Origin of the sequence: Pseudomonas rustica (assembly GCF_049959085.1) — a bacterium.
GTDB lineage: Bacteria > Pseudomonadota > Gammaproteobacteria > Pseudomonadales > Pseudomonadaceae > Aquipseudomonas > Aquipseudomonas rustica.
The window spans coordinates 5,344,211-5,459,553 of record NZ_CP188200.1; the positions used below are offsets into that span (position 1 = coordinate 5,344,211).

99 protein-coding genes and 1 tRNA gene (2 of these 100 running past the window's edge) are annotated in these 115,343 nt (G+C 59.7%); 34 read left to right on the forward strand and 66 right to left on the reverse strand.

Annotated elements, in window-relative coordinates:
• From tcyL to ACP3TY_RS24380, 9 genes are all read left to right on the forward strand, one after another.
• On the forward strand, positions 1-337 hold the end of the coding sequence (gene tcyL / locus ACP3TY_RS24340) for a cystine ABC transporter permease (RefSeq protein WP_426618671.1). The gene continues 380 nt to the left of window position 1, outside the view; 337 of the gene's 717 nt are visible here — the last part of the coding sequence; the start codon falls outside the window, past its left edge; its stop codon occupies positions 335-337.
• Positions 338-341: 4 nt separating this feature from the next.
• Positions 342-1,091, forward strand: coding sequence for an L-cystine ABC transporter ATP-binding protein TcyN (tcyN, locus tag ACP3TY_RS24345; RefSeq protein ID WP_426618672.1), 750 nt, complete (start codon positions 342-344; stop codon positions 1,089-1,091).
• A 464-nt stretch (positions 1,092-1,555) separates the two neighbouring features.
• On the forward strand, positions 1,556-2,320 hold the full coding sequence (locus ACP3TY_RS24350; protein ID WP_426618673.1) for a hypothetical protein: 765 nt from the start codon (positions 1,556-1,558) through the stop codon (positions 2,318-2,320).
• 386 nt (positions 2,321-2,706) lie between these two features.
• The gene (locus tag ACP3TY_RS24355; protein ID WP_426618674.1) at positions 2,707-3,948 is read left to right on the forward strand and encodes an SfnB family sulfur acquisition oxidoreductase; all 1,242 of its coding nucleotides are present in this window, start codon (positions 2,707-2,709) and stop codon (positions 3,946-3,948) included.
• 36 nt (positions 3,949-3,984) lie between these two features.
• Positions 3,985-5,178 carry an SfnB family sulfur acquisition oxidoreductase gene (locus ACP3TY_RS24360; protein WP_159811989.1) on the forward strand — a complete coding sequence of 398 codons (1,194 nt, stop codon included), beginning with the start codon at positions 3,985-3,987 and terminating at the stop codon, positions 5,176-5,178.
• Positions 5,178-6,536 (forward strand): LLM class flavin-dependent oxidoreductase, encoded by a 1,359-nt coding sequence (locus ACP3TY_RS24365; protein WP_426618675.1) that lies wholly within the window; start codon positions 5,178-5,180, stop codon positions 6,534-6,536. The genes ACP3TY_RS24360 and ACP3TY_RS24365 overlap by 1 nt, the downstream gene beginning before the upstream one ends.
• 119 nt (positions 6,537-6,655) lie before the next feature.
• Positions 6,656-7,465, forward strand: a complete 810-nt coding sequence (locus ACP3TY_RS24370) for a MetQ/NlpA family ABC transporter substrate-binding protein (protein ID WP_426618676.1) — start codon at positions 6,656-6,658, stop codon at positions 7,463-7,465.
• Between the two features lie 2 nt (positions 7,466-7,467).
• Positions 7,468-8,589, forward strand: coding sequence for a methionine ABC transporter ATP-binding protein (locus tag ACP3TY_RS24375; RefSeq protein WP_426618677.1), 1,122 nt, complete (start codon positions 7,468-7,470; stop codon positions 8,587-8,589).
• Complete coding sequence (locus ACP3TY_RS24380) at positions 8,579-9,223, forward strand: methionine ABC transporter permease (RefSeq protein WP_034151854.1); 645 nt, start codon at positions 8,579-8,581, stop codon at positions 9,221-9,223. The genes ACP3TY_RS24375 and ACP3TY_RS24380 overlap by 11 nt, the downstream gene beginning before the upstream one ends.
• Positions 9,224-9,301: 78 nt before the next feature.
• On the opposite strand, the gene ACP3TY_RS24385 is transcribed toward ACP3TY_RS24380, so the two are convergent.
• From ACP3TY_RS24385 to ACP3TY_RS24395, 3 genes are all read right to left on the reverse strand, one after another.
• Positions 9,302-10,879, reverse strand: a complete 1,578-nt coding sequence (locus ACP3TY_RS24385) for an RHS repeat domain-containing protein (protein ID WP_426620518.1) — start codon at positions 10,877-10,879, stop codon at positions 9,302-9,304.
• 341 nt (positions 10,880-11,220) lie between these two features.
• Positions 11,221-12,102, reverse strand: a complete 882-nt coding sequence (locus tag ACP3TY_RS24390; protein WP_426618678.1) for a hypothetical protein — start codon at positions 12,100-12,102, stop codon at positions 11,221-11,223.
• An 88-nt stretch (positions 12,103-12,190) separates the two neighbouring features.
• Positions 12,191-14,974, reverse strand: a complete 2,784-nt coding sequence (locus ACP3TY_RS24395) for an RHS repeat domain-containing protein (protein WP_426618679.1) — start codon at positions 14,972-14,974, stop codon at positions 12,191-12,193.
• 224 nt (positions 14,975-15,198) lie between these two features.
• Here ACP3TY_RS24395 and ACP3TY_RS24400 point away from each other — a divergent pair, with 224 nt between their 5' ends.
• Positions 15,199-15,828, forward strand: coding sequence for a class I SAM-dependent methyltransferase (locus tag ACP3TY_RS24400; protein WP_400646120.1), 630 nt, complete (start codon positions 15,199-15,201; stop codon positions 15,826-15,828).
• A gap of 90 nt (positions 15,829-15,918) precedes the next feature.
• Here ACP3TY_RS24400 and ACP3TY_RS24405 read toward each other — a convergent pair whose 3' ends face one another.
• Genes ACP3TY_RS24405 through ACP3TY_RS24415 form a run of 3 tightly spaced genes read right to left on the reverse strand, consistent with a single transcriptional unit; the run spans position 15,919 to position 21,133 of the window.
• The gene (locus ACP3TY_RS24405; protein ID WP_053116502.1) at positions 15,919-18,972 is read right to left on the reverse strand and encodes an efflux RND transporter permease subunit; all 3,054 of its coding nucleotides are present in this window, start codon (positions 18,970-18,972) and stop codon (positions 15,919-15,921) included.
• Positions 18,969-20,033, reverse strand: a complete 1,065-nt coding sequence (locus ACP3TY_RS24410; protein WP_426618680.1) for an efflux RND transporter periplasmic adaptor subunit — start codon at positions 20,031-20,033, stop codon at positions 18,969-18,971. The genes ACP3TY_RS24405 and ACP3TY_RS24410 overlap by 4 nt, the downstream gene beginning before the upstream one ends.
• The gene (locus ACP3TY_RS24415; protein WP_053116500.1) at positions 20,030-21,133 is read right to left on the reverse strand and encodes an efflux RND transporter periplasmic adaptor subunit; all 1,104 of its coding nucleotides are present in this window, start codon (positions 21,131-21,133) and stop codon (positions 20,030-20,032) included. Before ACP3TY_RS24415 ends, ACP3TY_RS24410 begins: the two co-directional genes overlap by 4 nt.
• Before the next feature lie 212 nt (positions 21,134-21,345).
• Between ACP3TY_RS24415 and ACP3TY_RS24420 the strand changes: the two genes are divergently transcribed.
• The gene (locus ACP3TY_RS24420; RefSeq protein ID WP_426618681.1) at positions 21,346-22,542 is read left to right on the forward strand and encodes an AAA family ATPase; all 1,197 of its coding nucleotides are present in this window, start codon (positions 21,346-21,348) and stop codon (positions 22,540-22,542) included.
• A gap of 222 nt (positions 22,543-22,764) precedes the next feature.
• Here the strand turns inward: ACP3TY_RS24420 and ACP3TY_RS24425 are convergent, their stop codons facing one another.
• From ACP3TY_RS24425 to ACP3TY_RS24440, 4 genes are read right to left on the reverse strand one after another with little or no spacing between them, the layout of a single operon-like run.
• Positions 22,765-23,637 carry a transporter substrate-binding domain-containing protein gene (locus tag ACP3TY_RS24425; protein WP_426618682.1) on the reverse strand — a complete coding sequence of 291 codons (873 nt, stop codon included), beginning with the start codon at positions 23,635-23,637 and terminating at the stop codon, positions 22,765-22,767.
• Complete coding sequence (locus tag ACP3TY_RS24430) at positions 23,634-24,416, reverse strand: amino acid ABC transporter ATP-binding protein (RefSeq protein WP_158830843.1); 783 nt, start codon at positions 24,414-24,416, stop codon at positions 23,634-23,636. Before ACP3TY_RS24430 ends, ACP3TY_RS24425 begins: the two co-directional genes overlap by 4 nt.
• Positions 24,413-25,072, reverse strand: a complete 660-nt coding sequence (locus ACP3TY_RS24435) for an amino acid ABC transporter permease (protein WP_053116496.1) — start codon at positions 25,070-25,072, stop codon at positions 24,413-24,415. The genes ACP3TY_RS24430 and ACP3TY_RS24435 overlap by 4 nt, the downstream gene beginning before the upstream one ends.
• Complete coding sequence (locus ACP3TY_RS24440; RefSeq protein ID WP_053116495.1) at positions 25,053-25,718, reverse strand: amino acid ABC transporter permease; 666 nt, start codon at positions 25,716-25,718, stop codon at positions 25,053-25,055. The genes ACP3TY_RS24435 and ACP3TY_RS24440 overlap by 20 nt, the downstream gene beginning before the upstream one ends.
• Before the next feature lie 208 nt (positions 25,719-25,926).
• Here ACP3TY_RS24440 and ACP3TY_RS24445 point away from each other — a divergent pair, with 208 nt between their 5' ends.
• Positions 25,927-26,094: a hypothetical protein gene (locus tag ACP3TY_RS24445; protein WP_159811976.1), complete on the forward strand. Its 168-nt coding sequence runs from the start codon at positions 25,927-25,929 to the stop codon at positions 26,092-26,094.
• A gap of 199 nt (positions 26,095-26,293) precedes the next feature.
• On the opposite strand, the gene ACP3TY_RS24450 is transcribed toward ACP3TY_RS24445, so the two are convergent.
• The 8 genes from ACP3TY_RS24450 to ACP3TY_RS24485 all read right to left on the reverse strand — a co-directional run bounded on the left by ACP3TY_RS24450 (position 26,294) and on the right by ACP3TY_RS24485 (position 35,168).
• On the reverse strand, positions 26,294-27,091 hold the full coding sequence (locus ACP3TY_RS24450; protein ID WP_007918708.1) for a MetQ/NlpA family ABC transporter substrate-binding protein: 798 nt from the start codon (positions 27,089-27,091) through the stop codon (positions 26,294-26,296).
• Positions 27,092-27,349: 258 nt separating this feature from the next.
• On the reverse strand, positions 27,350-28,270 hold the full coding sequence (locus ACP3TY_RS24455) for a sigma 54-interacting transcriptional regulator (protein ID WP_426618683.1): 921 nt from the start codon (positions 28,268-28,270) through the stop codon (positions 27,350-27,352).
• Positions 28,271-28,325: 55 nt separating this feature from the next.
• Complete coding sequence (locus ACP3TY_RS24460; RefSeq protein WP_053116493.1) at positions 28,326-28,907, reverse strand: alpha/beta hydrolase; 582 nt, start codon at positions 28,905-28,907, stop codon at positions 28,326-28,328.
• A gap of 267 nt (positions 28,908-29,174) precedes the next feature.
• Positions 29,175-29,576, reverse strand: a complete 402-nt coding sequence (locus ACP3TY_RS24465; protein ID WP_003220570.1) for an ExbD/TolR family protein — start codon at positions 29,574-29,576, stop codon at positions 29,175-29,177.
• Between the two features lies 1 nt (position 29,577).
• Positions 29,578-30,303, reverse strand: a complete 726-nt coding sequence (locus ACP3TY_RS24470; RefSeq protein WP_053116492.1) for a MotA/TolQ/ExbB proton channel family protein — start codon at positions 30,301-30,303, stop codon at positions 29,578-29,580.
• A 44-nt stretch (positions 30,304-30,347) separates the two neighbouring features.
• Complete coding sequence (locus tag ACP3TY_RS24475) at positions 30,348-31,157, reverse strand: energy transducer TonB (RefSeq protein ID WP_426618684.1); 810 nt, start codon at positions 31,155-31,157, stop codon at positions 30,348-30,350.
• 283 nt (positions 31,158-31,440) lie between these two features.
• Entirely contained in the window at positions 31,441-32,784 is a 1,344-nt protein-coding gene (locus tag ACP3TY_RS24480) for an aryl-sulfate sulfotransferase (protein ID WP_426618685.1), read from the reverse strand.
• A gap of 23 nt (positions 32,785-32,807) precedes the next feature.
• Positions 32,808-35,168: a TonB-dependent receptor gene (locus ACP3TY_RS24485; RefSeq protein WP_159811973.1), complete on the reverse strand. Its 2,361-nt coding sequence runs from the start codon at positions 35,166-35,168 to the stop codon at positions 32,808-32,810.
• A 165-nt stretch (positions 35,169-35,333) separates the two neighbouring features.
• Here ACP3TY_RS24485 and ACP3TY_RS24490 point away from each other — a divergent pair, with 165 nt between their 5' ends.
• Together ACP3TY_RS24490 and ACP3TY_RS24495 are read left to right on the forward strand one after the other, a co-directional pair.
• The gene (locus ACP3TY_RS24490; protein ID WP_053116488.1) at positions 35,334-36,278 is read left to right on the forward strand and encodes a LysR family transcriptional regulator; all 945 of its coding nucleotides are present in this window, start codon (positions 35,334-35,336) and stop codon (positions 36,276-36,278) included.
• A gap of 190 nt (positions 36,279-36,468) precedes the next feature.
• Complete coding sequence (locus ACP3TY_RS24495) at positions 36,469-38,085, forward strand: alkaline phosphatase family protein (protein WP_426618686.1); 1,617 nt, start codon at positions 36,469-36,471, stop codon at positions 38,083-38,085.
• A 104-nt stretch (positions 38,086-38,189) separates the two neighbouring features.
• Here the strand turns inward: ACP3TY_RS24495 and ACP3TY_RS24500 are convergent, their stop codons facing one another.
• On the reverse strand, positions 38,190-39,110 hold the full coding sequence (locus tag ACP3TY_RS24500; RefSeq protein ID WP_053116486.1) for a TauD/TfdA dioxygenase family protein: 921 nt from the start codon (positions 39,108-39,110) through the stop codon (positions 38,190-38,192).
• Between the two features lie 181 nt (positions 39,111-39,291).
• Here ACP3TY_RS24500 and ACP3TY_RS24505 point away from each other — a divergent pair, with 181 nt between their 5' ends.
• Positions 39,292-40,212, forward strand: coding sequence for a LysR family transcriptional regulator (locus ACP3TY_RS24505; protein WP_401240997.1), 921 nt, complete (start codon positions 39,292-39,294; stop codon positions 40,210-40,212).
• Positions 40,213-40,344: 132 nt separating this feature from the next.
• Here the strand turns inward: ACP3TY_RS24505 and ACP3TY_RS24510 are convergent, their stop codons facing one another.
• Complete coding sequence (locus ACP3TY_RS24510; RefSeq protein ID WP_426618687.1) at positions 40,345-41,358, reverse strand: ABC transporter substrate-binding protein; 1,014 nt, start codon at positions 41,356-41,358, stop codon at positions 40,345-40,347.
• A 405-nt stretch (positions 41,359-41,763) separates the two neighbouring features.
• Here ACP3TY_RS24510 and ACP3TY_RS24515 point away from each other — a divergent pair, with 405 nt between their 5' ends.
• From ACP3TY_RS24515 to ACP3TY_RS24525, 3 genes are read left to right on the forward strand one after another with little or no spacing between them, the layout of a single operon-like run.
• Positions 41,764-43,362, forward strand: coding sequence for an ABC transporter permease (locus ACP3TY_RS24515; RefSeq protein WP_053116483.1), 1,599 nt, complete (start codon positions 41,764-41,766; stop codon positions 43,360-43,362).
• Complete coding sequence (locus ACP3TY_RS24520; RefSeq protein WP_053116482.1) at positions 43,359-44,174, forward strand: ABC transporter ATP-binding protein; 816 nt, start codon at positions 43,359-43,361, stop codon at positions 44,172-44,174. Before ACP3TY_RS24515 ends, ACP3TY_RS24520 begins: the two co-directional genes overlap by 4 nt.
• Before the next feature lie 14 nt (positions 44,175-44,188).
• Complete coding sequence (locus ACP3TY_RS24525) at positions 44,189-45,799, forward strand: arylsulfatase (RefSeq protein WP_400646087.1); 1,611 nt, start codon at positions 44,189-44,191, stop codon at positions 45,797-45,799.
• A gap of 104 nt (positions 45,800-45,903) precedes the next feature.
• Here ACP3TY_RS24525 and ACP3TY_RS24530 read toward each other — a convergent pair whose 3' ends face one another.
• Positions 45,904-46,977 (reverse strand): fatty acid desaturase, encoded by a 1,074-nt coding sequence (locus tag ACP3TY_RS24530; protein ID WP_282355922.1) that lies wholly within the window; start codon positions 46,975-46,977, stop codon positions 45,904-45,906.
• A 100-nt stretch (positions 46,978-47,077) separates the two neighbouring features.
• On the opposite strand from ACP3TY_RS24530, the gene ACP3TY_RS24535 reads away from it, so the two are divergent.
• Positions 47,078-48,082, forward strand: a complete 1,005-nt coding sequence (locus ACP3TY_RS24535) for an AraC family transcriptional regulator (protein ID WP_053116479.1) — start codon at positions 47,078-47,080, stop codon at positions 48,080-48,082.
• 3 nt (positions 48,083-48,085) lie between these two features.
• Here ACP3TY_RS24535 and ACP3TY_RS24540 read toward each other — a convergent pair whose 3' ends face one another.
• The 4 genes from ACP3TY_RS24540 to ACP3TY_RS24555 all read right to left on the reverse strand — a co-directional run bounded on the left by ACP3TY_RS24540 (position 48,086) and on the right by ACP3TY_RS24555 (position 51,719).
• Positions 48,086-49,309 (reverse strand): type II toxin-antitoxin system HipA family toxin, encoded by a 1,224-nt coding sequence (locus ACP3TY_RS24540; protein WP_426618688.1) that lies wholly within the window; start codon positions 49,307-49,309, stop codon positions 48,086-48,088.
• On the reverse strand, positions 49,302-49,550 hold the full coding sequence (locus tag ACP3TY_RS24545; RefSeq protein ID WP_007917667.1) for a helix-turn-helix domain-containing protein: 249 nt from the start codon (positions 49,548-49,550) through the stop codon (positions 49,302-49,304). The genes ACP3TY_RS24540 and ACP3TY_RS24545 overlap by 8 nt, the downstream gene beginning before the upstream one ends.
• Before the next feature lie 110 nt (positions 49,551-49,660).
• Complete coding sequence (locus tag ACP3TY_RS24550) at positions 49,661-51,049, reverse strand: heavy metal sensor histidine kinase (RefSeq protein ID WP_426618689.1); 1,389 nt, start codon at positions 51,047-51,049, stop codon at positions 49,661-49,663.
• The gene (locus ACP3TY_RS24555; RefSeq protein WP_053116476.1) at positions 51,039-51,719 is read right to left on the reverse strand and encodes a heavy metal response regulator transcription factor; all 681 of its coding nucleotides are present in this window, start codon (positions 51,717-51,719) and stop codon (positions 51,039-51,041) included. Before ACP3TY_RS24555 ends, ACP3TY_RS24550 begins: the two co-directional genes overlap by 11 nt.
• A gap of 135 nt (positions 51,720-51,854) precedes the next feature.
• Between ACP3TY_RS24555 and ACP3TY_RS24560 the strand changes: the two genes are divergently transcribed.
• Together ACP3TY_RS24560 and uraH are read left to right on the forward strand one after the other, a co-directional pair.
• Positions 51,855-52,340, forward strand: a complete 486-nt coding sequence (locus ACP3TY_RS24560; RefSeq protein WP_426618690.1) for a GlcG/HbpS family heme-binding protein — start codon at positions 51,855-51,857, stop codon at positions 52,338-52,340.
• A gap of 12 nt (positions 52,341-52,352) precedes the next feature.
• Complete coding sequence (gene uraH, locus ACP3TY_RS24565; protein ID WP_016987599.1) at positions 52,353-52,763, forward strand: hydroxyisourate hydrolase; 411 nt, start codon at positions 52,353-52,355, stop codon at positions 52,761-52,763.
• Positions 52,764-52,888: 125 nt separating this feature from the next.
• On the opposite strand, the gene ACP3TY_RS24570 is transcribed toward uraH, so the two are convergent.
• Positions 52,889-53,566, reverse strand: a complete 678-nt coding sequence (locus tag ACP3TY_RS24570) for a Crp/Fnr family transcriptional regulator (RefSeq protein WP_426618691.1) — start codon at positions 53,564-53,566, stop codon at positions 52,889-52,891.
• An 83-nt stretch (positions 53,567-53,649) separates the two neighbouring features.
• Between ACP3TY_RS24570 and ACP3TY_RS24575 the strand changes: the two genes are divergently transcribed.
• A complete protein-coding gene (locus ACP3TY_RS24575; RefSeq protein ID WP_426618692.1) occupies positions 53,650-54,177 on the forward strand; it encodes a DUF962 domain-containing protein in 528 nt (175 codons plus the stop codon).
• Between the two features lie 153 nt (positions 54,178-54,330).
• Here ACP3TY_RS24575 and ACP3TY_RS24580 read toward each other — a convergent pair whose 3' ends face one another.
• From ACP3TY_RS24580 to dibA, 6 genes are all read right to left on the reverse strand, one after another.
• Entirely contained in the window at positions 54,331-55,320 is a 990-nt protein-coding gene (locus ACP3TY_RS24580) for a sulfate/molybdate ABC transporter ATP-binding protein (protein ID WP_053116472.1), read from the reverse strand.
• 3 nt (positions 55,321-55,323) lie between these two features.
• The gene (cysW, locus tag ACP3TY_RS24585) at positions 55,324-56,196 is read right to left on the reverse strand and encodes a sulfate ABC transporter permease subunit CysW (RefSeq protein ID WP_034151824.1); all 873 of its coding nucleotides are present in this window, start codon (positions 56,194-56,196) and stop codon (positions 55,324-55,326) included.
• A 13-nt stretch (positions 56,197-56,209) separates the two neighbouring features.
• On the reverse strand, positions 56,210-57,028 hold the full coding sequence (gene cysT, locus ACP3TY_RS24590; protein ID WP_008080019.1) for a sulfate ABC transporter permease subunit CysT: 819 nt from the start codon (positions 57,026-57,028) through the stop codon (positions 56,210-56,212).
• A gap of 131 nt (positions 57,029-57,159) precedes the next feature.
• Complete coding sequence (locus tag ACP3TY_RS24595; RefSeq protein WP_008080017.1) at positions 57,160-58,173, reverse strand: sulfate ABC transporter substrate-binding protein; 1,014 nt, start codon at positions 58,171-58,173, stop codon at positions 57,160-57,162.
• Positions 58,174-58,321: 148 nt separating this feature from the next.
• Positions 58,322-58,504, reverse strand: a complete 183-nt coding sequence (gene oscA / locus ACP3TY_RS24600) for a sulfur starvation response protein OscA (protein WP_007917682.1) — start codon at positions 58,502-58,504, stop codon at positions 58,322-58,324.
• Between the two features lie 236 nt (positions 58,505-58,740).
• Positions 58,741-60,660, reverse strand: coding sequence for a phosphodiesterase DibA (dibA, locus tag ACP3TY_RS24605; protein ID WP_426618693.1), 1,920 nt, complete (start codon positions 60,658-60,660; stop codon positions 58,741-58,743).
• A gap of 146 nt (positions 60,661-60,806) precedes the next feature.
• On the opposite strand from dibA, the gene desA reads away from it, so the two are divergent.
• Both desA and ACP3TY_RS24615 read left to right on the forward strand, forming a co-directional pair.
• Positions 60,807-61,988, forward strand: coding sequence for a delta-9 fatty acid desaturase DesA (desA, locus tag ACP3TY_RS24610; RefSeq protein ID WP_159811956.1), 1,182 nt, complete (start codon positions 60,807-60,809; stop codon positions 61,986-61,988).
• A gap of 243 nt (positions 61,989-62,231) precedes the next feature.
• Positions 62,232-63,221 carry a GGDEF domain-containing protein gene (locus ACP3TY_RS24615; protein WP_426618694.1) on the forward strand — a complete coding sequence of 330 codons (990 nt, stop codon included), beginning with the start codon at positions 62,232-62,234 and terminating at the stop codon, positions 63,219-63,221.
• Positions 63,222-63,333: 112 nt separating this feature from the next.
• On the opposite strand, the gene ACP3TY_RS24620 is transcribed toward ACP3TY_RS24615, so the two are convergent.
• The 3 genes from ACP3TY_RS24620 to gabD form a co-directional block, all read right to left on the reverse strand.
• Positions 63,334-64,545: a response regulator gene (locus ACP3TY_RS24620; protein WP_053116467.1), complete on the reverse strand. Its 1,212-nt coding sequence runs from the start codon at positions 64,543-64,545 to the stop codon at positions 63,334-63,336.
• Positions 64,546-64,682: 137 nt separating this feature from the next.
• On the reverse strand, positions 64,683-65,960 hold the full coding sequence (gabT, locus tag ACP3TY_RS24625) for a 4-aminobutyrate--2-oxoglutarate transaminase (RefSeq protein WP_008080000.1): 1,278 nt from the start codon (positions 65,958-65,960) through the stop codon (positions 64,683-64,685).
• 185 nt (positions 65,961-66,145) lie between these two features.
• Positions 66,146-67,588: an NADP-dependent succinate-semialdehyde dehydrogenase gene (gabD, locus tag ACP3TY_RS24630; RefSeq protein WP_426618695.1), complete on the reverse strand. Its 1,443-nt coding sequence runs from the start codon at positions 67,586-67,588 to the stop codon at positions 66,146-66,148.
• A gap of 432 nt (positions 67,589-68,020) precedes the next feature.
• Between gabD and ACP3TY_RS24635 the strand changes: the two genes are divergently transcribed.
• A tRNA-Arg gene (locus ACP3TY_RS24635) sits at positions 68,021-68,097 on the forward strand.
• 199 nt (positions 68,098-68,296) lie between these two features.
• Complete coding sequence (locus tag ACP3TY_RS24640; RefSeq protein ID WP_426618696.1) at positions 68,297-69,337, forward strand: virulence RhuM family protein; 1,041 nt, start codon at positions 68,297-68,299, stop codon at positions 69,335-69,337.
• Positions 69,338-69,391: 54 nt separating this feature from the next.
• Here ACP3TY_RS24640 and ACP3TY_RS24645 read toward each other — a convergent pair whose 3' ends face one another.
• The 5 genes from ACP3TY_RS24645 to ACP3TY_RS24665 all read right to left on the reverse strand — a co-directional run bounded on the left by ACP3TY_RS24645 (position 69,392) and on the right by ACP3TY_RS24665 (position 73,217).
• Entirely contained in the window at positions 69,392-69,658 is a 267-nt protein-coding gene (locus ACP3TY_RS24645) for a hypothetical protein (protein WP_426618697.1), read from the reverse strand.
• Positions 69,659-69,677: 19 nt separating this feature from the next.
• Positions 69,678-70,274, reverse strand: coding sequence for a hypothetical protein (locus ACP3TY_RS24650; RefSeq protein ID WP_426618698.1), 597 nt, complete (start codon positions 70,272-70,274; stop codon positions 69,678-69,680).
• Positions 70,271-70,852: an RNA polymerase sigma factor gene (locus ACP3TY_RS24655; protein ID WP_426620519.1), complete on the reverse strand. Its 582-nt coding sequence runs from the start codon at positions 70,850-70,852 to the stop codon at positions 70,271-70,273. The genes ACP3TY_RS24650 and ACP3TY_RS24655 overlap by 4 nt, the downstream gene beginning before the upstream one ends.
• Positions 70,853-70,882: 30 nt before the next feature.
• On the reverse strand, positions 70,883-72,568 hold the full coding sequence (locus ACP3TY_RS24660; RefSeq protein ID WP_401241042.1) for a vWA domain-containing protein: 1,686 nt from the start codon (positions 72,566-72,568) through the stop codon (positions 70,883-70,885).
• Between the two features lie 88 nt (positions 72,569-72,656).
• On the reverse strand, positions 72,657-73,217 hold the full coding sequence (locus ACP3TY_RS24665; RefSeq protein ID WP_053116460.1) for a YbhB/YbcL family Raf kinase inhibitor-like protein: 561 nt from the start codon (positions 73,215-73,217) through the stop codon (positions 72,657-72,659).
• 139 nt (positions 73,218-73,356) lie between these two features.
• On the opposite strand from ACP3TY_RS24665, the gene ACP3TY_RS24670 reads away from it, so the two are divergent.
• Positions 73,357-74,880, forward strand: coding sequence for an FAD-dependent oxidoreductase (locus tag ACP3TY_RS24670; RefSeq protein ID WP_426618699.1), 1,524 nt, complete (start codon positions 73,357-73,359; stop codon positions 74,878-74,880).
• A 214-nt stretch (positions 74,881-75,094) separates the two neighbouring features.
• On the opposite strand, the gene pgaD is transcribed toward ACP3TY_RS24670, so the two are convergent.
• The 11 genes from pgaD to ACP3TY_RS24725 form a co-directional block, all read right to left on the reverse strand.
• Positions 75,095-75,628 carry a poly-beta-1,6-N-acetyl-D-glucosamine biosynthesis protein PgaD gene (gene pgaD, locus ACP3TY_RS24675; protein WP_053116458.1) on the reverse strand — a complete coding sequence of 178 codons (534 nt, stop codon included), beginning with the start codon at positions 75,626-75,628 and terminating at the stop codon, positions 75,095-75,097.
• Positions 75,625-76,980 (reverse strand): poly-beta-1,6-N-acetyl-D-glucosamine synthase, encoded by a 1,356-nt coding sequence (pgaC, locus tag ACP3TY_RS24680; RefSeq protein WP_159811944.1) that lies wholly within the window; start codon positions 76,978-76,980, stop codon positions 75,625-75,627. The genes pgaD and pgaC overlap by 4 nt, the downstream gene beginning before the upstream one ends.
• A 1-nt stretch (position 76,981) precedes the next feature.
• Positions 76,982-78,979, reverse strand: coding sequence for a poly-beta-1,6-N-acetyl-D-glucosamine N-deacetylase PgaB (pgaB, locus tag ACP3TY_RS24685; RefSeq protein WP_159811943.1), 1,998 nt, complete (start codon positions 78,977-78,979; stop codon positions 76,982-76,984).
• Between the two features lie 12 nt (positions 78,980-78,991).
• Positions 78,992-81,472: a poly-beta-1,6 N-acetyl-D-glucosamine export porin PgaA gene (pgaA, locus tag ACP3TY_RS24690; protein ID WP_426618700.1), complete on the reverse strand. Its 2,481-nt coding sequence runs from the start codon at positions 81,470-81,472 to the stop codon at positions 78,992-78,994.
• Positions 81,473-81,728: 256 nt separating this feature from the next.
• On the reverse strand, positions 81,729-83,234 hold the full coding sequence (locus ACP3TY_RS24695) for a YdgA family protein (protein WP_426618701.1): 1,506 nt from the start codon (positions 83,232-83,234) through the stop codon (positions 81,729-81,731).
• A 248-nt stretch (positions 83,235-83,482) separates the two neighbouring features.
• On the reverse strand, positions 83,483-84,118 hold the full coding sequence (locus tag ACP3TY_RS24700) for a hypothetical protein (protein WP_053116453.1): 636 nt from the start codon (positions 84,116-84,118) through the stop codon (positions 83,483-83,485).
• A gap of 93 nt (positions 84,119-84,211) precedes the next feature.
• On the reverse strand, positions 84,212-85,654 hold the full coding sequence (locus tag ACP3TY_RS24705) for an efflux transporter outer membrane subunit (protein ID WP_053116452.1): 1,443 nt from the start codon (positions 85,652-85,654) through the stop codon (positions 84,212-84,214).
• Complete coding sequence (locus ACP3TY_RS24710) at positions 85,651-86,553, reverse strand: efflux RND transporter periplasmic adaptor subunit (protein WP_053116451.1); 903 nt, start codon at positions 86,551-86,553, stop codon at positions 85,651-85,653. Before ACP3TY_RS24710 ends, ACP3TY_RS24705 begins: the two co-directional genes overlap by 4 nt.
• Positions 86,550-86,759, reverse strand: coding sequence for a DUF1656 domain-containing protein (locus ACP3TY_RS24715; protein ID WP_007917703.1), 210 nt, complete (start codon positions 86,757-86,759; stop codon positions 86,550-86,552). The genes ACP3TY_RS24710 and ACP3TY_RS24715 overlap by 4 nt, the downstream gene beginning before the upstream one ends.
• Complete coding sequence (locus ACP3TY_RS24720) at positions 86,756-88,819, reverse strand: FUSC family protein (protein ID WP_426618702.1); 2,064 nt, start codon at positions 88,817-88,819, stop codon at positions 86,756-86,758. The genes ACP3TY_RS24715 and ACP3TY_RS24720 overlap by 4 nt, the downstream gene beginning before the upstream one ends.
• Positions 88,816-89,244, reverse strand: coding sequence for a MarR family winged helix-turn-helix transcriptional regulator (locus ACP3TY_RS24725; protein ID WP_008080307.1), 429 nt, complete (start codon positions 89,242-89,244; stop codon positions 88,816-88,818). Before ACP3TY_RS24725 ends, ACP3TY_RS24720 begins: the two co-directional genes overlap by 4 nt.
• 201 nt (positions 89,245-89,445) lie before the next feature.
• Here ACP3TY_RS24725 and ACP3TY_RS24730 point away from each other — a divergent pair, with 201 nt between their 5' ends.
• Together ACP3TY_RS24730 and ACP3TY_RS24735 are read left to right on the forward strand one after the other, a co-directional pair.
• On the forward strand, positions 89,446-89,724 hold the full coding sequence (locus ACP3TY_RS24730) for a CopG family ribbon-helix-helix protein (RefSeq protein ID WP_400646040.1): 279 nt from the start codon (positions 89,446-89,448) through the stop codon (positions 89,722-89,724).
• Positions 89,721-90,002 (forward strand): type II toxin-antitoxin system RelE/ParE family toxin, encoded by a 282-nt coding sequence (locus tag ACP3TY_RS24735; RefSeq protein WP_426618703.1) that lies wholly within the window; start codon positions 89,721-89,723, stop codon positions 90,000-90,002. Before ACP3TY_RS24730 ends, ACP3TY_RS24735 begins: the two co-directional genes overlap by 4 nt.
• Before the next feature lie 3 nt (positions 90,003-90,005).
• Here ACP3TY_RS24735 and ACP3TY_RS24740 read toward each other — a convergent pair whose 3' ends face one another.
• On the reverse strand, positions 90,006-90,251 hold the full coding sequence (locus ACP3TY_RS24740; RefSeq protein WP_400646037.1) for a DUF2789 domain-containing protein: 246 nt from the start codon (positions 90,249-90,251) through the stop codon (positions 90,006-90,008).
• 129 nt (positions 90,252-90,380) lie between these two features.
• Positions 90,381-90,842: an aminoacyl-tRNA deacylase gene (locus tag ACP3TY_RS24745; RefSeq protein ID WP_053116446.1), complete on the reverse strand. Its 462-nt coding sequence runs from the start codon at positions 90,840-90,842 to the stop codon at positions 90,381-90,383.
• A gap of 173 nt (positions 90,843-91,015) precedes the next feature.
• Between ACP3TY_RS24745 and ACP3TY_RS24750 the strand changes: the two genes are divergently transcribed.
• On the forward strand, positions 91,016-91,546 hold the full coding sequence (locus tag ACP3TY_RS24750; RefSeq protein ID WP_426618704.1) for an NfeD family protein: 531 nt from the start codon (positions 91,016-91,018) through the stop codon (positions 91,544-91,546).
• Positions 91,547-91,548: 2 nt separating this feature from the next.
• Positions 91,549-92,307 (forward strand): slipin family protein, encoded by a 759-nt coding sequence (locus tag ACP3TY_RS24755; RefSeq protein WP_007917711.1) that lies wholly within the window; start codon positions 91,549-91,551, stop codon positions 92,305-92,307.
• Positions 92,308-92,387: 80 nt separating this feature from the next.
• Here the strand turns inward: ACP3TY_RS24755 and ACP3TY_RS24760 are convergent, their stop codons facing one another.
• The 7 genes from ACP3TY_RS24760 to ACP3TY_RS24790 all read right to left on the reverse strand — a co-directional run bounded on the left by ACP3TY_RS24760 (position 92,388) and on the right by ACP3TY_RS24790 (position 106,228).
• Positions 92,388-93,332, reverse strand: a complete 945-nt coding sequence (locus ACP3TY_RS24760) for a sulfotransferase family protein (RefSeq protein WP_426620521.1) — start codon at positions 93,330-93,332, stop codon at positions 92,388-92,390.
• Positions 93,320-94,105, reverse strand: a complete 786-nt coding sequence (locus ACP3TY_RS24765; protein WP_426620522.1) for an aspartyl/asparaginyl beta-hydroxylase domain-containing protein — start codon at positions 94,103-94,105, stop codon at positions 93,320-93,322. Before ACP3TY_RS24765 ends, ACP3TY_RS24760 begins: the two co-directional genes overlap by 13 nt.
• Positions 94,102-94,707 carry an adenylyl-sulfate kinase gene (gene cysC, locus ACP3TY_RS24770; protein ID WP_426618705.1) on the reverse strand — a complete coding sequence of 202 codons (606 nt, stop codon included), beginning with the start codon at positions 94,705-94,707 and terminating at the stop codon, positions 94,102-94,104. The genes ACP3TY_RS24765 and cysC overlap by 4 nt, the downstream gene beginning before the upstream one ends.
• Positions 94,691-96,208 (reverse strand): TolC family protein, encoded by a 1,518-nt coding sequence (locus tag ACP3TY_RS24775; protein ID WP_426618706.1) that lies wholly within the window; start codon positions 96,206-96,208, stop codon positions 94,691-94,693. The genes cysC and ACP3TY_RS24775 overlap by 17 nt, the downstream gene beginning before the upstream one ends.
• A 46-nt stretch (positions 96,209-96,254) precedes the next feature.
• Positions 96,255-103,595, reverse strand: a complete 7,341-nt coding sequence (locus tag ACP3TY_RS24780; protein WP_426618707.1) for an Ig-like domain-containing protein — start codon at positions 103,593-103,595, stop codon at positions 96,255-96,257.
• Between the two features lie 56 nt (positions 103,596-103,651).
• Positions 103,652-104,497 carry a sulfotransferase family protein gene (locus tag ACP3TY_RS24785; RefSeq protein WP_159814731.1) on the reverse strand — a complete coding sequence of 282 codons (846 nt, stop codon included), beginning with the start codon at positions 104,495-104,497 and terminating at the stop codon, positions 103,652-103,654.
• 150 nt (positions 104,498-104,647) lie between these two features.
• Positions 104,648-106,228: a glycosyltransferase family 39 protein gene (locus ACP3TY_RS24790; RefSeq protein WP_426618708.1), complete on the reverse strand. Its 1,581-nt coding sequence runs from the start codon at positions 106,226-106,228 to the stop codon at positions 104,648-104,650.
• Positions 106,229-106,469: 241 nt separating this feature from the next.
• On the opposite strand from ACP3TY_RS24790, the gene ACP3TY_RS24795 reads away from it, so the two are divergent.
• Together ACP3TY_RS24795 and ACP3TY_RS24800 are read left to right on the forward strand one after the other, a co-directional pair.
• On the forward strand, positions 106,470-107,057 hold the full coding sequence (locus ACP3TY_RS24795; protein WP_159814729.1) for a phage tail protein: 588 nt from the start codon (positions 106,470-106,472) through the stop codon (positions 107,055-107,057).
• Positions 107,058-107,111: 54 nt separating this feature from the next.
• Positions 107,112-107,423, forward strand: coding sequence for a DUF6916 family protein (locus ACP3TY_RS24800; RefSeq protein WP_008080325.1), 312 nt, complete (start codon positions 107,112-107,114; stop codon positions 107,421-107,423).
• A gap of 137 nt (positions 107,424-107,560) precedes the next feature.
• Here ACP3TY_RS24800 and ACP3TY_RS24805 read toward each other — a convergent pair whose 3' ends face one another.
• From ACP3TY_RS24805 to ACP3TY_RS24820, 4 genes are read right to left on the reverse strand one after another with little or no spacing between them, the layout of a single operon-like run.
• Positions 107,561-108,055, reverse strand: coding sequence for a GNAT family N-acetyltransferase (locus ACP3TY_RS24805; RefSeq protein ID WP_159814728.1), 495 nt, complete (start codon positions 108,053-108,055; stop codon positions 107,561-107,563).
• A gap of 10 nt (positions 108,056-108,065) precedes the next feature.
• A complete protein-coding gene (locus ACP3TY_RS24810) occupies positions 108,066-110,162 on the reverse strand; it encodes a biotin/lipoyl-binding protein (RefSeq protein ID WP_426618709.1) in 2,097 nt (698 codons plus the stop codon).
• Complete coding sequence (locus ACP3TY_RS24815; RefSeq protein WP_008080331.1) at positions 110,163-111,482, reverse strand: efflux RND transporter periplasmic adaptor subunit; 1,320 nt, start codon at positions 111,480-111,482, stop codon at positions 110,163-110,165.
• Entirely contained in the window at positions 111,479-112,258 is a 780-nt protein-coding gene (locus tag ACP3TY_RS24820; RefSeq protein WP_038367377.1) for an efflux RND transporter periplasmic adaptor subunit, read from the reverse strand. Before ACP3TY_RS24820 ends, ACP3TY_RS24815 begins: the two co-directional genes overlap by 4 nt.
• Positions 112,259-112,744: 486 nt before the next feature.
• On the opposite strand from ACP3TY_RS24820, the gene ACP3TY_RS24825 reads away from it, so the two are divergent.
• On the forward strand, positions 112,745-113,434 hold the full coding sequence (locus tag ACP3TY_RS24825) for an NYN domain-containing protein (RefSeq protein WP_212546380.1): 690 nt from the start codon (positions 112,745-112,747) through the stop codon (positions 113,432-113,434).
• Here ACP3TY_RS24825 and ACP3TY_RS24830 read toward each other — a convergent pair.
• Positions 113,415-114,968, reverse strand: a complete 1,554-nt coding sequence (locus ACP3TY_RS24830; RefSeq protein WP_426618710.1) for an efflux transporter outer membrane subunit — start codon at positions 114,966-114,968, stop codon at positions 113,415-113,417. The genes ACP3TY_RS24825 and ACP3TY_RS24830 overlap by 20 nt on opposite strands.
• Positions 114,965-115,343: the 3' portion of an HlyD family secretion protein gene (locus ACP3TY_RS24835; RefSeq protein WP_426618711.1), read on the reverse strand. Its footprint extends 692 nt past the window's final position; 379 of the gene's 1,071 nt are visible here — the last part of the coding sequence; its start codon lies beyond the right edge, outside the window; its stop codon occupies positions 114,965-114,967. Before ACP3TY_RS24835 ends, ACP3TY_RS24830 begins: the two co-directional genes overlap by 4 nt.

Genomic DNA, 115,343 nt, shown 5'->3' on the forward strand with positions numbered 1-115,343 from the left:
GATCGGTTCGATCGAACGTGGTCAGTGGGAAGCTGCTGCGAGCATCGGCATGACCCGCGCGCAAACCTTGCGTCGGGCCATCCTGCCGCAAGCAATGCGCACGGCGCTGCCGCCGCTGGGCAACAGCTTCATCTCGCTGGTCAAGGACACGGCATTGGCCGCCACCATTCAGGTGCCGGAGCTGTTCCGTCAGGCGCAACTGATTACCGCCCGGACTTTCGAAGTCTTCACCATGTATCTTGCCGCCGCGCTGATCTACTGGATTCTGGCCACGGTGCTTTCGCACTTCCAGAACAAGTTGGAAGAGCGGGTCAATCGGCACGACCAGGAGTCCTGACGCGATGATTGTCGTGGAAAAACTGACCAAGCAATTCAAGGGTCAGGTCGTGCTCAACGGCATCGACCTCGAGGTCAAGGAAGGCGAAGTCGTCGCGATCATCGGCCCCAGCGGTTCGGGGAAAACGACGTTCCTGCGCTGCCTGAATTTCCTTGAACAGCCCACCAGCGGCCGGATCAAGGTCGGCGATATCGAAATCGATACCAGCCGCCCGTTGAACCAGCAGCAGAGTCTGGTGCGCAATTTGCGCCAGCACGTGGGTTTCGTGTTCCAGAACTTCAATCTGTTCCCGCACCGCACCGCGCTGGAAAACGTCATCGAAGGCCCGGTTGTGGTCAAGAAGATGCCACGCGACGCCGCCATTGCCCTGGGCAAAAAGCTGATGGCCAAGGTCGGTCTGGCGGGCAAAGAGGACGCTTATCCGCGTCGTCTGTCTGGCGGTCAGCAACAGCGTGTGGCGATTGCCCGGGCGCTGGCGATGGAGCCAGAAGTGATCCTGTTCGACGAGCCGACTTCAGCCCTCGATCCGGAACTGGTGGGTGAAGTGCTGGCGACCATTCGTGGTCTCGCCGAAGAGAAACGCACCATGGTTATCGTGACTCACGAAATGGGTTTTGCCCGCGACGTGGCCAACCGTGTGGTGTTTTTCGACAAAGGCGTGATCGTCGAACAAGGCGAAGCCAAAGCGTTGTTTGCCAACCCTAAAGAGGAACGCACCAAACAGTTTCTCAGCAAGTTTCTGAATCACGCCTGAATCTGTTCAATGCATTAAACGATAACTTCCATGGATGGAAGTTACGCTTATCCCGCTGAATAAACTTTCTGCAATAACAAACACCCTAAATGCAGTGCACTTATATGTTCTGCAACAGACACATATCAATAGAAAACCCTGCTCAAACCATGATTGGGTTCAAACAGTCTCGCCCTCGAAACCGGCAAAACGCCCGAATAATCGTGGTCTCATTCGCCAATCCTCCTAGGCAGAATGCCTCGCAAGCGTAGGAAGGTTCTGATTAATTCGTAATTCACGGATTAGCTTAACGCCTCTATTGACTCCACTTCCCGCACGCTCTTATCTAGTCGCCAACCGACGTTTATTAGTTCAATCAACCAGCATTCTGACGCAACAGAAGTTCGCTGTTGTATTGCCTGGCAATTCACGCCTTTTGTTTTTCAGAAACGGACTTCGCTGCAAGGCTTCAAGGAGAGAAACCGATGACTCGCACTTCGAACACCCCCGAACTGGCGGCGCCGATCCTCGCGTCCGCGCAAAAAACCGGCATCAACCTGTCTGCCGCTGCACACCTGCTGATCGAGGTGGCGCCCTACCCCGGCATGGACGCCGGCGATCTGATCGAACTGTTCTGGAATCGCTGCTACGTCGCCTCCCGTGTACTCACCCGCGACGAGGTGGGCGAGGCCGTCAGTCTGCGTGTGCCGGAGAGTTTTATCGTCGACGGTACGGCGAGCATTCATTACCGGCTCATGCAGGTTGGCCAAGGCCCGGCGCTGTCGGCGGCGACGCGGGTGCAGGTCAAACTCGATTGCCCGGGCGGCCAGCCCCCAGCGCTGTCTGGAGACGAAAACCAGCAATTGGCACCCGTCACCCTGCCCGACACTATTCGCCGTCAGGGCGTGAACCCGAACCAGATCAAACGCGGTGTGCCGCTGACCATCGAGCCTTACGTGAACATGGCCGAAGACGACGAAATCACCTTGCGCTGGGGCGATGTGCGCATGGATCTGCCGGCAATCACGGCGGCCGATGTTGGGCGGGCGATTCAGGTGTGGGTGCCGCCGGCGGTGATTGTCGAAGCGGGCGAGGATTTGCGCCTGGACGTGACGTACTGCGTGATTGATCGGGTGGGCAACAACTCGCGCTGGGCACCGCCACGGACATTGAAGATTGGATGCGCGAATCCTTATCTGAAAGTGCCGCTGAGGCCGGAGCTCAAAGCCGCAGAGTCACGCAAGCCTTAGCCCACATCTCCAAGAGAGAGGGGATTCTGTGGTGAGGGGATTCATCCCCGATGGGCTGCGCAGCAGCCCGATTAGAAGCGGGGCCGCTGCGCGCCCCATCGGGGATGAATCCCCTCACCACAAAATCCAATCACCACAGAGCGCGTGTCGGTAAAGAAATATTGTTAACCAACCCGACCATCCCCCCTTCTATGCATATTCCTAAAAGTTAGTTTATTTAATATTTATACACGCTTAGGGTATATGAACCGGACCACCGGACATTCTTTCGTTCGCCGCACTTATGCGGCGTTTTTCATAAGATGTGAGGTAGGTAGTATGGTCCGGAACACAATCACCCCAGTGCAGATCGCCAGGGCATTGCGTGCAGCCAAGGAGCGGCACTGATGTCCAGTCTGGCAGACGCAAACGTCCAGTCGGATCTGGACATCGCCCCGTTGTTGTTGCCCGCGCAGGTTTTGCGCAACGACGCACAAGCCATCAAGGCCGCCCATGAGCTGGCGCAAGTTGCCCGCCTGCAGGCCGCCAAACGCGACCGTCAGCGCAAGCTGCCGTGGTCGGAAATCGAGCAGTTCACCCGCAGCGGTTTAGGCAGCATCGCCATCCCGCGCGAATACGGCGGCCCGCAGGTTTCATTCGTCACCCTGGCCGAGGTGTTCGCGATCATTTCCGCCGCCGACCCGGCGTTGGGACAGATTCCACAAAACCAGTTCGGCATCATCAATCTGGTGCTCGGCAGCGCCACCGAAGCGCAGAAAAAACAGCTGTTCCAGAGCGTTCTGGAAGGCTGGCGCATCGGCAATGCCGGCCCGGAACGCGGCACCAAAAACACCCTGGAATTGAAAGCGCGGATCACCGCCGACGGCGACGATTACGTGATCAATGGCCAAAAATTCTATTCCACCGGCGCACTGTTCGCTCACTGGGTCGCAGTCAAAGCGCTCAACGATGACGGCAAGCAAGTGCTGGCCTTCGTCCGTCGTGGCACCCCGGGTTTGCGCATCGTCGATGACTGGTCGGGCTTCGGTCAGCGCACTACCGCCAGCGGCACGATTTTGCTGAACAACGTTCGCGTCGAATCGAGCCTGGTCGTCGACAACTGGAAGATCAACGAAATCCCCAACACCCAAGGCGCGGTGTCGCAGCTGATTCAAGCGGCGATCGACGCCGGCATTGCTCGTGGTGCTATCGACGACGCCATCGATTTCGTCAAAACCCGCGCGCGACCATGGATCGATGCCAAGGTCGAGCGGGCCAGTGATGATCTCTACGTGATCGCCGACATCGGCAAACTGAAAATCGAACTGCACGCCGCTGAAGCGCTGTTGCGCAAGGCCGGCAAAGTGCTCGATCAGGTGCACGCAGCACCGCTCACCGCCGAATCCGCCGCGCGCGCCTCGATTGCCGTGGCTGAAGCGAAAGTGCTGACCACAGAAATCTCTCTAATCGCCAGCGAAAAACTTTTCGAGCTGGCCGGCAGCCGCGCGACCCTCGGCGAATTCAACCTCGACCGTCACTGGCGCAACGCCCGCGTGCACACGCTGCACGACCCGGTGCGCTGGAAATATCACGCGGTCGGCGCCTATCGCCTCAACGGCACTCTACCGGCTCGCCATTCCTGGATCTGACGACCGCACACTTTCTCAAGTGCAATGGAGAAACCTATGACTTTTTCCCATCACGTCGCGGTCATCACCAGCGATGAACAAGCCCTGATCGTCGCCAGCGACCTGGCCGAAGATTTCAAACGCGACAGCGCCGTGCGCGACCGTGAACGTCGCTTGCCACTGCCGGAGCTCGACGTGTTTTCCCGCTCGGGTCTGTGGGGTATCAGCGTGCCGAAGGAATACGGCGGCGCTGGCGTGTCCAACGTCACTCTGGCGAAAGTCATCGCCCTGATCGCTCAGGCTGACGGCTCGCTCGGGCAGATTCCACAGAACCATTTTTATGCACTGGAAGTGCTGCGGGTAAACGGCAGCCACGCGCAAAAACAACGGCTGTACGCCGAAGTACTCGCCGGCCAGCGTTTCGGTAATGCACTGGCGGAACTGGGCACGAAAACCGCTCACGACCGCGTCACCAGCCTCAAACGCGACGGCGACGGTTATCGCATCAACGGCCGCAAGTTCTATGCGACCGGCGCGATTTACGCGCAGCGCATCCCGACCTCGGTCGTCGATGAAAACGGTGTGCAGCAACTGGCGTTCGTCCCGCGTGACAGCCAAGGGCTGAGCGTGATCGACGACTGGAGCGGCTTCGGCCAGCGCACCACCGGCAGCGGTTCGGTGGTGTTTGAAGACGTCTATGTCGCAGCTGAGGACGTGTTGCCATTCCAAAGCGCGTTCGAACGTCCGACAACGGTTGGCCCGTTGGCACAGATCCTTCACGCCGCCATCGACACCGGCATCGCCCGCGCCGCGTACGAAGACGCGCTGCACTTTGTGCGCAGCAAAACCCGGCCATGGATCGATTCCGGCAACGACAAAGCCACCGAAGATCCGCTGACGCTGAAGAGCTTCGGCCACTTGAGTATTCGTCTGCACGCCACCGAAGCCTTGCTCGAACGCGCCGGCGAATTTCTCGACGCCGCACAAGCCGAGAGCAACGCCGAAACCGTCGCTGCGGCATCGATTGCCGTCGCCGAAGCGCGCGCGATCAGCACTGAAATTTCGCTGGCCGCCGGCAGCACATTATTCGAACTGGCCGGCAGCCAAGCCACGCTGATCGAGCACGGTCTCGACCGTCACTGGCGCAACGCCCGCGTGCACACCCTCCACGACCCGGTGCGCTGGAAATATCACGCCGTCGGCAACTATTACCTCAACGATGAAAACCCTCCACTGCGAGGGACGATCTGATGAGCGCGGCGAAAAAGAAGATCTTGCTCAACGCGTTCAACATGAACTGCATCGGCCACATCAACCACGGCTTGTGGACGCACCCGCGCGACACCTCAACGCGCTACAACACCATCGAATATTGGACTGAACTGGCGCAACTGCTGGAGCGCGGGTTGTTCGACGGACTCTTCATCGCCGACATCGTCGGCGTGTACGACGTCTATCAGAACTCAGTCGATGTGCCGCTGAAAGAGTCGATCCAGTTGCCGGTCAACGACCCGCTGCTGCTGGTTTCAGCCATGGCCGCCGTGACCAAGAACCTCGGCTTCGGTCTCACCGCGAACCTCACCTACGAGCCGCCCTATCTGTTCGCCCGCCGCATGTCGACGCTCGATCATCTGAGTCGTGGCCGTGTCGGCTGGAACATCGTCACCGGCTACCTCGACAGCGCTGCCAAAGCCATGGGCCTCAGCGAACAAGTCGAGCATGACCGTCGTTACGATCAGGCCGACGAGTATCTGGAAGTGCTCTACAAACTCTGGGAAGGCAGCTGGGAAAACGGCGCGGTGCTCAACGATCGCGAGCAGCGGATCTACGCGCAGCCGGAGAAAGTGCACAAGGTCGAGCACAAGGGCGAGTTCTATCAGGTCGAGGGTTATCACCTCTGCGAGCCGTCGCCGCAGCGCACGCCGGTGTTGTTTCAGGCCGGCAGCTCCGATCGCGGTTTGCTCTTTGCCGGGCGTCACGCCGAGTGCGTGTTCATCAGCGGTCAGAACAAGCCATCGACCAAGGTTCAGGTCGACAAGGTGCGCGCCAGCGCCGTTGAGGCGGGGCGCTATCCTGAGGACATCAAGGTGTTCATGGGCCTCAACGTGATCGTCGGCGCGACCGAAGAAGCCGCGTGGGCCAAGCATGCCGAGTACCTGAGTTACGCGAGTGCCGAGGCCGGCGTGGCGCATTTTTCCGCGTCGACCGGCATCGACTTTTCTCAGTACGAAATCGACGAACCGATCCAGTACGTGAAGAGCAACGCCATTCAATCGGCGACGAAAAACCTGCAGAACAACGACTGGACGCGACGCAAATTGCTCGACCAGCACGCCCTCGGTGGCCGCTACATCACCGTGGTCGGTTCGCCGGAGCAAGTGGCGGATGAGCTGGAATCGTGGATCGCTGAGACCGGCCTGGATGGTTTCAACCTGACTCGCATTGTTACGCCGGAAAGCTATGTCGATTTTATTGAGCTGGTGATTCCCGAGTTGCAGCGGCGTGGGTCGTACAAGACCGCGTACGACAGCGGCAGCTTGCGCGAGAAGCTGTTTCACGGGGAGGCGCAGCTACCGGAGCAACACACAGGATCCGCGTTTCGCCGCTAAAAGCATCGCGAGCAGGCTCACTCCTACAGGGGAACGCATTCCAAATGTAGGAGTGAGCCTGCTCGCGATGAGGCCATAAGAAACACCACAAATTTTATGCACTGACTGGAAAACCCATCATGACCCAGAAACTCCTGTCCCACCCAGTCAAAGCACTGGCCCTGGCCCTCGGCCTGTTCAGTTCGGCGATCTTCGCCGCCGACGCCCCTCTGAAAGTCGGCACCACCGCCGCCTTCGCCATCCCGCTGGAAGCCGCCGTTGAAGAAGCCTCCAAACAAGGCCTCAAAGTCGAGCTGGTCGAGTTCACCGACTGGATCGCACCCAACGTCAGCCTCGCCGCCGGCGACATCGACGTGAACTACTTCCAGCACATCCCTTTCCTTGAAAACGCCAAGGCCGCCGCCGGTTTTGACCTGGTGCCGTTCGCCCCGGGGATCATCAACAACGTCGGTCTCTACTCGAAAAAATACAAAAGCTTCGACGAGCTGCCAGAAGGCGCCAGCGTCGCCATCGCCAACGATCCGATCAACAGCGGTCGCGGTTTGCAGCTGCTGGCCAAGGCTGGTTTGATCACCCTGAAACCGGGCGTCGGCTACAAGGCCACCGAAGACGACATCGTCGCCAACCCGAAGAAAATCAAAATCCTGCAAGTCGAAGCGGTGCAACTGGTGCGCGCTTATGACGACGCCGATCTGGTGCAGGGCTACCCGGCCTACATTCGTTTAGCGAAGACTTTCGATGCCGGTTCGGCGCTGCTGTTCGACGGCCTCGACCACAAGGAATACGTGATCCAGTTCGTCATCCAGCCAAAGAGCAAAACCGATCCGCGCCTGATCAAATTCGTCGACATCTACCAGCATTCGCCAGCCGTTCGCGCGGCGCTGGATAAGGCCCACGGCAAGCTGTATCAAGCCGGTTGGGAAAGCTGAGCATGACGGCGGCGATCCAACGGCGACTGGAAATTCCAGAGCCACACAATGCTGAAAAAACCGAACTGCATCCGGAATTGAATCGCGCTCATGTGCGCTTCATCGGGCTGGGCAAAACCTACAACGGTCGACAAGGCCCGGTCGCGGCGCTGCAAGGCATTGATCTGGCGATTCAGCGCGGTGAAGTGTTCGGCATCATCGGTCGCAGCGGCGCCGGCAAGTCGTCGCTGATCCGCACCATCAATCGTCTGGAACAACCAACGTCGGGGCGCGTGTTGATCGATCAGGTCGACATCGGCGAGTTCGATGAAGACCGCCTCGTGGCGCTGCGCCGACGCATCGGCATGATCTTCCAGCACTTCAATCTGATGTCGGCCAAGACCGTTTGGCAGAACGTCGAACTGCCGCTGAAAGTCGCTGGCCTACCGAAAGAGCAACGCGAGAAAAAGGTGCGCGAATTGCTCGAACTGGTCGGTCTGCAAGAAAAGCACAAAGCCTATCCGGCGCAGCTTTCCGGTGGCCAGAAACAGCGCGTCGGCATCGCCCGCGCGCTGGTGCATGACCCGGATATTTTGCTCTGCGACGAGGCGACTTCGGCGCTCGATCCAGAGACCACCCAGTCGATCCTCGGCCTGCTGCGCGAAATCAACAAACGCCTGGGCCTGACCATCGTGCTGATCACTCACGAGATGGCAGTCATCCGCGAAATTTGCGACCGCGTCGTCGTGCTTGAACACGGCCGCATCGTCGAGCAAGGCCCGGTGTGGGAAGTATTTGGCAATCCGCAACACGAGGTCAGCCAGACTTTGCTCGCGCCTCTACAACACGCCCTGCCGGAAGAATTGCAGAGCCGTTTGCACCCCCAGCCGCCCTCCTCCGACGCAGCTGTGGTGCTGCGTTTGCAGTTCACCGGCAGCGCCAGCGACGAACCGGATCTGGCGGCACTTTTTACAGCCCTCGGTGGCCGGGTGAAGCTGCTGCAGGGCGGCGTCGAACGAATTCAGGGGCATGCACTGGGGCAACTGTTATTGGCCGTCAGTGGCACAGCGTTCAGCGCCGAACAATTGCGCGAACGCGCCGCGCCGTGGGCGCAACGAGTGGAGGTGTTGGGTTATGTGGTTTGATCGCTTGTTGCAGGGATTTATCGACACGTTCCTGATGGTCGGCGTGTCGTCGCTGATCGCGCTGCTGGTGGGGATTCCCATGGCGGTGATTCTGGTCACCAGCGACAAGGGCGGCATCTACGAAGCACCGGTGTTGAACCGTGCCTTGGGCGCCTTCGTGAACCTGTTTCGCTCGATCCCGTTTCTGATTCTGATGGTCGCGCTGATTCCGTTTACCCGGTTGATTGTCGGCACTACGTACGGAGTCTGGGCGGCGGTTGTGCCGCTGACGATTGCGGCGACGCCGTTCTTTGCGCGGATTGCTGAAGTGAGTTTGCGTGAGGTTGATCATGGTTTGATCGAAGCCGCGCAGGCGATGGGGTGCCGGCGTTGGCACATTGTCTGGCATGTGCTGTTGCCTGAGGCGCTGCCGGGGATTGTCGGTGGGTTCACGATTACGCTGGTGACGATGATCAACTCGTCGGCGATGGCCGGGGCGATTGGTGCGGGCGGGTTGGGGGATATCGCTTATCGCTACGGGTATCAGCGGTTTGATAGCCAGATCATGCTGACGGTGATTGTGTTGCTGGTGGCGTTGGTGGCGGTGATTCAGTTGGGTGGGGATCGGTTGGCTCGGGGGTTGAATAAGCGGTGAGTGCGGTTTGATTAAAATCCATAGCGAGGGGGCGGTGCTCACATCGCTATTTTCAGCGTGAACATAATCAGCTCCCGCTTACATGACCAATAGTCTATTATTAGCCTGTCGAGCTCGATACAACAGGTTTAAGCTTTTTGCAGAGAACGCAACACTATCTGCGTTATTGACAGATATATCAGCCCTTAAATCAGGGCGACTATTAAATACAGACACAGCCCCACTCAAACTTATCCCATCGGCCCCGCCTCCAAGATAATATTTTACTGAATCAATAAAAATTGAGCGAGACGCCGGATAACTTTCCATATAATTAACAGTCAGTCCGCCACGCCTAATTATATCGGATATACTCTGATGGGTAATGCCGTTCGGCTCTGCCGGAGAGCCTAACAAATCTGGATACAAAGTACCTAAATAAAAATTATCCACTGCTCCAGCCCCAACGGTATTCATTCCATCAACATATATGAGATGAGAGAGTTCGTGTGCAAGAGTCACGTCCAGATCGTCATCATCAATCACACCAAAATTAACCATTACTCGCCCATAAATATCAGAGCTATCCACTTGAGCATTGAAAGAGTTAAATATCGAGATTGCACCGATAAATTTATCAATTCCTACCGGTTCTCGGTACTGCTTCGCCAAAGCTTCTCCGCGAGCGAAAGAATCCAATAGTCTTGCGGTTACACCTCTGTATTCTGGCCCAAAGTGACTTAGCAGGACATTTTTACTCCCCCGTAGATTTTCAATAATTGCCTGTTGTGCACCTTTGAACATAATTTCCGACTGATATAATTGCTCCAACAATCTAGAAGCCTGCAATGGAGGGAATTCTGGAATTCCTCTCGCGAGGATTATTGCCCCACCTGATTTAATCGCCGCCTCAACTTTATCATCTCGCCCCTGATACACCCTTCCATCAACATCTTTATTAAGAATGGGAGAACTTCCAACAAAGGTGTAAATATTTATTCCGTTAACTCGGCCTGCCGGATCTGGACTTATCCACCGTTGCAGCCATGGGACGTAATACCGGTATCCATAGTAATAAAGCCCCGTGGCATCCCGTTCTTTACCTGAATAGCGAATCGACCTGTACTTCGCCGTCAATGCACTTTTACCCGCCCAACACGCTGTACTGCCAAAAGCGTAGAAATATTCTTGGTTTAGTATCCCCGCACTTTCATCCAGCTCGAGCGTGCAGGAACCAAGATGATCGCCAAGGCTGTAACGCCATTGATCGTTTACAGCGCCTTCGGGCCAATGCAGTAAACGCACCTGATTACGCCCAGCTTCGACACTGACTACATGCCGCTCTACGCCGCCGACTTCGCAATGAATCTCAAGACCCGACAGATAACGCACTTCTGTTGTCAGGGTTTGCCCGGATGCCCGACTGATTTGCGTCTTACGCAACCGATGCCCCGGCTGATCGTAGATATAACACTCAAAGTCATCCGCCTCAGTCCCACGCTGTACCAACGTCACCCGACTCAACTCATTGCGCACATTCCACGCCATGGCCTGCCCACGCTGCAATTCCAGCTGATTACCCGCCGCATCAAATCCCAGCGCTATCTGCGACTCTCCCGGCAAGGATCCATCGTCAAGCTGAGCCAGACTCCGATTGCTGCGCGCAGAAGTGAACATCGAAAACCCAGGCGCGCCACTGTGATGCCGCGTGATCAAGTTACCTGCCGCGTCGTAAGCAAACGTCTGGGTGTAGTTGCGCCGTTGCGCGGGATCCAGCGGCACTGGCAGCAAATCGGGTAGCGCCGGGCCATGGCTCGGTTTGCTGACCTCCCAACCTTTAGCTTCGACCAATTGGTACAGGCTGTCGTAGCGATAACGGCTGACGGGGTCGATGCGCTGGCCGTTGAAGTGGCTCACGGTTTGGCACTTGTCTTCGAGTTCGACAATATTGCCCACCGGATCGTAGGCGTAATTCAAATCTTGCAAAGGCTGTTGCCCTACGACACCCGCGAAAAGCCTCAGCAGGCGACCATCCTCAGGGCTGTAATCCGCAGTTGATACAACGCCGTTGCCGGCCGTTTCACTTTCGATCTGATCTTGGGCGTTGTAACGAATTTCGCTGACAAGACACTGTGGATGCTGACCTTCACCGGATTGCAAAGCCATGTCGCAGAGGATTTTCCCGCCACGTTGAAATGGAAAATTTGTGTATTACGCGCTGCATCGATCTGACGCTGCACCTCGCCCGTTGGATAGAAAGCGTATCGGGTGACGTAGGCTTTTTCTTCGAGAAGTTCGTCTCGGGCGTCCAGTAGAAGCGGCCAGTCCGGCGCATCCAGCTCAATGAGAAACCGTCGAGACTCCTCCAGCACTGCACCCGACCAACCATAATCGCCGAGGAGCTGGCCACCGCCCGGATCGTCATGACGAAGCAGCTGCCCACACTGATTGTGCTGGGCAAAACTCTCCGTGGCGTCGGCATAAGTCCAGCGCTCAACCACCTGAGGCTGCTCGCCATAAGCCTGCTCCGTCAGCGCTACCGGACGCTGCAATTCATCAAACTCACGACGACATTGGCTACCCCGTGCATCCCAAAAAGAACGCTGCGAACCTGCGTCATTGCACAGATTCAACTGCCAACCGGCATCCACGCTGTCCGTGAGCAACACCTGACCGCTCAAAGCGTAAACGGTGCTCAGATTCGGTTTCGGCGCGGCTCCCCACAACCGAGGATCCCACGCCGCCACTTCGCGCCCCACCTCATCGAAGATCTGCCGGGTGATGCGCGGTTCGACGCCGGGTTTGTCCGGGTGCTGGCAGTAGGCGACGCTGCGAATCGCCAGTGCTCGCGGGTCGACGACGGACAGGGTGGGATGAGGTGAGTGCTGAGTCGCCTTCATGGCTGTGAACGTACTCCAAGCTTGGGGGTAGCCTGAAGGTTTTTTCATCGGGTCGATACTGTAAGAAGTAACAGGTGGAGTGAAAGAATCACGTTCGTGAGTGGCGACTGAACAAGGATCGAAAAAACGACGGTTTATTGCCTTGTCCCTTGGGCGGCGAAGCCGGCTGTCTCGTAGCTAGCGTCCGCTTAGGCGGCGGTGCCACGACCCTCGCATACCTCGCCTCGGACTCTTTGGCGTAGATCTGTTGCGCAGTCATTCCTGATGCGTCCATTTTAAAAATCACATTGATTCCTTCGCTACTTTCCCAACGCTCTTTAGCGGCTTCCCATGCTCCGTGTTCTTTCAAGTGCTCAATCAGGCCTTTGAAGTCACTTTTGTATTGCTTCACCAATTGCCCGTAATGTTCTGGGGAGCTAATCGATTCCATTCGGATTGCTGAATCAAACGATGTGCTTTCAGGTACCGGCACATACCTGACTGATTGTTGCTGCGGCGCAATCTCGCGAATCATCGCCTCGACCGCGATCGAAGGCTCTGGCTTGTAATGACCGGAATGATTGTTAATGAGAAATCTGTTGCCTTGCGCGTCCTCACTTTTCATCAGGCCGGCGAATTCCGGCAAGCCCATACCAGGCTGTATGCCCATATGTTGAAAGTGCATGTTGGCGAACAGACGAAGCTTCTTATCTTGATCGCGGAACATGGCGATGGCTTGGCCGAATGAAGACGGGGTCCACTCCGAAAGTTCTCCCTCATAGACCTTCATCCCTTGCCCATACACCAAACCAGTGCTGGCGAAAGCGGCTTTTTTTTCGTCCCAGATCAGCTCCTCAAACCATCCGGTGCCGATATCTTTGGCGATGGGATTGACGATATCGCTGATAAAAATATCCACCGGGATTTTTATCAGGCCCTGCCAATCGTAAAAATTGAGCGGGCAGTTGCCCACCATTTGATATTGATTCAGGTCGTCGGCACTCCCCGCCGGATCCGCACTTACCCACCGCTGCAGCCACGGTGCGTAATACCGGTATCCGTAGTAATAAAACCCCGTCGCATCACGCTCCTTGCCACAATATCGATAGGTTTTGTACTTCGCCACTGAAGCGTTTTTACCTGCCCAGCAGGCTGTGCCGCCGAACGGATAGTAGTGTTCACGTGTCAGCACTGCGCCTTCATCGTTCAGCTCTAACGTGCTGGAACCCAGATGATCGCTCAAGCCATAGCGAAGTTGATTCGAGTACGCCCCATCGGGCCAATGCAGCACCTGCACTGAATTACGCCCGGCGGGAACAGTGATGACATGATGTTCCTCACCACTGTTATGACAACGTAATTCCAGGCCCGGAAGATAACGGACTTCACTTCGCAGCGGCTGACCTGCGGCGCGGGCAATGGACACTTTGCGCACGCGATGGCCGGGACGGTCGTAGCGATAACATTCGAAATCATCCGGTTGGTTTTCTCGTGCGACCAGGGTGACTTCCTGCAACTGATTGCGAGCGTCCCAGACCATGTTTTGGCCACAGTTCAGATTCAGTTGATTTCCGCATGCATCGAAACCCGCACTGATTTCCGGCTCTCCTGGCAACGAACCATCATCGCGCTGCCCGAGGCTACGGTTGCTGTTGCCGGAGGTGAACATCGCAAATCCGGCCGTTGCGCTGTGCTGGCGGGAAACGAGATTGCCGCCGCTGTCGTAGACGAACTTCTGGAGATAATTGCGGCGCTGAGCCGGATCCAGCGGTGTCGAAATCAGCTCGGGTAATGCCGGCCCGTGACTTGGCTGGCTGACCTCCCAACCCTTGGCTTCGATCAGTTGATAGAGACTGTCGTAACGGTAAGAACAGACCGGAGCAATGCGCTGGTTATTGAAGTAAGTGACAGGTTGGGACTTGTCTTCCAGCTCGACGATATTGCCCACCGGATCGACGCAATAATGCAGATCCAGCAAGGGTTTATGAAGGTGGATGGCAGCGGTCAACCGAGTCAGCCGGCCATCCCTGGCGTCATAACCAGCACGTGCGATAACGCCATTCCCGGCGGTTTCGATTTCAACCTGATCCTGTGCGTTGTAACGAATATCGCTGACCAGTTTTCGCGGTGGTTTTGTCTCCCCCGCCATTTGCAGCCAGACATCGCGAGATCTGCCAGCGAGGTCGTAACCGAACCTTTGCACGTTGTCGCGAGCGTCGATCTGCTTTAGCAATTGCCCTGCGGGATTGAATTCCGAGCGAGTCGTAAACGTCTGTTCTTCCAATAGCGCATCGCGCCCCGGGAGATCGACGGGCCAATCGGGTGTGTCAAGATCCTCGAGGAATCGCTCCTGCACCGTCAATATGGAACCGGCTATGCCATAGCTGGGGCATTTCCGCGAACCTGCGGGATGATCGTGGCGGATCAATCGGCCGCACTGGTTGTGTTGCGCGAGCGCTTCATCGGCGTCGCCATAAATTAGTCGCTCAACAATTTTTGCTGGGTGGCTGACCATCTGCTCTGTAACGGAGACTGAGCGACGTTGTGTGTCGTACTCATAATGTCGCTGCGTACCCCGTGCATCCCAGAACGAAAGCGTTGATCCCGCCTGTTCCAGCAAGCTCAACTGCCAACCGGCATCCACGCTGTCCGTGAGCAACACCTGACCGCTCAAAGCGTAAACGGTGCTCAGATTCGGTTTCGGCGCGACTCCCCACAACCGAGAATCCCACGCCGCCACCTCGCGCCCCGCCTCATCGAACATCTGCCGAGTGATGCGCGGTTCGACGTCGGGTTTGTCCGGGTGCTGGCAGTAGGCAACGCTGCGAATCGCCAATGCTCGCGGGTCGACGACGGACAGTGTGGGATGAGGTGAGTGCTGAGTCGCCTTCATGGCTGTGAACGTCCTCCAGGCTTAGGGGTAGCCTGAAGGTTTTTTCATCGGGTCGATACTGTAAGAAGTAACAGGTGGGTATTGAGGCAAGATCAAAAGATCGCAGCCTGCGGCAGCTCCTACAGGATCGAGGCCGACCGTGGATGAACGCCTGTAGGAGCCGCCGCAGGCTGCGATCTTTTCGCTTATAGTCGGCACATCTCTCCCTGAACGTGCAGCCGACCATGAAGCAAACCCCCTCCGATCTCGAACAGATCACCGCCACCACCCTCGGCCATTACAACTCGGTGGCCGAAGACTTCCGTGAAGGCACACGTGATCACGATGTCAGCCAGAATATCGATGCGCTGCTGCGGCATATTCAGGGTTCAGCGCCGTTGACGATTCTGGATTTCGGCTGCGGGCCGGGACGGGATTTGCAGACGTTTACGCGTATGGGTCACGTTGCGGTGGGGCTGGATGGCTCTGAGGAATTTGCGCGGATGGCGCGTGAGGACAGCGGCTGTGAGGTGTTACAGCAGGATTTTCTGAAGCTGGATCTCCCGGCTGAACGCTTTGACGGGATTTTTGCCAATGCGGTGCTGTTTCATGTGCCGTTGCAGGAGTTGCCGCGGGTGCTTAAGCAATTGCATGGCGCTTTAAAACCCGGTGGGGTGTTGTTCAGTTCCAATCCGCGCGGGGATAACCGTGAGGGCTGGAACGGGCCGCGTTATGGCTCGTATCACGATCTGGCGGCGTGGCAGGGGTTGTTGACGGCGGCGGGGTTTGTCGAGCTGGAGCATTACTTCCGGCCGGCGGGGCTGCCGCGCGAGCAGCAGCCTTGGTTGGCGAGTGTTTGGCGGCGTGTTGGTTGAAGATCAAAAGATCGCAGCCTGCGGCAGCTCCTACATTGGAATGCGTTTCAATGTAGGAGCTGCCGCAGGCTGCGATCTTTTGCTTTTGCCTTAGGCAGTTTCTTTTTTCGGCTCGCGAATCTTGTACCACGCCACATACAGCGCCGGCAGGAACAGCAGCGTCAGCAGCGTCGCCACCACAATCCCGCCGATCATCGCGTACGCCATCGGCCCCCAGAATACTTCGCGGGCGATCGGGATCATGCCCATGCTCGCCGCCGCAGCGGTCAGCAGGATTGGCCGGCGTCGATGCTCGGTCGCTTCCACCACCGCATCCCACGGCTCATAGCCTTTGCGTTCGAATTCATCGATCTGCGTCACCAGGATCACCGAGTTGCGGATGATGATGCCGATCAGCGCGAGAATCCCCAGAATCGCCACGAAGCCCATCGGCGTGCCGGTCGGCACCAGCGCCAGCACCACGCCGATCAGCCCCAGCGGCGCGACACTCGCCACCAGGAACATTTTCTGCACGCTGTGCAACTGGATCATCAGGAACGTCGCCATCAAGAACAGCATCAATGGCAACACCTTGGCGATCGGCCCTTGGGCCTTGCCGCTTTCCTCGACCGTACCGCCGGTGGCGACTTTGTAGCCGACCGGCAGTTTTTCCGCGAAGGCATCAATCGATGGCTTGAGGATTTTCACCAGGTCGGTCGGCTGAATCTCGTCGCGCACCGAAGCCTTGATGGTGATGGTCGGCAAACGATCGCGACGCCACACCAGCGGTTGCTCCAGTTCATAACGAACCGTGGCGAATGCGAGCAGCGGGATCGAGGTGCCGCTCGGCGTGACGATCTGCAGGTTCTGCAGGGTTTCCGGGGTACCGCGTTCGGAATCCACCGCACGACCGACCACGTTGATCAGGTAGATATCGTCATCGACCTGGGTCAACGGCGAGCCACTGACGATGCTGTTCATCAGGTTGGCGACGTCTTCGGACGACAACCCGAGCTGGCGCGCCTTGTCCTGTGCGATGTCGATGCGCAGGACTTTGCCCGGCTCGTTCCAGTCGTAAATGATCTCGCCGATGTGCGAGTTTTTATCCAGTTCGGTGGCGAGGTCGATGGCGTGCTTGCGCACTTGATCGATGTCCTTGCCGCTGACCCGGTACTGAATCGGACGCCCTACCGGCGGGCCCATTTCCAGTGCCTGCACGTAGCTGCCGATGCCGACGAACTCTTTGCGCAGACGCTCACGCAGCCGTGCGCTCAGAGCCTCGCGGGACTCGAAGCCTTTGCTGACGATCACCAGTTGCGCGTAGTACGGGTTTTGCAATTGCTGGTCGAGTGGCAGGTAGAAACGGATCGCGCCCTGACCGATGTAGGTGCTCCAGCGCACGATGTCCGGGTCGCCCTTGAGGGTTTCTTCGAGCTTGTCGACGGCCTTGCGGGTTTCGTCGATCGAGGCGTTTTGCGGCAGGTTCAGGTCGACGAGAATTTCCGGACGATCCGAGGCCGGGAAGAACTGGTTCTGCACGAAACGCATGCAGAAAATCGACAGTGCAAACAGCAGCACGGTGATACCGATCGCCCACCAACGGTTGCGCATGCTCCACAGCAAACCGCCGTTGAATGCGCGGCCAATGCGCCCTGGTTCAGCGGCGTGGGGTTTCACGTTGGCGCTGAGGATGTGCACGCCGATCACTGGCGCGAAGAACACCGCGACGATCCACGAGACGATCATCGCCACCGCGATCACCGCAAACAGCGTGTAGGTGTACTCACCAGCGGAGCTGGCGTTGAGGCCGATCGGCACGAAACCGGCGACGGTCACCAGCGTACCGGTGAGCATCGGGAACGCGGTCGAGGTGTAGGCGTAGGTCGCGGCCTGCTCCTTGGTCTCGCCCATTTCCAGGCGCGTGACCATCATCTCCACCGTGATCATCGCGTCGTCCACCAACAGGCCGAGGGCGATGATCAACGCACCGAGGGAAATCCGCTGCATGGTGATGCCGCTGTATTCCATGAAGACAAAGACCATCGCCAGCACCAGCGGAATCGAGCACGCCACCACCAGACCGGCGCGCACGCCGAGGCTGATAAAGCTCACCACCAAGACGATGATCACCGCTTCGAACAGCGCGCTGGTGAAGCCGCCAACAGCTTCTTCCACCACCACGGCCTGATCGGAAACGGTGTGGATGCCAACGCCTACCGGCAGGTCTGCGGTGACTTGATCGATGCGCTCATGCAACGCTTTACCGAACGCCTGAACGTTGCCGCCCTTCTGCATGGCGATCGCCAGACCGATTGCCGGTTTGCCGTCGAAACGGAATTCCGGGGTGGCCGGGTCGACGTAACCGCGACTGATCTCGGCGATGTCGGCCAGACGATAGAAGCGGTCGTTGAGCTTGAGGTTGACCTCGGCCAGGTCTTTCTCCGAGGCGAATTGCCCCGACGTGCGCACGGAAATCCGCTCCGGCCCGGCCTCGATCACACCCGCCGGGGTCACGGCGTTCTGCGATTGCAGGCTCTCTACGACCTGGCGCTGATCGATGCCCAGCGCAGCCAGTTTGCGCGTGGAGAAGTTCAGGTAAATCACTTCATCCTGCTGGCCGACCATTTCGATCTTGCCCAGCCCCGGCACGTTGCGAATCTCCGCCCGCGCCTGCTCCACGTAGTCGCGCAACTGGCGCATGGTCAGGCCGTCGGCGGTAAACGCGTAGACCGAACCGAACACATCACCGAACTCGTCGTTGAACCCCGGGCCTTGAATGCCTTGGGGGAACTGCCCGCGAATGTCGTTGATCTTCTTGCGCACCTGGTACCAGATTTCCGGGATGTCCTTGGCACTGGTGGTGTCGCGCAGGTACACGTACACCGTCGATTCGCCGGGGCGCGTGTAGCTTTTCACGTAGTCGAGGGAGTCCAGCTCTTCGAGTTTTTTCTCGATGCGGTCGGTGACCTGCTTGAGCGTTTCCTCTTGGGTCGCGCCCGGCCATTTGGTCTGGATCACCATGGTTTTGATGGTGAACGACGGGTCTTCTTCGCGGCCCAGATTGAAGTAGGAAAACACCCCCATCAGCAACGCGACGAACATCAGGTACCAGACGAAGGACTGGTGTTTCAAGGCCCATTCGGAGAGGTTGAAAGAGCCTTTCATTGACTGTCCTCGTCAAATTTCACTGATTGTCCGGGTTTAAGACTGTTGACGCCGGCGCTGACCACTTGCTCGCCGTTCTTCACGCCACCGGCCAGCACCACGGTGCTGTCGGTTCGGCTGACGACGGTGACATCGCGGGGGCTGACGGTTTTGTTTTGGGTGTCGATCACCCAGATCCGTGTTTTGCCATCGACTTCCTGCAACGTGGTTGCCGGCAGTTCGATGCGCGGTTTGATCGCTGAGCTGAGGGTCACGCTGATCGCGGTGCCGAGACGGAAACCTTCCGGCGTATCAGTCAGGGTCAGACGAGCGCGGCGGGTGCGCGTGGCGCTCTGTGCCTGCGGTTCGATTTCGCGGATGACCGCGGTGGTTTTGATGCTCGGATCGAGTTGCGCAGCGACCAGAAACACCACGTCCTTGGGGATCTGATCGACCAAAGTGTCCGGCAGATCGATCACCGCTTCTTTGATGTCCGGTTGCGCCAGCGTCACCACTTGTTGACCTGCCGTCACCACTTGCCCGGCCTCGGCGTTCCACGCGGTGACCACGGCTTTGTGGTCGGAACGCAGTTCGGTGTAGCCGAGTTGATCCTTGCTCTGATTGACCGCCGCCCGCGCCTGATCGAGTGAGGCCTGAGTGGTTTTCAGGTTAGTGGTGGCCTCGTCGAGTTGCGCCTGCGCGCCGACGCCGCGATCAAACAGCGCTTGCTGACGTCGGGCGTTAGCTTGTGCGTTGATCAACTGAGCTTCGATTTTTGCCAGATCGCCCTGCGCCGAACGCAGCTGATTTTGCTGATCGGACGGGTCGAGGGTGGCGAGCAGCGTGCCCTTCTCCACTTCGGTGCCGACATCAACGTTACGGCTGGCTATGCGCCCACCGACACGGAAACCGGTGTTGCTCTCGTAGCGCGCCTGAATGCTGCCGGCGAAGCGACCGAGGGTTTCTTCGTTCAAGGCCTCGACCTTGACCGACAACACCGGGCGCACCGGCTCCGGAGGCGGCTCCTTCTTGGAGCATGCCGCGAGCAACAGCCCGACGGCCAACAGCCCGAAACGCTTCATGGCTGCGCTCCCATTTCCAGATCCTTGTAGGTGTTCTCGGCAATCTCTACTTTCATGCCCGGGTGCAATAACTGGCCGCCGGCGATGATGACTTTTTCGCCGCCATTGAGACCTTCGCTGATGATCACTTTGCCGGTCAGGTAACGGCCGACCGTGACCGTGTGCAATTGCGCTTCGCCCTTGTCGTCGACCAGCCACACGGCGGGGTCGCTGACATTTTTGGTCAGCGCCGACCACGGCAAAGCCACCGCCGATTTGCCGGTGCCCTTGGCCGTCGCGCTCACTACCGAACCGAGTTGCATGCCTGGCGGCAGTTTGTCGAGGGTGACTTTGACTTGCACGGTGCCGGACTGCGCGGACACTGACGGGGTGATTTCGCGCACGGTGCCGGTGGTTTTGATCTCGGGGTTGTCGAGCAGGCTGACGGTGATTTTGTTATCTGTCGGTCGCTCGGCCAGCAGCGACTCGTAGACGTTGAACACCGCATCGCGATCGCCGTCGCGGGCCAGACTGAAAATCGGCGCCGTGGCTTGCACGACCTGACCAACTTCGGCCTGACGCTCAGTGATGACGCCCGGCGCATCAGCAATCAGCGAGGTGTAGCTAAGCTGATCCTTGGCATTGGCCAGTTGCGCCTGAGCCGCGCTCAAGGCGCTTTGGCTACTGCGCAACGCGGCTTGCGCGGTATCGAATTCGCTTTGGCTGGTGTAGCCCTTGGGCAGCAGTTTTTGCTGACGCACAAACGCCGCCGCGCTCTGCTTGACCCGCGCCTGTTCGGCGACGACCTGAGCCTGAGCGGAATCGACGTTGGTCTGCAAATCCTTGGGATCGAGTTTGGCCAGCACTTGCTTGGCCGTGACACGGTCGCCGACGTCGACCGAACGCTGGATGATTTTGCCGCCGACGCGGAACGACAATTCTGTCTGCACGCGCGCCTGCACATCACCGGTCAGTGTCACCGAGGCCGCGTAATCCGCGGGTTTCACCTCTTGAACAAAGACTCTCGGCAGGTACTCCTGGGGAGCCTTCTTTTCGCCGCAAGCGGTCAGCAAGGCAATGGCGCTCAAAGCCATTACCACTTTAATTCCGGGACCCGCCATGCAGACTCCTTGGCATTTTTAGACGATCAGGACGATACGACTTCAGAGCTTAGAACAGGGTTCAACCATTGCTCATGCGAATAACAGATTAAACACCGAAGGAGCTGCCGAAGGCTGCGATCTTTTGCTTTTTTGCGGAAAAGATCAAAAGATCGCAGCCTTCGGCAGCTCCTACAGGGGGTATTCTGCGGCGGATTCGGAGGATCTCATTCATGCTCAACACCCTGGCGGTGGCCAATTACCGCTCGATCAATAAATTGGTGATCCCGCTGGGTCGTCTGAACCTGATCACCGGCCCCAATGGCAGTGGCAAGTCCAACCTCTATCGGGCCTTGCGCCTGCTAGCGGAAACCGCGCAGGGCGGCGTGGTCAATGCACTGGCGCGTGAAGGCGGACTGGATTCGACGTTCTGGGCCGGGCCGGAAACCATCAGCCGGCGCATGCGCAACGGCGAGGTGCCAATCCAGTCGACCGTGGGCCAAGGCGTGAAGCGTTTGCGCCTGGGCTTTGCCGGGGAAGATTTCAGTTATTCGATCAGCCTCGGCCTGCCCGATTCCAACGGCCATTTCATGCTGCCCGAGCACTCGCGGCCAATCCCTTCGCGCTTCAGCCTCGACCCGCAGATCAAGCGCGAATGCATCTGGGTCGGCCCGCATTACCGCCCTGCCAGCCTGTTGGTCGATCGCGACGGCCCGATGATTCGCGCGCGCAACGAGCGCCAATGGGATGTGCTGGCGCAGCACACGCCGAACTTCGACAGCCTGTTCGATCAGGTTGGCAGCCTGCGCAGCTCGCCAGAAGTGTTCCAGATGCGCGAGTTCATTCGCCGCTGGCGTTTTTATGATCACTTTCGCAGCGACGCCGACGCACCGGTGCGTCAGCCACAACTGGGCACGCGCACGCCGGTGCTGCACCACGACGGCCGCGATCTGGCGGCGGCGTTGCAGACCATTATTGAAATCGGTGACGGCGACGCGATGCGTGCGGCGATTACTGATGCCTTTCCGGGGGCGCGCTTGCATATCGAAGCTCAGGCGGGTGGACGCTTTGCCATCGAGTTCTATCAGGAAGGTTTGCTGCGGCCACTGTCGGCGGCGGAGTTGTCGGACGGGACGTTGCGTTATTTGTTGTTGGTCGCGGCGTTGCTGACACCGAGGCCGCCGTCGCTGATGGTGCTGAACGAGCCGGAAACCAGCCTGCACCCGGATCTGCTGCCGGCGTTGGCCCGGTTGATCATTCGTGCGTCGGAGCAATGTCAGGTGTGGGTGGTGTCGCATGCGCGGCGGTTGATTTCGGCGTTGCAGGAGGATCCGGAGTGCAATTGCATTGTGCTGGAGAAGACGCTGGGGGAGACTGGGATTGTCGGGCAGAAAGTGCTGGAGACGCCGGCGTGGTATTGGCCTGATTGAGTGCTTTGGTCAAAAGCCCCTCACCCTAGCCCTCTCCCGGGGGGAGAGGGGACTGATTGGGGGATGCTCCAGAGTGACGCCGACCTGAAAATGCTGCTGTGAATCCATAATCGACTCGGTTTTTCAGGTCGATGTATGACGCAGGACACCTCGGTCGGCCCCCTCTCCCTCCGGGAGAGGGCTGGGGTGAGGGGCAAGCCTCACCACCGACCCATCAGGCAATCACCCCTGCCACTTGCCCCCTTCAACAATCACGCTCTCAGGCTTGGTGTCATCGCTCAGTTCTTTACGCACGTATTGGTCGTACAGCTTGAGCAGATACTTCTCTTCACCCAACTTCGTCAGCTCGGTATTCACCCAGTCACGCAGTTCGATATTGCCCTTCTTCACCGCCGGTGCAATCGGCGCTTCGGCACCGAGTTTATCCTCCAGCACGCGATAGCCCGGGTTCTGCTTGGCCCAGCTGAACAGCACCAGATTGTCCTGCGCATAAGCATCGCCGCGACCATTGGCCAGGGCTTGCAGCGACTCGGAGTTTTTCTCGAACTTCAGCAGTTTCCAGTCCGGGTGATTCTTGGTCAGCCAGATATCGGCAGTGGTGCCGGTAGTGACGATGGTGGTGCGGGTCGCCAGGTCATCCAGGTTTTTCACCGAGCTGCTCTGCGGCACCAGCGCTTGCACAGCAACCTTGAGGTTCGGGTTGGTGAATTCCACCGCTTCCTTGCGCTCAGGCGTGACGGTCATGTTGGCGAGGATCAGGTCGACCTTGTCGCTTTGCAGAAACGGAATGCGGCTCGCCGGTTCGACCGCGACGAATTCGACCTTGTTTTCATCGCCGAGCAGATCCTTGGCGAAACGACGGCCGATGTCGGTATCGAAACCCACGTAACGCCCCGCTTCATCGACAAAACCGAACGGCGGTTTATCGGTAAACACGCCGACGATCAGTTTGTCGCGGGCCTTGATCTTGTCCAGATAACCGGCCGGCGCGGTGCTTTCGCTGGCGACTTTCGGCTTTGGCGGTTCTTCGGTTTTGCTGCAACCGCCAAGCAAGGCGAGGCTCAATAGGGGCAGTAAAAAAGCGGCAGTTTTCATAACAGTTCCAGTTCCTTTGTCGGATTCGTTTTGGGCAGTGTTGCAACGAAGGAGAACTTCTCCAGAAACTGCTGCGCGCGTGCGGTTTGCGGGTTCGTAAAGAAAATCTCGGGCGGGGTCTGTTCAAGGATGCGCCCGGCATCCATGAACACGATGCGGTCGGCCACCGCGCGGGCGAAGGCCATTTCGTGGGTGACGATCAGCAGGGTCATGCCCTCACGGGCCAGGCCCTGAATGACCTGCAAAACTTCCTTGACCATCTCCGGATCAAGCGCGGCGGTGACTTCGTCGAAGAGCATCACCCTTGGGTTCATGCACAGCGAACGGACGATGGCGATGCGTTGCTGCTGCCCGCCGGAGAGCTGACGCGGGAAGGCATCGCGCTTGTCCAGCAGACCCACGCGTTCGAGCAACGCTTCGGCTTGCTGCTGCGCTTCGCGACGCTGACGCTTTTGCACCTTGAGCGGGCCGAGCAGCAAATTATCGAGCACGCTCATGTGCGGAAACAGGTGATAACTCTGGAACACCATGCCGATCTGCTGGCGGATCTCGCGCCAGTCGGTGGCCTTGTCCAGCAGCTCGCGGCCGACAAATTTCAGGCTGCCGCTGTGCGCCTCTTCCAGACCATTGAGGCAACGCAGCAAGGTGCTTTTGCCGCAACCGCTGGGGCCGAGGATGACGATCACTTCACCGCTCTGCACCTGCAGATCAATGCCGTTGAGCACTTGCTGCTCGCCATAGAATTTGTTGAAACCGTGAAACTCGATCAATGCGCTCATGCTTGCGTCCAGCGCCGCTCCAGCACGCGCGAAGCGGCCGAGAGCGGGTAGCAGATGAAAAAGAAAAACAGAAACAGCACGCCGTAGATCAGCACTGATTCGTAGGTGCGCTCGATGATCTGCTGGCCGACCTTGATCACGTCCACCACACCGATCAACACCGCCAGCGAACTGGTCTTGATGATCCGCGTGTAGACGTTGATGGTCGGCGGCGTCATGCGTTTCAGCGCTTGCGGCAGCAGCACGTAGCCATAGAGTTGCGCGGCGTTCAGACCAATCGACAGCCCCGCTTCACGCTGCCCGCGCGGCAACGAATGCAGCGCACCGCGCGCCACTTCGCCGACCTCGCTGGCGCCCCACAGCGACAGCACCAGCACTGCGCACCAAAAACTCGGAATGCTCAGGCCGAAGAAAATCGGCAAGCCGAAGAACAACAGGTACAACCAGACCAGCACCGGAATCGCCCGGAACAGCTCCAGATACACCCGCAAAATCGCGTTAAGCCACGTCACGTTGAGCGTGCGCAACACGCCGTAGAGCACGCCGCCGACGGTGCTGATGGCGATGCTCAGAAACGAGATCGACAAGGTTTGCCCGGCGCCTTTGGCCAGTTGCGGCAACGACACCCAGAGCAGTTCAAGACCCGAACTGGCCATGCTGGAGCCTCCTTTCCAGACGGCTGAGCAACAGCGACAGCGGCAAGAACAACAGCACGCAGATCAGTGTCAGCACGGCGAGCATTTCGTAGGTTTTGTAATAGAGCGCGATGTAGCTCTTGGTGGTGTAGAGAATTTCCGGCACCGCCACCGCCGAGACCACGGTGGTTTCCTTGAGCAGAAAAATGAAATTGGCGAACAACGACGGCAGGCTGAGGATCCCCGCTTGCGGCAGGATCACGTAGCGCAGCAACTGACCGTGGGACAGGCCGATCGAACGCCCGGACTCCAGTTGCGCCTGCGGCACCGCATCGACGCCGGCCCGCAGCACTTCGGTGAGGTAGGCGCCGCCGAGGAAGGTCATGGTGATGATCGCAGCGGTGAAACCGGACACCTGGATTCCCACTGCCGGCAAGGCGAAGTAGACGAAGAACAACTGGATCAACAGCGGCGTGTTACGCGCCAGCTCTACGTACAGGCCGACCAGTTTTTGCAGGTACGGCGTGCGGAACACCAGAATCGTCGCGTTGAGCAGCGCCACCACCAGCGAGGTGCCAATGGCGATGAAACCGACCTGCAGCGTCACACCCACGGCTTTGAGAAACGCGGGCAGCGTGCTGAGAATAAAAGCGTAATCGAAGGTCATGAAGCGTCCTGGACATCGCTCGGTAAGCGACGGTCGTGCAGTCCATGGACAGCGGGTGGCTGTCCGGCAGGCACTGACTTTATAGGTATAAAAACAAGAATTTAAATACCGTTAAAGCATATTGATATCACTCAAAAAACTATCCTGTCGGTTTGCCGGGAAGGAATAAGAAGGCTATTTTTCCTTGCGCTGTAGGACGGATCTTTTTTTGATTCAGGCCCTCCAAGGACGCACAGCTTTTGGTCAGACTCCTCCGGCCGAAACCAATTACAAGGAAGAGAACATGGACGTAAAAGCGCCGCAGCGGCTGGATCCGCAGGAGATTTTGAAATTGTTGGTGGCGTTGAGGCGGGCGTTGAAGGCTGGGGTGGCCTGAGCAATAAAGATCAAAAGATCGCAGCCTTCGGCAGCTCCTACACGTGTTCATTTCCCTGTAGGAGCTGCCGAAGGCTGCGATCTTTTGCTTCTGGCTGCTGATTTTGTGAATTTACAAATCCAGTACACACAAAAACGCCGATGCCCATCGCTGGCCATCGGCGTTTTCACACCTTGAAGGGGGTGGTTCAAGCGTCAGATCAGAACGCCGGCAGTACCGCGCCGTTGTACTTCTTCTCGATGAACGCTTTGACTTCCGGGCTGGTCAGGGCTTTGGCCAGTTTCTGGATCGCGTCGCTGTTCTTGTTGTCCTCACGGGCCACCAGGAAGTTCACGTACGGCGAGTCAGCACCTTCAATCACCAGCGCATCTTTCTGCGGGTTCAACTTGGCTTCCAGCGCGTAGTTGGTGTTGATCATGTCCAGATCAACTTCCTTCAGAACGCGTGGCAGCAGCGCCGATTCCAGTTCCTTGAACTTGAAATTGTGCGGGTTCTTGGCGATGTCTTTCGGCGTTGCCAGAGCGTTTTTCGGGTCTTTCAGCTCGATCAGGCCGGCCTTCTGCAGCAGGATCAGCGCACGGCCGCTGTTGCTGCCTTCGTTGGGGATGGCGATGGTCGCGCCGTCCGGCAGTTCAGCCAGGGTCTTGTACTTGCTCGAGTAGCCACCGAACGGTTCAACGTGCACACCTTGCACGGTCACCAGGTACTTGGACTTGTCGTCCTTGTATTTACCCTGGTTGAAGCTGTTCAGGTACGGCAGGGTCTGGAAGTAGTTGGCGTCCAGACGCTTCTCGCCCACTTGCACGTTCGGCTGAACGTAGTCGGTGAAGACTTTGATTTCCAGATCCACGCCTTCTTTGGCCAGGGTCGGTTTGATCAGCTCAAGAATTTCAGCATGCGGCACTGGCGTTGCGGCAACCACCAGTTTCTCGCCAGCGTTGGCCAGGGAAGCCGTCAGAGCAGCCGCCAATGCGGTAAACAACAGAACCTTTTTCATGCAGTGTCCTTATCGAAAATCGGTCGTCATCGACGACGGCATCTAATACGAGTGCCAGTGAAGTGATATCGCTGGCGTGGGTCGGACAATACCGGGATTTTATATTCCCGGACAATAACGTTTATTCACGTTGATATTCCATTTTGTTCATACACGCGGTTTAGACGTGTAGGAGCTGCCGAAGGTTGCGATCTTTTGATTTTCAACAAGTTAAAACGTCGAAAAGCAAGATCAAAGGATCGCAGGCTGCGCCAGCTCCTACAGGAGGCCGGCGTTTTTCAGGAGCTGTTTGAGGGCGGCCTGGTCAGTCGTGGAGCCGGTGGCGATGATTTGTTTGATCTGGTTTTCGATTTGGTTCAGCAAGGGGGGCAGGTTCAGATGCTCCGGCAGAATCTCGTCACCCGTGCTCACCAGCAACGCAAAATGAATGACGTTTTCCAGTTCGCGGGTGTTGCCCGGCCAGCTGTGTTGTTCGAGCACGTGCTGCGCCGCTTCGCTGATCAGCGGCACCGGCAGGTCGAGGCGCTGGCTATAGATGCCGAGGAAATACTCGGCCAGCGAAAGGATATCGCCGATCCGCGCGCGCAACGCCGGCAACTCGAGATGCCCTTCGCTGAGATAGTGATAGAGCCGCTCGTGGAATTTCCCGGCATCCACCGCTTGTGCCAGATCAATGCTGGTGGCCGCGACCAGGCGCACGTCCACCGGGCTCGGTTGATGCGCACCGACGCGAGTGACCTCGTGGTTTTCCAATGCGGCGAGCAATTTGATCTGAATCGGCAGCGGCAGATCGCCGATTTCATCCAGGTACAACGTCCCGCCATTGGCCGAACCGAACCACCCCGCGCGGCTGCTCGCCGAGCCGCTGAACGTGCCGGCGGCATAGCCGAACAACTCGGCATCGGCGTAGGTCGGGCTGATCGCGCCGCAATTGACCGAGACGAATAAACCGCTGCGATCACTGGCGCGATGGATATGGCGAGCGAGCAATTCTTTACCGGTGCCGGTCTCGCCACGGATCAATACCGAGATCGAGCGCGGGGCCAATTGCTCCAGCTCTTCGCGCAACTGACGTGAGCGCGGATCGACGAACACCAGCGCTTTGGCGCGGATGCTCAGGGGGCTTTTTTCTGCATCGGGAAAGGTCAGCAACGGCTGACCGAAAGTGTCGAAACTCATGGCAGACTCCCGCCCAAAACCGCCGGGAGACGGGGGCGATCAAAGAAAAAACAAATCAGGCGCGACGGCGAGCGTGGTGTTCCATACGGTTTTGCAGGCGATAGAGATAAGCAAAACCCTGCTCCCAACGCTGATGCCCGGACTTGACGTTAATGTGCCCGGCACCGGCGAGAATCCCCGCCTCGGCGCCCCAGTTGCGCGCCAGTTCCATGGCACGCGGCGCACTCACGGCCGCATCGTTGTCGGAGCTGACGACCTGGCTTGGAAACGGCAGCAGATCTGTCGGAATCGGTGCGAAATTGCGCAGCGCGGGTGCGCAGGCCGGACGTTCGACATCCGCCGGCGCGACCAGCAAGGCGCCGCGCACCTGACGCAGGTATTGCACGGGCGCAGTGGCAGCCCAATGGGCAACGGTGACGCAGCCGAGGCTGTGGGCGATGAGGATGACGGGCGTGCTGTCAGCGGCAATTGCCTCGGCCAGCGCAGCGACCCAATCTTCACGACGCGGCGTCAGCCAATCGGCCTGCTCGACCCGCGCGCTGTTCGGCAGGCTGTTCTGCCAGTGGCTTTGCCAATGATCTTCCGGCGATCCTTGCCAGCCCGGCACAATCAGATAGCGAATTGATTCGTTGCGCATGGGGAGCTCTCCTGCGTGTCTGTTCCTGAAGGAGTATAGGGAGGGGATTTATATTCGTTAAGGAATAAGAAGCTATTTATTAAGACCTGAAACGAATATGACAAATATCCTGTAGAAGCTGCCGAAGGCTGCGATCTTTTGATCTTGTTTTTAAAATCAAAATCAAAAGATCGCAGCCTTCGGCAGCTCCTACAGGGTTGGTGTTCGAGAAATAAAAAAAGGGCCGCACCCTGCCAAGGAGACGGCCCCGGAAAAACGTAAAGCCTGTTACCGCGCCGTGATCACCGACAACTTGGTAATCCCCGCCCGCTCAATCGAAGCCATCGCTCGCGCCACTTCGCCGTAATTCACTCCGTCATCCGCCTGCAATTGCACGCGTACTTCCGGATCCTTGGCCTTGGCCGACTTGAGGTTGAATTCCAGCAAGTCCGGCTGAATCTCATCCTTGTTGATAAACAGTTTGCCGGCACCGTCGATGCTCACCACCAGCGGATCCTTTTGCTCGACCGGCGCCACCGCTTCAGTCTTCGGCAGGTTGATCGGGATCGCGTTGGTCAGCAGCGGCGCGGTGACGATAAACACCACCAGCAGCACCAGCATCACGTCCACCAGCGGGGTCACGTTGATCTCGCTGAGCACCTCATCACTGTCTTGCGTGGAGAAGGCCATATCAGGACGCCTCCTTCACTTTTGCCGCGTTGCCCTGCGCTGCAACCTTGTGCGCGGTCGGGTGGATCAATACGCGGAACGAGCTCTTTTGCGCCAGGCTGTAGAAGTCGTGGGCGAAGTCATCGAGATCCGCCGCCGTCAGTTTCAGACGACGTAAAAAGTAGTTGTAAACCAGCACCGCCGGTACCGCGACGGCAATACCCACACCGGTCGCAACCAGCGCTGCACCGATCGGGCCGGCAACCGTTTCCAGGCTCGCCGAACCGGCCGCGCTGATGCCTTTCAACGCTTCCATGATTCCCCACACCGTGCCGAACAAACCAATGAACGGCGACGTACTGCCAATACTGGCGACTACTGCCAGACCGGTTTCCAGCGAACGGCGTTCGCGGACGATCTGCTGACGCAAGGCGCGCTCCAGTCGATCCTGATGGTTGATCGCCTGGCTCAAATCCGTGGCCTGTGGCGCCTCACCCACTTGAATCGCTGCGTAACCAGCCTGCGCTACTCGCGCTGCAGCACCGGGTTGGGTCTCGCTCAATTCAGCAGCGGAATCCAGACTCGACGCCGCCCAGAAGCGTTTGTGAAACCGGCGATCCTGCGCCTTCAGACGCCCGAACTGCACAGCCTTGAGCAATGCCAGACCCCAGGTAGCGACGGAGAAAACCACCAGCAGCCAGATCACCGCGCTTTCGATGGATTCCAGTGGAGATGCCAGTAACGTCATGATGTATTCCTCGTGTAAACGTTTCGCGCGAATTTGGTTTCGGTTTAATGAATCTTGAAATCGATGGGCACGCTGACCCAGCCGTCCTGGGCGACATCACCCTGCTTGGCCGGGACGAAACTCCAACGTTTCACGGCGCTTAACGCCGCATCGTCGAGCTGTTGCCGACCACTGCTTTTTGCAATCTGGATCTCACCCGGTTTGCCGCTGGCCAACACATGCACGCGCAGCAACACCGTGCCTTCCCAACCGCGACGCTGAGCCAGCGACGGGTATTCCGGCGCCGGGTTTTTCAAGTACGCGGCGTTGGCCGAGGCCGGGGTTACCGGAGCCGGCGCCGGTGGTGCAGGTGGCGCTGGCGCAGCGACTGGAGCGGCCGGTTTTGGCGGCGCCGGTGGTTGCTCGACGGCTTTCGGCGCCGGTTTCGGTGGCTGTTTAACCACCGGTTTCGGCTTTGGAATTGGCTTCGGCGGCGGTGGTTTTACGGCAAGCTCGTCCTCAACCGGCGGCGGTGGTTCGACCACAGGCGCTGGAGGTGGCGGCTCGATAACCGGTGGCGCTGGCGGTGCCGGGCGCGAAAATTCGATGGTCATCGGTGGAATTTCTGGCGGCACGATTGGCAGCGTCGGCGTCGGCTGCTGGTTGATCCAGTAGATCACCGCGCCATGCGCCAACAGCGCCAACACACCCAGCAGGATTGCCTCGCGCCGACTCAAGATGCCTATGGGGGCACGCTGCAAACTTTGCTGCCCCAACGGCACACGGTGCGGCCGGCCGAGATCGACCAGTTCGCCACTCGGCGTCTGACGCCACAGCAATTCCTCTGCGCTGGCGGCGGTCTGGACATTGCCCATTGATTCACTCCCTGCGGTCTTTTTTGCGTTCTCTTTACCAAGCCGTCGATTCGCCGTTTGTTGAAGCCCCCACCGCGATCGATGGATGAATCATTGGCTTAGACGCTTATCTCCGAAAGTAATCTTTAACGTTATCCATAGGCTTTTATGGAATATACGAGCTGATCACTTTCACCAAAGCCACGGCCCATAAGGGCTGTAGCCATGTGGTGAAAACAGCATGCTTTTCAGGCATTGAAAGTATTCGCGCAACGCATCAATAAAAACCCGATGCGCGCCTCGACTAGCGACTGGCGTTGGTCTGCTGCACGCCCACCACCGGTGCAATCACAGCGGTTTCGGAGCGCGGCGTACCCTGCGGCACCCAGTCATAACTCACAGGTAACGCGCGATACACCCAGTTGCTGACGGCATCGCTGCCCGGGGCTTTGCCCAGATACGGGCTGACGTATTCCCAGACGTTTTCGCCGCTGGCCGTGACCTGGAAAAACCGTCCGTTCATGCCTTCGTCGATCAACGTATTGCCGTTGGGCAAACGCCGCGCACTGCTGATGAAGGAGCTGTAAAACGCCCACCCCGGTTGCTTCGAATTGGCGGCGCTGTACTGCCAGACGATTTCGTTTTTTATCGGATCAATTTCCAACACTCGCGAGCCGGAAATCAGCCCGAGGGTGACGTTCGGATAACCCGCCGAACCCTGGTTATCGAACACCAGCACATTGCCCGCGCCCGGTAGCCCGGCCGGAATGATGTGAGCGTCATGCTGACCGACAAATTGATCGACCGGACGTGGCAGCGTCCGCGCGGTTTTCGGGCTAGCGAAGGGCAGATTCGGCCCCAGACGCCAGACCACTTTGCCGCTGCTTTTTTCGATGATTGCGATGAAATTGGCGTTGCGCGAATCGAACAACAGATTGTCCGGATTGAAACGCTTGTCACCGGCATCGAACCACTTGTTCGGCCCGACCACGCTGAGGTTATTGATGTGCAGGTAGTCCGCATCCTCGCTGCCGCGCACCAGTTTCAATTGCTCTGGGGTGAAGCCGAATTCGTTGAGGTGCTCCGACGCCAGCCACTGCCATTTCACCGAACCGTCGGGGCTGACTTCATAGATCGCATCGTCGATCACCTCGGGGACTTTGAATCCTTTGATCGGGTGCACTTTGTTCGCCAGCACCACGGTGTTGCCGTTGCTCAACCGGCGTTGATCGTGATGCTGCTGCGCCGCGCCACCGGGCGCCTTGTCGCCCCACTGCCAGACGACTTTGCCATTCCAGTCCAGTTCGCCGACGCTCTGATTGCCCAGGCCATTGCCGGCTGAACCGAGTTTGCCGGGATCCTTGTCACTCAGTTGCAGCAGGACATGCCCGCGCTCGCCGCCGACCAGTTTCGGGTCGATGATCGCTGAGGGGAAACCTGCCTGCGGCCAGTTCTTGACCTCGTTGCCGTTCATGTCGATCAGGTGCGTCTGCTTGTCGGCGCCGCTGAAAATCACGTACTGATTGAAGGCTTTGTCCGGGTCGTAACGGGTGACGCCGGTCGGGTAAACGCTCGGCGCGGCAAAGGCGCCAGCGCTAAACACCGCGCCGGACAACAACAGCGGAAAAGCCGTTTTGATGCGCAACATGATGCAGCTCCTTGAATGACTGATCAGAAGTCGTAGCGACCGGTGACGCCGAGGGTTCTTGGCGTGCCGAGCAGGCCTTCATAGCCGCCGTTGCCGCCCGTCCACAGGGTCGTGTAGTAGGTTTTGTCGAAGGCGTTTTTCAGCCACAGCGAGATGTCCCACTGCCCTTGGTTGAAGTCGCCGCGCAGGCCGGTGGAAAGGTTGACCACCGCGTAACTCGGGATCTGCCCGTAGTCGGAATCCTCGACCGTGCCCACTGCTTTCGAGCGGAAGGCGTAGCTGCCGGTGACGTACGGTTCGAAGCCGTTATCGAGATTCCATTTGTATTCGCCGTTGGCGTTGCCGATCCATTTCGAAGCGCCGACCACTTGGTGACCGCTGAGGTCGCAAGAGGCTGGGGCACCCGGCGCCTGGCTGATTTCCGGCGGGCACGGCGCGTCTTTGTAGGAGAGGTAGCTGACGTCGTTGAAGGAGCCGTTGAAGTTCAGGGTCAGGCCGCGCAGCGGGATCACCGTGCTTTCAAACTCGACGCCGCGCGAGCGCACGGAACCAGCGTTGGTCAGGTATTGCACGCGGTTGACGTCGTCGTAAGCGTTGGTCTGATAGGCGTTGACCTGCGTCCAGAAGACGTTAGCGTTGAGCTGCAAACGACGATCCCACAGCGTACTTTTGAAACCGAGCTCGGCGTTGTTTGCGCGCTCGGTGCCGATCAACAACGAGTCGGCGCCGGCGGCGGGTGCAGAGCCGACCGATAGGTTAACGCCACCGGATTTTTCCCCGTGAGACACGGTCGCGTAACCGAGCACATCGTCGGTGATGCGATAGCTGAGGTTGAGCAAACCGGACGGGCTGGAACTGTACTGATTCAAATCGCCGGAATCGTAGGCGCCGGCACGACCGCGCCGCGCCGTTGCCGCTGCACCCGTCACCGCCGCGCCACCGACCGGCGCATCGCGAGTGACCCAGGCGTTCTTCTCTTCATAGGTGCCGCGCACGCCGGCTGTGAAATCCAGGCGCTCGGTCAGATGCCAGGTGCCTTGGGCAAACAGCGCAAAACTGTCGGTCTTGATATGGCCGTTGCCGACGCTGCCAATGTTGGCCAGCGCACCGGCCGGCGTACCGTTCCAGATGTCCGCTTGCGGGCCGTAATAGGCGAAGGATTTGTTGTCCAGATCGTTGCCGAAGTAGTAGGCGCCGACGACGTAATCGAAGAACTCGCCCTTGGGCGACGCCAGGCGAAATTCCTGTGAGTACTGTTTGTCTTCTACCGAAACACCAGCGTTGTAAGTCGACGCGACGTTGAGACCATCGTCATTTTTCGGGGTGAAATTCCAGAAGCGATACGAGCTGATCGAGGTCAGGGTGAAATCGCTCGGCAGTGCCCAATTGGCTTCAACCGAGGTGCCGCCCTGATGCACGGTGACGTGCTGATCGCTGTCCAGATTGACCTTGCGGTGCGAGCCGTTGACCAACGTTGCCCCGGCCGCCGCTGCCCGCGCCGAGTAAAGATTGACGCCGTTGATGGTCGGCCCGGTGTCGTACAGCACGCGGGTGCCGGCACTGGAATCCTCTTCGTTGTAGTCGCCGATCCAGCGCAGATTGAAGTCTTCGTTGGGCTTGAACAGCAACTGGGCGCGGAAGCCATCGCGCGAGCCGCCGTTCAAATCATGGCCGTTGTATTCGTTCTTGATGTCGCCGTCACTGCGTGTGCGATACGCCGAAAAACGTCCGGCCAGCTCATCGTTGAGCGGCCCGGAAATCGTGCCTTTGGTTTGGAAATAACCGTCTTCGCCGACCGAGGTTTCGATGCTGCGCTCAGGCGTGAAGGTCGGCGCGCGGGTGCTGATGTTAATCACCCCGGCGGTGGTGTTTTTACCGAACAGCGTACCCTGCGGCCCACGCAAAACTTCGAGCTGTTCGATGTCCATCAAATCGAACACCGCCATGCCTGGACGGCCGAGATACACGTTGTCGATGTACAGCCCGACGCTGCCTTCCAGACCATCGCTCGCCGGGTTGTTGCCCAGGCCTCGGATCGACACGCTGGACTGCCGCGCATGCATGTAGGCGACGTTGACGCTCGGTACCAGTTGCTGCAAATCCTGAATCCGGTAAACCCGTTGCGTCTCCAGATTCTGGCCGCTGACCACGCTCATCGGCGTCGGTACATCCTGCGAACTTTCTTCGCGGCGGCGAGTGGTCACGGTCACGGTTTCCAGCTGCGAACTGTTGGCCGCCGGTTTGCCTGCGGGTACCGGCGTCGGGGTTTCCGTTTCGGCGGCGTAGCTGTGAGTCCAACTGGCGCTCCCTGCCAGCAACAAGGCCAGAGGCAGGCGTTTGAGCCGTCGTGGTGTTAAGGGTGACGCTAGGTTCAACGGACTCATGGCGCGGCTCCTGGTCAAAAAACACACAGACATCTTCAGCGCTGCATATTCTTTTAAGTTATTTATTTATGGATTTACAAATATTTACTGCATAAGAGATTGCCTTTATAAGGAGTCGACCTAATGCATATCCAATGCATTTCCCGGATATTTTTTATGTGAAAAATGCATATCGACTTGCGACAACTTCGTCACTTCATCGCCTTGGCTGAACAACGCAGCTTCGTCGCCGGCGCGCAGGCGGTGAACCTGTCGCAGTCGGCATTCAGCCGTAGCATTCAGGCGCTGGAGCACAGCGTCGGCTGCCAGTTGGTCGATCGCGGGCGCAAGGAATTACCGCCGACCAAACAGGGCCAGGTGCTGCTCGAACACGCGCGGCGGCTGGTCAGTGGTGCGCAGCAAATGGCCAACGAGATCAGCCAGTTCAATGGGCTGGAGGCGGGGGAATTGCGCTTTGGATGCGGGCCGGCGCCGGCAGCAGGTTTGATCCCGCGCGCAATTGGCAGCTTCATCGGTCGCTACCCGAAAGCGCGGGTGCAGTTTCAGGTCGATGATTGGCAGAGTTTGAGCAAACGCTTATTGAGCGAAGAGTTTGAATTCTTCGTTGCGGACACTCGGCATTTCGAGGCGGATCCGGATTATCTGACGCATCGGTTGCGCCCGCGTAAATGGCATTTCTGCTGCCGCGCGGGGCATCCGTTGACGGCATTTGATCGAGTCACCGCCGAGCAATTGATGAGTTATCCGTTGGCGGTGAGCATCCGCCCGCCGAACCTGCGCAAGGTGATTGTCGACCTCAGCGGCCGCCCGGATTTCACCCCGAATGTGGAGTGCGAAAACAGCTCGAGTCTGCTCAGTGTGGTGCTGCGTTCGGAGGCGATCGGGATTGTCGGCGCGTATTCGGATGCCCTGCATCAGGCCAAGGGTGAGCTGGTGTGTCTGCGGGTTGAGGGTTTGGCGGATGATCTGGAGGAGCTGTATACGCGCTATGGGATTGTCAGCCGCGCGGGGTATCGGTTGTCGCCGTTGGCGGAGGCGATGATTGAGCAGATCAAGGTGATTGATGCGGTGGATGAGGAGGTGTGTTCGCTGCAGAATCTCGCCGTCTGATCGACCGCTATCGCGAGCAGGCTCACTCCTACATTTGAAATGCATTCCCCTGTAGGAGTGAGCCTGCTCGCGATAGCGCCAGTACAGGCACCGATGCACTCCCTGCATAAACCCCATTCCCCAAATGCACTTGCCGAACACCCCCACCGAAAGCGAAAACCTTCGCCTGTCCCACTGACCGGTGAACCCCATGCCCACCCCGCCAACCCCCGTGCGCAACGTGCTGTACATCATGTGCGATCAACTGCGCCGCGATTACCTGTCCTGCTACGGCCACCCACATTTGCACACGCCGAACATCGATCGCCTCGCCGCCGCCGGCGTACGTTTCAGCCGCGCCTACACCCAAGGCACGATCTGCGGCCCATCGCGGATGTCGGCCTACACCGGGCGTTACGTCAGCAGCCATCAAGTCGCCTGGAACGCCGTGCCGCTGCCGCTGGAAGAACTGACGATCGGCGATTACCTGCGCCCGCACGGCATCCGCACTGCACTGGTTGGCAAGACTCACGCAACGGCGAACGTGGATGCCTTGCAACGTCTGGCGATCAACCCCGAGAGCGAGCAAGCCGAAATTCTCAACGAAGTCGGTTTCGAACCGTACATGCGCCACGACGGCATCTATCCCGACGATCCGCTGTTCGATGACAAACGCGAATCTGCGCCCTACACCCATTACCTGCGCGAGCACGGTTTCGAGGGCCGCAACCCTTGGCACGAGTGGGCCAACGCCGCCGAAGGCGACAACGGCGAAATCCTCAGCGGCTGGCAAATGCGTCATTCGAAACTGCCAGCACGAATTCCCGAGGAACACTCAGAGACTGTCTACACTACAAATCGAGCCATCGACTTCATCACCGAGCAAGGCGAGAAATCGTGGTGTTTACACCTTTCCTATATCAAACCGCACTGGCCCTACATCGTACCAGCGCCATACCACGCCTTGTACAGTACGAAATCGATTCTCGAACCGATCCGCGCGACGCCCTCCGAAGCCAGCAAACACCCCGTATACACTGCCTTTCGCCAGCATGAGGAAAGCCTCAACTTCTCCCGCGATTCAGTACGATTGACTGTAATCCCCACGTACATGGGCCTGGTCAAGCAAGTCGATGATCAACTTGGGCGTCTGTTCGATTTTCTGCAGAGCAATGGCCGTTGGGATGACACGTTGATCGTGTTCACCAGCGATCACGGCGACTTTCTAGGCGATCACTGGCTCGGCGAGAAGGAGTTTTTGCTGGAGCAGGCGGTGGGCGTACCACTGATCGTGCGCGACCCTCGGGCGGCGGCGGATTCCACGCGCGGCACGGTGGATGATCGGCTGGCGGAAACCATTGATGCGTTGCCGACGTTTCTTCAAGCGCTGGGATTGCCGGCGGCGGAGCATCGACTTGAGGGTCGTTCGTTGATCCCGCTTTTGCACGGAGAGAATCCGGACTGGCGCCGCTATGCGATCAGCGAATACGACTACGCGTTTCAGGCGCCTGCGCGGGAGCGACTGGGCCAGCCGATCGATCGTTGCCGCATGACCATGGTGCGCAGCGAACGCTGGAAATACCTGGCGTACGACGGCTTTCGGCCGCAGTTGTTTGATTTGCTGAATGATCCGCAGGAGCTGCGTGATTTGGGCGAGGATCCGGAATTCGCGGCGGTGCGCGAGGAGCATGCGGGGTATCTGTTTGAGTGGGTGCGGGGGTTGAAGCGGCGCACGACGATCAGTCATCAGGAGATTGATGGGCGTGGCCAGCGGTTTCGCTACGGTGAGCCGGAATCCGAGAAAGTCGTTCAGATCGGGGTTTGGTGATTCCGGTAGGAGCTGCGGCACGCTGCGATCTTTTGATCCTGATCTTCAAATCAAAAGATCGCAGCCTCGTTTCACTCGACAGCTCCTACAGGTATCGAGTCCGATCAGACGCCGACGATGTCCGCGCCTTTGATGGTCTGGCTACGCTGCCCATTCGCGCCCACCGGCACCTCACCCTTCAACGTCACCCGACGCACCACCCGATCCTGAGTCCCGTAATCATCAATCGCATAATGCTGCGTCGAACGGTTATCCCAGATCGCCACATCACCCGCCTTCCAGCGCCAGCGCACGGTGTTTTCCTGGCGGATCACATGGCTCTGCAGCAACCCGAACAAATGCGCCGAATCAGCCTGCGAGTAACCTTTGATGCGTTTAACGAAATGCCCCAACAACAAGCTCTTCTCGCCGCTGATCGGGTGCACGCGCACCACCGGGTGCTCGGTCTCGTAAACGGTGGAGGTGAAAACCTTGCGATAGCGCTCCAGCTTCTCTGCCGACACGTCCGGTTTCGCACTCGCGTAGTCGTACTCGTTGCTGTGCACGGCGACCAGTTTATCGGCCAGTTCGCGCAGCTCAGTCGGCAAGCCGTTGTATGCCGTCGCGGTGTTGGCCCACAGGGTGTCGCCACCGAAGGCCGGGGCCACCACCGAGCGCAGGATCGAGGCTTTCGGATAGGCGTCGACGAAGGTCACGTCGGTGTGCCAGGAGTTGGCGCGCTGACCTTCAGCGCCGTCCAGTTCGAGCAGATAACGCGTGCCTTCACGGGACGGCACGGTCGGGTGCGCCACCGGTTCGCCGAGCAAATGAGCAAAGGCTTCCTGACGCTGATCGTCGAGCTGAGTCTGTTCGCGGAAGAACACGACTTTGTACTGAACCAGTGCCTGTTGAATGGCTTCGACGGTGGCGGCGTCCAGTTCACCGGACAAGTGCACGCCACGAATCTCGGCGCCGATACGACCGGCCACCGGGTGAATTTCCAGCGCGTGGACAGCGGGTTTTACTGCGAGTGCGGCATTGCTCATGGGTAGACCCTCATCGACTGCTTACGGTTGGGCGGCAGCGAAACATTGCTCTATCTATATTCCATTTACATCTAATAGATATTCACATGCTTCGTTGACGGAATAAGAGCTTGCATTTAAAACCTCTAGCAACCCTCGTCGCAAATGCCTTCGAGCTATTTTTAGGATGCCGGAAAAGCATATGGATCTTCGCCAGTTGCGCTACTTCATCGCCCTCAACGAACACCGCAGTTTTGTCCGTGCGGCGGACGCGATGGGCATCACTCAACCGGCGTTCAGCCGCAGTATTCAAGGGCTTGAGCAGGAGTTCGGCTGCGTGCTGGTGGATCGCGGCAACAAGGATTTACGCCCCACCCCCGAAGGCCAAGTGGTGCTGCAACACGCCCTGAGCCTGGTACAAGGCGCGGCGATGCTCAGCGCGGAAGTGACGCAGATGACCAAGCTTGATGCCGGCGAAGTGCACTTCGGTTGCGGCCCGGCGCCGGCGGTGAAACTGGTGCCGAATGCAGTGGCGCAATTCATCAATGCGCACCCGAAAGTGCGCACCTGTTTTCAGGTGGATAACTGGGAAAAACTCAGCCGTGCGTTGAGCCGTGAAGAGATCGAATTTTTCATCGCCGACATTCGTCATTTCGAGGCGGATCCGAACTTTCAGACGCAAGCCCTGACACCGAAACGCGGAGTGTTTTTTTGCCGTCCGGGACATCCGTTGTTGGCCAAGGAAAGCCTGTCGACCAACGACATGTTCGACTACCCGCTGGCGACCACGCGGATCCCGCCGGGCATTCGTAAACTGCTGGCGAACCTTAGTGGCAGGATCGATTTTTCGCCGACCATCGAGACCGAGCATTTTCCGGCGCTGGTGAAAGTGGTGCTGCAATCGAATGCGATTGGCGTGGGCACGGAAGAGGCGTTTGTCGAGGACATTGCCAAGGGTTCGCTGGTGCTGCTGCACTGGCGCAATTTGCCGCAGAACCTGGAGAGCATGAATGCGCGCTGCGGGATTGTCAGCCGTACCGGGTTTCGGCTGTCACCGGCGGCGCGGGCGATGATTGAGACGTTGGTGGCGGTGGATCGAGAGGAACATCGCGTCGCTGTTTAAAGAGGATCGTTCTCACGCTCTGCGTGGGAATGTAGCCCGCGGACGCAGAGCGTCCATTGATGCATTCCCACGCAGAGCGTGGGAACGGTCGGTTCCCCTGTAGGAGCTGCCGCAGGCTGCGATCTTTTGCTTTTAGAGCTTGGCCGCTGCCAACTCCGGCGCCACCCACTCACTGACCTTGAACGGCTTGCGAATCAGTCTCTGCTGCGCCGCCAGATCGACCTTGTCCTGCAAGCTATCCAGGAACGCCGGATCCAGCGTCGACGGGAATACTTCGCTCAATTTCTGATCTTTCAGATCTTCAGTGAGGATCACCGGCGGATAACTCGCCAGCCCCGACACCAACTGCACGTACGCATCCTTGTTGCTGTCCTGCGTCAGCCATTCCACGGCCTGCTGCTGCGCCTTTAACAACTTCGCCACCGCTTCCGGATGCCCATCAACAAACTTGCCGCTGCCCACCAACACCGACTGCACACTGCCGGCCCCGCCCAAATCCTTGGTGTTGAGCGGCAACTCGGCCAAGCCCTTGATTTGCAATGCCGCCAACCCGGAACTGCCCCACGACGCATCAATCTGCTTCGCCGCCAGTGCAGCGGTCGCGCCGGTGAAGTCGAGATTAATGACCTTCAGATCCTTCTCGCTCAAGCCCTGACTGGCCAGCGCCGCGTCAAACGACAACTGGGTCGCGGTGCCCTTGAAGATCGCCACACGCTTGCCCTTCAGATCCTGCAAGGTCTTGATCCCGGAACCCGGCACCACGCCGAGATACTGCTTCACCCCGCGCGCACCGGCATTTAGCAGCCGCGTATCGAGGCCGTTGGACTTGCCAATGATCGCCGCCAGATCCCCGAGATACGCCAGATCTACCTGACCATTGGCAAACGCCTCATTGATCACCGGCCCCGCACCCTTGAAGAAATTCCACTGAATCTTGATGCCCTGATCGGCAAAGGCCTTTTCGAAGATCTGCTGATCACGCAGCACGTCGACCACACCGCCGCCACTGTGTTGAGTGCCGGCGCTCAGGTCAGGCACGGCGATGCGGATTTCCTTCAGCTCATCGGCCTGCGCCGTCAGCGTGAGAAAACCCGCCAGCGCCGGGGCGGCAAACAGACTGATGACACGTTTGAAAGGAAGGTTCATGGGTGCGGCTCCTTGATCAATACAGGCGTTAAGGAGCCGAAAGTAGGCCGAAGCAGCACCTACGCTTAAATACTATAAACGCACATTTTTATAGCTTTTAACGCTAAGCGAACAACGCCGGGGCTTGCAGCGGCGTATGCATTAACAGCATCGAAAATATTCTTCGAATGCATTGGATGCGTGTGGGCTGTAAGCCTTAAATGGTCTGGCTTATCTCCAAATAGTATTGATTTGAATATTGTTAGATCATTTTTGCATACGCCACGCAACTTGTAGGAGCCGAGCTTGCTCGCGAAGGGGCCGTGTCAGTCAACGCAACAGTCGACTGATTTAACGCCTTCGCGAGCAAGCTCTGCTCCTACAAAAGCGGTGGTTTGCCATGCAACCCGACAACGGAGGTCACCCATGGCCCGTCAATCCCTGCTCAGTTTGCCGCTGCCAGCGCCACCGCTGAAAAGCCGACGCTCCTGGCCCAGCATCAACCAACGCCTGTTGCCATGGCTGCTGCCCATCAGTCTGTTCGCTCTATGGTGGCTGGCCGCGCGCAACCAATGGATGAGCGAGCAGATCCTGCCGGCGCCGTCGCTGGTGTGGAACAGCGCCGTCGAGCTGTCGCAAGGCGAGCTGTGGAGCCATTTGTGGATCAGCCTGCAACGCTTGTTCTGGGGTTTGCTCGCAGGGATTTCCGCCGGTGCAGTGCTGGGTGCTGCGCTGGGTTTCAGCCGCCGTCTGGAGCGTCTGATTTTCCCGACATTCGCCGGTCTGGCGCAGGTGCCAACGCTGGCGTGGATTCCGCTGTTCATGGTGTTTTTCGGCATCGGCGAAGTGTTGAAACTGGTGGTGCTGATCAAAGCCATCGTTGTCCCGGTGACCTTGCACACGCTGGTCGGCGTGCGTGACGCTCAGCCGAAACTGCGCGAAGCCGCTGCCGTGTTGCGACTGCCACCGCGCCTGCTGATCCGGCGATTGGTGCTGCCCGCCGCCCTGCCCGCGTTCATGGCCGGTGTGCGTTTGGCGCTGGCCGCTGGCTGGACATCGTTGCTCGCAGTCGAGTTGCTCGCCTCCAGCGAAGGCATCGGTTATCTCATGGTCTGGGCGCGCCAGCTGTTTATGCTCGACATCGTTTTCGTGTGCATCGTGGTCATCGGTTTGATCGGCGTGGCGATGGATCGCGGCATCGGTCTGCTGGATAAAAAGCTGGTGCACTGGCCGCACCCGGCCACTGCGGAAATTCGTCGCGGCCCGCGCTATGAAGGCTGGCAGCGTTTGCAACCGTGGCTGCTGCCGCTGGGCTTGCTCGCGCTTTGGCAACTGGCGAACGATCAACAGTGGGTCGATCCGAATATTCTGGTGAGCCCGCTGGCCGTGCTGATTACGGCGTGGGACGGTCTGCTCGATGGCACGTTGATCAACGGCATGGCCCTGAGCCTGGGTCGCACCCTCGGCGGTTTGTTGTTGGGCGGCGGACTCGGTTTGGCCCTCGGCTTGCTGCTGGGCTTGTCACGCACCAGCGAACGTGTGCTCGGCCCGACACTCGCCGCGCTGCGCCAGATCGCGATTTTCGCCTGGGTGCCGCTGCTCACCGCGTGGTTCGGTTTGGGTGAACTGGCGAAGTGGGTGTTCGTCGCCCTCGCCGCATTCTTTCCGCTGTTTATCGCCACGCAACGCAGCGTCGCCAACCTTTCGCCGCAACTCAACGAAGCCGCACAAGTGCTGCGCCTGAGCCTTGGTCAACGCCTGCGCAGACTGGTGCTGCCAGGCGCGGCACCGGGGATTTTCGCCGGTCTGCGCCTGAGCCTGATCTACGCCTGGCTCGGCACCATCGGCGCTGAATATTTCATGCCGTCCAACGGCGGCATCGGCAGCCAGATGATCGGTGCGCAACAACTGCTGCGCATGGATCTGATCATGGCGTGCATGCTCTTCGTCGGCCTCACCGGCGCCCTGCTCAACCTTATTGGCCAACGCCTGGAAATTCGCGCGACCCGCTGGAGACACGCATGAACGCACCCATTGTCAGCTTCACCCACGTAGGCAAATCCTTCGACGTCGACGGTTTCGAACTGGAGGCGATTCGCGAATTCAACCTGGACATCGCCGAGGGCGAATTCGTCGCCATCGTCGGTTCCAGCGGCTGCGGCAAATCCACCTTGCTGCGTTTGTTGGTGGGTCTTGATACGCAATTTCGCGGGCAGATCACCGTCGATGGCAAAGCCGTCAGCGGCATCGGCGGCGAGCGTGGCATTGTCTTTCAGGAGCACCGCTTGTTTCCGTGGCTGACTGTCGCCGACAACATCGGCCTCGGCTTGGTCAACGAGCCGTTGAGCGCTGCACAAAAGCAAAAACGCATCGACGATTTCATCGATCTGGTCGGCCTGCGCGACTTCACCCGCGCCTATCCGCACCAGCTCTCCGGCGGCATGGCACAACGCGTGGCGATTGCTCGCGGCCTCGTCGCCAGCCCGCGCATTCTGCTGCTAGACGAACCGTTCGGCGCGCTCGATGCGCTGACCCGCCAGCAAATGCAGGACGAGCTGTTGGCGATACGCAACCGCGCGAAAATCACCACCATCCTCGTCACCCACGACGTCGAAGAAGCGATCTTCCTCGCCGACCGCGTGGTGGTGATGGAGCCGCGTCCGGGGCGGATCAAGCAAGTGGTCGACATCGCCCTGCCCCATCCGCGCCAGCGCAGCAGTTTCGACTTCCATCAGTTGCGTGAAGAACTGCTGCACGAACTGACAAGTGATGACCATTACCAACCGAGCGTGCCGGTGCAGATCCGCGATCTGCCGCTGACGTTCATTGCCTGCTGAACAGGAGTTTCGCAATGCCGCAACGTCCCAATTTTCTGGTGATTCTGGCCGACGATCTCGGCTTCTCCGATATCGGCGCGTTCGGCGGCGAAATCGCCACGCCGCACCTCGATGCCTTGGCCAATAATGGCCTGCGCCTCACCGATTTTCATACCGCACCGACCTGCTCGCCGACCCGTTCGATGCTGCTCACCGGCACCGACCACCACATCGCCGGCATCGGCACCATGGCCGAGACGCTGACCCCGGATCTGATCGGCAAACCGGGTTACGAGGGTTACCTCAACGACCGCGTCGTCGCCTTGCCCGAGCTGCTGCGCGAGGCCGGTTATCAAACGTTGATGAGCGGCAAATGGCACCTCGGTTTGAAAGCTGAACTGGCGCCGCATGCGCGGGGTTTCGAGCGCTCGTTTTCGCTGCTGCCGGGCGCGGCCAACCACTATGGTTTCGAGCCGACCTACGACGAGCAAACCCCCGGCCTGCTGAAATCCACCCCGGCGCTGTACATCGAAGACGACACCTTCATCGACGAATTGCCGAAGGATTTCTATTCCTCCGATGCCTTCGGCGACAAGTTGCTGCAATACCTCAAGGAGCGTGATCAAACCCGGCCGTTCTTCGCTTACCTGCCATTCTCCGCACCGCACTGGCCGTTGCAGGCGCCCGCTGACATCGTCGAAAAATACCGTGGCCGCTATGACGCCGGCCCGGAAGTGTTGCGCCTTGAACGGCTGGAAAAACTCAAAGCCCTCGGCCTGATTGAGCCAGACGTCGAGCCGCATCCACTGATTCAGTTGACCAAACAGTGGGACGCGTTAAGCGACGAGCAAAAGCAGATTTCCGCGCGGGCAATGGAAGTCTATGCAGCGATGGTCGAGCGCATGGACTGGAACATTGGCCGGGTCGTCGATTACCTGCGCCAGCAGGGGCAACTCGACAACACGTTCATCCTGTTCATGTCCGACAACGGTGCCGAAGGCGCGCTGCTTGAAGCGTTCCCGAAATTCGGCCCGGAACTGGTGACGTATCTCAGCCAGCACTACGACAACAGCCTCGACAACATTGGCCGGGCCAACTCTTACGTCTGGTACGGGCCGAATTGGGCGCAGGTGGCGACCGCGCCGTCACGGCTGTTCAAAGCGTTTACCACCGAAGGCGGGATTCGCGTGCCGGCGCTGCTGCACTATCCGCAGCTGGCGATCAAAGGACAGATCAGCCATGGCTTCGGCACGGTGATGGACATCACGCCGACGATTCTCGATCTGGCCGGTGTGCGTCATCCGGGCAAGCTCTGGCACGGCAAACCGGTGGCGCCGTTGCGTGGCAAATCGTGGCTGGGGTTCTTGTCGGGCGAGACTGCGCAGGTGCACGACGAGCACACGGTGACGGGTTGGGAATTATTTGGGCGAAGGGCGATTCGGCAGGGATCGTGGAAAGCGGTGTGGATCCCCGGGCCAGTGGGGCCGGCGACCTGGCAGCTTTATGATTTGAGCAGCGATCCGGGGGAGATTCATGATCTGGCGCTGAGTCAGCCGGAGAAGCTCAGCGCGTTGATCGGGCATTGGCAGCAGTATGTCGAGGAGACCGGGGTGATTTTGAGTGAGTCGCCGTTTCAGCCAGATTGATGCTGCCTGAAATACCGCATTCGCGAGCAGGCTCGCTCCCACAGGGAACCGCATTCCAAATGTGGGAGCGAGCCTGCTCGCGAAGAGGCCTTTGCAGTCAACCGTTATGCCTGAGCGATACGCACCTCTTCCTGCGCAACCGCATCTTTGCGAACAAACCGGTTCGCCCGCCCAAACGTCCCAAAATCATTAAACCTCACCCCCATCTCACGCATCACCTTATGCGCCACCGGCACGGTCATCTGGCGGATATAAAACGGTTCCTTCACCACAAAATGATGAATCCCGTGACTACTGCCAAAGTTGAAGCAGAACGCCTGCAACGGCCACAACCACCAAGGGTTCAACACCTGACACTGCTGCAGCACGTTACCCAGTTCAACATCGCCGTAGTAATGCATGTTCGAGCTGATGAAGTGCAGGCAAAACGTACGCAAAACATTCGGGCCGATGATCACCACAGCGGCGATATCGATCACCTGCATCACCGACAACGTCGTCGCTGACCATTCAATCGGCGCGCCCAGCAGATACGCGATGCCATTGGCCGCATGGAAACCGAGAAACACATACCACGCACCCCAATGCACCAGCGCCAGCGGCGCGTAAACCTTTAACGTGCGTTTGATGATGCTGAACTTGTGCGCCCAGGTCTTGGCTCGCAGCATGCGGATAAACGCCGACATCACGTTGTCGCCAACCATCAGCAAACGTGCAAAACCCCACGGCTCGCCGTTGGTGATCGCGCGTTCTTCCATATCGGTTTCAGTGCCGGAAACCTTGTGGTGATTGAGGTGCAGATGCCGACGAATCCACGGATTGATCGTGCTCGGCCGCGCCAGCCACACCAGGCCCATCATCAAATTGTGCGGCACGCGTTGCTTGCGGAAATACATGCTGTGGATCAGGTCGTGCTCCAGCTCATGGGTCAGCGAAGCAAAAAAAGCATTGAGCAACAGGCATGCCCACCACGCCATATGGCCGGTGATGTACAGCGTCGCCGAGCCGATCATCCCGATCAGGGCAAAGGCCAGAATCCCCGCCCCAAGCGCATCCTGATGCTTGAGAATCGGGTAGCGCTCACGCAATTCGACGCCTTTGGCCAGCACCACTTCGCGAATATGTGCTGATCGCTGGGCCGCATTGTGTCGCTGGGGACTTGCAGAAGTACCGTCCATGCTTCCATCCTCGGGTTTATGATGTTCGCATCGTGCCTCGCCAGTGCTTCAATTGCGGTAGCCGAGAACGCCAACCTGTTGACCGGAAGCGCCAATCAGCATGAAGGAACCGACCTCCCTCGCCAGTTGGACCCGTGCCTTGCGCAAGCAACTCGATGCGCTGGGACTGGACAGCATTGCCCTGTGCCAACAGGCCGGGCTCGACCCGAATTTGATGGACGACCCCAACGCGCGCTATCCACTGTCCGGCACCACGCGCCTCTGGGAAATCGCCGTGCAGGTCAGCGGCGACCCGGCGATTGGTTTGCGCGTGTCGCGGTTCGTCAGCCCGACCACGTTCCATGCGCTCGGTTATGCGCTGGTCGCCAGCGGCAGTTTGCGTGAAGTGTTTGAACGCATCGTGCGCTATCACCCGGTGGTCAGCGATGCGCTGGAACTGGAACTGAGCCGCAGCGACGACCGCTATCAATTCCGTCTGAAAATTCCGTCAGGCAATCCGGCGCCAGCCTTCGAAGCCATCGACGCGTTCACCGCGATCTACGTGCGCACTTGCCGCAATCGCCTCGGCCGCGACTACGCGCCACTCGCCGTTTACCTGCGCCGTCCGGAACCAACCGACGCGCACCAATGGCACAAAGTCTTCCGCGCCCCGGTGCATTTTGGTTGTGCCGAGGATCGTCTGGAGTTCGCCCTCGTCGACTTCGACAGCCACCTCGACGACGCCAACCCGGAACTCGCTGAACACAATGAGGCAGTGCTCAAACGCACCATGGCCCAGCTCCAGCCGCTGACCTGGGAGCGCAAGGTGCGCGATGCCATCGAAGAACAATTGCCGGAAGGTGAGCCGAGCGCTGAGCGTATTGCTCAAGCGTTGCATTTGAGTTTGCGCAGCTTGCAAAGGCATCTGGCGGATGAAGGTTGTCGCTTCGACACACTGCTCAACGAGAGCCGCGAGAACCTGGCGCTGTTGCACCTGCGGGATCCGCAGTGTTCGTTGAGTGAGGTGAGTTATTTGCTCGGGTTCGCCGATACCAGCAGCTTCAGCCGCGCGTTCAAGCGCTGGACGGGGATGACGCCGGGGCAGTTTCGCGATGGGTTGCGCTGATCGTCAGCCTTTAGCCAGACTGCGTTCCATACCGGATGACCATTGTTCGATCATCGCAGCACCCATCGCGGCGAACGCCGGATGACTGGCGCCGTACTCCGCCATTTCGCCCATTGCCACCTGCATACCGTTAGCGACTTGCTGCAGTAATTCATTGCAACGCGCCTCCGTCAGATTGCAGGCCGTACGACCGAACCGCATCAGCATTTTGTGCTTGGGCCAAGCCTTCGAGCCACCCAAGAGCAACGCCATACTGTCGTTCTTTATGTAGACCGATGTGGTGATGATGTCGTATGCGGGCGCGAGTCTGATTGTCGATTCCTCGCCGCAGCTTTCGTAAAGCACGCCGAAGTTTTTGAGATGAGCGTCGCCGTTTTTCACGCCTGCGGACAAAGCCACAATCTTGAAAAATGCTTCCAGCGCCAGATTGAGCAATGCAGGCGAAACAAACGCTTTGATCTGCCGGGCCGCGCCTTCGTAAGAGCCGTCGTATTTGGCTTTCGACGGCCAACCGTTGAGCACGCAGAAGTCCTCAAAACCCAGGTAGCCCGTAGCGCTCAAATCAAAGCGCTCGATAACCAGAAACCTGCCATGTTCGCTGAGCTCGAAGTTCGGCACGTCTAGCCCGCAGTGTTGCGCGGCACGCATGCAGAAGTATTCGTTGGTCGCCAAGTGCGGATATTCATCAGCCCGAAAAGCTTTGACCAAATGGGTCGATCCCCGATGCGTCAGACGATCAATCGCAGCCGCACTGTCACGTACCAGCACTTTAGGCTGCACCCCGGACACTCCGGAATACTGGCCATAGGTTTGCAACAGATCCTCGAACAGGCCTTGCGCACCATCGTGCACCAGCAGATCGGCCAGCGACGTTTCAGGCGGGCGATCCGTCATCGATGGGCTGGCAATGGATAACCGACCGAGCTGATAGGGGCCGACAATGGCCAGCAATGCAAAGTCATCGAAGCCGCGAACTGCTTTGCTGAAACGCCGAACCAGCTCATCACGAAGGGCGCCTTCGGGCAGATTCATCTCGAAAACCGGATGAATGCCATGCTCCCAACGATAACTCTCCAGGCGGGACGGCATTGTCAGTGACACGGCATTTTCAGCACTGATTTCTTCGCGGTAACTGAAGACGCTGTCGACTCGATCTTGCCCGCGCGCCAACGTTCCCACCGCTTGCCCGCCGACACAGACATTTAATCGATCTGACGACTCAATCATGGAAGTTGACCTTTTGCAGCGTATCGAGTGTCGGTCGACGAGACTGACGCGGAACCGCAGTCAGCTCATAGCCAAAACCGTTGAGGATCGCTTCGACTTTGCGTAGGCCGATTTCCGAAATAGTGTTGTTTTCGATCCCCGAAATCGTCGCGCGGCTCATTCCGTATTGCTGAGCCAGTGCCTGCTGGGTCATTTTGTTCGCCTTGCGCAGGGCTTTGATCAACTCGCCAAGCTGTTCCATAGAGCTTCCTGCATCAAATATGGTGCAAATTTAGATATATGCTTAATTTGCATCGCATTTGATGCATTCACTGAAGAAGATTAGCCTAGTTCCCAGTGATCACGAAGCAATTACTTGCTCACCACAAACCCCAGCTCAAAAACAGTGCCGTCAGCATCACTACTCACCCGCACCTGTCCCCCATGCAACTGCATGATCGACTGCACGATCGCCAACCCCAAGCCACCCGAATCCCCCGGTTCTGCCCGTGAAGGATCGACGCGGTAGAAACGGTCGAACAGTTTGCTCAGATGCGCCTGCGCAATCGCCGGGCCATGGTTGTGCACTTGCAACCAGCACTCACCCGACTCGTCGCGGCGACGCAGACTGATCACCGATCCTTGATCGGCATGACGCACGGCATTGGCCAGCAGATTGCCGAGCGCCCGTTGCAACAATTGCTGATCGGCAAGCAGTTCACCGTGCAGTTGATTGTCCAGCCGCACGTCACGGTCATCCGCCAAGGCTTCAAAGTAATCACACAGCTCACCGCCAACGCTGTGCAAATCCAGGGTTTGCAGATTCAGCGCGCGTTCGGCCTGTTCTGCACGGGCAAGGAACATCAGGTTTTCCGCCATGCGCTTCAGCCTTTCGAACTCTTCCATGTTCGAGGCCAGCACTTCCTGATATTCCTCGGTGCTGCGCGGATGATTCAGCGCCTGGCCGTTACTGGCGAGCAAGGTGTGCAACGGCGTGCGGATTTCGTGGGCGAGGTCGGCGGAGAACTGCGACAGGCGCTGCACGCTGTCGTCCAGCCGCGCGAGCATGCCGTTGAGCGCCTGCACCGGTTCAAGCAATTCTGCCGGCGTGCCATTGGCAGGTAGGCGTTGATCAAGGCTACGCAGATCGATGCCGCGCACCGCTTCGCTCAACTGCCGCAACGGTTGCAGGCCCCGGCGCAGCAAGAGCAAGCCCAAGGCAAAAGCGAGCAACGCACCGAGGCCAACCGACAGGTACAAGCGCATGCGATAACTGCCGAGCATCTGCTCACGCTCGCTCAGCACTTTGCCGGCAATGACCGTCAGCGGCTCGCCGTTCGGCCCCTGCGCTTCGCCGGACAACAGCGCCAGTTCAGCACCGTCCGGCGCTTGCCACGTGAGTACATCGGGACGCTGCGGCGTTTGCTCGCGGGGGATGGCGTTCAGTGCGGGCAACTCGCGTTGCCGTGGATTGATCGCGATCACGCTCGATCCGTCGGCGCGGCGCACCAGCAACAGGCTGTCGAGATTGCCGAGCATGTTCTGATACAGCCGAGGCCGCGCCTGCAAAGCGCCGAGGCTGTCGCTGTCGGCGAGCAAGGCGCGCACTTGCTCCAGTCGACCGAGCAACGCGAGGTCGTCGCGGTAGGCGATTTCCGAGGCCAGCGAGCGGTAGAGAAACACGCCAATCGCGCTCAGCACCAAGGCGCAAACAATCGCGAACGCCAGCGCCAGTCGCCAGGCGATCGACTTAGAGCGCATCGTCCGGCGCTTCCAGTTGATAACCGACACCGCGCACGGTGTGGATGAGTTTGGGCATGTACGGATCATCGACTTTAGAGCGCAAACGCCGCACGGCGACTTCGACCATGTTGGTGTCGCTGTCAAAATTCAGGTTCCACACCTGCGAGGCGATCAGCGTGCGCGACAGCACTTCGCCCTGGCGACTGGCGAGCAATTGCAGCAGGGCGAACTCCTTGTTGGTCAGGGCGATGCGCTGGCCATTGCGGCTAACGCGGCGGCGCAGCACATCGATTTCCAGATCGGCGATGCTGTACGACTCGGCTTCGCGCATCGGCCCGCGGCGCAGCAAGGTGCGCACGCGCGCGAGCAGTTCGGCGAAGGCGAAGGGTTTCAGCAAGTAATCGTCGGCGCCCAGTTCGAGGCCGCGCACACGGTCTTCGATGGCGTCCTTGGCGGTGAGAAACAGCACCGGCGTGGCGCCGCGCTGGCGAATCAGCTGCAGCAGTTGCCAGCCGTTGAGGCCGGGCAGCATCACGTCGAGGATGATCAGGTCATATTCCTGCTGCTCGATAAAGTAGCGCCCATCGAGACCGTTGAGCGCCACGTCCACGGCAAAACCCGACTCGCCCAGGCCCTTGGCGAGGAAATTTGCGGTTTTGGCTTCATCTTCTACGACCAGCAAACGCATGGCACACCTCGATTGATAGGCACACAGGCTAGGCGCCTTCGGCGACGTTGCCCATTACAAACTTGTAATCCAACTGACGAGGTTCTGACGAAGACCGCCGATTAAGGTGACGGCCTTCGCTTCTGGAGCTTGTCCATGACCCTGAAATTCTTGCTCGCCAGCCTGACCCTCGGCCTCAGCGCCGGGGTTTACGCCAGCCCGGAACTGCCGCGTCACGCTGACCTCGACCTGAAAACCGCACGTCTGCTCGCCGACACCGCCATGACCAATTGCACCGGCACGGTGTCGGTGCTCGATCGCGGCGGCAACTTGCTGGTGACCTTGCGCGGCGACGGCGTCGGCCCGCATAACACCATTGCCAGCCAACGCAAGGCGTACACCGCGCTGTCGACCAAAACCGCCACCCGACTGTTCGCCGAGCGTGCTCGCAGTAACCCGGAAACCGCCAACCTCAACACCCTCGACGAATTGTTGTTGCTCGGCGGCGGTATTCCGCTGTTCCTCGGCACTGAACTAGTGGGCGCGATGGGCGTGGCCGGTTCCGGCGGCGGTGAGCAAGACGAAAACTGTGCAATCAAGGCGGCCGAGAAAACCGGCCTGGCCACCACCCGTTCCCAATAAGGAGATGCATCGATGAATACTTTGCGCATGACTTTCGCAGCGCTCGGCCTGAGCGCTTTCTCAAGCCTGGCGCTGGCCGCTGGCAACCCGTTGAGCGTGCACGTGCTCAATCTGGAAAACGGCCTGCCGTCGCCGGGCATCAACGTGACCCTGGAGAAACATGTCGGTCAGGACTGGCAGCCGCTGGCTCAGGGCACCACCAATGAACAAGGACGCATCGCCGAGCTGTTCCCGGCCAAGCAGCCTTTTGAGGCGGGTGAATACCGCGTGGTGTTCAAGACTGGCGAGTACTTCAAGAAGGTCAAGCACGACACGTTCTTCCCGGAGATTCCGGTGATCTTCGAGGTAAAACAGACCGATCAGCATTACCACATCCCGCTGCTGCTGAGCCCGTACGGTTTCTCGACCTATCGCGGTTCCTGAGCCCTACACAAATCCCCCTGTAGGAGTGAGCCTGCTCGCGATAGCAGTCTGTCAGTTGATCAATCTGTGACTGACAGACCGCTATCGCGAGCAGGCTCACTCCTACAATGGTTCGGTGTTAGATCCTAGATCGTGGCCAAGGCGCGCAACCGCGTGGCGTCAAGGATTTCGATTTCGCCATACCCGAGCCCGATAATCCCCTGCCCCTGCAAATCCTTGAGAATCTGGTTGGTGGTCTGCCGCGACAGCGACAGCATTGATGCCAACTGCTCCTGCGGCAGTTGCAGCACCCGGCGTGGCGCGTCGAGTTCGCCGTAGCCTTCGGCGATCATCAACAAGCGATGGGCCAGACGTGCCGGGGCTGGCAGCAGGCTCAGTTGTTCCAGATTGATAAAGGTCAGGCGCAGTTTGTGGCTCATCAGCAGCGCCAGATGTCGCCAGTACACCGGGTTCTCATCCAGCAATTTCAGCAACGTCGCCTGCGGGATATTCAGCAGCGTACACGGCCCGACTGCATACGCATCATGGGTACGCGGCTGCCCGTCGAACAGGCAGATTTCGCCAAACCAGTGCGGCGCCTCCACCAGACTCAACAGCGCCTCTTTGCCCTGCTCACTCACCGCACCAATGCGCACCGCGCCCTCAAGCACCGCGTACAAACCGCACGGCGCATCACCACGCTGAAACAAGCGCTGCCCTGCCGTCAGCCGCCGCTCCCGGGCCGCCGCCAGCAAGCTATCCTGAAAGGACACCGGCAGATGACTGAACCACTGGCCGCTCATCAGCCGTGAACGAATTTGCATAAACACTCCTGGATTGTCGCCTGCCTGACAGAGCGAACCCTGATCCCGAGGGATGATGTGATCAACCCTACCGGAGGAAAACAATGAAAAGCCTCGTCGACCATCTCAGTCAATACGCCGCCTACCACCGTGATCCGCGCAACATCGCCAGCCACTTTATCGGCATTCCGCTGATTGTGGTGGCGGTGGCGGTTTTGTTGTCGCGGCCGGAATGGTCGCTTGGCGGCTTGTGGATATCTCCAGCCGTTATCGTGGCGCTGGCCTCGGCGTGGTTTTACCTGAGACTGGAAGTGAAGCTCGGCGTATTGATGACCGCGCTGATGGGCCTGTCGGTCTGGGCCGGGCACGTCTTGGCGCAGCAGAGCACCATGGTCTGGCTGAGCAGCGGCTTGGCGATGTTTGTGGTGGGCTGGGTGATCCAGTTTGTCGGGCATCACTATGAAGGACGCAAACCGGCATTTGTCGATGATGTGTCGGGGCTGATTGTCGGGCCGTTGTTTGTGGTGGCCGAACTGGCGTTCATGCTCGGGATGCGGCATGAGTTGAAAGAGCAGATCGAGGCGCGGGCGGGGGTTGTGCGAGTTAATCCGAACGGCAAAGCGGCGGCTTAGGCCGCTTGAAAGATCGCAGCCTGCGGCAGCTCCTACAGTGGGTTTCCGATCGTTCCCACGCTCTGCGTGGGAATGCCGCCATGGACGCTCCGCGTCCACTGTGACGCGGAGCGTCACGGGATGCGTTCCCACGCAGAGCGTGGGAACGATCAGTTAAAGGCTGGCGACTTTCTGCCAGACCTTCGGCTTGAAGAACAGGGTTTCACCCTTGGCCAAGCCGATCAAGCTGTCGTGGTCTTTCACCACTTCGGCCTCGATCAAATCCGTCTGCCCCTCAACCTTCAACGTCACCCGCGTGGTCGCGCCCAACGGCCGGATATCGCGCACCTCTGCCGCATGGTGATCCTCCAGCTCATGCCTCGACAACGACACCTCATGCGGACGGAACAGCACGTGATTGTCGTCGCTCAGCAGCAAGCGGTTCGAATCGCCGAGGAAGTGATAAACGAAATCGCTGGCCGGGTTTTCGTAAACGTCGCCCGGTGAACCGATCTGCTCGATCACACCCTTGTTCATCACCACGATACGGTCAGCAACCTCCATCGCCTCTTCCTGGTCGTGGGTCACGAACACCGACGTCAGGTTGATGTCTTCGTGCAGACGCGCCAACCAGCGGCGCAATTCCTTACGCACCTTGGCATCGAGGGCGCCGAACGGCTCATCCAGCAGCAACACTTTCGGCTCCACCGCCAAGGCACGGGCCAAAGCGATGCGCTGGCGCTGACCACCGGACAACTGCTCCGGATAACGATCCGACAACCAATCCAGCTGCACCATGTTCAGCAGTTCGTGAACCTTGACCGCGATCTGGCTTTCGCTCGGGCGCTGGTTTTTCGGTTTCATGCGCAGGCCGAACGCGACGTTGTCGAACACGGTCATGTGGCGGAACAACGCGTAATGCTGGAACACGAAACCGACGTTACGATCACGCACATCGTGGCCGGAAACGTCTTCACCGTGGAAAACGATGTTGCCGTTATCCGGGGTTTCCAGACCGGCAATGATCCGCAGCAGCGTGGTCTTGCCGCAGCCCGACGGGCCGAGCAGCGCGACCAGTTCACCGCTGTGAATGTCCAGGCTGATGTTGTCCAGCGCCTTGAACGCATTGAAATTCTTGCTGACGTTACGTACTTCGATCGACATGAATTATTCCTCCGCGGCGCTGGCGCGCAGGCGGTTGATACGGTTTTCGCTCCACTGCTTGGCCAGCAGGATGAAGAGCGCCAGGATCAGCAACAGGCTCGCCACGGCGAACGCGGCCACGTGGTTGTATTCGTTGTAGAGGATCTCGACGTGCAGCGGCAAGGTGTTGGTCACCCCGCGAATGTGCCCGGAGACCACCGACACCGCACCGAATTCACCCATGGCCCGCGCAGTACACAGCACCACGCCATAGATCAGGCCCCACTTGATGTTGGGCACGGTGACATGCCAGAACATCTGCCAGCCATTGGCGCCGAGCAGTCGCGCGGCTTCTTCTTCCTGCGTGCCTTGTTCCTGCATCAGCGGGATCAGCTCACGGGCCACGAACGGCACGGTGACAAAAATCGTCGCCAGTACGATGCCCGGCAAGGCGAAAACGATCTGGATGTCGTGATCCTGCAACCACGGCCCGAACAGGCCTTGCGCGCCAAACATCAGCACGTAGACCAGACCGGCGATCACCGGCGACACCGAGAACGGCAGGTCGATCAGCGTCACCAGCATGCTCTTGCCGCGGAACGAGTACTTGCTCACGCACCATGCGGCGCTGACGCCAAACACCAGGTTCAGCGGCACCGAAATCAGCACGGCGAACACGGTGAGTTTCAGTGCCGACAGTGCGTCCGGTTCAAAGATCGCGGTGAAAAATGCGCCGAGGCCATTCTTCAAACCCTGCGATACGACGATGAACAACGGCAGCAGCAGAAACAGGAAAAACACCAGCCAGCCAAGACCGATCAGCACTCTGCGCGAAGTGGCACTGCCACGGCGTGCAGCGTTGGCCGAAGAGGCGGCCGCAATAGACGATTGGGACATTGTTCGCGCCTCCTTATGGGGTTTCGATGCGCCGCTGCAGCAAGTTGATCAGCAGCAACAGTACGAAGGAAACCACCAGCATCAACACGCCGATAGCAGTGGCGCCGGTGTAATCGTATTGGTCGAGTTTGACCATGATCAGCAGCGGCAGGATCTCGGTTTTCATCGGCATGTTGCCGGCGATGAAAATCACCGAACCGTATTCGCCAACGCCACGCGCGAACGCCAAGGCAAAACCGGTCAGCCAGGCGGGCAGCAGCGCGGGGACGAGGATGTGGCGGAACACCTGCAGGGGTTTCGCACCGAGGCACGCGGCGGCTTCTTCGACTTCACGAGGGATGTCGGCCAGTACCGGCTGCACCGTACGCACCACGAATGGCAGTGTGACGAAGGTCAGCGCAAGGGTGATACCGAGCGGGGTGTAGGCGATTTTGAAACCGAGGTCGGCAGCGAATTGCCCGACCAGGCCGGCCGGCGCATACAGCGCAGTCAATGCGATACCGGCAACGGCGGTCGGCAGCGCGAACGGCAGATCGATCATCGCGTCGATCACCTTGCGCCCCGGGAACGTGTAACGCACCAGCACCCAGGCCAGCAGCGTACCGATGATGCCGTTGATGATCGCGGCACACAGCGCGGTGCCGAAGCTCAGCTTCAATGCCGCCAGCACGCGCGGTGCGGAGATGATCGCCCAGAACTGATCCCAGGTGAGTTGAGCGGCGTGGACGAACATCGCCGCCAGCGGGATAAGCACAATCAGGCTGAGGTACACCAAGGTGTAACCCAGCGTCAGCCCGAAGCCGGGTATGACGGGGGAGATACGACGCGACATAAAAGTCCTTGGTTGTGTGGCGAGGGAGCTTGCTCCCGCTGGACTGCGCAGCAGTCCCTACTTCTTATGAGCGCTGCGCACTCAAGCGGGAGCAAGCTCCCTCGCCACAATGAGTCCGGGGTCTGCTCAGATTACTGCGCCTGATAAATCTGGTCGAACACGCCACCGTCGTTGAAGAATTTCGGTTGCGCAGTTTTCCAGCCGCCGAAGTCCTTGTCGATGGTCACCAGATCCAGTTTCGGGAACTGCTGGGCGTATTTGGCGGCGACTTCTTTGTCACGCGGACGGTAGAAGTTTTTCGCGGCAATTTCCTGACCGGCCGGGCTGTACAGGTGTTTCAGATACGCTTCGGCGATCTGCTCGTTGCCCTTCTTCTCGGCGTTTTTGTCGACCACGGCCACTGGTGGCTCGGCGAGGATCGACAGCGAAGGCACGACGATGTCGAACTTATCGGCGCCGCCATCTTCTTTCAGGGCCAGGAACGCTTCGTTTTCCCAGGCCAGCAACACGTCGCCCTGACCGTTGTTGACGAAAGTAATGGTCGAACCGCGCGCACCGGTGTCGAGGATCGGCACGTGCTTGAACAGGGTCTGTACGTATTCTTTAGCTTTGGCTTCGTCACCGCCGTTGGCTTTCAGGCCATAGGCCCACGCGGCGAGGAAGTTCCAGCGTGCGCCGCCGGAGGTTTTCGGGTTCGGGGTGATCACCGAGACGTCGTTCTTGACCAGATCGCCCCAGTCCTTGATGCCTTTCGGGTTGCCCTTGCGTACCAGGAAGACGATGGTCGAGGTGTACGGCGTGCTCGCTTCCGGCAGACGCTTCTGCCAATCGGCCGGCAGGGTCTTGCCGAGTTTGGCGATTTCATCGATGTCGCCGGCCAGGGCCAGAGTCACCACGTCAGCGCGCAGACCGTCGATCACTGCACGACCCTGCTTGCCCGAACCGCCGTGGGATTGCTGGATTTTCACGGTGTCGCCGGCATGATCTTTCTGCCAGAACTTGATGAATTCAGCGTTGTAGTCCTGATACAGCTCGCGCGTCGGGTCATACGACACGTTGAGCAGCTCGTAATCCTTGGCAACCGCGGAACCGGCAAACACAGCACTGGCCAGGGCGGCCAAAGCGTAACGGCGAATCGACGACATGGTGAAAGCTCCTGGAATTCGGGTGGTGGCTTTTTTCTTATGTATTTCGTAAATCGTGGTGCCGGTTCAAAGATCGCAGCCTTCGGCAGCTCCTACACACACAGCCCCCTGTAGGAGCTGCCGCAGGCTGCGATCTTTTGATCTTCACTCAGCCCGGTTGCTTACCCGGTTGCTGCAAACGGAATTTCTCTTTGCGTTCGATCTGCACGACTTGCGCGTTGTGCACAGTGATCTCCACCGCGCCAAATCGCAGATCGCGCAGAGCGCTCTGGATTTCACGCAAGATGGTGCTTTCGTCCTGACCGTCAACGCTGCGAAGGGATGCGCTCATGGTGCTGCTCCTTTGAATGGGATATGCCTGGCAGTGGGCGGCACTGCGTTCGGCGTGGGAGCAATATAAGAGAGGCGCGGATATTCTTAAAAAGACTATTTAAGAATGTTTATATAACTGAAAAACATTATGTGGCGGGGCAAGGGTTTGCAGCCTGTTGAAGCAAAAGATCGCAGCCTTCGGCAGCTCCTACACAATTACTGTAGGAGCTGCCGAAGGCTGCGATCTTTTGATCTTTAACCAATCAATGGTGCGCAATCCCAATCAATCTCAACCGCTGGAACCGGCCGCCCAAACCAATACCCCTGCCCCAACTCACACTCTTGCTCCAGCAAAAACACCGCCTGCTCCGCCTGCTCGATCCCTTCAGCGTGCACCTGCATACCCATGCTGCGCGCCAGCGCGATGATGACCCGGACAATCGCTGCGTCATCCTCGTCCCACGGCAGCCCGGCGACGAAACCCTGATCAATCTTCAGCTTCTGCACCGGCAAGCGCTTGAGCCGCAACAGCGACGAATAACCGGTACCGAAATCATCAATCGCCAGACGAATCCCCAACTCACGCAAGCGGTGCATCTGCTCCAGCGCCACTTCCGGATCGTCCATCACCGCGCTCTCTGTAACTTCCAGCTCCAGATACGCCGGATCCAGCCCAGTATCGCGCAGCACCTGTGCCACTTGTTGATACAGCTCACGCCGCGCAAACAATCGCGACGAAACATTTACCGCAACAAACGACAGCACCACCCCGGCCCGCTGCCACTCGCACATCTGCTGACAAGCCTGCTGCATCACCCAGGCATCAATTTCGGCAATCAACCCGGTGCGCTCGGCAATCGGAATGAATTCCGCCGGCGACACCAGCCCACGCTGCGGATGCTGCCAGCGCACCAGCGCTTCTACGCCGATCAGGCGACTGGTTTTCAGGTCATGCACCGGTTGGTAGTAGACGCGCAGTTCTTGCAGCTCTAGCGCCCGGCGCAGTTCAAAGGCGATTTCGACCCGTTGCTGAGCGTGAGCGGTGAGCTCTTCGGTGTACAAGGCGTAACCGTTGCGCCCGCTGTTCTTGGCTTTGAACAGTGCGGCATCGGCGTTGCGCAACAGTTGTTCCGCGCTCAAGGCATCGCTGGGGAACAGGCTGATGCCGATGCTGGCATTGATGAACAGTTCGTGGCCGTCGATGCAGAACGGTTCTTTGAAGCCATCGAGAACGCGCTGGGCCAGCGCCGCCGCTTGCGCAGGCTGTGGACAACTCTCCGCGAGCACCGCGAACTCGTCACCACCGAGCCGCGCCAGGGTGATGCCGGGGCCGAAGAGTTCCTGCAACCGCGCCGCCACCGCCTTGAGCAACCGATCACCGACGTTATGCCCGAGGCTGTCGTTGATCATTTTGAAGAAATCCAGATCGATCAGCAGCAGCGCACAGCCACGTTTGTGGGTCTGCGCAGAGGTCAGCGCTTGCTCGGCGCGATCGCTGAACAGCAGGCGATTGGGCAGATCGGTCAATGGATCGTGGTGGGCGAGGCGTTTGAGTTCGTGCTCGGAATCCTTGATCGCGGTGATGTCGGAAAACACCGCCACGTAATGGCTGACCTCTCCGCGATCATCGTGAATGACGCGGATGGTTTGCCATTGTGGATAAATCTCGCCGCTCTTACGGCGGTTCCAGATTTCGCCGCTCCACTCTTCCTGCGACGCCAACGTGGCAAACATCGCCTGATAGAAGCCCGGCGGGTGATGGCCGGATTTGAACAGGCTCGGGCGCTGACCGATAACTTCTTCACGCTGATAACCGGTGATCTCGATAAAGGCGCGGTTAACGTGGACGATCAGCCCCTGACGATCGGTGACCAACACGCCTTCGCGGGTGCAATCGAACACGGCCGCCGCCTGCCGCAGACGCTCGCGATCGGCGTGACGCTCACGCAATCGCGCTCCGATGCCGAGAAACTCACACAAACGTGCGCGCGCCAGAAAAATCAGCCCGGCGCTGACCGCCGCAAACAGATAACCGTTGATCAGTTGCCAACGAGCAAGATCGACGGAGTTATCGAAGAAATTGTTTAATAAATAATCAGAACCTTGCAACCAGACAGCGGCAAGCACGAGATAGAGCAGCGCTGCACGCAAGGCATCGCGATAAGTGGCAGACATTCGGCTGTCCATGTCCCTACAAAAAGGTTGGAATTATAGGCCAAGTAACATCCAGCGACTCTTATCTGAAAGGGCGACTGGTTTTATCTGTGTGCTTAGTGATAATGCAACGGCTGTTTTTATCTTTATCGAGGGCCCTATAGCCTATGTGGTACGAAGGTTTTCTTGGCTTGTCGGCCTGGTCTCTGGTCGCGGTCACCCTGCTGATGACCCACGTGACGATTGTAGCCGTCACCGTCTATCTGCACCGTTATTCGGCCCATCGCTCGCTGGAGCTGAATGCTGGCCTGAAACATTTCTTCCGTTTCTGGCTGTGGCTGACCACGGCGCAGAACACCCGCGAGTGGACAGCCATCCACCGTAAACACCACGCCAAGTGCGAAACCGAGGACGACCCGCACAGCCCGGTTATCAAAGGTCTTTCCACCGTCCTGCGTACCGGTGCCGAGCTGTACCGCGCCGAAGCGCAGAACCCGGAAACCCTGCGCATCTACGGCAAGAACTGCCCGGAAGACTGGATCGAACGCAATGTCTACAGCCGTTATCCGCTGCTGGGCGTGGCGATCATGGGCGTTATCGACCTGATGCTGTTCGGCACCATCGGCATCACCATCTGGGCGATCCAGATGATGTGGATCCCGGTGTGGGCCGCTGGCGTCATCAACGGTCTCGGTCACGCGGTCGGCTATCGCAACTTCGAATGCCGCGACGCGGCGACCAATCTGGTGCCGTGGGGCATCCTGATCGGCGGCGAAGAACTGCATAACAACCATCACACCTACCCGAACTCGGCCAAGCTGTCGGTGAAGAAGTGGGAGTTCGACCTCGGTTGGGCGTGGATCAAAGTCTTCAGCTTCTTCCGTTTGGCCAAGGTTCAGCGCGTTGCGCCAATTGCCCACCGTGTCGAAGGCAAGGGCAATCTGGACATGGACACCGCGATGGCGATCCTCAACAACCGCTTCCAGATCATGGCCCAGTACCGCAAATTGGTGATTGGCCCACTGGTTCAGCAAGAACTGGCCAAGGTCGATCACTCGGTGCGTCACCAGTTTCACCGGGCCAAGCGCCTGCTGTCGCGGGAAACCAGCCTGCTGGAAGACCGTCATCACTTGCGCATCCAGAACATGCTCGAGCACAGCCAGGCACTGAAGGTGATTTACGAAAAACGCCTGGCCCTGCAGCAGATCTGGGTCAAGACCAGTTCCAATGGCCACGACATGCTCGCCGCCATCAAAGAGTGGGTTCACGAAGCGGAAGCCAGCGGCATCCAGTCCCTGCGCGATTTCGCCGGCCAGTTGAAAACCTACTCCCTGCGCCCTACCGCCTAAACACCGGCCCCAAGAAGGAGCTGCCGCGGGCTGCGATGTTTTGATTCTGTTTGTTGAAATCAAAAGATCGCAGCCTCGTTTCACTCGACAGCTCCTACAGGTGTGCCGCGATGGCCGCTTGGCAGGATCCGGTAAAAACCGGGAACTTCGCCCAAAATCCCCTATCTCAAAGACACTTCGCCATCCCGGCGGGCTGTTCTGTGGCCGTTGTCGATTGCGGCACGCCCTTTGAGACTTGTGCCGATGGTCAATAACAACCAAAAAGACTCATCTTTCCCGCAGTGGCCCGAAGCCGCGCAAACCCTCATGGCCTTGATGCACGCCCAGGGCGAAGTCGCCCGTTTGAGCGAACGCGAACAGCTGTTCAGCTCGCTGCTGGTCAGTGTCAACGCGGTGCTTTGGGCGTTTAACTGGGAAACCCGTCAGGTGCTGTACGTCAGCCCCGCGTATGAACGAATTTTCGGCCGTTCCGCCGGCCTTCTCCTCGCCGACTACAACCAGTGGCGCGACAGCATTTACCCCGACGACCTCGAATACGCTGAACGCAGCCTCGCCGAAGTCCTGCACAAGGGCGCGGTGGAAGATCGCGAATACCGCATCATCGCCGCCGATGGCCAGATCCGCTGGCTCAGCGACAAATGCTTCATCAATCGTCAGGACGATACCGGCCAACCGGTGATCATCGTCGGCATTGCCGAAGACATCACCGAAAAGAAGCAGATGGAAACCGAGCTGCATCGTCTGGCAACCACCGACGTGCTGACACAAAGCAGCAACCGCCGGCACTTCTTCGAATGCGCCCACCGCGAGTTTGAAGAGGCGCGGCTGCAAGGTTCGCCGATGGCGTTTTTGCTGCTGGATATTGATGACTTCAAAGTGATCAACGACAGTTACGGCCATCCCGAGGGCGACAATGTGCTGCAACGGGTTGCCGAGTGCGGGCGCGGATCTTTGCGTCGCGGTGATCTGTTCGGGCGGATTGGCGGGGAGGAATTTGCGGCTGTGTTTCCAGGGTGCGCGCCGGACATGGCGATGCAGGTCGCGGAACGCTTGCAACAGGAGATTCAACGTCTGAGTTTCAACCACGATGGCCAGACCTTCAGCATCACCGTGAGCCAGGGCCTAACCAGCCTCACCGACGAAGATGAAAGCCTCGACAGCCTGTTCGCCCGCGCGGATGCGGCGATGTACGAAGCCAAGCGCCAAGGCAAGAACCGCATTATCTCTGCCTGAACACGAACACAAACCCTGTAGGAGCTGCGGCACGCTGCGATCTTTTGATCTTGTTTTAAAGATAAAAAGATCGCAGCGTGCCGCAGCTCCTACAGGGGAGTTGTGTGAAATGTTATTTGCGCATCCGCATCAACTCCGGCAAGCCGATCTTGAGCAGCCGTGCCGTGCGGCTTTTCGCCAATTCTTCGATGCCTTCATGCTCGGTCAGGTGCGCCATTTGCGCCGCCATGTTCATCACCAGCGCTTCACGGGAATACACCCCGCCACCGAGTTGATACACCGCCGCAATCAACTCACGCAGCTCCAGTGGCAAGCGCCAACGCGTGCGCAGTGCCGATCCATACGCCGCACCAAATTCCGCCAGCGCCTCACCAACCTCCTCCAGCTCATCCAGCGCGCCACCGGCCTGCTGCCATTCCTGCAAACAACGCAGCAACGCCAGATCACCCAACCGATGCAGCATCCCCGCGCAGTAGCAGCGCTCCTGATCCAGATCGAGCAAACGCGCCAACGTGCGCGCATATTCGGCAGTGTGCAGCGAAAGCCCCCAATAACGCTCGGCATAATCCGCCAGACACGGATCGCTGAGCCTGGCGCTACGCTTGAGCGCCAGCCCCAGAATCAAATTCATGCTCTGCCCGGTACCGAGCCGGTGCAGTGCCTGCGCCAATGTCTGCACTGGCGCGCCATGGTGTTGCGCGGCGCTGTTGGCGGCAGCGATCAACACGGCAGTGATCTGCGGATCGGTTTTTATCTCATCTTCGAGCACCTTCAGATCCAGCCCGCCAGGGTTGAGGCTGCGCTTCACCGCCACCTGCACATCGGTCATCAGCGGCGCGCCGTCGGCCTGCTCACGGCGTCGCTCGAGAAACACCGACAGCGTCATACCCGGCGCCAGCGCCGGCACTTCGCAGAACACCTCTTCCCCGGCATTGAGCAGCAACCCCTGCAAGCGCTGGGTCAGGCTTTCCATGTTCAGCGGTTTGGTCAGATACGCTGTCGGCGCCAGCGGAATCGCTTCGCGCACGCTGGCGCTGTCGTTGCGGCTGCTCATCAGAATGAACGGCAGCGGCGGATTGCGTTTGCGCTGCCGCACGCTGCGCAGCACGTTCAGACCATCGACGCCGGGCAGCTCCCAGTCAACGATGGCGAGGTCATACGGCACTTCGCTAAGCAACGACATCGCTTGTTGACCATCGGCGCACAGATCCAGCCGCGCATCGCAACGCACGTTCAGCAGCACTTGTTTGAGCAGGTCGCGCGACCACGGGTCGGCCTCGGCAATCAGCACTCGGGGTACGGCGGGTAAATCAACGGCGGTCATGCGCGCTCTCCCTTGCAATGCCTGAACCTTAGCCAATGCTGGCCTTTCGATACAGTGCTAAAGCCCCCGATGTGTTTCAAGGGGCGTAAAAAAACCCGCCGAAGCGGGTTTTTTGTCGATCAGGTCACACTGGGTGATCAGAGCTCGGAGAAGCACTCTTCGATGATCGCCAGACCTTTGTCCAGTTGCTCGTCCGGCGAGGTCAGCGGTACGAGTACGCGCAGAACGTTGCCGTAGGTGCCGCAAGACAGCAGGATCAGACCCTTGTCGCGTGCCTTGGCCACAACCGATGCCACTGCTGCAGCGTTCGGCTTGTGGCTGTCGCCGTTTTCGAACAGCTCGACCGCGATCATCGCGCCCAGCGCACGGACTTCACCGATCACCGGGTACTTGGCCTGGATAGCCTTCAGGCCAGTCACCAGACGCTCGCCGACTGCTTTGCAGCGATCAAGCAGGTTCTCTTCTTCGAACACTTCCATCACGGCCAGCGCAGCGGCGCAAGCGATCGGGCTACCGGCGTAGGTGCCGCCCAGGCCGCCTGGAGCAATGGCGTCCATGTATTCGGCCTTGCCGCAGACACCGGCCAGCGGGAAGCCGCCAGCGATGGATTTGGCGAAGGTGGTCAGGTCGGCAGCAACGCCCATCTGTTCCATGGCGAAGAAGGTACCGGTACGGCCAGCGCCAGTCTGTACTTCGTCAGCGATCAGCAGGATGCCGTGCTGGTCGCACAGAGCGCGCAGGCGCTTCATGAACTCTTTCGGCGCGACGTAGAAACCACCTTCACCCTGTACAGGCTCGATGATGATCGCGGCGATGTCTTTCGGCTCGGCGTCGTTCTTGAAGATGCGTTCGATCGAAGCGATCGAATCGTCGATGCTCACGCCGTGCAGTTCGTTCGGGTATAGCGCGCGGAAGATGCCGCCTGGCATCAGGCCCATGCCGGCCGAGTAAGGCACGACTTTACCGGTCAGGCCCAGGGTCATCATGGTGCGACCGTGGTAAGCGCCGGTGAAGGCGATCACGCCGGCACGGCCAGTGGCGGCACGGGCGATTTTCACGGCGTTTTCGACGGCTTCGGAACCGGTGGTAACCAGCAGGGTTTTCTTGGCGAAATCACCCGGGATCTTCGCGTTGATTTTTTCGCACACTTCTACGTACGGCTCGTAAGCCAGCACCTGGAAGCAAGTGTGGGTCAGCTTGTTCAGCTGTTCGGTCACGGCGGCGATGATTTTCGGGTGCACGTGGCCGGTGTTCAGTACAGCGATACCGCCGGCGAAGTCGATGAACTCACGACCTTCAACGTCAGTCACGGTAGCGTTTTTTGCCGACTCAGCGAAGATCGGGTGAATCTGGCCAACACCACGTGGAACAGCTGCGGTACGGCGGGCCATCAGTTCAGCGTTAGTCTTGCTCATTACAGTCCTCATTCGCCGCTCATCGGGCGGCGTTGTTCAAGGATTAAGCGGGAGGAAGCGACGGTGGCAGCATGCGATGATCGACTGCCACGGCGTTCCCGGCCGCAGAGAAAATTCCGGTTTGAAACGACGCAAAGGGACAGCGCTCTCGTGCCCTTTGCGTTTGCAGCGATCTTTGACCGGGCTTAGATGCCCAGGCAGAGGTATTTGATTTCCAGGTAATCTTCGATGCCGTACTTGGAGGCTTCACGGCCCAGACCCGAAGCCTTGATGCCGCCGAACGGCGCGACTTCGTTGGAGATCAGCCCGGTGTTGACGCCAACCATGCCGTATTCCAGCGCTTCCGCGACACGGAACACGCGGCCCAGATCGCGAGCATAAAAGTACGAAGCCAGACCGAACTCGGTGTCGTTGGACATCGCGATCACTTCGGCTTCGTCTTTGAAGCGGAACAGCGGCGCCAGCGGACCGAAGGTTTCTTCCTTGGCCACAGCAGCATTTTTCGGCACGTTGGTCAGGATGGTCGGTTCGAAGAAGTTGCCTTCCATCGCCTTGCCACCGGCCAGCACGGTCGCACCTTTGGCCACGGCGTCAGCAATGTGTTCTTTGACCTTGGCCACGGCTTTTTCGTCGATCAGCGGGCCAGTGGTGGTGCCGTCTTCGAGACCGTTGCCGATCTTCAGTTTGGCCACAGCCACTTTCAGCTTCTCGGCGAACGCGTCGTAGACCGAATCCTGAATGTACAGACGGTTGGCGCAGACGCAGGTCTGGCCGTTGTTGCGGTATTTGGAAATGATCGCGCCTTCGACGGCCTTATCCAGATCCGCGTCGTCGAACACGATGAACGGCGCGTTACCGCCCAGTTCCAGCGAAACTTTCTTGATGTCCTTGGCGCATTCAGCCATCAGCTGACGACCGATTTCGGTCGAACCGGTGAAGGACAGTTTGCGCACGATCGGGTTGCTGGTCAGCTCGCTGCCGATGTCGCCGGCGCTGCCGGACACCACGCTGAACACGCCCGCAGGAATGCCCGCGCGCTGAGCCAGTTCGGCCAGTGCGAATGCGGAGAACGGAGTTTGCGAAGCAGGCTTGAGCACCATGGTGCAACCGGCGGCCAGTGCCGGGCCGGCTTTACGGGTAATCATCGCGGCCGGGAAGTTCCACGGGGTGATCGCGGCGGTCACGCCGATTGGCTGCTTGATCACGATCAGACGCTTGTCTGGCTGATGACCCGGAATCACGTCACCGTAGATGCGCTTGGCTTCTTCGGCGAACCACTCGATGAACGAAGCGGCGTAAACGATTTCGCCCTTGGCTTCGGCCAGTGGCTTGCCCTGCTCGAGGGTCATCAAGCGCGCGAGGTCGTCCTGATTCTCAATCATCAGTTCGAACCAGCGACGCAGCTTGCCTGCGCGCTCTTTGGCGGTCAGTGCACGCCAGGCTGGCAGCGCTTTGTCAGCGGCTTCGATGGCACGGCGGGTTTCGGCGGCGCCCATTTTTGGCACGGTACCGAGGATTTCGCCGGTGGCCGGGTTGTTAACCTTGATCGTCTGACCGTTGTCCGCATCGACCCAAGCGCCATCAATGAAGGCTTGCTGGCGGAACAACTGGGTGTCTTTAAGCTGCATGTCGGCTTTCCTTAACAGCACCGCGGCCTGCGCGGAGCAAATTATGATTGTAGAAAGGCGCCTCGCAAGGCTGCCGTCAGGGAAATCAGTGACCGGGTGTGGCGCATCAACCGTGGACGATTCGAACCACCGGCGCTTCAACACCCGCTCAACGAGCGTTTGAAATCTCAAACGGATCGTAGGATCAAAGGGGTTAAAGGACAATAGGTCGTTCGAAAAAAAGAACAAAAACGCCGTTTTTGCCGGATTTTTCAGATCAACGAGCCAAAACCCGTTGCCGCAGCAAAACCATAGATCAACCCCGGGAAAGCGCCAAGCGAGGGTTTTGCAGGACGTTACAGCTTTAAGGAATACAGTGATTTAAGCGAACACGCGCACTGACAAACCCCAGCATGGACGCCCCGAGCCGACCTAGGTATGATGTCGCCCGCTGCACCAGTAGCTCAGCTGGATAGAGTACTGCCCTCCGAAGGCAGGGGTCGTGGGTTCGAATCCCGCCTGGTGCACCATTGATCTAAACGAGAAAGCCCCGGACTGATGAAGTCCGGGGCTTTTTTGTGGGCGATGTTTTTATGAAAAGATCGGTTGGAAATAAAATTACACGACAATCGGGTTCATTAGGCCAGCGGTTTTCGCCACACTACGTAGCCAAACCTGAGCCTTTGCGATCAATGTAAAGACTCGCCAGAACTGGTCGCGGACAGCCCAATGATTGATCAGAACGACACAGCCTATCCTGCAGCCCCTCAAGGGGAGCTTTTGCTTTTTGAAAGCTCCGAAGGCCAGGTACGCCTGGAATGTCGATTCGAGTCCGAAACGCTTTGGCTATCTCAGTCGATGATTTGTGAACTGTACGGTAAGGCCAAAGCAACCATCAGCGAACATATCAGCCATATTTTTGCCGAGGGCGAGTTGTCAGAGGATTCAGTTGTTCGGTTTTACCGAACAACTGCCGCCGACAACAAACCTTACAACGTCAAGTATTTCAGCCTGCCCTTGATTATCGCGGTGGGATATCGCGTCCGTTCCAAACGAGGAACCCAATTCCGTCGATGGGCCACCCAAGTAATCCAAGAATATCTGGTCAAAGGCTTCGCCATGGACGATGAGCGATTGAGAAACCCTCCAGTGGGGCACTCACAGGTACCTGACTATTTTGACGAGTTGCTTGAGCGCATCCGAGATATTCGAGCCAGCGAAAGACGGGTTTATTTAAGGGTGAAGGATATCTTCGCGATGGCGGCCGATTATGTGCCGTCCAACAAAGATACGACTGCGTTCTTTCAGATCATCCAAAACAAGCTTCATTTCGCCAGCACTGGCCTGACTGCCGCCGAGTTAATCTTCCAGCGCGTTGACGCCTCAAAACCCTATATGGGTCTTACCAACTTCAAGGGAGATGAAGTGCGCAAAAGCGATGTCACAATCGCTAAAAACTACCTCATCCAAGAAGAAATCAATGCTCTCAATCGCATCGTTACGATGTGGCTGGATTTCGCCGAAGACCAAGCAATGATGCGCAAACAGGTTTTTCTGCGGGATTGGCAGGAGAAGTTGAACCAGTTTTTGGAATTCAACAGCCGCCAGATTTTGCAAGGATCGGGGCACACAAGTAATCAAGCTGCGGAAGACAAAGCCCGAGCTGAATATGAAATTTATGCCGAACGACGCAGGTCTCTGAAAGAGACAGAAGGCGAACGGTCAGCCATTGAAGCACTACGCCACATTTCACAAAAGAGTCGGCACTGAGCCAACAGCCTTGGATCAGGCGACCAAAAACTGAACAAGCGCCTGAAGCTCAATTCATTCCGTCGTCCAATCAAACTCATCATATTCATCGTCATCCTCTTCCCCCTCAGCCTCCTCAAAAACCTCGTCCTCATCAACGACGTCTTCTTCCGGCTGGTTCAGCAGAAATTCCTTACGTGCCTCGGTAATAGCGCGCCGCATCTCTTCGCCCTTTTGCGGGCAGTTGAGCAGTTGGGCAATGCGGTCAATTTTCGATGCCACGTTGTCCTCCGGCGTATTGGCAATGCACCGATAGTGCGCGTTTTTGCGGGGCATTGCCAAATGGCTGAGGTTTACAGGGTCATTTTTCTTGCAACTGTTCGAGTCGGGCGTCGAGATCGACGTTCGGGTAGCGTTTGTGCAGGTTGTTGAACAGGCTGTCGGCGGCTTGCGACTGGCCGGATTCGCGCAGGCGCAGGACTTCGCGCAGTTGCTCGTCGAGGCCATTGGGTGGGGCGGCGGCGCGCTTGCTGACCTTGGCTTCATCGGCGCTGATCGCCTGGCTTTGCATTGGCGCGGCCATTTCCATCATCGGCGCGGGCGCGGCTCGGGGCGCTGCCGGGGCGGACAATCGGTGCAGTTGCGCGGAGTCCGCTTCGGCCATCGGCACAGCGAGTTTCGGCGCAGGGGCATAGTCGTATTGGCGCAGCGGTTCGGGCGTGCGTTGCACCAGCGATAACATCAATGCGACGCCAACGAGGCTGGCGAATGCGACTTGCCAGCGCGGTTTGCGGCAGGCCTGCACCCAGCGTTGCCACAGGCTCAATTGCACGGCGGGTGTTTCGCGGCGCGCGGTATTGAGGATGAACGCATCGAGATGCGCTGGCGGTTCAGCGCTGTGCTGTTCGCGCACGTGTTTGATCAGCGGATCTTCGGGTGTCTGGCGGGCGTCAGTCATGTGAGTACCTCCTCGGCCAGCAGCCGACGCAGTTTTTGCTGGGCGTAGCGCAAGCGGCTTTTGACGGTTTCCAGCGGTGTTTCGGTGAGGCTGGCGATTTGCGCCAGGTCGAGGTCGCCGTGAGCGCGCAACAGGAACACTTCGCGCTGGTCGGCGGGCAAGGATTGCAGGGCGCTTTCGAGGCGCTGGCTGTCGCGGCTGAGGCTCAGCAGTTGCTCGGGATCGCTCGCTTCATCGCTGACCGCGTGAGTTTGTTCGTCATAACTGTCGTGCAGCGGTTGTTGCGCGCCATGTTTGCGCCAGTGATCGATCAGCCGATTGCGCGCAATCTGGAACAGCCACGTACGAAATGTCGCGCGACCTTGTGGCTGACTGGCGCTGCGGATCAGGCTGAGCCAGGTTTCCTGAAACACCTCATCGGCCAATTCCGGTTTACCGCTCAACCCAAGCAGAAACCGGTACAAACCCTGACGATGGCGGGCGTACAAGATCTCGAACGCCGCGCCGTCGCCCTCGCGATAACGCGCCAGCAGCGATTCATCGCTGCTGGCGGTCGGGCTGTCTGCCGAAGCAAACAGCTGGCTGATAAAACCCCTCAGACGATTCACTTATTCAATCCGTCGTTCAATGGCCTGCGCATTCGATGCGGTAGAAGTGCGCAGACTCTGCGCCAGCTGCACCAGTTGCACGAACTCGTTGCGCAAGCCGAAACGGTCGTCGCCGCGAGCGCCACGGGCCAGCGTTTCGGTGTCTTTCAGGCTGAAATCGCCGGTGTAACGAGCGTCCTTGAGTTGCTGGGAAAACGCGGCGACCGCAGCGGCAAAGCGCAGATCCTCGCTGGCGCTTTTCACCTGGTTGGCAATCGGCCGCTCGATCAGCAGACTTTTCCCACCTTCGGGCTGTTGATATCGCACACGCAGCATCGCCAATTCCCCGTTCGCCTCAGAAACCGCTGGCGTCGATTTACCGTATCGCAACGGCTCCAACCAACCCTTCTCGCCTGCCGGAACAATTTCGTACAGCGCGGTCACCGTATGGCCTGCACCGATTTCGCCGGCATCGACTTTGTCGTTGCTGAAATCCTCACGCTTCAACGCGCGGTTTTCGTAGCCGAGCAGGCGATATTCGCTGACCTGCGCCGGGTTGAACTCCACCTGCAACTTTACGTTTTTTGCGACCACGGCGAGGGTCGAACCGAGTTGATCGACCAGCACTTTGCGCGCCTCGCGCAGGTTGTCGATGTAGGCATAGTTGCCATCGCCCGCATCGGCCAACTGCTCCATCAAATGTTCATTGTAGTTATCCACACCAAAACCCAGAGTGGTCAGCGAGATTCCGGTTTTGCGTTTATCCACAGCCATTTGCTTGAGGCTGTCGAAGTCGCTGACCCCGACGTTGAAATCACCGTCGGTGGCCAAGAGGATGCGATTGATGCCTTTGCCGATGAAGGCCTGCTGCGCCAATGAATAAGCCAGTTCGATGCCTGAAGCGCCTGCGGTCGAACCGCCAGCGGTTAACTGCTCGATGGCTGTACGAATTTTCGTTTTTTCCCGTCCGGAAGTCGGTTCAAGCACCACTCTCGATTCGCCGGCGTAGACCACCAGCGACACGCGATCCTGATCGCGCAATTGATCGACCAGCAATTTCAGCGTGCTTTTCACCATCGGCAGGCCTTCGCGACGATCCATCGAGCCGGACACATCGACCAGAAACACCAGATTGGCCGGAGGCAATTCCGCCACCGCGCGATCGGAAGCCTTGATGCCGATGCGCAGCAAGCGCGTGTGCGGGTTCCACGGTGACGCGGCCAGCTCGGTGGTCACGCCAAACGGCGAGCCATCGCTCGGCAGCGCGTAGTCATAAGGGAAGTAATTGACCATTTCCTCGAGCCGCACCGCACCTTCCGGCGGCAGCCGTCCTTGATTAAGCAAACGGCGGACGTTGGCATAAGCACCGGTATCGACGTCGGCGCTGAAGGTTGAAACCGGGGTTTCGGCGACGCTGTGAATCGGGTTATCGGCCAAGGCCTGATATTGCTCGCGCTGCTCGTCGCGATAGCCTTGTGGATAACTTTCGCTCTGCGGCATCGGCGCGCTGCCCGCGTTGGGCATTTTGTACAACGCGCGTTTAGCCATTGTGCTGTCGGCCATCAGCGCTTCCTGCTGGATCAATTGCGCAGGCTGAGCGGGCGCCGGCACGGCAGCGGATTCCGGGTTGGAGGAAACGCCGCAACCGGCCACCGCCAGCAACACACCAACAGCAACGGGCCGCAAGAAATACACAGGACGGGACATGGGGGCTGACCTCGGGGATGAAATTGATCATTCATCCACTGAGACGGGCCGCCCCTTCAGTTCGGGTTAAACGCCGCTGAAAATATTTTCAGCGGTGATAACGCCGCACCGCACTGCTGTTGCGCAGCACATGACCTTTGATTTTTTCCATCAGTTCGGCGCGGGTCAGACCGGCAGGCAAGGCATCCGGGGCCAGATCAAGGGCGTAGATCTGAATGATGTAATGGTGCGCGCTGTCGCCCACTGGCGGGCACGGGCCCATGTAATGGGTGTTGCCCTTGCTGTTGGTGCCGCCGACGCCTTCGAACGCGGATTTCGCACCGACACCGGCCGCAATCTGGTGCGTCGTGGCTTTGATGCCGTAGTGAATCCAGTGATCAACGCCCAGACCTTTCTGGCCGTCCGGATCGTGCATGACGATCGCGTAGCTCTGGGTCCCCGTCGGGCCGGCGTTCCAGCTCAGCGCCGGCGACTGATTCTTGCCGCCGCAACCGGCCGCATCGCTGGCCGCTGCCGAGGTGAACAGACGGTTGTCGGAAACACCCGGGATGCTCAGGGTGAAACGCTCCTGGGCCTGCGCCGGAAACTGCACGCAAAGGGCGACGGCAATGGCCGCCAGCCAAGGGTTGAGAGAGGTCAATCGGGTCATTCCGGGAGCACCTTGTGCAGTTGGGCCGTCGTCGGCTTGCAGACTATAGCTGTACCGTTCGTGCCGTGGCACCAGGAAATCGCTGAACCTCGCACCACGGCGCAAACTCGTAAGAGAAATGCCTGTGAGGAAGCCGATCATGTCCCTGCACCGTGTCGCCCGCTTCGCCGATGTCCCTGAAGACCGTGGCCTGCAAGTTGAAATCGGCGACTGCAAGATCGTTTTGCTGCGTGCGGGAGGCCAGCTACGCGCGTTTCAGGGCGAATGCCCACACGCCGGCGCGCCGCTGGCTGACGGCGCGTTGTGTCACGGACGGCTGATTTGCCCGTGGCACAAGGCTGCTTTTCGGGCGGAGGACGGCGCGTTGTGCGAGCCACCGGCGCTCGACAGTCTCAAGCGTTATCCATTGGAATTGCGTGGCGATGAGGTTTGGGTCGATGACCAAGCGCTGGCGGATCCGCACACGCCGCCGGCCGACGATGCGCGCACTTTCGTGATTGTCGGCGCGGGGGCAGCGGGCACCGTGTGTGCGGCGGCCCTGAGGGAAAAGGGTTTTGGTGGCCGCATCGTGATGATCGACCGCGAACCCGACGCCGGTTACGACCGCACCGTGCTGAGCAAATTTGTCCTCGCCGGGGACATGCCGCCGGAAGAAACACCGCCGCTGCGAGATGAAAGTTTCTATAAAGAGCAGCGCATCGAACGCCTGCAAAGCGAAATCACTGACATCAATGCCGGGACTAAAACACTGCACCTCAATGACGGCCAAACGTTGAGTTACGACGCCGCAGTATTGGCCACTGGCGGCGAACCCAATCCACTGGAATTGCCCGGCGCCGACCTGCCGCAAGTTTTCGTCCTGCGCTCAAAAGCCCAGGCCGAACAGATCATGAAAGCGGCCAGCCCCGATCAACGCGCGGTAATCATCGGCGACAGCTTTATCGCCCTCGAATGCGCCTCGGCCCTGCGCCAGCACGGTCTCGACGTCACGGTGCTGGCGCGCCACGAGATACCATTCGCGGCGCAATTCGGCGAGGCGGTGGGCAAAGCGATCCGCGCGCTGCATGAAGAAAAAGGCGTGAAATTCATCACCGATCATGAGGCGACAGAGATTATTGGCGACGGCAAAGTCGAGGCGGTGCTGCTGGACAACGGACTGCGCATTTCAGCCGATCTGGTACTGGCGGGGATCGGCGTACACCCGGCGACCGAGGCGTTCGCGTCACTGCCGAGGGAAAAGGATAAATCTTTGCGCGTTGATGACGGCATGCGCGTTACCGAAGGACTGTGGGCGATTGGCGACATCGCCACCTTCCCGCTGCACGGCCAGCCACAACGCATCGAACACTGGCGCCTGGCTCAGCAACATGCGCGCATCGCGGCGGCCAATATGCTTGGCGGCGAGGAGCATTATCTGGACGTGCCGTTTTTCTGGACGTGGCATTTCGGCAAGAACTACGACTACCTTGGCCATGCCGAGCATTGGGATGAGGTCGAGTTCCTTGGCGAGCCGGAGCATCCGCCGTTTATTGGGTTGTTCGGCAGAAACGGCATTCTGGTCGCCGCGGTGGCCTGCGAAAAGGAACGAGCGATGGCAATGCTCGCCGAACGCATGAAACAACCGCTGATGATGGAAGAAGCCTGGGCCCTCATCCAGATCTGATCACCGATCCTGTGTCCCGTGTAGGAGCTGCCGAAGGCTGCGATCTTTTGATCTTTAAAATCAAAAGATCGCAGCCTTCGGCAGCTCCTACAAAGGGTTTTACCATCTGATCGTTCCCACGCTCCTGCGTGGGAATGCAGCCCGTGACGCTCCGCGTCACTGGACGCGGAGCGTCCCAAGAGGCGTTCCCACGCGGAGCGTGGGAACGATCGATTCAGGTAATGCGGTTCACCGGCTCGCGATTTTCGTCATCTTCGGCATGCAGAAAGATCACCCGGGGGTGCTCCAGTGGTGCCAGCGGTGCTGGCAATTCGGCCTGTTTGACTGGCCAGAAATGCGTCACCACATGGCTGATGTCGCCATCCTGATCGTTGTGAATGGTCATCACGCCCGGCGTGCGCAATTTTTGGAAACGGTCATCGCACAGCTTGAAACTCTTGCTTAGGCCCTCATCGTCAATCACCGGCGACGGCAGACGACGCTGGGCGAAGCTGCGACTTTTACGCTGTTGATAGCGCGCCCAGGAAATCAGCACCACCGCGTTGACCAACGCAATCCACATGTAGATCTGCAACGTGCCCAGCGCATCGAACGCCGAGTTGTCGATACGCGGCGCGCCCGCATGCGTTTCGATCAACGGCCACAATCCGCGAATCAGCAGATACAACAAGCCAACCCACGCCAACACGGTGAGGATCACGTCGATCACTACCAGGAATGGCCGCTGGCGAGTCCGGATGATTTTCATTTGATGACCTCTTCTTCGTCGTCGCCGAGCGGTTTGATGCCCCGGTCAGGGCTGACCCAACGCGCACGTTTCTGATGTTGGCCGAACAGCACTTTCGGAAAACTGACCAGCGTGGTCAGCAGGCTGATGAGCCAGAACACCAATGGATACCAGACCACCCAGAACATGGTCTTGCCCAGACCGGGCTCATAGCGGCGGTCGATGATGATGCTGACCGCGAACTGCACCAGGCAGACGAAAGCCAACAGCAAACCGGTGAAGGCCGGCGGCATCAGGTGATCCACCGCGATGGCTTCCGGCATGACCACGAATTTGCCAACGCCCCAGAAAATCACCGAGAGCAGGAAGGTGAACGCCCAACCGGTCGACAGGCAGTATTCGAACAGCAGCGGCCACAGGTAACGATGGCGGTACTGCCAGATGCCGCGAATGTTTTTGAACAGCACTTCGGCGCCGCCCTGAGCCCAGCGCAAACGCTGCTTCCACAAGCCGCCGAGGGTTTCCGGCATCAGAATCCAGCACAGCGCGCGCGGTTCGTAAAAGATGCTCCAGTGATCGAGTTGCAGCTTCCAGCTGATGTCGATGTCTTCGGTGATCATGTCCGGGCTCCAGTAACCCACCCGGTTCAGCGCGGTACGGCGGAACGCGACGATCACACCGGACACGGTAAAGATTCGCCCGAACACCCGTTGCGTGCGTTTGATCAAACCGATAATCGAGGAGAACTCGCCAACCTGAACCCGCCCGACCAGCGTCGAACGTGTGCGGATCCGAGGGTTACCGGTGACCGCTCCAAGGCGTGCGTTGTCCAGCATCGGCGCAACCAGATAGGCCGCCGTGTTCGGCGCCAGCAGCGCGTCACCGTCGATGCACACCAGATATTCACTGCGCGCGGCAATTGCGCCCATGCGCAGGGCGACAGCCTTGCCCTGGTTTTCCGCCAGGTGAAGAACACGCAGGCGCGGATCTTCCTTAGCCAACGCGTCGAGTACTTGCGCGGTGTTGTCCTTGGAGCCGTCGTTGATCGCGATGACTTCGATGTTCGGGTAATGCTGAGCCAACGCGGCGTGGATCGTGTCGGCGGCGTTGTCACCTTCGTTGTAGCAAGGGATCAGGATCGAGATCAGCGGTTCGCCTTCCAGTGGCGGCGGCAGGGTGTCGTCCTTCCACGGCCAGTGGCGTTCCCAGTGCAGCCAGAAATACAGGCCACCGGCAATCCACAACCCGGACATGAACAACGGGTAGAAGAACACGAAGTCCATCAGGAACTGCCCGGTCACCAGGAAGATCAGCCCCAGCGGAACGCCGAGGACGATCGCCAGAACAAGCAGGGCTAACAGTCTATCCAGCATGTTATGGATTCCATTTGTTGGAGAGTGCAGGCCTTACGATTTTCAGGTCTGGCAGGTTGTCGAGGAAGTTGTCCGGGTAGTAACCGAAACTGGTCGCGCCCTGACGCTTGAGACGGCCCATCCAGTCCGCCATCACCGCTGCGTCAATGTCGGCCTGGTCTTTTTTCGTCCAGTCCCGCGCCTGCAATTCGAACACCGTGCGATCCAGTGCCCCGGGACGTTTTTTGACGATTTCGACCAGCGCTTCCAGCCACGGCCCGGACTGCGCCTGCGTCTGTTTTTCCATCAATGGCATGGCCATTGGCGCCGTCCAGTCGTAGGTCGCGAGGAAGTCGTCGAGGTTCTGCGCGAACCACGCTTCGCTGGCCGGGTTGATCATCGGCTCGGCGAAAATATTGCGCGCCGTCTGCACCTGCGGGCCACGAATGGCGCGGACTTTGGCAGTCAGCTCGTTGGTGAAATCGATGAGGTATTTGCTCTTGAAACGCGTCCAGCGCTGCATCGCCGCCGGATCATCGCGAAGTGCGGCGATCGAACCCGGCAAGCCGTTGGCGGCGTAGACCTTCAGCGCCTGCGGGCCGGCGTCTTCGAAATCCGAGAGCACCGCATCGTCGTGATAAATAATGCCGTCGACCGAGGTCAGTCGCGCCACGTCTTCGTAGATTTCACCGATGATCCGCCGCACTTCCGGATCGAACGGCGACAGGCGTTTGTACTGATCCGGATCGACTGACGTGGTGCCGGTTTTCGGATCCCAGCGCGTCACGCGTGGCAGCTTCGAATCGAGGCCGAAACTCAGCACTGGCATCCACGCGAAGACTTTCACGTGAGCGCGAGTACGCAGTTGCCAGGCAACGCGGTCGAACAGGTCGGCGCGCACCGGCAAGTGGCGGTTGGGGAAGTACAGCGAATGCACCAGGCCATCGCCCTTCGGATCGGCGAAGGCTTGCAGGAACACCGTGTTGGCCCCGAGGTCAGCCATGCGCTGCACCAGTTTGCCGAGGTTGATGTCCTGTTGCGCCGGATCCGGGTCGTAGACGTTGTCCAGATCGACGTGCACCACGCGCATGGCGAAATCGGACTGCACCGCGACGACGCTGTTGGCGAAATGCTCGCCGTCAGGATCGGAGGCGACGAGGAAGCGCGGGCTGCTCATCAGGTTGTCGAGGGTATCGAGGCCGTCATCGAGGGTCAGGGCCATTTCATAGCCCTGCTCACCGACCACGGTCAGCGAAGTACCGTCCGCCGTGCCGTACGGCCAGACCCAGACCCGTGGTTTCTTGCCGGTGACCTTGCGGATTTTCTCCGAGATGTTGTTCACGTCAGTGCGGATCCGCGCCTGAAAATCGGCCTCGGATTCATAACGTTTGGTCACCGGATCGTAGCGACGGGTCGCGGCGGCAGGCTGCATGTTGCCCTGCGGGTTGGCCAGAATGCCTTTGTGGTTGGCGTCGGTGTGCGCAGCGATTTCCACCAGACCGGATTTCGAGATTTCGCGCACCTGATCCCAAGTGAGGAAATCAGAACGCGCACGCGGCGTGCCGGCGAAATCCACCGGCTGATTCAGCGGCGTGTCGATCCAGCTGCCGACTGGCGCCAGCAGCGCATGCCAGTTATAGGCGCGCAACACCGGCAGCACGCGGGTGTAGAAGCTCGAATAACCATCGTCGAAGCTGAGCAGAATCGCTTTCGCAGGCAGCTCCGGGCCGCCCTTGCGCGCAGCCATGATCTGGTCGACCGTGACCGGTTTGTAGCCGTTCTCACGCAGCCAGGCGAGTTGCTCGATCATGCGCTCGGTGCGCACCGCTACCACGGCCTGATCGGGATCGCGATCCTCGATATCGTGGTAGGCGATACCGAGTACGTGGTTTTTCGGCCACGGTTTTTCGCTGGCCGCCACCGGGCGCTCGGACGGCGGCGCGAAGGCCGGAGCTTGCTGGGCGCAAGCGCTGATCAACAGCACTCCCAGCAGAAGGATGAAACGCGAAATCAAAGGCATCTTCAAACTCTTCTAGAAGCGGAAAGTGAGGTCGACGAGCAGACGCAGATCGGTCTCCCGATCACCGTCGTAAGGCCGGTTGATCACACTGAACAAACCGCCCACCTCGAACACGTCGTTCCAGGCATAGCGTTGGCCGTAGCCGAGCAAAGCCATGCCGCCGGTGCCGTGATCACGCTGGCTGTACGTCCCCGCGCCGGCCTGGAATTGCTGACTCCAGGACGTTTCGTAGCGGTGGTAGAGGACGTGGTTGACGTTGACCAGCGGCATCACGCTGAAGTCGGATTTCGGGTTGAAGTACGGCACGTCGTCAGACTTGGAGTTGTGGCTGGTGCCGACTTCCAGACCGGCATCGACCTGAATGTTTGGTGCGCTGTAAACGCCCTCGCGACCAGTGAGCAAGGCTTCGACACGGTCGTTGCCGTCGCTGAAGTGCGACGGGCTCACCGACAAGCGCCACTCGCGGCTTTCGTTGGCGCGCCAGCGGATGAAACCGCTGCCGCCGTTGGCCTTGATGTCGCTGTTGAGCGCGCGCAGCGGTGTTTCAGCCGAGAGGTATTCGAGACTGCCGCCGTACTGCCAGTGGTCGTTGATGTCGCGGGCGATCGCCAGACGCGCGCCCTGTTTGTCGCCGTAGCCGTAATCGTGATTGGAGACTTCGGCTTCGAGGGTCATGTCGCGGGTGCGCCGTTCCAGACCGACACGCTGGAAGCGATGGTTGCCGGTGCCTTCGGCAAAATCACCGGTGGCGTAACCGACGCCGGCGAATACACGCCAGTCTTCATCAATCGGCGGACTGTAAATCGTGCTCTGAATACCGAAATCGCGGCTGCCACTGACGGCGCCTGCACCGCTGCTGCCGCCACCGTTGGCCTTGCCGCCGTAGGCTTCGACGCGCAGTTCGGACATGTCGTGGACTTCACGCTCACGGGCCAGACGCTGCACCTGGCGGTTGTCCGGATAACGTGCGACGACGTCATCGGTCAGCGCATCCATCTGCCGCCATTCCTGCAATTCCATCGCGGTGTGTGCCTGACCGATTTCCAGGCCCATGTCGCGCGGCACCATGCTCTCGGTTTCCTTGAGCTGCATTTCTGCGCGGCGTGGCCAGTTGCGGGCCAGGTACAAATCGGCCTGGGCCAGACGCAAACCGGTATTGCCCGGCGCCTGATCGACCAACGTCTGCAGGCTTTGTTCGCCGTGGGGCAGATCGGAACTGTAGGTGCCGGCCTGCGCTGCGAGTTGTTGCGCGTCCATCCATTCATCGTTCGGGTTGCCGACTGGCAAGCCCTTTAGCTCGATGCGCGGACGCTGCGATTTGGCGGCGTCTTCGGCGACTTTGCGTGCCTCGTCGGCACGGTCACTTTCCAGCAACGCGTAATACAGCGCGGTGCTGTCTTCGAGACGGTTGCCGACGTCGGCGTCCGGCGCGGCGAGCACTTGGCGATACAGGTCGGTGGCGATTTCCGGCTCACGCTGATCGAGATAAGACGCCGCGACCCAACGCAATGCGTAGGTCGGAATCTGCACGCCTTCGGCTTGCAGCTTTTGATATTCAGCGATGACGTCGGCGGTGCGCGCGCGGGCCTTGAGCGCGCCCATGCGGTCGATGCGCCAGCGGGTCACGTCTTCCTTGGCGCTGGCGTCCGGCGTCCAGGTGGCGAGGAGTTTGTCGTAGTCAGCCAGCGCACGATCGGCGATGACGTAGCGTTCCTTTTCACTGCGACTGGCCATTTCGGCGAGACGCACACGCTCAGCGGCCAGATCACCTTCGAGGCGACGCAGCGTGACCGGATCAATCAGACCCGGACGTTGGTTGGCCAGGCGCAGCGCGGGCTCTGGCAGACGGGCCTTTTGCAGGGCGACCACGTATTCACGGGCAACTTCCGGTTTGTTGCCGGCGCGAATAAAAGCCTGATCGTATTCGAACAGCGCGTCGTACTGTTTGCCCGCGCGATTGAGTGCGTAGCCCAGCGCGAGGCGGCGTGCAGGGTCATCGGGTTTGGCAGCCACCAGCGCTTGGGCGCGCGTCACGGCTTGGTCGGGTTTACCGCCATCCGCTTGCGTCAGGGCCAGGCCCAGTTGCAGGTCGGCGTTATCCGGCTCCAGCGCGAGAGCCTTGTTGTAGACCTGAGTCGCCTGATCCCAACGCTTGAGGTTGCGATAAGCACGCGCGGTGGCGGTCAGTGCCTGCACCGGCAGCACGCGGTCGCGGCCCTGGGTTTCATAGACTTGCACAACTTCAGCGTCGAGCCCGGCCCAACTGGCGATTTGCAGGTGATCGCTGATCTGCCCGGTGGTCGACTGACCCGCCGGCACCTGACGCAACACCGTCAGCGCAGGCGTGTACTGCCCGGCACGGGCATCGCGCACCATCTGATCATAGGGTGTGTCGGCAAACGCCATGACCGGCCAAAGCAATTGGCTGCACAGCGCGACACGGAACAACGGGCGTAAACCACGATGCAATACGGGAACATCAATACGCGGCATTCGTCAGCATCCTTACATGGCCAGCCGGGTCGCAATGCCCTCCTTGCCCATTCGTAACGGTGGCCGAAACTCACAGCCTCGGCCAAGCTTAGTCAGGCAGTCTTGCACGCAAGCGTAGACCAATATCGAGAACACAATAATTGTTCAGAATCGCCATGGCGGTTCTGCCGAAAAGTCAAAAACCCAAACCCCAGACAGCAAAACGCCCGGCGTCTGTGCGGTACAGAGGCCGGGCGTTGCTATTAAGCGCGCAGAATTACTGCACTTGCGTGACGCCGCCGAACTTGCTCATCAGGAAGCCGACAAACTGCTCAACGGTCATCTTCTGGCCGTTGAATTCGACCTGATTGGCCGCGTAATGCAGCTTGGTCACGACGTTGCTGCCGTCGACGACGGCCAACTGCGAACCGACCGCCATGCCGGCGAACATGTCGGCCGCTTCCTTGGACTGATCAACGATCGCTTTAGCATCGGTCTGGCCGTCGAGTTGCGCCTGCACGCTGAGCAGATCGATCAGCATCGGCTTCGACACCTGAATGTTCAGGTCGAGCAGCGCGATCAGTTGTTTGGCCAGTTGATCCGGTGGCAGATCCATCGATTGCGGCTTGGTCAGGTCGATGACCAGATTGGCCTTGCTCTCACCGTTGGCGGTGTTGAACGAGAGGTTTTCCAGCGCAAATTGCGGGCCGGCAGCCAGCAGTTTTTGCAGATCGGCTTTGACTTGCGCGTCTTCCGCTTCGGTCAGGTTCAGCTCTGGCGCTGGCAAGCCTTGCGCGGCAGCCTCGGCGGCGGCTTTTTCGTACGGCTGCAGCTTGGTCTGGTAGATCTGCATCAACGACAGGGTCGACGGGATGTCGAGGTTTTTCAGGCTCATGGCCAGGTTCGCCGAGCCGATTTTCTTGTCGTTGAACGACACTTCGCCAATCTTGTAGTCGGCGCGACCGGAGGCATTGCTGCCGCTTTCTTCAGTGAGGTTCTTCATTTCGAAGTTCTTCACGCCGAGCACCGACTGCTTCGGCCCGAAGGTCGATTTGCTGCTGGTCAGCTCGATGGTGTTTTCGCCGGTGTAGTAGCCGTAGGTGCTTTTTGCGAGGTTGCTGGCCAGGGTCAGACCGTTGAGTTCGATCTGTACCGGCGCCTGATCTTCAGCCACGGTCACCAGTTTCAGGTTGTCCATGTAGCCGTTGGCCTTGACCTTCTGCGCCTTGGCGTTGGCGGCGATGTCCATGTTCAGGCCGGAGAATTTCAGGCTCGATTTGTCGTCCAGCGCGGTTTCAAACGGCACCAGTTCGAGGGTGCTGTTGGTCGATTCGTCGTAGCCGATGCTGGTCACGCCTTTGAGCGGCGCGGCGCCTTTGGTCGCGGCAAACCATTTTTCGGTGGCGGCGTTCTTTTCCAGCTCGTAGTTGCTGGTGGCCATGACCGGCAGCCATTTCAGCGACAGCAGACGCGAGAACGGCAGCGGGCCGTGTTCGATGTGGTCAACGAACAGCAACTCGACCGGCGCATCGCCGAACATCTCGCCTTCGCCTTTCAGGCGATAGTGCGCGGTGCTGGTGAAGGTGTGGCGATCCAGCGACACCAGTTCCAGCGACGCGGTGCCGTTGGAGCCGGCCATGGCGGTTTGCAGTTCTTTGTTGGCGTTGCTGACGGCGTCGTTCAACACGCCTTCGATCTTGGTCCCGGTGTACCAGGCCCCGCCCACGCTGATCGCGCCGATGGCAACAACAATTCCGAGAAGCACGCCTGCTGATTTATTCATGAATGACCTGATCGATTTCCGTGGCTATGAGTGTGGTCGTCTTCCCTGAACCCGTGACCGGGTTGCGGCTCGACTCCGCTTAATTCAGCGGTGGAGATTAGCACCGGGCGCGGGAAGTGACCCAATGATTAAAGGTGAAAGAGTGTCTATGGACACTCGGGAAAGCAAAAAGATCGCAGCCTGCGGCAGCTCCTACAGGGAAACGCGTTCCAATGTAGGAGCTGCCGCAGGCTGCGATCTTTTGCTGTTCAGGAATACTGAACCTCAATCTCATCCAGCTGATGATCAAAGCTCTTCAGCCGCGCCGTCCAGGTATAAACAAGCACTTCAAAATCCCGATCGATCACCGCCCCACCCGGCCCATCGGCGCGCGGATCGCAGAAATCCAGCTGATAACGCTCACGGGCCATGGCCGTGGCGACATCGGAGAGTTCGCGGGCGTTGTTGAGCCAGTGCCAGCCCTCGCCATCAATCTGCTTGTCGAGTTCCAGGCACTGTTTTTTCAGCGCTTCGAGGCTTTTTTCCAGCGGTGTGCCGGTGAGTTCGCCCATGACTTCGGCGAACGTTCGGCCCGGTTGCCAGTAGCTGCCCCAGAAATACCGGTCGAACACCGTTTCGACCCGGCGCAGGGCGACTTTGGTGTCCCAGATCAGCACCCGCGTCTTGCCCTGTTCGAGCTGGCGCTTTTTCACCCGCTGAACCTGGATCGACGCCCACGCCACACCGACGATCGCCATGACCGCGATCAGCGCCGTCACGCTGTCGAGAAAGATCATGGCCTTGTCGATCTGGTGGGCCAGCATGATGCCGTAGAAATAGGTGGCCGACAGCAGCACCAACGCTGCAAGGGCGCACCAGAAGCCGAGAGCGTAAGGGTTTTTCATTATTGGTTTCCCCTAGACCAGCGCTAGCAATGTGCGCTGGAAGGGTGCTTTGCACGGGGCGCCCTTCCAACACTTCAAAGCATAGCAACGGCCTCAGGGTTTGCCGGGGCTTGGAGCGTGCGTTCGTCCGCTTTCCCAACCGCCGCCGAGGGCGAGGAACAAATCGATCTGGCTCATCGCAACTTGAGTGTTGGCGGCGGCCAGTTGCGCGGTGACATCGGTGTAGGTGCGGGTCGCTTGCAGATCCGCCAGGAACGACTCGCGGCCGGCCTGGAAGAAGCGGTGCGTCTGGTCGGCGGCGAGTTTCGCCGACTGCTCGGCATCGGCCAGTGCATCGCGGCGTTGCAGCAGCGCACTGTACTGGGCGAGGCCGGTCTGGGTTTCGCGAATGGCATTGAGCACCACGCCGTCGAAGTGCGCCAGCGCGCCTTGGGTCGTCGCTTCGGCTTCACGGATGCGCGCGCGGGCGCCGTTGGTCGGCACTTTCCAGCTCAGCGACGGGCCGAAACCCCAGCGATTGGTCGACGGATCACCGAGGTCGTCGATGATGCCGACGGTGCCGATGGTCGCGCCGATGCTGATGTCCGGGTACAACTCGCCAGTGGCAACGCCGATCCCGGCAGTCGCAGCGGCCAGACGACGTTCAGCCTGACGAATGTCCGGACGACGTTTGAGCAGTGCGGCGCCATCACCGACCGGCACCAATTGAGCGATTTTCGGCAGTTCGGCGCAGGTCGCAGTGCCTGCGGGCAATTGATCGACCGGCTTCGCCAGCAGCATCGACAGTCGGAACAACCCGGCCTGACGCGCCGCTTCATAGCGCGGCATGTCGGCGCGCAGGGATTTGAATTGGGTTTGCGAACGGGTGACCTGGGTTTCGTCGCCACGGCCGGCGTCGCGCAGACGCTGGATCAGCGTGGTGCCTTGCGATTGCAGGTCGAGGGAATGCTGAGCGATTTCGCGTTCTTCGTTGGCCGCGCAGACCTGTGTGTAAGCGCGAACCACGTCCGCGACCAAGGTGATGCGTGCGGTGTCAGCGGCGGCTTGCGTTGCGTCGGCGTTGGCCTTGGCGCCTTCAATGCCGCGCTGCAAGGTGCCCCACAGATCGAATTGGTAAGAAGCGCTGATGCCGATGTCGCCGATATTGGCCACCGGGACTTTTTCCGGCAGCAAAAACGCCTGTCCGGATTCCTGCAAACGCTCGGCGCCCATTTTCACGCCAGCGCTCCAGCCACCGGCCGCTTCGGCTTCATCGACCTGAGCGCGGGCGCGTTGCAAATTAGCCGCCGCAACACGTAGATCGGTGTTGGACGCCATCGCTTGCTGCACCAGTTGATCGAGGCGCGGGTCTTTATACAGTCGCCACCAATCCGCCGGCACCGGTGCCGAGACCACAGGTTTACCGTCGACGGCCAGTTCGCCCTGAAAATCCTTGCGCTGAACCGCCGAATTCTCAGGCACGTGATAGTCCGGCCCGACCATCTGACAAGCCGACAACATCACGCCCAACCCGGCGATCATCAGGGCCCTGCTCATTGCGCGGGCTCCTGCTTTTTATCGTCGACCTTTGAGTCTTCGATGATCGATACCGTGGCAGTGCGCCCGGCGATCATGCGGAAATCTTCCGGCACGTCATCAAAGGCAATCCGCACTGGAATCCGCTGCGCCAGCCGTACCCAACTGAATGCCGGATTGACGTTCGGCAGCAGGTTGCTGCCGCTGGTGCGGTCGCGGTCTTCGATGCCGGCGACGATGCTTTCGACATGTCCGCGCAATTTCGCACGGTCGCCGATCACACGGATATCCACCGACTGGCCGACATGAATGCCGTCGAGTTTGGTCTCTTCGAAATAGCCGTCGATGTGGAACGAATTGCTGTCGACCACCGACAACACCGGGCGTCCGGCGGTGACGAATTCCTGCGGACGCGGCGCGCGGTCGTTGACGTAGCCGTCGACCGGGCTGCGAATCACCGAACGGTCGAGGTTGAGCTGAGCGCTGTCCACCGCAACGGTGGCTTCGGCCAGTGCCGATTGCGCACGGGCCACACGCGACTGGCTTTCTTCCAGTTGCTCGGCCGGCACCAGGTTACCGAGGCCACGGTTACGTTTGGCTTCGCGCTGAGCCTGAGCGAGGGTTTCTTCGCGATCAGCCACAGCCGCTTTGGCCTGACGCAGGGCCAGTTTGAAACGATCCTGGTCGATGCTGAACAGCACCTGGCCGCGCTTGATCAACTGGTTGTCTTTCACTTCAACCTGCTGGATCAGCCCGGACACGTCCGGGGCGATCTGGATGATGTCGGCGCGAATGTGGCCGTCACGGGTCCACGGCGCGAACATGTAATACATCACCATGCGCCAGACGAGGACAACGGCAAAAGTCACGATCAGCAGGGTCAGTACCACGCGACCGATGGTCAAAAACGGTTTTTTCATGTCATCAGGTATCGACTGAGTGAGTCCACGCCGTACAGAAGTACCGCGTAGAGCGCCACGTTGAACAATGCCCGGTGCCAGACCAGACGGTAAAAGTGCACGCGCGTAAGCACGGCATGCACCAACAAAAACAGCACATAAGTGATGCCCATCAACACCAGCAAGGTCGGCAGGAAAATGCCGCTGATGTCCAGATCACCGATCATAGGGGCGCTCCATCGGGCAGCGGTTCTTCGGGCTCGGCGTTGGAAACGAATTCGACGCCGGGCAGCAACGCCAGACGCAAACCGCTCAAGGCGTGCAACAGGTTTAGCCGGGTTTCATCATCGCCGTGACCATTGAGTGCGCGGCGGGTGCGATCCATGGTCATCAACAACGGCGCAGGCGCCGGCAAGCGTTCACCAGCCTTGAGGCAAGCGCGGAAATACTCACCGACTTCACTGACCACCTGCTGCAACAAAGCGTTCGGCGCGCCAGTCACCCGTGGCGTGTAGGCGAGCAAATCGAGCAGGTTCAGACCGACGCGCACTTCGCGCATGGCGATGCCGGTGTCCTGCCCGGTGAGGGCCAGACGCGGCAGGTGCTGCATCAGTCGATCGAGCAACTGCACACCCAATTTGCGGTGCTCGGCAAGGTTGGCCGGCTCGGTCATGTGCACGATGTCTTTCCAGCTGAAACGGGTCAGGCGTTTCGCTGCCAATTCGGCACCGAACGGGCGCGCCACCAGCGTCCAGATAAACGCGAACAGCAGACCGATCGGCCCCGCCAGGTTGGAGTTCACGAAAGCGAAAAAGTCCGCATCGTAAGCGCCCTGAATACTGATGAACGACGAGGTGTTGACCAGCGTCAGCAGCATGCCGAGGTAGAAGCGCGGCTGCACCGTCAGCGTGCCGACGCAGATAAACGGGATGGAAAACGCCAGCACCAGCATCGGGAAGTCGTGCAGGTTGGGCAGAATCAAAAACAGATAAAGGCTGGCGAACAGCACCGACATGCCAGTCCAGAAAAAGAACCGGTAAATCTGCGGCGCCGGGTCGTCCATCGAGGCGAAGAAACTGCACGCCACCGCCGCCAGAATCACCGCGCTGCCGCCGTCCGGCCAGCCGAGCAGAATCCACAGCACCGAGGCGGTGATGATCGCCAGAATGGTCGAGGCCACCGAGTAGAGCATCAGCCCACGGTCGATAAACGGTGTCAGCCGACCCAATCGCCAATGGCGGTAAACCGCGCGCCAGTTGTCTTGGCGCTCGCAGACAATCGCGTCCTGCAGGCTGCGGCAGTCCTGCCACAGATCGATGAATTCACCGAGCCGGTAGATCGAGTTGGAGAACAGCAGTTGCCGGCGATCTTCCAGTGCTTCGGCACTCGGTTGCAGGGCTTCGAGCTGATCTTTCAGCGCTTGCCAGCGGTCGAGATCGGCGTCTTCATGACCGAGCCATTCGCGGGTCGCGGCCAGCAGCGGTTCGAATTTTTCCACCAGCTCAGGCGTGCGCCGTTCGAGGGCGTAGAGCGAATCTTCCAGCGCATCGATCACCGGTAATAGATGAATCATGCGTCCGCGCAATTCTTTGGTGTTGCGCACGGTTTGCGGTCGCGAGCCTTCGTGGGGCAACTGGCCGATCATCAATTCGAGGCTGTTGAAGTTGGCGACCATGGCCATGCGCAGCGCGGTGACTTCTTCGGGTTGCACGTCGCGGCTGAGGAATTTCAGGCTGTAGGTTGTCGCGTCGGCGAACCACTTGCTCACGGCGTCGTTGAACACCGGCGCCAAGCGTCGCGGCCAGAACATCGCACCGACCACGGCGGCGACGGCGATGCCGAGGAAAATCTCTTCCGTGCGTGCTTCCGCCACGTCCCACACCGCCAGCGGGTTATCCACCACCGGCAAGGCAATCAGCGGCAACGTGTAACCGGCGAGCATCAATGCGTAGCTGTTGGCGGTGCGCAAATGCAGGGACATGAACAACAGAATCCCCGTCCACAGCGCGATGACCACCACCAGCACATACGGGCTCTGCACAAACATTGGCACGAAAAACACTGCCGCCGCCGCACCGAGAAAAGTGCCAATCGCACGGTATAACGCTTTCGAGCTGGTCGGGCCGAGGAACGGGCTGGAGACGATGTAGACCGTCGCCATCGCCCAATACGGACGTGGCATTTGCATAAGCAAGGCGATGTACAGCGCGATCATCGACGCTGCAAAAGTCCGCACCCCGTAGAACCAGTCCCGGGCCGGCGGAATGCCGGAGAAAAAACCGTTCAAGAATTAACCACCAATGGCGGGTTGGCCGCCTCAAAAGCTCTGAGTACCCGAAGCGTAGCTTCCAGATCGCTCTGGTCGATGCCCTCAAGCACTTCATGACGCAGACGTACCAGTTCGATCTCCACCGCTTGCACCAGTTCACGGCCGGTATCGGTCAGGCTGAGGCACTTGGCGCGGCGATCATGGGCATCTTCGGTACGGCAGACGTAACCCGAATGACACAACTGATCGAGCAGACGCACCAGCGACGGACTCTCCATCCCGGCCGCTTGCGCCACCTGCACCTGCCGCACACCCTCGCCCAAACGCCCGATCATCAAGAGCGGCACAGCGCAGGCTTCGGAGATTCCATAGTTGACCAGCGTGGTCTGGCAGATCTTCCGCCAATGCCTGGCGGCCACCACCATGGCACTGCTGATGTTCATCTGGAGAGCGTCGAGGGAATCGGACACGGGGAAATGCACACTGTTAGTTTGCTAACTATCAATATCGCATTGGAGGGGAATTTCAGTCAAGTTTTGAAACAAATTGCTCCACTGGTCGCTCGCACAAACTGAAGCTTTCTAAACCATGTGATGACGATGTATATACCTCGTCAGTACCGAAAATCTTGAAGGAATCTGCAGATGTCAAAACAAGCCGTTTTTACAATGAAGCTCGAGCCGGAGCTGCGTGAGCAATTCATGGCTGAGGCGCAGGCATCCCATCGTCCTGCTTCGCAGATCATGCGAGAAATGATGCGCCAGTTTGTTCGCACACAGCAGGAAGCCCGGGAATACGAAGTCTTCCTGCAACGAAAAGTCGACCTTGCAAGAGAATCGATGGCAGCGGGTGAAGGCGTTTCCAACGAGGAAGTTGAAGCGCAATTCGCCGCCAGGCGCAGGCAGGTAGAAAATCAAGGATGAAGATTATCTGGAGTAAAAATGCCGTACAGGATCGCGAAAAAATCTGGGACTACCTTCACGCAGAAAATCCAGGCGCAGCGCTCGACATGGATCGCCGCTTCACCGAAGCGGCTTCACGCCTGACCCAAAATCCCAAATTTGGCCCGGTTGGTATCATTGCCGGCACTCGCGAATTAATTCCCCACCCCAGCTACCGGCTTGTCTACCAGCCAGATCAGGATGTGATCTGGATTATGGCGCTGGTTCATACGGCACGGGCCTGGCCTTTCCCAAAGTAGCGATTAGCCCGCCCGCCCCTTGCGCAACAACACATTCAACTGATCCACCACCTCCGCCCAATCGGCATCCTCCAGAATCTCATCGCGTAAAAACTGCGCCTGGCTCTCCGTCCAGAAGAACGCATCGGCCAAGTGCAACTCTGGTTTAAGCGGGGAATGGGTGGCGATGAATTGGTCGATGCTGACCGGGTCGTTGTCCAGGCCGAGTTGTTTGAACAGGGAGGGGAGGCTGTGGGTTGGTTGTTCCATTGCTGAGCTCCTTCAAAAATGGGGTGTATGGAAGATTAATCGCGAGCAGGCTCACTCCTACAGGTGCAATGCAATCCCATTGTAGGAGTGAGCCTGCTCGCGATGAGGCCAGCGAGACCACTGCAAATCCTAATGACTCAACTCCCGCACCTCAGCATGCGGCACCATTTTCAGAAACTCCGGCATGCTCATGTGCAACAGATAATTGTGGTTGCCCGCCTCCAGATAAATATCTTTCTGCCGCGTCAGCAACGGGTCGATGACCATGTCCAGCCCGTACGAGTCACCCAGCGGCGGTACCGCGCCGCGTTCGCAGTCGTCGAAGATGTGCGCCAGGTTGCTTTCGCGGGTCAGTTGCCATTCGCCGCTGTTGCGCACTTTGCTCAAGTCCAGATGACGACTGGCCGGCAGCACGGCCATCAGGTAATGCCCGTGGTGGTCGTCGAGGATGATCGATTTGGCCACCCGTTCCGCTGGCACGCCGGCGACGCGCGCGGTTTCCAGGCTGCTCGATGAATGTCGATGAGCAACGACGTCATATTCGCAATGCGCCCGGGTCAGGCTGCTTTGCACCTTTTTTGCCATTCGCATGATGCACCTCGGTGTCGCGCGGAAGGTGGTTGCTGTGTTTTGAGTCTAGTTCGGCGGGCCGCTGACGAAGGGAAATCCGCTCACCGGACACATCCGCACATTGATCAAAATTCATCCAGAGCAACCCTCAACTAGACTGAAAGAACCCGCCACTGACGCTCATGGAGAGTCACGTGAACAGCCGATGTTGTGCCTTCGCCTTGCTCCTGCTGACAAGCGCATCCGCCTTCGCCGCCGACACCTCATTGCCAGCGATGAGCCCGGTCGGTCTGTGGCTGATCACGCTGGGCATCGTGTTTCTGATCGCCGAAGCCGCACTGCCCAACTACGGGGTGATCGGTCTGGGCGGGATCATCATGTTTGTCATCGGCGCGTTGATTTTGAGCAACGCCGAATTGCCCGTGCCGATGATGATCGGCCTCGGATTGATCAGCGCTGTGCTGTTGATCGCTTTGCTGATTCGCGCGCTGAAAACCCGTCCGCGTCACGCCGTCAGTGGCGATGCCGGACTGCTCGGCAGCGTCACCGCGATCACCACCGTACAACCGGGCGATGCGCGTAACGGCTGGATTCAACTGCAAGGCGAACGCTGGCAAGTGCTCAGCGCGACACCGCTGCAAACCGGGCAATCGGTGCGCGTAGTGGCTCGCAAGGGATTGATGCTGGAAGTGGCCGCGACTGACGCGGCGCCGCTCGGAGAGTGATCATGGGTCTGCAAATCGGTTTTGTTGCGCTGCTGTTGTTGGTGATTGCCCTCGCCGGCTCGACATTCCGCATCCTGCGTGAATACGAGCGCGGCGTGGTGTTCCAGCTCGGACGTTTCTGGCAGGTCAAAGGCCCGGGCCTGATTCTGCTGATTCCGGTGGTGCAGCAAATGGTTCGGGTCGATTTGCGCACCGTTGTGCTCGACGTGCCGCCGCAGGACGTGATCACTCGCGACAACGTGTCGGTGAAGGTCAACGCCGTGCTGTATTTCCGCGTACTCGATCCGCAGAAAGCGATTATTCAGGTTGAGGATTATCTGTCGGCCACCAGCCAATTGGCGCAGACCACTTTACGCGCGGTGCTGGGGAAACATGAACTGGATGAACTGTTGGCCGAACGCGAGCAATTGAACATCGACATCCAGCAAGTGCTCGATGCGCAGACCGATGCGTGGGGAATCAAGGTCGCCAACGTCGAAATCAAACACGTCGACCTCAACGAATCGATGGTGCGCGCCATCGCCAAGCAGGCCGAAGCCGAGCGGGAACGGCGGGCCAAGGTGATCCACGCTGAAGGTGAGTTGCAGGCGTCGGAAAAACTGATGCAGGCTGCGGAAATGCTCGGGCGTCAGCCTGGGGCGATGCAGTTGCGGTATATGCAGACGCTGAGCTCGATTGCCGGCGACAAGAGTTCGACGATTGTTTTTCCGTTGCCGATTGAGTTGCTCAAGGGCATGGCGGATTTGTCCGGCAAGTCCTGAGGAGCAAAAGATCGCAGCCTGCGGCAGCTCCTACAGGGGATCACGTTCCAATGTAGGAGCTGCCGAAGGCTGCGATCTTTTCAGGCACCACGCAATTTTTCCAAAGCTTCGTAGGGCGCTCGCGCACACGTCTGCACACGCGCCTGCAACAGCGCTGAAGCCTCGCGGCGCTTGTCTTCACCATCGGCAACAAACACTTGCGAAGGCTGTTTCGCATGCTGCCCGGCAGCGGCAAACACCTGCTGAGTCTGCACATCATTCAATCGAAAGAACCGCGCCAAACGCCCTGCCATCGCATCAGGCAACTCGCTGTAATTCACCGCCAAACCGGCCGAATCCCGACAATGTAGCAACCCCGCCTCCAACAACCGCCCCAAACGCCGCGCGATAAAATCTTCACGGCCCTCGAACTGCAACCCATCCTCCAATACGCAATCACCGAGCATGCCCGGCACCATGTGCATGCCCGGACGGCGCAGATGAGAAACAGCAATTTCCAGCGGATCACGATAGAGAAACAGCCACGGCGTGTCCGGGAAACAGGTCTGCAACAGCGGCCATTCACCGATGTTCCAGGCATCAAGTTTGACCACTAAACGCTGTTCAACACCGCGTCGGCGCTGACCATATGCCGAGAGCAAGCCGACGATGGCGGCCCCGCGTTCGGCATCAGGCAAATCACCGCGCAACAGCGCATCCAGCGGTGGCGGTTCGGACACCACGATGTGATCGTCGAGTTGCGCGAGCATCTGACTGATCAACGTCGAGCCACAGCGCGAGGCGTGCAGAATAAAAGCGCTTGGTGCGAGGCCGGGGCTTTGCGCTTGCCATTCGGTCAGCGCCGACAGCGGCGTCTGCCGTCGAAACGCCTGATTGAAGGGCAGCCGCAGTGCATCGTCCACCGCCTCACGGAAAAACGGCTGATGCAACGGCGTGTCACCGAACCAGCACCAATCCACCCGCCACTGCCCGTCGACCGGCCAGACACGAATGGGCAGCCAACCGTCGAAACTCAACAGCTCCATTGTTCGTGCCATTGCCGACGACCATTGCGCATCGCGGTACGCAGTTCTTCGCGAGAAAATACCAGGCCGCGTTCCACCGCGAGTTCCAGCGTTCGGGCGATAAACATCTCAGGGTCATGCAGCGTGCGCAAGGCCAGTGACAGCGAGTCATCCTCAGTCACCAGCCTCTGAAAACGCTGCAAGTCGTTATCGGCCAAACCCGGCGCTGGTGTGTCGGGCAATCCTTCGACGATCATCTGCTCAAGCCAGGCATCGGGTTTGCAATCGATGACCAGATGAATACGCGCAGCGGTATCGCGGTTATCCACTCGGTGCGGACGGGCGAGATCGAGAAACCAGCATTCCCCGGCAGCCATCGGCACGCGTTGGCCGTCGAGCCAGAAGTCGACATTGGGCGGACTGAGCAACGGAATGTGCAAACGGCGATCGGCGTCCGGGCCATTCAGATCGTAATCGCGATGTTCGTGAATGCGCGCGCCAGGGCCCAGGCGCAGCAGTCGAGCGCTGACGATATTCAGCGACAGATTGCGCAAGCCGTGGCGCCAGCGCTCATCACGCAACCACGGTTCGCGTAGCAACGGCTCACCGCGCCCGGGCGACAGTTCGGTCAACGCATCGGCTGCCGAAATCAGCGCGACGCCACTCCAGTCACCCGAAAAATACTCGGTGTTGAAGTGACTGCGCCAGGCGTCGTCGGCAATCGCCGCCAGCGCTTGCAGCAACAGCGGCAAATCCACCGTCACCGGCAAACGCGAGAACGCCGGCCGGCTCATGTCCTGGGCAACACCGCGCACTCGCCGAGCCAGGTCAGCAATCGATCAAGGCAGGCTTCGACCGTTTGCGCACCGGTGTCGAGCACCAGCGACGCCTGCGTTGGCGGCTGATACGGTGCCGACACTCCGGTAAATCCAGCGAGGTCACCGCGTCGCGCCCGTGCGTAATGTCCTTTCGGGTCGCGCTGTTCGCAAACAGCCAGAGAGGCGCTGCACCAAACGTCGCGATAGTCCTCACCTAACCGTTGCGCGAACACCTCACGTAGCTCAACCAGTGGCGCAATCATCGCCAAAATCACGATTTGCCCGTTTTCCACCAGCAACGCGGCGAGCTCGCTGGCGCGACGAACATTTTCCTGGCGATCAGCGTCGGTGAATCGCAGATCCCGATTGAGCCCGATGCGCAAACCGTCGCCATCCAGTACCAAGCTTTGCAAACCTCGCCCGAACAACTCGGCGTGCAGCGCCTGCGCCAATGTCGACTTGCCCGCCGCCGGCAGGCCGGTCAACAGAATCGCTGCACCGCGATGCCCATTTCGAACCTCGCGTTGGGTGCGGCTGACACTGGCGCTCGGCGCCAGCACATCACTGCGCCGGAGCATGCGCCACCACTGGCGTCGAGATATCCCCCGCCGCCCAAGCCGATTCACGGTTGGCCAGCGCGGTGGCAATCGACTGCACTTCGGTCGACTGCACCTGATCCGGCAGCGGATCGAGGCCGGCACTGGCGAAGATCTGGCCATAAGCATTGCGCAGATCAGCGTACGACAGGTCGCGGCGCAGATCCGCTTGCAGGTTGTTCAGCTCGCCCTGAATCAGTTCCAGCTCACCGATCCCAGCCGCCTGATGACGGTTGCGCAACTGGCCGACGATTTGTCCGTCGATGTCCGACAGTTGCTGATTGGTCTTGAACTGGCGCAACGCTTCTTGATAGTTGGCGTTGGCCACATAGAGCTGCGCGAGCACCGCGATCGACATCGCCTGACGCCGCGCGGTGGCGACTTCTTCACCGGCCTTGGCGACGTTGATTGCAGCGGGTGCGGAGATCACGTTGAACAGGTTCCAGGTGATTTTCACGCCGTAATCGGCCCAGCCCTGTTCGACGAGGAACGAGTTGCTGTCGTAATGGCCACCGGCGGAAAACTCCAGGCCTGGCAGCAGGCGCAGCATGGCCTTGCGGGTTTCGGCAGCGCTGATGCGCGTCTGGTAGTCCTGCTCGCGCAGTTCCGGGCGACTGGTCAGGGCTTCCTGCTCCAGTTTCGCCAGATCGACCTTGAGCTCGGGAATCTGATAACCGTCATCAGTGGCCAAGGTCAGGTTGGTGCCCAGCGGCAGGTTGATCAGGGTGGCCAGTTCGGTTTTCGCCAGCGACAACGCGCGGCGCTGCTCTTCCAGTTGGCGGGTCGCTTCGATCAGCGAACGCTGATAACCGAGCGATTGCACCGGATCACCAATACGCTGATCACTCAGGGTCTGGCTGTTGTCGCGGGCGGTCTGCACGCGCGCCATCAGGCTGTCGATTTTTTTGAGCAGACGCTCGGCGGCCATCGCTCGCCAATAGGCCGAACGTACGTCCTGGACGATGGTGTTGATCACCTTGCGGCGCCGTTCCTGAACGATCAGGCGCTGGTCACCCTGCTGCTTGGCGCTGATGTAGCTGACGCCGAAGTCGAGGACGTTCCAGACCATGGTCAGGTCGGCAACGTCGCGGTCACGGTCCTGCGAGGTCGATGGTTCAAGAGACTGGGTGCCGGTGCGCACACTCTGGCTGCTGGAGGCGTTGACGTTGTTGCGCCCGACGTACCCGGCGTCCAGCGCCATGCGCGGCAGCATGTCGAAACTGGCGAGGTCGAGCTGCCGCTTGGCCAGCGCTTCCTCCATGATCTTCAAGCGACCTTCGAGGTTGTATTTCACCGCGCGGGCCATGGCCTGGTGCAGGGTCAACGGGCCGCGCAGCGGTTCCTGATCCTTGTACATGCCTTGCAGATCGCTTTTGGCGCGCTGCTCGCTGACGCTGCGTTCAATCGGGTCACTGGTCACTGCACATCCGCTGATCGCCAGCGCCAGCAGGCTGGCGCCGAACAACTTCTGACTTTTCTTCATCCCTGGATCGCCCCTAGGTCCTGCACAGTGTTGAGTAATGGTGAGTTCAGGCCGACATTTCGCTGATGCCGACCTGTTGCAGCGCTGCCGCCAGGTCGTCGACCCGGTGCTGCTCGGTGTCTTTGAGTTGTTGTAGTTGTTGCCCCAGTGTCGGCGCGCCAAACACACCGCGCAGGCCTTGGGAAATATCGCCGGCCTTGAGCGACTGGCTGCCGAATGCGTTCAGCGCATCCCTCTCGGCAGCACGGTCCTGACTGAACAGGCTCGCCAGTGTGCTGCTGGCGAATACGCCGCCATCACCACCGCCAAAACCGAGGAACCCGTGGCCGGAGCCATCGCCGCTGCTGTCACTGCTGCTGAACACTTGCGCGATGTAACTGCGGCTGAGAGCACCGTGATTGATGAAAATATCGCCAAGCGGACGAATGCCGTTGCCGATCACCCGTTGTTCAAACAGCGGCGCAAAGGTCAGCGGTGAACCGAGCTCGCCGGTTGGTGGAGTGAAGATGAACGGCTGCAGCGGCACGTTCGGTGGCGGTGCCGGCACCACCGGGTCGCTGCTGCGAACCAACGGATCCGGGATCACGACACTAGTCGGCGTGGTCGGCACAGTTGGCACGGTGGGCGGCACGACCACCGGCACCGTATTGATCGCGTAGTTGTTGGAACTGCTGACACCGCTGCCGCTGTTGCCGGACGCATCACTGACCCCGGCACTGTTGACGCTGATCGCGTTGTTCGCACTGTTGACGTTGGCGTTTGGTGTCAGGGTGGCGGTCCAGGTCTTGCCGCCGTCGCTGCTGCTCAGGTTGGACAAGGTGCCGTTCGCCACCGCGATGTCTGACAGATCGAAACCGCTGACCGCCTCATTGAAAGTAATGGTCACCTGCGAGGTCTGACCGATGCCGATGTTCGGGTTGGCAATGACGACCGTCGCACTCGGCCGCTCGCTGTCGAGCGCGTAGTTGTTCGACACCGCCACTGTGCTGCCGACGTTGCCGGCCAGATCGGTGACATTGCTGGTGTCGAGCGCAATGAAATTGCTCGGGTCGGTGACATTGGCCGTCGGCGTGAAGGTCGCGGTCCAGGTCTTGCCGCCATCGCTGCTGCTCAGGTTGCTCAAATCGCCATTGGTCACGCTCAGGTCGGACAGGTCGAAGTTGCTCACCGCCTCGCTGAAGGTGAACGTCACCGTGGTGGTCTGGCCGATGCCCAAGTGGGGATTGGCGACCACGATATTCACCGTCGGCCGGGTCGCGTCGAGCGCGTAGTTGTTGGAAATCGCAATGCTCGCGCCGAGGTTGCCGGCCAGATCCTGCACACCGGCCGTGTCGACGATGATCAGGTTGGTCGTGTCGTTGACGTTGGCCGTCGGTGTCAGCGTGGCGGTCCAGGTGATGCCGCCATCGCTGCTGGTCAGGTTCGCCAGCGTGCCGTTGGCGACGCTGATGTCCGACAGGTCAAAACCGCTGACCGCTTCACTGAAGGTGATGGTCACCGTGGTGGTTGCACCGATGCCCAGGCGATTGTCGGCGACCACGATGGTCGCGGTCGGCAGCGCCGTGTCGATGGCGAAATTGTTCGAAGCGGTGGTGCCGACGCCGCTGTTGCCGGAGGCGTTGGTCACGCCACTGTTGTCGAGGGTAATCAGGTTGGTGGTGTCGGTGATGTTGGCGGTCGGCGTGAGTGTCGCCGCCCAGGTGATGCCGCCGTCACTGGAGGTGACGTTACTCAGGGTGCCATTGGCGATGGTCAGGTCCGCATTGGTGAAACCGCTGACGGCCTCGCTGAAGGTGATGGTCACCGTCGAGGTTTCGCCGGCCTTGAGCGCGGTATCCGCGACGACGATGGTCGCGGTCGGCACTTCGGTCTGCACCGCATAGTTGGCCGAGTTGGTGATGCCGCTGCCGGCATTGCCCGCCAGATCGCTGATGCCAGCGTTGTTGAGCACGATCAGGTTGGTGGCGTCACTGACGCCGATGGTCGGCGTGAAGGTGGCCGTCCAGGTGATGCCGCCGTCGCTCGACGAGACATTGCTCAGCGTACCGTTGGCAACGCTCAGGTCGCTGTTGTCGAATCCGCTGACCGCCTCACTGAAAGTAATGGTGACGAGCGCGGTTTCACCGGGACGCAGATCGGTATCACTGATGACGATGGTGGCGGTCGGGCGCTGACTGTCGATCACGTAGTTGGCCGAATCGGTGGTGCCGCTGCCGGAATTGCCCGCGATGTCAGTGATGCCGGTGTTGTCCAGGGTGATGATGTTGCTGGTGTCGGTGATGCCCGCCGATGGAGTGAACGTCGCCGTGTAAGTGATGTTGTCCGAGGTGCTCAGCCCGGAGAGCGTGCCGTTGGCCACGGTCAGGTCGGCCAGGGTAAAACCGCTGACGGCCTCGCTGAAGGTGATGGTCACGGTGGTGGTCTGGCCGACGCCCAGCGCTGAATCGGCGAGCACCACGGTGGCGGTCGGGCGCTGGGTGTCGATGGCGTAATTGTTGGAGTTGGTGGTGCCATTGCCGGCGTTGCCAACGGCGTTCTGCACACCGCTGTTGTCGAGGGTGATCAGGTTGCTCGCGTCCGTGATGTTGCTGGTCGGGGTGAAAGTCGCCGTCCAGGTGATACCGCCGTCGCTGCTGCTCACCGCCGTCAGCGTGCCGTTGGCAATCGTCAGGTCGGCATTGTTGAAACCAGTGACGGCTTCGCTGAAGGTAATGGTCACCAGCGACGTTTCGCCGATGGTCAGGCTGTTGTCCGCGACGACGATGGTCGCGGTTGGCACTTCGGTCTGCACCGCATAGTTGGCCGAGTTGGTGATGCCGCTGCCGGCATTGCCCGCCAGATCGCTGATGCCAGCGTTGTTGAGCACGATCAGGTTGGTGGCGTCACTGACGCCGATGGTCGGCGTGAAGGTGGCCGTCCAGGTGATGCCGCCGTCGCTCGACGAGACATTGCTCAGCGTACCGTTGGCAACGCTCAGGTCGCTGTTGTCGAATCCGCTGACCGCCTCACTGAAAGTAATGGTGACGAGCGCGGTTTCACCGGGACGCAGATCGGTATCACTGATGACGATGGTGGCGGTCGGGCGCTGACTGTCGATCACGTAGTTGGCCGAATCGGTGGTGCCGCTGCCGGAATTGCCCGCGATGTCAGTGATGCCGGTGTTGTCCAGGGTGATGATGTTGCTGGTGTCGGTGATGCCCGCCGATGGAGTAAACGTCGCCGTGTAAGTGATGTTGTCCGAGGTGCTCAGCCCGGAGAGCGTGCCGTTGGCCACGGTCAGGTCGGCCAGGGTCAAGCCGCTGACGGCCTCGCTGAAGGTGATGGTCACGGTGGTGGTCTGGCCGACGCCCAGCGCTGAATCGGCGAGCACCACGGTGGCGGTCGGGCGCTGGGTGTCGATGGCGTAATTGTTGGAGTTGGTGGTGCCATTGCCGGCGTTGCCAACGGCGTTCTGCACACCGCTGTTGTCGAGGGTGATCAGGTTGCTCGCGTCCGTGATGTTGCTGGTCGGGGTGAAAGTCGCCGTCCAGGTGATACCGCCGTCGCTGCTGCTCACCGCCGTCAGCGTGCCGTTGGCAATCGTCAGGTCGGCATTGTTGAAACCAGTGACGGCTTCGCTGAAGGTAATGGTCACCAGCGACGTTTCGCCGATGGTCAGGCTGTTGTCCGCGACGACGATGGTCGCGGTTGGCGCCACGGTGTTGATGGTGAAGTTGCCGGAGTTGGTCGTGCCCGTGCCGGCGTTCCCGGCCAGGTCAGCGATACCGGTGTTGGCCAGGGTGATGATGTTGCTGGTGTCGTTGATCCCGCCGGTCGGCGTGAAGGTCGCCGTCCAGGTGATACCGCCATCGGCGCTGCTGACCGGCGTGAGCGTGCCGTTGGGGACGGTCAGGTCGGCGTTGGTGAAACCACTGACCGCTTCGCTGAAGGTAATGGTCACCAGTGTCGTTTCGCCGGCGCTCAGCGCGGGATCGGCGACGACGATGGTCGCGGTCGGCCGCTGGGTGTCGATGCTGTAGTTGTTCGAATCGGTGGTGCCACTGCCGGCATTGCCGGCCAGGTCGGCGACGCCGGTGTTGTCCAGTGTCACCAGGTTGGTGGCGTCGGTGATGTTCGCGCTCGGTGTGAACGTTGCCGTCCAGGTGATGCCGCCGTCCGCGCTGCTGACCGCCGTCAGGGAGCCGTTGGCGATGGTCAGGTCGGCATTGGTAAAACCGCTGACCGCTTCGCTGAAGGTGATGGTCACCAGCGAGGTGTCGCCGATTTTCAAGGTACTCTGCGTGAACACCACGGTGGCGGTCGGCCGCACGGTGTCGACCGCGTAATTGTTGGAATCAGTGGTGCCGCTGCCGGCATTGCCCGCCAGATCCGCGACCCCGGTGTTATTGAGGGTGATCAGGTTGGTAGCGTCAGTGATGCTGCTGGTCGGCGTGAACGTCGCCGTCCAGGTGATGCCGCCATCCGCACTGCTGACTGCGCTCAACGTGCCGTTGGCAATGCTCAGGTCGGCGTTGGTGAAGCCGCTGACCGCTTCACTGAAAGTAATGGTCACCAGCGAGGTTTCACCGATTTTCAGCGCGGTATCGGCGACCACGATGGTCGCCGTCGGCCGTGCGGTGTCGATCGCGTAGTTGTTGGAGTTGGTGCTGCCAGTGCCGGCGTTGCCGGACAGGTCATTGACCCCGGTATTGTTCAGAGTGATCAGGTTGGTGGTGTCGGTGACGCTCGTGGTTGGCGTCAGCGTGGCGGTCCAGGTGATGCCGCCGTCGCTGCTGCTCAGTCCGGTCAAGGTGCCGTTGGCCACCGTCAGGTCGGCGGCGGTGAAGCCGCTCACCGCTTCGCTGAAGGTGATGGTCACCACAGAGGTTTCGCCTGCCGCCAGATTGGTGTCGGCAACGACAATGGTCGCTGTCGGTCGTACGGTGTCGACCACATAATTGGCCGAATCGGTGGTGCCACTGCCGGCGTTGCCGGCCAGATCCGCCACCCCGGTGTTGTCCAGGGTAATCAGGTTGGTGGCATCGGTAATGCTCGCGTTCGGGGTGAACGTCGCCGTCCAGGTGATGCCGCCGTCGGCGCTGCTGACGTTGGTCAGCGTACCGTTGGCAATGGTCAGGTCGGCGTTGGTGAAACCGCTCACCGCCTCGCTGAACGTGATGGTCACCAGCGAGGTGTCGCCGATTTTCAGGGCAGTGTCTGCCATCACGATGGTTGCGGTCGGACGTTGGGTATCGATCGCGTAATTGTTGGAATTGGTGGTGCCGACGCCAGCCACGCTGCCGGACACCGCCGTCACCCCGGTGTTGTCGAGGGTGATGAGGTTGGTGGTGTCGGTAATGTTGTTGGTCGGCGTAAAGGTTGCCGTCCAGGTGATACCGCCGTCGGCGCTGGACACATTGGTCAGCGTGCCGTTGGCAATGGCCAGGTCGGCGTTGGTAAAACCGTTTACGGCGCGGCTGAAGGTGATGGTCACCAGCGAGGTTTCGCCGATTTTCAACGCGGTGTCGGCGACCACGATGGTGGCAGTCGGTGGTTCCACGTAAGCGGTGTTCAGCGTACCGCCGTTGTTGTAGATGCCCACCAGCGCACTCGGCGTTGTACCCGTCGAGCCACCGTTCGACAGACCGCCGCCACCGCTGGCAGCGCCGTTGCCACTGATCGCGGCAAAGTTGCTCGCGGTGATCAGCACCACGCCGCCGTTGTTCCAGATCGCGCCGACGCCGCGACCGCCAGCCCCGCCATCGGCGCCGTTGCTGCCGACCCCACCGCCACCGCCACCGCCGCCACCGGCAGCAATGTTATTGCTGATGACCGAGTTGCCGATGACTTTCAGGGTGCCACTCGCGGCGTTGTAGATACCACCTGCCGCGTTGGCACCGACGCCGCCGACTTTGTCCCAGCCGGAACCACCGCCGCCGCCACCAATGGACAGCGTGCCGTTGCTGGCCGAACCGCCGTTGCCGCCATGGCTGTAACCGGCTCCGGCGCTGCCGCCGTTGCCGCCGACGCCACCGGTGCTGGTGCCGCCACGGCCACCCATGTCGGTCGGACTGTAACCACCGCCATAACCACCGGCATTGGCACCGCCCGCGCCGCCGGCATAGGTGCCGGTGCCCGGGCCAGAAGTACCGCCATGGCCACCGGTCTGGCCACCGATACCCGCACCGCCGCCACCGCCACCGCCGACATAGCCGCCGGTCACACCACCGCCACCACCACCGCCGGAGGCGGCGTTGGCAGTCACCGTCACGTTGTTCAGGGTCAGAGTCCCGGCGTTGAAAATGCCGCCGCCCATGGCCCCCGCAGCGGCTGAACCACCATTACCACCGTTGCCCGCCACCAGGCCTTTGGTGATCACCAGCCCGTCGAGGGTCACGGTGTTGCCGGAGGTCACTTCCACCACGCGAGTCTTGTACTGACCGTCGAGGGTCACGTCGGCGACGCCGTCGTTGTTCAGGTCGCCATCGACGGTGATGCTCTTGTTGATCAGCAATTCAGAGGTGAGCTGGACGGTCATGCCGGAACTGAACGTGACGATGTCACCGTTCTGCGCCGACGCCAGCGCCGCACGCAACGAGCCGACGCCCGAGTTGAGATTGTTGGTCGCCGTCCACGTGGCCAGTCCCCACTGGTATTCGCTCATGGCTTTGCTCGACAGCACATTGGCGCTCTCGATGGTGCCGGTGGCGATCTCCAGATCCCAGTCGCCACCCACGCCGGTGCGGTTGTTCGATGCCGCCACATCACGCCCGGTCAACTGCGCCAGCGAGTCGACGAAACTCAAGCCGCGATCGCCCTCGGCGGTGTAGCAACCGTAGATCAGGATGTCGCCGCCGACGTTCATGTCCTTGCCGATCTCGCCAAGAATCGCGCTGCGTTGCGCGACGTTGTCGGCGGACAGATAGCTGTTGCCCAGCCACAAATCACCGGCATTGCCGTGGGCAATGATCTGCACCGAACTGACACCGTGATGTTGATCAAGGTAATCGGCGATCTGCTGCAGGCCGTCCTTGGTAGCGTCGAGCTTGACCACTTGCGTGCCGGGCGCGATCCCTTGCAGCAGGGCGTCAGCATCCTTCACTCGTGAGTCGACGAAGACCACGCTCTGGCCCGGTACGGCAACAGGACTGGCGGCGGGTGCGGCGTCAGCCTGGCCATGGGTGTCTTTGCTCGCGACCGGGTGATCGGCCGTCGGCGCCTTGGCCGCATCGGCAGCGGTAGGGGCATGGCTATCCGCCTGCGCGGCCGTGTCGGCCACGGTGGCGGCGACGGCACCGTCGAACAGCATGCGCGGCTCCAGCGACATGATCAGCGGCGAGGCCAGCGGACGCTGACCTGCGGTAGCCTGAGACTTGACCTTTGCCCCACCAAAAAGGGTCCACCACATGTTGCTCACCCGAACTCGAACGAAGGTACGTGACGCATCAATGAAAAACGCCGCGATCAACTGATCGCGGCGTCGGACTTCATACGAATGACATTGGCGGCGCTGGCTGAGCCATCGAGCCAAAAGGACAAATCAGCGTATTGCTTGAACAGATCCGGCGGCAGAATCGTGCGCCGTGATTGCAAGGCAACCTTGGGTTTGACCGTGTGCAGGCCGGCCAGGCCAAGGCCCTGGTCGAACGCTGGCGCGTCATAGGCCAGGTGTTCGAAATCGTGCTCGAACCACGGCTCGCCAATAAAGTCGTAGACCAGTCGCAGCACCCGTTCCGGGGCCTGGCTGAGCAGGTCGTAATCGACGATCAGCAACGATTCGGCATGCTCGCCGTAATAGGCTTCCTTGAGCGCCGCCCAGGCAAAACCCACCAGGCGATTGCGCTGGGCCAGGGTTTCGCAGCGGCTGTAAACGGTGTTGCGTTCGGCAGCGTCGCTGAACAGTTTGGTGTTTTCGTAGGGATTGGCGCGATACAGGCGTTCGAGGCTGTCCATCACCCAAGCCACGTTGCGCACGCAGGCAATGACTTTGGCCTGAGGAAACAGATCGCGGATCGCTGGCAGACGCGAGCTCCACTGCCGGTTGGTGTCGAACACCAACGGCTTGTCGGCCTTGTCGGCATAGAAGGATTCGAACAGACCACGTAGCAGGCGCCGACGCATGGCAGTGTCGATCACCGCGCCGTACTCACTGCCGGCGCTGCATTGTTCGAGGACACTGGAAAACAGCGAACCGAGCGGGCTGGTCATGCCGGCATGAAAGCGCGGGTTCTGCAAAAGGATCGCAGAAAGCAGGGTCGAGCCTGAGCGCGGCAAGCCGGAGATAAAGTGGAACTGCTGCAATCCCTTCACCTTAATCAGAAGTCCTTTTGTCCGACAGAGCGTAGTTCAACTAGTAACCCTGCGACTAGTAGTGTTTTGATATCACTCAGAGCAAAAAGAACTAACTGGTTAACTTTTAATCGCGAATAAGCAGATGAATCGTTTTAGTCCCGTCACGGCTCAGTTGGCCGGCGATCTGGCCACGAACAATCGTGCTTGTACGCCACCCGCGTGAACCTCCGCGCCGACGGTCCAGGCAGGCGGCAGCGGCAGAAATTCCGCCGGATCATCGAACGATCCGACCAGCCAGACCCGGCCATTGCCGTTCAGCTCGGCAAGGCTGTCGAGGTATACATCGGGCGTCACCAACGTGCCAAAACCGTATTCGTTCGGCCGGGTCGGACGGCCATCGGCAGTCGGCGGCGTATAGAGGCGCACCAAGGCGCCGGTGCGATCGTAGTAGACGTAGCTCAAGTACCAGAGCATGTCGCTGGTGACGATGCGATCGCCGGGCTGGAAATGCTGATTGACGTAGTTCACCACCCGGTCGAGCTGGTCATTGCTGTCGACCGTGGCGTTGTTGTTCACACCGACCAGTTCAACCGCCACCAGTGACACCAGCACCGCCAGCGCCAACACCCGCACGCGGCTGTACAAACGGTCGATGGCCAGCGCCGCCAACAGCGGCAGGCCCAGCGCATAAGCGGTCAAGTAGCGTTCGATGAACACCGGCGTGATGAACGACACCGCAAACACCAGCAACAGCGGCACGCCGGTGTACAACGCCAGCAAGACACTGCCCCGCGACACGCTGCGATCACGGATCACCGCCACCGCCGCCAGCGTCAACAGTGCCAGGGGCAAGGCGCCGAACACCGGCAGCGGCAGGTTTTCGCCATCGTCCTGAATCAGCCAGGACCAGATCATCGACGGCAGCGAGCCGAGGCTCACCGGCGGCTCCCAGCCCACGTCCCCGCCCACCTTCAGTTGCTCCATGTGCTGGGTCAGATCGAGCAGATGGGGCAACCAAGGCAGGTACAACACGACGATGGCCAGATTCGCCAGCCACCACGCCGGGCGCTGGATATGCCGGAAGCGATAGCCACGCTGGACCCGGATCAGCGCCAGATAAATCCAGTGGCACAGCGCCGCCAGCACGGCGAAGTAATGGGTGTAGAACGCTGCCGTCATCAACAGCAGGTAAAACAGCAGATAAGCATGACGCTGCGGGCGCCGGATCCAGTAGACCAGCGCCAGCGTCGCGGCCATCAGCAACAGCCCGAGCAGCGCATACATGCGCACTTCCTGGCTGTAGCGCACCGCCGTCGGCAACAGCGCCAGCAGCAGGCCGGCGAAGATCGCGGCGCGGCGGGTGGCCAGTCGATCCACCAGCCAGATGCCCAACCAGACGGCGGCGATCCCGGCGAGGGCGCTGAAACTGCGCAGGGCAAAAATGCCATCGCCGAATAAACCGATCCAGCCGTGCAGCAGCATGAAGTACAGCGGCGGGTGCACATCGTAGGCCGCGTGGCGCCAGATCTCGCCCAGCGAGTAACGCGCCAGCAGCAGACTGGATCCCTCATCGCCCCAGATCGCCGCAGCCGTCAGATCGTAAAAACGCACGGCCGCCGCCAACAACAGGATCGGCAGCAGCCAGTGTTCTCTGACCCAACGAAGCAAGCGCAAACCGGCAAACCACGGCCCTGGTGTCGCGTGCGGATCCTGGGTGTCGCCCACCGGGGTTACTCTGTTCAGCGCCATCGTTTCCTCTCGCCGCACCACATCGCCACGACCGTATGAACCGCAAAAACCTGCCAGTCACTTTAGGTCAGCCGCACAAGCACCGTCGATGCCGGTTTGCCTTTTCACGACATCCGGCAACCTTGCCAATCCGCGTCTACGCTCTGGCGTGGCGTGACCTGGCCACGGAGTGCCAAGGCAACTGCAGCAGCCTGAATTCACTAGCGGCCCGCCGACAACCAATCAGAAGGATGAGGACTTTATGGACGTTTACATGGGCACTGTTCTGACGTTTGCCTTCAACTATGCACCCAGCGGCTGGGCCTTGTGCAACGGTCAGATCATCGGAATCAACCAGAACCAGGCGCTGTTTGCATTGCTGGGGACGGTGTATGGAGGCAACGGCCAGCAGACATTCGGGCTGCCCAACCTGCAAAGCCGCCTGCCGATCTGCCAAGGCAACGGCCCCGGCCTGACACCGAGGGTGATGGGGGAAGTTTCCGGCGCCGAGCAAGTCACCGCCACCCTCAACAATTTGCCGAACCACACCCACACCCTGGCGGGGCTCACGGCCACCACCACCGTGCAACTGGCCAACCCGGCCAGTAACCCGGCGGGCGCGCCGACTGCGACCAACGCCTACATCGGCGCTTCGGGCACCGGGCCGGGCCTGGCGAATATTTTTTCCGACGCTCAAGGCGCATCGCCGGTACCGCTCAAAGGCGCAGCCACCACCATCAGCGGGACCATCACACCGACCGGCAATGGCCTGCCCCTGCCGATCATGAACCCGTATCTGGTGCTCAACTTCAGCATCGCGCTGAACGGCATTTTTCCTTCGCGCAACTGACCGAACGCCGGGGGAGCCACCTCCCCCGGCACCTCACTTTGCTGGAGCGAGACCATGCTGCAATCGGTTCATAGCCAACATTTCCAGGCACTGCTGGGTCGCGTTGGCACCCTGCATCTGCCCGATGGCAGTGCGCTGCAGATCCACATCGGAGAACTCGAAGAAAAACCGCTGGCGAAAATGCGCTACAGCGAGCGCATGCCATTCTGCGTCGAATTGAGCAGCCTGGAGCCGACTGAATTCATCGACGGTTTGTGTGCCCTGGAGCTACCGGAACTGGGGCGGGTCGAAGGGATCTTCGTCTCGCGGGTACCCGCGATGGGGCGCGACCCGGCGCTGGCTTACTTCCACGTCACCTTCAACTGACACGGCCATCGTTAAACCAACATCAAAAGCATCGTTGACCTGTAGGAGCTGCCGCAGGCTGCGATCTTTTGATCTTGAGTTTCAGTTTGAAAAAACAGGATCAAAAGATCGCAGCCTGCGGCAGCTCCTACGGGGGGTTATTGGGGGTACCAGACGAGGCGTTCGGCGGCGGGGTTGCGTTCTTCGACGGCAAAACCCAATGCCAGATAATGCCGGCGCGCGTGTGGATTACTGGTCCAGACCACCGTCGCCACCGGGCAACGAATCTGTTGCGCGGCTTTCTGCACGCCTTGCAATACGGCACGGCCGAAGCCCTGGCCGCGCGCCTGCGGGATGAACGCCAGGTACAACACGCGAATTTCATTGGCGCCGAAATCGGTGCTCAGCGCGCCGATAGCGGTGCCGAGTTTTTCCACCACGTAGTGCATGGCGTCGGGGTAGTTGTCGCCCATGCCCTGCTCTTGCACCTGAAACTGATGGGCGACGACTTGCTGCACGTGTTCCGGCTCGCCGTCGATCCATTGCAGATCCGGCCGCGCCGTTTGATAAAGACTTTGCAAAAACGGCCCGTCGGTTGCCCGCGAAGGCCGTACCACCAATCCTTCTGCCGCCACTGCTGCGTTGTCCGTCATCCTGCTCTCCCTAGAAACCGCTTTCCCTGACGCCCAGTGCCGCCACCCGGCGCCACGCCACACCCAGCAGCGATTCGCCGCGGCCCTGCAACACCACCACGCCGCGCAATGGTTGCGTCGGGGTCGAGGCCGTCGTCAATGCACTCAGGCGCACGCCATATTGCGCCTGCACCGGCTCCGCCCGCTGCTGTTGATCGCGACGCACGGCGATCGGCCCGTGGTGATCGGAGGTCAACGCCTCCTGATCGACGTAAGCCACGCCGTTGGTGTCGATTTCATTCAATTGCACGGCGAGCGCCGGGTGCATCGGGTCATCGGCGATGAAACGGCCATTGGCCCCCGGTTTGACTCGCCACAACTCGGCTTCGGCCAGATATCCGCGCAGCCGTGCGCCGTCTTCGACCACCCGGGCCAGCGCATCGCGGGTCGATAACCAGCGCCCGACCGTCATGTTCGGCAGCAGATCGCGCACGCTGCCGGCATGCGGCGCACGCAACAGCAAGCGTTCACGCTGGGCGCTCAAGCCACGGTACTCGGCCACCGCTTCTGCCAGGCGTTGCTCAACGATGCCGGCGTCCGCGGCGGTTTCACTGCGACTGGCCTGGCGGCGCATCAACAACTGCTGAATCTTGATTTCGCGGCGGACAATCGCCAGACGCGATTCGAGATCCGGCGACTCCAGCTCGATCAGCACATCGCCCTGCGCAACCTGCTGCCCATCCGTCACCTTCACCGCTTTGACCCGCGCCGCCGTCGGCGCATGCAAGGCACTGGCGCGTCCGGCCTCAAGCATCGTCGGCAGCTCCACCGAACTGCGCCACGGCACAATCAGCAGCAGCAACAGCCCGAGCAGCGCCAATGCACTGAGCAACACGCGCGGAGCGTGCGCCTGCTCGCGACGGCTCCACCACTGGCGCCACTCACGCATGATCGGCAGAAAGATGAACCACACCAGTTCCACCAGCATCAGGAAGATCCCCAACACCTTGAAGAACAGGTGATAGACCGCCAGCGCGATCCCGAAAAACAACGCCGCACGCCACAACCACGAGCCATACCCCCAGATCAGCAAACGCCGTTGCATCTTCGGCGACCAAGGCTCCGGCGCGGGTGCGCCATAGCCAAACAAAAACTCCCGCAGTCGCCAGCGACACAGGGCAAACGCGCGACCCTGCAAGTTGTCGACTTGCCAAAAATCACTGATCAGAAAATACCCGTCAAAGCGCATGAACGGATTGAGGTTGACCACCAGCGTGGTGATCCATGTCGCGCTGGCGAGCATGAACGCCGCCGTGCGGGCGGGACCGTCAGGCAACAACGACCACGCGAGCAATGCGATACACGCCAACAGCAATTCCGCGAGCACACCGCCGGCACCGATCAGCAACCGCGCGCGGCGGTCATTGACCCGCCAGGCGTCGCTGACATCGGTATAGAACATCGGCAGCAAAACCATGAATGCCACGCCCATGCTCTGCACCCGACAGCCCGCACGCTTGGCCATGAACGCATGACCGAATTCGTGGCAAAGCTTGGCGAAAAACAGCGCCACACCGAACGCCATGGCGCCGCCGAGGCTGAACAGGTGGGGAAACGTCCCGACAAAGCGTTGCCAGTCCCGCGACACCAGAAATACGCCCAACGCCAGCGTTGCCGGCAAGCCGTAACGCAGCAGACGCGGACCGAAGCGCTGCAGCCATGGCCAGGCACGATTGAGAAAAGCGTCAGGGCGCCACAGCGGAATGCGGAAAAACAAATATTGATGCAGAAGGATTTGCCACAGACTTTGCTGCTGCGCCAACGCCTTGAGCCGGTAGCTGGCGCGCTGCTGGTCATCGAGCGCGCTGATCAAATCGTGACCGCGAAGAAACTCCAGCAACTGCTCAAGCTCGCTGCCATCCAGCGGCAGGCCGGGTTCGCGATTGGCCGCGCGCAAGACCTGTTCGGCATCGCCCAACGACCAGTGGCGCAACAGGCGCATCGCCGCCGTGCCGAGTTTGAAATAACGTCCGCGCACCGGATCGGCCAGGATCCAGCGCGGCGAACCGTCCAGGGCCGGCGCCGCGGACGACAATTGCAGGTCGGCACGCAGGCTCGGCAGGTTCATTTACAGGCCCACGCTCTGACGCAGGCCTGCCAATGGCCGACGCAGCAGATACAGCGCCAAGGGCGCGCGATCACCGAAAATCTTCGCCGTACCGCGCAGGCCGATACGCGGCGGCGCCTCGGCGAAGTTGGCGTCGAGCCGGTAAGCGAGTTGCCCGCCCGCCGTCGGTTGCGCTTCGTAAGCCGAGCGTTCCAGCGTGGCGAGATGGCGCTTCAACGGATCGCTGTCGAGAAACAGCGCCACCTCGGCACCGGGCTCAAGGGCAATCGCATCGCCCACGGCCAGTTCGATGCGCAGCTCGGCCTGGCTCGGATCGGCGACTTCCATCAGGCGCTCGCCGGTCTGTACCGGTCTGCCGGTCAAGCGTTCGGCGTCGGCGAACACCGCAATGCCGTCGCGTTCGGCGCGCACTTCGCTGCGGTTGAGCAGCTCGCGGGCGTAGTCGCGTTCGGCGCGTTTCTGTTCGGCGCGGGCGGCGAGCAAATCGACCTTGGCGCTGGATTCCGCGTCGGCAAACGAGCGCTGCGAGTTGGATTTCAATTCCGCCTCGGCCACGCCCAGCGCACGCTCGGCGACATCGGCCTGCGCCTTCAGCGTGGTGCTTTCAAAACGCACCAGCACATCACCGGTTTTCACTGTTTGATTGGGTTTGACCAGAAACTCGGCGATCACCCCGTCCAGCGGCGCCGCCACCACGCGGCCGCCCAGCGGCACCACTTCAGCCGGGGCCAGCACCGATTGGCGCACCGGGATCAACAGCCCGAGCAACAGCACCGCGACCAGCGCCACTTGGCGTTTACGGGTCCAGCGCAACCGCCACGGTTTGCGCGGTTGCAGCGCCAGCCAGGCATGACTGTAGGTGTCGCCCAATTGCGACAGCAGAACTTGCTCGGAAGGGTTCCACGGCACGTCGCGCGCCAGCCACAAACCGCCAAACACCTGAGCGTCGCGGTCGATCAGCGGCAGCCAGAACACCTGCGCCGCCGACAGCGTGCGCCAGTCAGCCTGGATGCTGTCATTCAGCAATTCCGGGGCAATTACCCGCGCCTGCTGCAGCACACCCTGTTTGAACAACTGCGCCACGGCCTGCTCGACGAACGCCACGAACGGCGCGTTGGGCTCCACCGCACTGACCCCGGTGACCGCCTGCACCTTGCCGGCAATCAACAACGCCGCATGACGAAAGCCAAACAGCGCCTGGCCATCGTTGACCAGGCTGTAGGCCAGTTGCGAGGCGTCGCGGGCAGCGCGGGTCTGGCGTTCCAGGTCAAGAAACCTGGCGAATACCTGCTCGGCGCCGCCGCTCACCGGGGCGTTCACTTAAGCTCCGGGAAACGTGCCGTGCCGCTCATGCCGGCCAGCAAGCCTTTGGCTTCGGGGAGTGTGGCGACCAGCAACAGGGTCTGACTGCCCTCATCGATTCGCGCGCCCAGGCGTTTGACGGTGGCATCGATCGGCTGGCCGGTTTCATCGGGAACGAAGCTGAAGGTCTGGCCAGGCTTGAGCCGTGCCATCCACCGTGACGGCACCAGCAAATGAATTTCGAGGGTACGGTTATCGACGACATCAAGCAGCGGTGCGCCGGCCGGCACGCTTTCATAGCGCTGCACTTTACGTTCGACCACTTGCCCGTCGAACGGCGCGACCACGCTGCAGCGCTTGACCTGCACTTGATAAACCTGGGATTGCGCCTGGGTTTCGCTGACCTTGGCCTCGGCCCGCGCCACTTCGAATCGGCCGACAGAATTGAGGGCGGCCAACTGTTTGTTGTGCGCCAGCTCTTCACCAGCACCACGACTGGCCGCCTGTGCGGCATTGAGTTGCGCCTGATAGGCCGAGCAATCGAACTTCGCCAGCGTATCGCCCTTCTTGAACGACTCGCCCTCGCTGAAGGGCAACTCGACAATCCGCCCGGAAAGCTCACTGGCCAGCGTCGCCTGATCACGCGCCCGCAACACCCCGCGCGCCTCACTGCTCACGGTGGCCGCCGCCGTCCCCGGATTATCCAGCAGCGGATCGTCTGGCCCGGGCGTTTGCGCCTGAACTGCACACGTAACTAAGGTCAATCCGACAACCCAACCACGAAAACGCTGCATAACCGCTACTCCCTGACGGATGTGCGGAGTCTACGACAGCGGGGGTTAGCGTCAAGCGAAAGGCCATCACTCTTCGGAAATGTAATGTTTCAAAAGAGAAAGCCGCTCAATGACCGTTTAAGAGATGTAGGCAGGCTCCGCTTTCCTACACGAGTTAGGAATGCTACCGATAGCGCATTGCGAATAAGGCGATAGACAGGCTACCTATGGAAGTAAACACGGGCCGAATGTACCTCTTTCTGCAACAACTTCTAATATTGGCGCCCTTAAATGGCTTGACCCTAGTCGGCATTGGTAGCCAAAACTGGCAAGCCGGTGCTGGAAATAAACCAGTGGAGTGAGCCCGCAATTATTTGGTGATTGACCTGCATGACGCACTCAATCTAGGATTGCCTTACTCAACCCCGTACGTAGCGATTCAGTTCGCTGGCAGTTGGGGATGAAAAAACCGGCTTAGGCCGGTTTTTTCGTTTCTGAGGATTTTTTGTGCGCACCGCATTTTTTGTTGATGGCTACAACCTGTTTTACGGCTTGCTCGCTGGCACACCCTATAAATGGCTGAACTTGCACAGCCTGCTGACGCATATTGCCCTCATCGAAAACCCTCAGAGCTCAATAGTCTCGATTGACTACTTCACTTCTCCAATCAAACCCCAGTTGGCAACTCGCGGCCGCGTTTCCAAGGAAGCACAAGATGCCTACATAAGGGCATTGCGAGCGAGCAAAGTCACCGTGCATTTCGGACGGCATCAATTAGAGCCAGCCAAAGCACCAAGGTTTATAGATAGGAACACCCATGCGTCACGTCAAGACAAAGTCGATATCTGGAAACTGGAAGAAAAAGAAACCGATGTGCATATAGCAATCAGCATGTATCGCACTGCAAGCCGGCAAACAATGTCCGAAGATGCAGGGCGCATTGATCAAATCATTCTGGTTTCCAGTGATACCGACATGACACCTGCTCTGAAGGCGCTCCGAACAGATTTTCCTGCCCTGATCATTGGAGTGATCCTTCCTCATCGGACCGGATCTATCCGCCCGCCCCCAGGCTCATTGAAAGACAACTCAAACTGGTTGAGACGCGTTATTTCGACTGAAGAGCTGAGACTTCATCAGTTTCCAAAACAAGTAGCCACTCACAAAAAACCAGCGATCAAACCGGATTATTGGTAGTTACTTGCGCCGGATACACCGACTCCCATCCCCCGCCCAATGCCTTGTACAACCCGACCATCGCCAACGAAACGCCGGTCGAACTTTCGACCCACTGTTCCTGCGTCGCCAACAAAGCACCCTGCACCGTCAGGACGTTGACGAAATCGACCACGCCTTCGACGTATTGCTGTTGCGCGGTGCGCAGGGCGATCTGGTTTTGCCGTACGGCTTCGGCGAGGCTGTCGCGGCGGCGTTGGCTGGCGTTGTAAGCAGTCAGTTGATCGTCGATTTCGTGCCAGGCACGCAACACAGTCTGCTGATAAGCGACGGCGGCTTCCTGCTGTTGGGCTTCGCGCAATTGCAATACGCCGCGCAGGCGTCCGCCGTCGAACAGCGGCAGGCTGAATTGCGGGCCAATGCCGAAGGCGCGTGAGCCCCACGAGCCAAAGTCGCTAAGCTGCATGGCTTGCGAGCTGAGGTTGCCGGACAAGGTGATGCGCGGATAGAAATCGCCCTTGGCGACGCCGATATTGGCGGTGGCCGCGTGCAGGCGTGATTCGGCCTGACGGATATCCGGACGACGTTCGGCCAGTTGCGACGGCAGGCCGATGGCGACTTGCAGCGGCGACTGTGGCACGGCAGCATCTGTGGATAACTCTTTGGCCAAGGCTTGCGGTGGTTCGCCCATCAGCAGGCTGATCGCGTTGATCAGTTGCGATTGGCGTTGCTCCAGCGCCGGTAAGCGCGATTCGATGGCAGCCACTTGCGCGGCGGCTTCGGCGACGTCCAGATCAGTCGCGACGCCGTCGGCCAGACGCAGCTGCGAGAGGTTCAGGCTGTGTCGGGCGACGTCGAGGTTTTGCTCGGTGACGGCGCGGGTGTTTTGTACGCCGCGCAACTGAATGTAGTTTTGCGCGGTGTCGGCGAGCACGGCCAGCAGCACACCGCGACGGTCGTTTTCGGCGACTTCGAGATTGGCGTCGGCGGCTTCGGTTTCGCGGCGCACGCGCCCCCAGAAATCCAGCTCCCAGGAGGCGGAGAAACCGGCGTCCCACAGGTTGAAGGCGGAATCACCGTCGAGTCCGGATGGATCGCTCAGGCCTTTGCCGCTGTTGCGTTCGCGTCCGTAACTGCCGGTGGCGGCGGTGTTCGGGTAGCGGTCGGCGCTGATGACCTGGCGGGCGGCACGGCTTTGTTGCAGGCGGCGGCTGGCCAGTTGCAGGTCGAGGTTGCTCTTCACCGCACGTTGGGTCAGCGCGGAAAGTTGCGGGTCGTGGAAGACTTCCCACCAGCGTTCGTTGAGGGGTTCGCTGACGGCTTGGCTCGGGGCTGATTTGGCGGGTTTGGCCCAGTCGCTGATTTGTGTGGCTTGGGGTTTTTGGAAGTCTGGGCCTACGGTGCAGGCGGTGAGACTGGCCATAAGCAAGGCACTTAGAGTGAGTTGCTGCAACTGGCCTCTTCGCGAGCAGGCTCGCTCCCACATTTTGGATTGCGTTTTCCCTGTGGGAGCGAGCCTGCTCGCGAAGGCGTCGGTGCGGTCAACACTGTTCATCGCTGAGTTACCTCACGCACAGACTTCGCCGAACTCGCGGTATCAATCCGCGCCTCCACCGACATGCCCACCCGCAACCGCTCAGCCAAGGGCTGACCCGGCTCGAGCATGATCTTCACCGGAATCCGCTGCACGACCTTGGTGAAGTTACCCGTGGCGTTGTCCGGCTTCACCGCTGCAAACGTCACACCCGTGGCCGGCGCAATGCTTTCGACGCGACCGCTCAAGGCTTCACCGCCCAGGCTGTCGACACGCACCTGCACCTCCTGCCCCGGCTGCACATCCGTCAGTTGAGTTTCCTGAAAATTCGCCACCACATACGCCTGCTGCAACGGCACCACCGCTAGCAACTTGCTGCCCGGCGTTACATAGGCG

Bases quoted from the DNA above. Each gene is read 5' to 3' on its own strand.
- tcyN (WP_426618672.1), top strand. From the start codon at position 342: ATGATTGTCGTGGAAAAACTGACCAAGCAATTCAAGGGTCAGGTCGTG.
- ACP3TY_RS24350 (WP_426618673.1), top strand. From the start codon at position 1,556: ATGACTCGCACTTCGAACACCCCCGAACTGGCGGCGCCGATCCTCGCG.
- ACP3TY_RS24355 (WP_426618674.1), top strand. From the start codon at position 2,707: ATGTCCAGTCTGGCAGACGCAAACGTCCAGTCGGATCTGGACATCGCC.
- ACP3TY_RS24360 (WP_159811989.1), top strand. From the start codon at position 3,985: ATGACTTTTTCCCATCACGTCGCGGTCATCACCAGCGATGAACAAGCC.
- ACP3TY_RS24365 (WP_426618675.1), top strand. From the start codon at position 5,178: ATGAGCGCGGCGAAAAAGAAGATCTTGCTCAACGCGTTCAACATGAAC.
- ACP3TY_RS24370 (WP_426618676.1), top strand. From the start codon at position 6,656: ATGACCCAGAAACTCCTGTCCCACCCAGTCAAAGCACTGGCCCTGGCC.
- ACP3TY_RS24375 (WP_426618677.1), top strand. From the start codon at position 7,468: ATGACGGCGGCGATCCAACGGCGACTGGAAATTCCAGAGCCACACAAT.
- ACP3TY_RS24380 (WP_034151854.1), top strand. From the start codon at position 8,579: ATGTGGTTTGATCGCTTGTTGCAGGGATTTATCGACACGTTCCTGATG.
- ACP3TY_RS24385 (WP_426620518.1), bottom strand. From the start codon at position 10,879: ATGTTCACTTCTGCGCGCAGCAATCGGAGTCTGGCTCAGCTTGACGAT.
- ACP3TY_RS24390 (WP_426618678.1), bottom strand. From the start codon at position 12,102: ATGAAGGCGACTCAGCACTCACCTCATCCCACCCTGTCCGTCGTCGAC.
- ACP3TY_RS24395 (WP_426618679.1), bottom strand. From the start codon at position 14,974: ATGAAGGCGACTCAGCACTCACCTCATCCCACACTGTCCGTCGTCGAC.
- ACP3TY_RS24400 (WP_400646120.1), top strand. From the start codon at position 15,199: ATGAAGCAAACCCCCTCCGATCTCGAACAGATCACCGCCACCACCCTC.
- ACP3TY_RS24405 (WP_053116502.1), bottom strand. From the start codon at position 18,972: ATGAAAGGCTCTTTCAACCTCTCCGAATGGGCCTTGAAACACCAGTCC.
- ACP3TY_RS24410 (WP_426618680.1), bottom strand. From the start codon at position 20,033: ATGAAGCGTTTCGGGCTGTTGGCCGTCGGGCTGTTGCTCGCGGCATGC.
- ACP3TY_RS24415 (WP_053116500.1), bottom strand. From the start codon at position 21,133: ATGGCGGGTCCCGGAATTAAAGTGGTAATGGCTTTGAGCGCCATTGCC.
- ACP3TY_RS24420 (WP_426618681.1), top strand. From the start codon at position 21,346: ATGCTCAACACCCTGGCGGTGGCCAATTACCGCTCGATCAATAAATTG.
- ACP3TY_RS24425 (WP_426618682.1), bottom strand. From the start codon at position 23,637: ATGAAAACTGCCGCTTTTTTACTGCCCCTATTGAGCCTCGCCTTGCTT.
- ACP3TY_RS24430 (WP_158830843.1), bottom strand. From the start codon at position 24,416: ATGAGCGCATTGATCGAGTTTCACGGTTTCAACAAATTCTATGGCGAG.
- ACP3TY_RS24435 (WP_053116496.1), bottom strand. From the start codon at position 25,072: ATGGCCAGTTCGGGTCTTGAACTGCTCTGGGTGTCGTTGCCGCAACTG.
- ACP3TY_RS24440 (WP_053116495.1), bottom strand. From the start codon at position 25,718: ATGACCTTCGATTACGCTTTTATTCTCAGCACGCTGCCCGCGTTTCTC.
- ACP3TY_RS24450 (WP_007918708.1), bottom strand. From the start codon at position 27,091: ATGAAAAAGGTTCTGTTGTTTACCGCATTGGCGGCTGCTCTGACGGCT.
- ACP3TY_RS24455 (WP_426618683.1), bottom strand. From the start codon at position 28,270: ATGAGTTTCGACACTTTCGGTCAGCCGTTGCTGACCTTTCCCGATGCA.
- ACP3TY_RS24460 (WP_053116493.1), bottom strand. From the start codon at position 28,907: ATGCGCAACGAATCAATTCGCTATCTGATTGTGCCGGGCTGGCAAGGA.
- ACP3TY_RS24465 (WP_003220570.1), bottom strand. From the start codon at position 29,576: ATGGCCTTCTCCACGCAAGACAGTGATGAGGTGCTCAGCGAGATCAAC.
- ACP3TY_RS24470 (WP_053116492.1), bottom strand. From the start codon at position 30,303: ATGACGTTACTGGCATCTCCACTGGAATCCATCGAAAGCGCGGTGATC.
- ACP3TY_RS24475 (WP_426618684.1), bottom strand. From the start codon at position 31,157: ATGGGCAATGTCCAGACCGCCGCCAGCGCAGAGGAATTGCTGTGGCGT.
- ACP3TY_RS24480 (WP_426618685.1), bottom strand. From the start codon at position 32,784: ATGTTGCGCATCAAAACGGCTTTTCCGCTGTTGTTGTCCGGCGCGGTG.
- ACP3TY_RS24485 (WP_159811973.1), bottom strand. From the start codon at position 35,168: ATGAGTCCGTTGAACCTAGCGTCACCCTTAACACCACGACGGCTCAAA.
- ACP3TY_RS24490 (WP_053116488.1), top strand. From the start codon at position 35,334: ATGCATATCGACTTGCGACAACTTCGTCACTTCATCGCCTTGGCTGAA.
- ACP3TY_RS24495 (WP_426618686.1), top strand. From the start codon at position 36,469: ATGCCCACCCCGCCAACCCCCGTGCGCAACGTGCTGTACATCATGTGC.
- ACP3TY_RS24500 (WP_053116486.1), bottom strand. From the start codon at position 39,110: ATGAGCAATGCCGCACTCGCAGTAAAACCCGCTGTCCACGCGCTGGAA.
- ACP3TY_RS24505 (WP_401240997.1), top strand. From the start codon at position 39,292: ATGGATCTTCGCCAGTTGCGCTACTTCATCGCCCTCAACGAACACCGC.
- ACP3TY_RS24510 (WP_426618687.1), bottom strand. From the start codon at position 41,358: ATGAACCTTCCTTTCAAACGTGTCATCAGTCTGTTTGCCGCCCCGGCG.
- ACP3TY_RS24515 (WP_053116483.1), top strand. From the start codon at position 41,764: ATGGCCCGTCAATCCCTGCTCAGTTTGCCGCTGCCAGCGCCACCGCTG.
- ACP3TY_RS24520 (WP_053116482.1), top strand. From the start codon at position 43,359: ATGAACGCACCCATTGTCAGCTTCACCCACGTAGGCAAATCCTTCGAC.
- ACP3TY_RS24525 (WP_400646087.1), top strand. From the start codon at position 44,189: ATGCCGCAACGTCCCAATTTTCTGGTGATTCTGGCCGACGATCTCGGC.
- ACP3TY_RS24530 (WP_282355922.1), bottom strand. From the start codon at position 46,977: ATGGACGGTACTTCTGCAAGTCCCCAGCGACACAATGCGGCCCAGCGA.
- ACP3TY_RS24535 (WP_053116479.1), top strand. From the start codon at position 47,078: ATGAAGGAACCGACCTCCCTCGCCAGTTGGACCCGTGCCTTGCGCAAG.
- ACP3TY_RS24540 (WP_426618688.1), bottom strand. From the start codon at position 49,309: ATGATTGAGTCGTCAGATCGATTAAATGTCTGTGTCGGCGGGCAAGCG.
- ACP3TY_RS24545 (WP_007917667.1), bottom strand. From the start codon at position 49,550: ATGGAACAGCTTGGCGAGTTGATCAAAGCCCTGCGCAAGGCGAACAAA.
- ACP3TY_RS24550 (WP_426618689.1), bottom strand. From the start codon at position 51,049: ATGCGCTCTAAGTCGATCGCCTGGCGACTGGCGCTGGCGTTCGCGATT.
- ACP3TY_RS24555 (WP_053116476.1), bottom strand. From the start codon at position 51,719: ATGCGTTTGCTGGTCGTAGAAGATGAAGCCAAAACCGCAAATTTCCTC.
- ACP3TY_RS24560 (WP_426618690.1), top strand. From the start codon at position 51,855: ATGACCCTGAAATTCTTGCTCGCCAGCCTGACCCTCGGCCTCAGCGCC.
- uraH (WP_016987599.1), top strand. From the start codon at position 52,353: ATGAATACTTTGCGCATGACTTTCGCAGCGCTCGGCCTGAGCGCTTTC.
- ACP3TY_RS24570 (WP_426618691.1), bottom strand. From the start codon at position 53,566: ATGCAAATTCGTTCACGGCTGATGAGCGGCCAGTGGTTCAGTCATCTG.
- ACP3TY_RS24575 (WP_426618692.1), top strand. From the start codon at position 53,650: ATGAAAAGCCTCGTCGACCATCTCAGTCAATACGCCGCCTACCACCGT.
- ACP3TY_RS24580 (WP_053116472.1), bottom strand. From the start codon at position 55,320: ATGTCGATCGAAGTACGTAACGTCAGCAAGAATTTCAATGCGTTCAAG.
- cysW (WP_034151824.1), bottom strand. From the start codon at position 56,196: ATGTCCCAATCGTCTATTGCGGCCGCCTCTTCGGCCAACGCTGCACGC.
- cysT (WP_008080019.1), bottom strand. From the start codon at position 57,028: ATGTCGCGTCGTATCTCCCCCGTCATACCCGGCTTCGGGCTGACGCTG.
- ACP3TY_RS24595 (WP_008080017.1), bottom strand. From the start codon at position 58,173: ATGTCGTCGATTCGCCGTTACGCTTTGGCCGCCCTGGCCAGTGCTGTG.
- oscA (WP_007917682.1), bottom strand. From the start codon at position 58,504: ATGAGCGCATCCCTTCGCAGCGTTGACGGTCAGGACGAAAGCACCATC.
- dibA (WP_426618693.1), bottom strand. From the start codon at position 60,660: ATGTCTGCCACTTATCGCGATGCCTTGCGTGCAGCGCTGCTCTATCTC.
- desA (WP_159811956.1), top strand. From the start codon at position 60,807: ATGTGGTACGAAGGTTTTCTTGGCTTGTCGGCCTGGTCTCTGGTCGCG.
- ACP3TY_RS24615 (WP_426618694.1), top strand. From the start codon at position 62,232: ATGGTCAATAACAACCAAAAAGACTCATCTTTCCCGCAGTGGCCCGAA.
- ACP3TY_RS24620 (WP_053116467.1), bottom strand. From the start codon at position 64,545: ATGACCGCCGTTGATTTACCCGCCGTACCCCGAGTGCTGATTGCCGAG.
- gabT (WP_008080000.1), bottom strand. From the start codon at position 65,960: ATGAGCAAGACTAACGCTGAACTGATGGCCCGCCGTACCGCAGCTGTT.
- gabD (WP_426618695.1), bottom strand. From the start codon at position 67,588: ATGCAGCTTAAAGACACCCAGTTGTTCCGCCAGCAAGCCTTCATTGAT.
- ACP3TY_RS24640 (WP_426618696.1), top strand. From the start codon at position 68,297: ATGATTGATCAGAACGACACAGCCTATCCTGCAGCCCCTCAAGGGGAG.
- ACP3TY_RS24650 (WP_426618698.1), bottom strand. From the start codon at position 70,274: ATGACTGACGCCCGCCAGACACCCGAAGATCCGCTGATCAAACACGTG.
- ACP3TY_RS24660 (WP_401241042.1), bottom strand. From the start codon at position 72,568: ATGTCCCGTCCTGTGTATTTCTTGCGGCCCGTTGCTGTTGGTGTGTTG.
- ACP3TY_RS24665 (WP_053116460.1), bottom strand. From the start codon at position 73,217: ATGACCCGATTGACCTCTCTCAACCCTTGGCTGGCGGCCATTGCCGTC.
- ACP3TY_RS24670 (WP_426618699.1), top strand. From the start codon at position 73,357: ATGTCCCTGCACCGTGTCGCCCGCTTCGCCGATGTCCCTGAAGACCGT.
- pgaD (WP_053116458.1), bottom strand. From the start codon at position 75,628: ATGAAAATCATCCGGACTCGCCAGCGGCCATTCCTGGTAGTGATCGAC.
- pgaC (WP_159811944.1), bottom strand. From the start codon at position 76,980: ATGCTGGATAGACTGTTAGCCCTGCTTGTTCTGGCGATCGTCCTCGGC.
- pgaB (WP_159811943.1), bottom strand. From the start codon at position 78,979: ATGCCTTTGATTTCGCGTTTCATCCTTCTGCTGGGAGTGCTGTTGATC.
- pgaA (WP_426618700.1), bottom strand. From the start codon at position 81,472: ATGCCGCGTATTGATGTTCCCGTATTGCATCGTGGTTTACGCCCGTTG.
- ACP3TY_RS24695 (WP_426618701.1), bottom strand. From the start codon at position 83,234: ATGAATAAATCAGCAGGCGTGCTTCTCGGAATTGTTGTTGCCATCGGC.
- ACP3TY_RS24700 (WP_053116453.1), bottom strand. From the start codon at position 84,118: ATGAAAAACCCTTACGCTCTCGGCTTCTGGTGCGCCCTTGCAGCGTTG.
- ACP3TY_RS24705 (WP_053116452.1), bottom strand. From the start codon at position 85,654: ATGAGCAGGGCCCTGATGATCGCCGGGTTGGGCGTGATGTTGTCGGCT.
- ACP3TY_RS24710 (WP_053116451.1), bottom strand. From the start codon at position 86,553: ATGAAAAAACCGTTTTTGACCATCGGTCGCGTGGTACTGACCCTGCTG.
- ACP3TY_RS24715 (WP_007917703.1), bottom strand. From the start codon at position 86,759: ATGATCGGTGATCTGGACATCAGCGGCATTTTCCTGCCGACCTTGCTG.
- ACP3TY_RS24725 (WP_008080307.1), bottom strand. From the start codon at position 89,244: ATGAACATCAGCAGTGCCATGGTGGTGGCCGCCAGGCATTGGCGGAAG.
- ACP3TY_RS24730 (WP_400646040.1), top strand. From the start codon at position 89,446: ATGTCAAAACAAGCCGTTTTTACAATGAAGCTCGAGCCGGAGCTGCGT.
- ACP3TY_RS24735 (WP_426618703.1), top strand. From the start codon at position 89,721: ATGAAGATTATCTGGAGTAAAAATGCCGTACAGGATCGCGAAAAAATC.
- ACP3TY_RS24740 (WP_400646037.1), bottom strand. From the start codon at position 90,251: ATGGAACAACCAACCCACAGCCTCCCCTCCCTGTTCAAACAACTCGGC.
- ACP3TY_RS24745 (WP_053116446.1), bottom strand. From the start codon at position 90,842: ATGCGAATGGCAAAAAAGGTGCAAAGCAGCCTGACCCGGGCGCATTGC.
- ACP3TY_RS24755 (WP_007917711.1), top strand. From the start codon at position 91,549: ATGGGTCTGCAAATCGGTTTTGTTGCGCTGCTGTTGTTGGTGATTGCC.
- ACP3TY_RS24760 (WP_426620521.1), bottom strand. From the start codon at position 93,332: ATGGAGCTGTTGAGTTTCGACGGTTGGCTGCCCATTCGTGTCTGGCCG.
- ACP3TY_RS24765 (WP_426620522.1), bottom strand. From the start codon at position 94,105: ATGAGCCGGCCGGCGTTCTCGCGTTTGCCGGTGACGGTGGATTTGCCG.
- cysC (WP_426618705.1), bottom strand. From the start codon at position 94,707: ATGCTCCGGCGCAGTGATGTGCTGGCGCCGAGCGCCAGTGTCAGCCGC.
- ACP3TY_RS24775 (WP_426618706.1), bottom strand. From the start codon at position 96,208: ATGAAGAAAAGTCAGAAGTTGTTCGGCGCCAGCCTGCTGGCGCTGGCG.
- ACP3TY_RS24780 (WP_426618707.1), bottom strand. From the start codon at position 103,595: ATGTGGTGGACCCTTTTTGGTGGGGCAAAGGTCAAGTCTCAGGCTACC.
- ACP3TY_RS24790 (WP_426618708.1), bottom strand. From the start codon at position 106,228: ATGGCGCTGAACAGAGTAACCCCGGTGGGCGACACCCAGGATCCGCAC.
- ACP3TY_RS24795 (WP_159814729.1), top strand. From the start codon at position 106,470: ATGGACGTTTACATGGGCACTGTTCTGACGTTTGCCTTCAACTATGCA.
- ACP3TY_RS24800 (WP_008080325.1), top strand. From the start codon at position 107,112: ATGCTGCAATCGGTTCATAGCCAACATTTCCAGGCACTGCTGGGTCGC.
- ACP3TY_RS24805 (WP_159814728.1), bottom strand. From the start codon at position 108,055: ATGACGGACAACGCAGCAGTGGCGGCAGAAGGATTGGTGGTACGGCCT.
- ACP3TY_RS24810 (WP_426618709.1), bottom strand. From the start codon at position 110,162: ATGAACCTGCCGAGCCTGCGTGCCGACCTGCAATTGTCGTCCGCGGCG.
- ACP3TY_RS24820 (WP_038367377.1), bottom strand. From the start codon at position 112,258: ATGCAGCGTTTTCGTGGTTGGGTTGTCGGATTGACCTTAGTTACGTGT.
- ACP3TY_RS24830 (WP_426618710.1), bottom strand. From the start codon at position 114,968: ATGAACAGTGTTGACCGCACCGACGCCTTCGCGAGCAGGCTCGCTCCC.